General features: G+C 66.4%; 97 protein-coding genes and 1 other RNA gene. 44 read left to right on the forward strand and 54 right to left on the reverse strand.

The features are described 5' to 3' along the window. Positions 1-13: 13 nt before the first annotated feature. The 3 genes from QRN34_RS05980 to QRN34_RS05990 form a co-directional block, all read right to left on the reverse strand. Positions 14-295: a DUF2188 domain-containing protein gene (locus QRN34_RS05980; protein WP_285402897.1), complete on the reverse strand. Its 282-nt coding sequence runs from the start codon at positions 293-295 to the stop codon at positions 14-16. 89 nt (positions 296-384) lie between these two features. Continuing rightward, a complete protein-coding gene (locus tag QRN34_RS05985; RefSeq protein WP_285402899.1) occupies positions 385-936 on the reverse strand; it encodes a DNA-3-methyladenine glycosylase I in 552 nt (183 codons plus the stop codon). Beyond that, positions 933-1,430, reverse strand: coding sequence for a DUF1993 domain-containing protein (locus QRN34_RS05990; RefSeq protein WP_285402901.1), 498 nt, complete (start codon positions 1,428-1,430; stop codon positions 933-935). The genes QRN34_RS05985 and QRN34_RS05990 overlap by 4 nt, the downstream gene beginning before the upstream one ends. Before the next feature lie 122 nt (positions 1,431-1,552). Here QRN34_RS05990 and QRN34_RS05995 point away from each other — a divergent pair, with 122 nt between their 5' ends. Genes QRN34_RS05995 through QRN34_RS06010 form a run of 4 tightly spaced genes read left to right on the forward strand, consistent with a single transcriptional unit; the run spans position 1,553 to position 4,597 of the window. Beyond that, entirely contained in the window at positions 1,553-2,500 is a 948-nt protein-coding gene (locus QRN34_RS05995) for an ABC transporter ATP-binding protein (protein ID WP_285402903.1), read from the forward strand. Next, positions 2,497-3,258 carry an ABC transporter permease gene (locus QRN34_RS06000; protein ID WP_036139409.1) on the forward strand — a complete coding sequence of 254 codons (762 nt, stop codon included), beginning with the start codon at positions 2,497-2,499 and terminating at the stop codon, positions 3,256-3,258. Before QRN34_RS05995 ends, QRN34_RS06000 begins: the two co-directional genes overlap by 4 nt. Before the next feature lie 48 nt (positions 3,259-3,306). Beyond that, positions 3,307-3,921: an FUSC family protein gene (locus tag QRN34_RS06005; protein ID WP_285402905.1), complete on the forward strand. Its 615-nt coding sequence runs from the start codon at positions 3,307-3,309 to the stop codon at positions 3,919-3,921. After that, positions 3,899-4,597 carry a VIT family protein gene (locus QRN34_RS06010; RefSeq protein WP_285402907.1) on the forward strand — a complete coding sequence of 233 codons (699 nt, stop codon included), beginning with the start codon at positions 3,899-3,901 and terminating at the stop codon, positions 4,595-4,597. The genes QRN34_RS06005 and QRN34_RS06010 overlap by 23 nt, the downstream gene beginning before the upstream one ends. Here QRN34_RS06010 and QRN34_RS06015 read toward each other — a convergent pair. The 3 genes from QRN34_RS06015 to QRN34_RS06025 all read right to left on the reverse strand — a co-directional run bounded on the left by QRN34_RS06015 (position 4,587) and on the right by QRN34_RS06025 (position 7,645). After that, a complete protein-coding gene (locus QRN34_RS06015) occupies positions 4,587-5,945 on the reverse strand; it encodes a diguanylate cyclase (protein WP_285402909.1) in 1,359 nt (452 codons plus the stop codon). The two genes, QRN34_RS06010 and QRN34_RS06015, sit on opposite strands and share 11 nt — an antisense overlap. A 65-nt stretch (positions 5,946-6,010) precedes the next feature. Next, positions 6,011-7,240 (reverse strand): cation:proton antiporter, encoded by a 1,230-nt coding sequence (locus QRN34_RS06020; RefSeq protein WP_285402911.1) that lies wholly within the window; start codon positions 7,238-7,240, stop codon positions 6,011-6,013. A gap of 60 nt (positions 7,241-7,300) precedes the next feature. Further along, positions 7,301-7,645: an EF-hand domain-containing protein gene (locus QRN34_RS06025; RefSeq protein ID WP_285402912.1), complete on the reverse strand. Its 345-nt coding sequence runs from the start codon at positions 7,643-7,645 to the stop codon at positions 7,301-7,303. A 92-nt stretch (positions 7,646-7,737) separates the two neighbouring features. Between QRN34_RS06025 and cysK the strand changes: the two genes are divergently transcribed. After that, a complete protein-coding gene (cysK, locus tag QRN34_RS06030; RefSeq protein ID WP_285403089.1) occupies positions 7,738-8,694 on the forward strand; it encodes a cysteine synthase A in 957 nt (318 codons plus the stop codon). A 95-nt stretch (positions 8,695-8,789) separates the two neighbouring features. Beyond that, positions 8,790-9,173, forward strand: coding sequence for a hypothetical protein (locus QRN34_RS06035; protein WP_285402914.1), 384 nt, complete (start codon positions 8,790-8,792; stop codon positions 9,171-9,173). A 172-nt stretch (positions 9,174-9,345) separates the two neighbouring features. Here the strand turns inward: QRN34_RS06035 and QRN34_RS06040 are convergent, their stop codons facing one another. The 11 genes from QRN34_RS06040 to QRN34_RS06090 form a co-directional block, all read right to left on the reverse strand. Beyond that, positions 9,346-12,138, reverse strand: coding sequence for an AAA family ATPase (locus tag QRN34_RS06040; RefSeq protein WP_285402916.1), 2,793 nt, complete (start codon positions 12,136-12,138; stop codon positions 9,346-9,348). Further along, positions 12,131-12,847, reverse strand: coding sequence for a hypothetical protein (locus QRN34_RS06045; RefSeq protein WP_285402917.1), 717 nt, complete (start codon positions 12,845-12,847; stop codon positions 12,131-12,133). The genes QRN34_RS06040 and QRN34_RS06045 overlap by 8 nt, the downstream gene beginning before the upstream one ends. Continuing rightward, positions 12,840-14,150 (reverse strand): hypothetical protein, encoded by a 1,311-nt coding sequence (locus QRN34_RS06050; RefSeq protein ID WP_285402919.1) that lies wholly within the window; start codon positions 14,148-14,150, stop codon positions 12,840-12,842. The genes QRN34_RS06045 and QRN34_RS06050 overlap by 8 nt, the downstream gene beginning before the upstream one ends. A 2-nt stretch (positions 14,151-14,152) precedes the next feature. Further along, positions 14,153-14,749, reverse strand: coding sequence for a GTP cyclohydrolase I FolE (folE, locus tag QRN34_RS06055; RefSeq protein WP_285402921.1), 597 nt, complete (start codon positions 14,747-14,749; stop codon positions 14,153-14,155). 58 nt (positions 14,750-14,807) lie between these two features. After that, positions 14,808-16,262 carry a DNA recombination protein RmuC gene (gene rmuC / locus QRN34_RS06060; protein ID WP_285402923.1) on the reverse strand — a complete coding sequence of 485 codons (1,455 nt, stop codon included), beginning with the start codon at positions 16,260-16,262 and terminating at the stop codon, positions 14,808-14,810. 56 nt (positions 16,263-16,318) lie between these two features. After that, positions 16,319-16,975 carry a ribose-5-phosphate isomerase RpiA gene (gene rpiA / locus QRN34_RS06065; protein WP_285402925.1) on the reverse strand — a complete coding sequence of 219 codons (657 nt, stop codon included), beginning with the start codon at positions 16,973-16,975 and terminating at the stop codon, positions 16,319-16,321. Continuing rightward, entirely contained in the window at positions 16,972-17,430 is a 459-nt protein-coding gene (locus tag QRN34_RS06070) for an EVE domain-containing protein (protein WP_285402927.1), read from the reverse strand. The genes rpiA and QRN34_RS06070 overlap by 4 nt, the downstream gene beginning before the upstream one ends. After that, the gene (locus tag QRN34_RS06075) at positions 17,427-18,038 is read right to left on the reverse strand and encodes a 5-formyltetrahydrofolate cyclo-ligase (protein ID WP_285402929.1); all 612 of its coding nucleotides are present in this window, start codon (positions 18,036-18,038) and stop codon (positions 17,427-17,429) included. The genes QRN34_RS06070 and QRN34_RS06075 overlap by 4 nt, the downstream gene beginning before the upstream one ends. A gap of 109 nt (positions 18,039-18,147) precedes the next feature. Continuing rightward, positions 18,148-18,331, reverse strand: a non-coding RNA gene (gene ssrS / locus QRN34_RS06080) — 6S RNA. Positions 18,332-18,338: 7 nt separating this feature from the next. Beyond that, positions 18,339-18,647, reverse strand: a complete 309-nt coding sequence (locus QRN34_RS06085) for a cell division protein ZapA (protein WP_036139439.1) — start codon at positions 18,645-18,647, stop codon at positions 18,339-18,341. A gap of 10 nt (positions 18,648-18,657) precedes the next feature. Next, positions 18,658-18,882 carry a TIGR02449 family protein gene (locus QRN34_RS06090; protein ID WP_036116258.1) on the reverse strand — a complete coding sequence of 75 codons (225 nt, stop codon included), beginning with the start codon at positions 18,880-18,882 and terminating at the stop codon, positions 18,658-18,660. A 116-nt stretch (positions 18,883-18,998) separates the two neighbouring features. Here QRN34_RS06090 and QRN34_RS06095 point away from each other — a divergent pair, with 116 nt between their 5' ends. Further along, complete coding sequence (locus QRN34_RS06095) at positions 18,999-19,565, forward strand: UPF0149 family protein (RefSeq protein ID WP_285402938.1); 567 nt, start codon at positions 18,999-19,001, stop codon at positions 19,563-19,565. Further along, entirely contained in the window at positions 19,562-20,854 is a 1,293-nt protein-coding gene (locus QRN34_RS06100) for an aminopeptidase P N-terminal domain-containing protein (RefSeq protein ID WP_285402940.1), read from the forward strand. Before QRN34_RS06095 ends, QRN34_RS06100 begins: the two co-directional genes overlap by 4 nt. A gap of 18 nt (positions 20,855-20,872) precedes the next feature. On the opposite strand, the gene cydX is transcribed toward QRN34_RS06100, so the two are convergent. From cydX to cydP, 4 genes are read right to left on the reverse strand one after another with little or no spacing between them, the layout of a single operon-like run. Beyond that, positions 20,873-21,010: a cytochrome bd-I oxidase subunit CydX gene (gene cydX, locus QRN34_RS06105; RefSeq protein ID WP_285402941.1), complete on the reverse strand. Its 138-nt coding sequence runs from the start codon at positions 21,008-21,010 to the stop codon at positions 20,873-20,875. A gap of 15 nt (positions 21,011-21,025) precedes the next feature. After that, a complete protein-coding gene (cydB, locus tag QRN34_RS06110; RefSeq protein WP_285402943.1) occupies positions 21,026-22,156 on the reverse strand; it encodes a cytochrome d ubiquinol oxidase subunit II in 1,131 nt (376 codons plus the stop codon). Between the two features lie 10 nt (positions 22,157-22,166). Then, positions 22,167-23,738 carry a cytochrome ubiquinol oxidase subunit I gene (locus tag QRN34_RS06115; RefSeq protein WP_345782892.1) on the reverse strand — a complete coding sequence of 524 codons (1,572 nt, stop codon included), beginning with the start codon at positions 23,736-23,738 and terminating at the stop codon, positions 22,167-22,169. Beyond that, the gene (cydP, locus tag QRN34_RS06120) at positions 23,735-23,953 is read right to left on the reverse strand and encodes a cytochrome oxidase putative small subunit CydP (RefSeq protein WP_036139451.1); all 219 of its coding nucleotides are present in this window, start codon (positions 23,951-23,953) and stop codon (positions 23,735-23,737) included. Before cydP ends, QRN34_RS06115 begins: the two co-directional genes overlap by 4 nt. A 133-nt stretch (positions 23,954-24,086) precedes the next feature. On the opposite strand from cydP, the gene QRN34_RS06125 reads away from it, so the two are divergent. Beyond that, positions 24,087-25,157, forward strand: coding sequence for a heparan-alpha-glucosaminide N-acetyltransferase domain-containing protein (locus QRN34_RS06125; protein WP_285402946.1), 1,071 nt, complete (start codon positions 24,087-24,089; stop codon positions 25,155-25,157). Positions 25,158-25,160: 3 nt separating this feature from the next. Here the strand turns inward: QRN34_RS06125 and pepQ are convergent, their stop codons facing one another. From pepQ to rph, 8 genes are all read right to left on the reverse strand, one after another. Further along, positions 25,161-26,480, reverse strand: coding sequence for a Xaa-Pro dipeptidase (gene pepQ, locus QRN34_RS06130; RefSeq protein WP_285402948.1), 1,320 nt, complete (start codon positions 26,478-26,480; stop codon positions 25,161-25,163). A gap of 38 nt (positions 26,481-26,518) precedes the next feature. Next, a complete protein-coding gene (locus tag QRN34_RS06135) occupies positions 26,519-27,175 on the reverse strand; it encodes a hypothetical protein (RefSeq protein ID WP_285402950.1) in 657 nt (218 codons plus the stop codon). A 16-nt stretch (positions 27,176-27,191) separates the two neighbouring features. Continuing rightward, positions 27,192-27,539 carry a PilZ domain-containing protein gene (locus tag QRN34_RS06140; protein ID WP_285402952.1) on the reverse strand — a complete coding sequence of 116 codons (348 nt, stop codon included), beginning with the start codon at positions 27,537-27,539 and terminating at the stop codon, positions 27,192-27,194. Further along, a complete protein-coding gene (locus QRN34_RS06145; RefSeq protein WP_285402954.1) occupies positions 27,536-29,761 on the reverse strand; it encodes a DUF1631 family protein in 2,226 nt (741 codons plus the stop codon). Before QRN34_RS06145 ends, QRN34_RS06140 begins: the two co-directional genes overlap by 4 nt. A 132-nt stretch (positions 29,762-29,893) precedes the next feature. Beyond that, positions 29,894-31,051 carry a radical SAM family heme chaperone HemW gene (gene hemW / locus QRN34_RS06150; protein WP_285402956.1) on the reverse strand — a complete coding sequence of 386 codons (1,158 nt, stop codon included), beginning with the start codon at positions 31,049-31,051 and terminating at the stop codon, positions 29,894-29,896. Continuing rightward, entirely contained in the window at positions 31,048-31,641 is a 594-nt protein-coding gene (gene rdgB / locus QRN34_RS06155; protein WP_285402958.1) for an RdgB/HAM1 family non-canonical purine NTP pyrophosphatase, read from the reverse strand. Before rdgB ends, hemW begins: the two co-directional genes overlap by 4 nt. A 3-nt stretch (positions 31,642-31,644) precedes the next feature. Next, positions 31,645-32,157 carry an N-acetyltransferase gene (locus QRN34_RS06160; RefSeq protein ID WP_285402960.1) on the reverse strand — a complete coding sequence of 171 codons (513 nt, stop codon included), beginning with the start codon at positions 32,155-32,157 and terminating at the stop codon, positions 31,645-31,647. Then, positions 32,154-32,885, reverse strand: a complete 732-nt coding sequence (gene rph / locus QRN34_RS06165; RefSeq protein ID WP_285402962.1) for a ribonuclease PH — start codon at positions 32,883-32,885, stop codon at positions 32,154-32,156. Before rph ends, QRN34_RS06160 begins: the two co-directional genes overlap by 4 nt. 75 nt (positions 32,886-32,960) lie before the next feature. Here rph and QRN34_RS06170 point away from each other — a divergent pair, with 75 nt between their 5' ends. Continuing rightward, positions 32,961-33,824, forward strand: coding sequence for a YicC/YloC family endoribonuclease (locus QRN34_RS06170; RefSeq protein ID WP_285402964.1), 864 nt, complete (start codon positions 32,961-32,963; stop codon positions 33,822-33,824). Positions 33,825-35,255: 1,431 nt separating this feature from the next. On the opposite strand, the gene QRN34_RS06175 is transcribed toward QRN34_RS06170, so the two are convergent. The 7 genes from QRN34_RS06175 to QRN34_RS06205 form a co-directional block, all read right to left on the reverse strand. After that, complete coding sequence (locus tag QRN34_RS06175) at positions 35,256-35,870, reverse strand: SLATT domain-containing protein (protein ID WP_285402967.1); 615 nt, start codon at positions 35,868-35,870, stop codon at positions 35,256-35,258. Between the two features lie 215 nt (positions 35,871-36,085). Then, positions 36,086-38,035, reverse strand: a complete 1,950-nt coding sequence (gene drt3b, locus QRN34_RS06180; RefSeq protein ID WP_285402969.1) for an antiviral reverse transcriptase Drt3b — start codon at positions 38,033-38,035, stop codon at positions 36,086-36,088. Further along, a complete protein-coding gene (drt3a, locus tag QRN34_RS06185) occupies positions 38,028-39,356 on the reverse strand; it encodes an antiviral reverse transcriptase Drt3a (protein ID WP_285402971.1) in 1,329 nt (442 codons plus the stop codon). Before drt3a ends, drt3b begins: the two co-directional genes overlap by 8 nt. Before the next feature lie 657 nt (positions 39,357-40,013). Continuing rightward, positions 40,014-40,430, reverse strand: a complete 417-nt coding sequence (locus QRN34_RS06190; RefSeq protein WP_285402973.1) for a DUF6691 family protein — start codon at positions 40,428-40,430, stop codon at positions 40,014-40,016. Further along, positions 40,427-40,870 carry a YeeE/YedE family protein gene (locus QRN34_RS06195; RefSeq protein WP_285402975.1) on the reverse strand — a complete coding sequence of 148 codons (444 nt, stop codon included), beginning with the start codon at positions 40,868-40,870 and terminating at the stop codon, positions 40,427-40,429. The genes QRN34_RS06190 and QRN34_RS06195 overlap by 4 nt, the downstream gene beginning before the upstream one ends. Continuing rightward, positions 40,870-41,763, reverse strand: coding sequence for an MBL fold metallo-hydrolase (locus QRN34_RS06200; RefSeq protein WP_285403093.1), 894 nt, complete (start codon positions 41,761-41,763; stop codon positions 40,870-40,872). Before QRN34_RS06200 ends, QRN34_RS06195 begins: the two co-directional genes overlap by 1 nt. A 102-nt stretch (positions 41,764-41,865) precedes the next feature. Next, positions 41,866-43,692 (reverse strand): aminodeoxychorismate synthase component I, encoded by a 1,827-nt coding sequence (locus QRN34_RS06205; RefSeq protein ID WP_285402976.1) that lies wholly within the window; start codon positions 43,690-43,692, stop codon positions 41,866-41,868. Between the two features lie 47 nt (positions 43,693-43,739). On the opposite strand from QRN34_RS06205, the gene QRN34_RS06210 reads away from it, so the two are divergent. From QRN34_RS06210 to QRN34_RS06245, 8 genes are all read left to right on the forward strand, one after another. Then, positions 43,740-44,450, forward strand: coding sequence for a 4'-phosphopantetheinyl transferase superfamily protein (locus tag QRN34_RS06210; RefSeq protein ID WP_285402978.1), 711 nt, complete (start codon positions 43,740-43,742; stop codon positions 44,448-44,450). Positions 44,451-44,525: 75 nt separating this feature from the next. Beyond that, complete coding sequence (locus QRN34_RS06215; protein ID WP_285402980.1) at positions 44,526-45,446, forward strand: M14 family metallocarboxypeptidase; 921 nt, start codon at positions 44,526-44,528, stop codon at positions 45,444-45,446. A gap of 227 nt (positions 45,447-45,673) precedes the next feature. Beyond that, the gene (gene gmk, locus QRN34_RS06220; RefSeq protein WP_285402982.1) at positions 45,674-46,291 is read left to right on the forward strand and encodes a guanylate kinase; all 618 of its coding nucleotides are present in this window, start codon (positions 45,674-45,676) and stop codon (positions 46,289-46,291) included. After that, positions 46,288-47,100: an ATP-binding cassette domain-containing protein gene (locus QRN34_RS06225; protein WP_285402983.1), complete on the forward strand. Its 813-nt coding sequence runs from the start codon at positions 46,288-46,290 to the stop codon at positions 47,098-47,100. Before gmk ends, QRN34_RS06225 begins: the two co-directional genes overlap by 4 nt. Beyond that, complete coding sequence (gene mlaE, locus QRN34_RS06230; RefSeq protein WP_036139495.1) at positions 47,097-47,864, forward strand: lipid asymmetry maintenance ABC transporter permease subunit MlaE; 768 nt, start codon at positions 47,097-47,099, stop codon at positions 47,862-47,864. The genes QRN34_RS06225 and mlaE overlap by 4 nt, the downstream gene beginning before the upstream one ends. A gap of 58 nt (positions 47,865-47,922) precedes the next feature. Next, the gene (mlaD, locus tag QRN34_RS06235) at positions 47,923-48,798 is read left to right on the forward strand and encodes an outer membrane lipid asymmetry maintenance protein MlaD (RefSeq protein ID WP_036139498.1); all 876 of its coding nucleotides are present in this window, start codon (positions 47,923-47,925) and stop codon (positions 48,796-48,798) included. A gap of 20 nt (positions 48,799-48,818) precedes the next feature. After that, complete coding sequence (locus QRN34_RS06240) at positions 48,819-49,496, forward strand: ABC transporter substrate-binding protein (RefSeq protein ID WP_285402986.1); 678 nt, start codon at positions 48,819-48,821, stop codon at positions 49,494-49,496. Continuing rightward, a complete protein-coding gene (locus QRN34_RS06245; RefSeq protein WP_285402988.1) occupies positions 49,493-49,789 on the forward strand; it encodes an STAS domain-containing protein in 297 nt (98 codons plus the stop codon). The genes QRN34_RS06240 and QRN34_RS06245 overlap by 4 nt, the downstream gene beginning before the upstream one ends. 387 nt (positions 49,790-50,176) lie before the next feature. Here QRN34_RS06245 and QRN34_RS06250 read toward each other — a convergent pair whose 3' ends face one another. Next, positions 50,177-50,998, reverse strand: a complete 822-nt coding sequence (locus QRN34_RS06250; protein ID WP_285402990.1) for a VacJ family lipoprotein — start codon at positions 50,996-50,998, stop codon at positions 50,177-50,179. A gap of 185 nt (positions 50,999-51,183) precedes the next feature. On the opposite strand from QRN34_RS06250, the gene rpoZ reads away from it, so the two are divergent. From rpoZ to QRN34_RS06275, 5 genes are all read left to right on the forward strand, one after another. After that, on the forward strand, positions 51,184-51,474 hold the full coding sequence (gene rpoZ, locus QRN34_RS06255) for a DNA-directed RNA polymerase subunit omega (protein ID WP_036139505.1): 291 nt from the start codon (positions 51,184-51,186) through the stop codon (positions 51,472-51,474). 111 nt (positions 51,475-51,585) lie between these two features. Then, positions 51,586-53,772 carry a bifunctional (p)ppGpp synthetase/guanosine-3',5'-bis(diphosphate) 3'-pyrophosphohydrolase gene (locus tag QRN34_RS06260; protein ID WP_285402992.1) on the forward strand — a complete coding sequence of 729 codons (2,187 nt, stop codon included), beginning with the start codon at positions 51,586-51,588 and terminating at the stop codon, positions 53,770-53,772. A gap of 250 nt (positions 53,773-54,022) precedes the next feature. After that, positions 54,023-54,406: a RidA family protein gene (locus tag QRN34_RS06265; protein WP_285402994.1), complete on the forward strand. Its 384-nt coding sequence runs from the start codon at positions 54,023-54,025 to the stop codon at positions 54,404-54,406. Positions 54,407-54,422: 16 nt separating this feature from the next. After that, positions 54,423-56,543 (forward strand): ATP-dependent DNA helicase RecG, encoded by a 2,121-nt coding sequence (recG, locus tag QRN34_RS06270; protein WP_285402996.1) that lies wholly within the window; start codon positions 54,423-54,425, stop codon positions 56,541-56,543. A gap of 44 nt (positions 56,544-56,587) precedes the next feature. Continuing rightward, positions 56,588-59,182, forward strand: coding sequence for a glycoside hydrolase family 31 protein (locus QRN34_RS06275; protein WP_285402999.1), 2,595 nt, complete (start codon positions 56,588-56,590; stop codon positions 59,180-59,182). Here QRN34_RS06275 and QRN34_RS06280 read toward each other — a convergent pair. Next, positions 59,179-60,168, reverse strand: coding sequence for a mitochondrial fission ELM1 family protein (locus QRN34_RS06280; protein WP_285403001.1), 990 nt, complete (start codon positions 60,166-60,168; stop codon positions 59,179-59,181). The genes QRN34_RS06275 and QRN34_RS06280 overlap by 4 nt on opposite strands. A 97-nt stretch (positions 60,169-60,265) precedes the next feature. Here QRN34_RS06280 and QRN34_RS06285 point away from each other — a divergent pair, with 97 nt between their 5' ends. The 6 genes from QRN34_RS06285 to QRN34_RS06310 all read left to right on the forward strand — a co-directional run bounded on the left by QRN34_RS06285 (position 60,266) and on the right by QRN34_RS06310 (position 65,109). Next, complete coding sequence (locus QRN34_RS06285; RefSeq protein ID WP_285403003.1) at positions 60,266-60,859, forward strand: malonic semialdehyde reductase; 594 nt, start codon at positions 60,266-60,268, stop codon at positions 60,857-60,859. A gap of 69 nt (positions 60,860-60,928) precedes the next feature. Continuing rightward, a complete protein-coding gene (locus QRN34_RS06290; protein ID WP_036139514.1) occupies positions 60,929-61,519 on the forward strand; it encodes a YceI family protein in 591 nt (196 codons plus the stop codon). 109 nt (positions 61,520-61,628) lie between these two features. Continuing rightward, entirely contained in the window at positions 61,629-61,835 is a 207-nt protein-coding gene (locus tag QRN34_RS06295; RefSeq protein ID WP_036139517.1) for a zinc-finger domain-containing protein, read from the forward strand. Positions 61,836-61,896: 61 nt separating this feature from the next. Then, positions 61,897-63,036 (forward strand): glycosyltransferase, encoded by a 1,140-nt coding sequence (locus QRN34_RS06300; RefSeq protein WP_036139518.1) that lies wholly within the window; start codon positions 61,897-61,899, stop codon positions 63,034-63,036. Beyond that, complete coding sequence (locus tag QRN34_RS06305) at positions 63,033-64,322, forward strand: O-antigen ligase family protein (RefSeq protein ID WP_285403008.1); 1,290 nt, start codon at positions 63,033-63,035, stop codon at positions 64,320-64,322. Before QRN34_RS06300 ends, QRN34_RS06305 begins: the two co-directional genes overlap by 4 nt. Further along, positions 64,312-65,109 carry a glycosyltransferase family 2 protein gene (locus tag QRN34_RS06310; protein WP_285403010.1) on the forward strand — a complete coding sequence of 266 codons (798 nt, stop codon included), beginning with the start codon at positions 64,312-64,314 and terminating at the stop codon, positions 65,107-65,109. The genes QRN34_RS06305 and QRN34_RS06310 overlap by 11 nt, the downstream gene beginning before the upstream one ends. On the opposite strand, the gene QRN34_RS06315 is transcribed toward QRN34_RS06310, so the two are convergent. Together QRN34_RS06315 and lpxL are read right to left on the reverse strand one after the other, a co-directional pair. Beyond that, complete coding sequence (locus QRN34_RS06315; RefSeq protein WP_285403012.1) at positions 65,053-65,970, reverse strand: DUF535 family protein; 918 nt, start codon at positions 65,968-65,970, stop codon at positions 65,053-65,055. The two genes, QRN34_RS06310 and QRN34_RS06315, sit on opposite strands and share 57 nt — an antisense overlap. A gap of 132 nt (positions 65,971-66,102) precedes the next feature. After that, positions 66,103-67,020, reverse strand: coding sequence for an LpxL/LpxP family Kdo(2)-lipid IV(A) lauroyl/palmitoleoyl acyltransferase (gene lpxL / locus QRN34_RS06320; RefSeq protein WP_081916379.1), 918 nt, complete (start codon positions 67,018-67,020; stop codon positions 66,103-66,105). A 79-nt stretch (positions 67,021-67,099) separates the two neighbouring features. Here lpxL and waaA point away from each other — a divergent pair, with 79 nt between their 5' ends. Next, positions 67,100-68,365: a lipid IV(A) 3-deoxy-D-manno-octulosonic acid transferase gene (gene waaA / locus QRN34_RS06325; RefSeq protein WP_036143834.1), complete on the forward strand. Its 1,266-nt coding sequence runs from the start codon at positions 67,100-67,102 to the stop codon at positions 68,363-68,365. A gap of 63 nt (positions 68,366-68,428) precedes the next feature. Here the strand turns inward: waaA and QRN34_RS06330 are convergent, their stop codons facing one another. The 5 genes from QRN34_RS06330 to QRN34_RS06350 form a co-directional block, all read right to left on the reverse strand. Next, entirely contained in the window at positions 68,429-68,704 is a 276-nt protein-coding gene (locus QRN34_RS06330; RefSeq protein WP_285403015.1) for a hypothetical protein, read from the reverse strand. 26 nt (positions 68,705-68,730) lie between these two features. Beyond that, entirely contained in the window at positions 68,731-69,333 is a 603-nt protein-coding gene (locus QRN34_RS06335; protein WP_036139528.1) for a hypothetical protein, read from the reverse strand. A 511-nt stretch (positions 69,334-69,844) separates the two neighbouring features. Further along, positions 69,845-70,138 (reverse strand): hypothetical protein, encoded by a 294-nt coding sequence (locus tag QRN34_RS06340; RefSeq protein ID WP_036139530.1) that lies wholly within the window; start codon positions 70,136-70,138, stop codon positions 69,845-69,847. A 126-nt stretch (positions 70,139-70,264) separates the two neighbouring features. After that, positions 70,265-71,623 (reverse strand): TolC family outer membrane protein, encoded by a 1,359-nt coding sequence (locus QRN34_RS06345; protein WP_285403018.1) that lies wholly within the window; start codon positions 71,621-71,623, stop codon positions 70,265-70,267. 34 nt (positions 71,624-71,657) lie between these two features. Continuing rightward, positions 71,658-72,317 (reverse strand): protein-L-isoaspartate O-methyltransferase, encoded by a 660-nt coding sequence (locus tag QRN34_RS06350; RefSeq protein WP_285403020.1) that lies wholly within the window; start codon positions 72,315-72,317, stop codon positions 71,658-71,660. A gap of 362 nt (positions 72,318-72,679) precedes the next feature. Here QRN34_RS06350 and QRN34_RS06355 point away from each other — a divergent pair, with 362 nt between their 5' ends. The 3 genes from QRN34_RS06355 (at position 72,680) to QRN34_RS06365 (ending at position 75,151) form a co-directional block, all read left to right on the forward strand. Then, entirely contained in the window at positions 72,680-73,345 is a 666-nt protein-coding gene (locus tag QRN34_RS06355; protein ID WP_285403022.1) for a TetR/AcrR family transcriptional regulator, read from the forward strand. Between the two features lie 129 nt (positions 73,346-73,474). After that, on the forward strand, positions 73,475-74,065 hold the full coding sequence (locus tag QRN34_RS06360) for a ferritin-like domain-containing protein (RefSeq protein WP_285403024.1): 591 nt from the start codon (positions 73,475-73,477) through the stop codon (positions 74,063-74,065). Between the two features lie 66 nt (positions 74,066-74,131). Continuing rightward, complete coding sequence (locus tag QRN34_RS06365) at positions 74,132-75,151, forward strand: DUF2333 family protein (RefSeq protein ID WP_285403026.1); 1,020 nt, start codon at positions 74,132-74,134, stop codon at positions 75,149-75,151. Positions 75,152-75,366: 215 nt separating this feature from the next. On the opposite strand, the gene ppa is transcribed toward QRN34_RS06365, so the two are convergent. The 3 genes from ppa to QRN34_RS06380 form a co-directional block, all read right to left on the reverse strand. Beyond that, positions 75,367-75,900 (reverse strand): inorganic diphosphatase, encoded by a 534-nt coding sequence (gene ppa / locus QRN34_RS06370; RefSeq protein ID WP_285403028.1) that lies wholly within the window; start codon positions 75,898-75,900, stop codon positions 75,367-75,369. A gap of 96 nt (positions 75,901-75,996) precedes the next feature. After that, on the reverse strand, positions 75,997-78,123 hold the full coding sequence (locus tag QRN34_RS06375) for a prolyl oligopeptidase family serine peptidase (protein WP_285403029.1): 2,127 nt from the start codon (positions 78,121-78,123) through the stop codon (positions 75,997-75,999). Between the two features lie 106 nt (positions 78,124-78,229). Next, entirely contained in the window at positions 78,230-80,278 is a 2,049-nt protein-coding gene (locus QRN34_RS06380; RefSeq protein WP_285403031.1) for a sodium-translocating pyrophosphatase, read from the reverse strand. A 417-nt stretch (positions 80,279-80,695) separates the two neighbouring features. Between QRN34_RS06380 and QRN34_RS06385 the strand changes: the two genes are divergently transcribed. The 3 genes from QRN34_RS06385 to QRN34_RS06395 are packed head-to-tail and all read left to right on the forward strand — an operon-like array spanning position 80,696 to position 87,413. Next, complete coding sequence (locus tag QRN34_RS06385) at positions 80,696-86,104, forward strand: hypothetical protein (protein WP_285403033.1); 5,409 nt, start codon at positions 80,696-80,698, stop codon at positions 86,102-86,104. 38 nt (positions 86,105-86,142) lie between these two features. Continuing rightward, on the forward strand, positions 86,143-87,114 hold the full coding sequence (locus tag QRN34_RS06390; protein ID WP_285403035.1) for an RHS repeat-associated core domain-containing protein: 972 nt from the start codon (positions 86,143-86,145) through the stop codon (positions 87,112-87,114). After that, a complete protein-coding gene (locus tag QRN34_RS06395; RefSeq protein WP_285403037.1) occupies positions 87,114-87,413 on the forward strand; it encodes a hypothetical protein in 300 nt (99 codons plus the stop codon). Before QRN34_RS06390 ends, QRN34_RS06395 begins: the two co-directional genes overlap by 1 nt. Positions 87,414-87,557: 144 nt before the next feature. On the opposite strand, the gene QRN34_RS06400 is transcribed toward QRN34_RS06395, so the two are convergent. Together QRN34_RS06400 and QRN34_RS06405 are read right to left on the reverse strand one after the other, a co-directional pair. Next, the gene (locus tag QRN34_RS06400) at positions 87,558-87,851 is read right to left on the reverse strand and encodes a hypothetical protein (RefSeq protein ID WP_285403039.1); all 294 of its coding nucleotides are present in this window, start codon (positions 87,849-87,851) and stop codon (positions 87,558-87,560) included. Positions 87,852-88,000: 149 nt separating this feature from the next. Further along, the gene (locus tag QRN34_RS06405; protein ID WP_285403041.1) at positions 88,001-89,287 is read right to left on the reverse strand and encodes an amidohydrolase family protein; all 1,287 of its coding nucleotides are present in this window, start codon (positions 89,285-89,287) and stop codon (positions 88,001-88,003) included. A gap of 87 nt (positions 89,288-89,374) precedes the next feature. Between QRN34_RS06405 and QRN34_RS06410 the strand changes: the two genes are divergently transcribed. Further along, complete coding sequence (locus QRN34_RS06410; RefSeq protein WP_285403043.1) at positions 89,375-90,589, forward strand: putative DNA modification/repair radical SAM protein; 1,215 nt, start codon at positions 89,375-89,377, stop codon at positions 90,587-90,589. 2 nt (positions 90,590-90,591) lie between these two features. Continuing rightward, positions 90,592-92,010, forward strand: a complete 1,419-nt coding sequence (locus QRN34_RS06415; protein WP_285403045.1) for a UdgX family uracil-DNA binding protein — start codon at positions 90,592-90,594, stop codon at positions 92,008-92,010. A gap of 189 nt (positions 92,011-92,199) precedes the next feature. On the opposite strand, the gene QRN34_RS06420 is transcribed toward QRN34_RS06415, so the two are convergent. After that, on the reverse strand, positions 92,200-93,456 hold the full coding sequence (locus QRN34_RS06420) for a 6-phosphofructokinase (RefSeq protein WP_285403046.1): 1,257 nt from the start codon (positions 93,454-93,456) through the stop codon (positions 92,200-92,202). Positions 93,457-93,660: 204 nt separating this feature from the next. Between QRN34_RS06420 and QRN34_RS06425 the strand changes: the two genes are divergently transcribed. From QRN34_RS06425 to QRN34_RS06445, 5 genes are all read left to right on the forward strand, one after another. Beyond that, positions 93,661-94,245 (forward strand): adenylate kinase, encoded by a 585-nt coding sequence (locus QRN34_RS06425; RefSeq protein WP_036139569.1) that lies wholly within the window; start codon positions 93,661-93,663, stop codon positions 94,243-94,245. A 46-nt stretch (positions 94,246-94,291) separates the two neighbouring features. Then, positions 94,292-95,650 (forward strand): UDP-N-acetylmuramate:L-alanyl-gamma-D-glutamyl-meso-diaminopimelate ligase, encoded by a 1,359-nt coding sequence (gene mpl / locus QRN34_RS06430; RefSeq protein ID WP_285403049.1) that lies wholly within the window; start codon positions 94,292-94,294, stop codon positions 95,648-95,650. Positions 95,651-95,660: 10 nt separating this feature from the next. Then, entirely contained in the window at positions 95,661-96,263 is a 603-nt protein-coding gene (locus QRN34_RS06435) for an LON peptidase substrate-binding domain-containing protein (protein WP_285403051.1), read from the forward strand. 11 nt (positions 96,264-96,274) lie between these two features. Beyond that, positions 96,275-97,090, forward strand: a complete 816-nt coding sequence (locus QRN34_RS06440) for an NAD(P)-dependent oxidoreductase (protein ID WP_285403054.1) — start codon at positions 96,275-96,277, stop codon at positions 97,088-97,090. 178 nt (positions 97,091-97,268) lie between these two features. Next, positions 97,269-98,516 carry an acetylornithine/succinylornithine family transaminase gene (locus QRN34_RS06445; RefSeq protein WP_285403055.1) on the forward strand — a complete coding sequence of 416 codons (1,248 nt, stop codon included), beginning with the start codon at positions 97,269-97,271 and terminating at the stop codon, positions 98,514-98,516. Between the two features lie 22 nt (positions 98,517-98,538). Here QRN34_RS06445 and hemL read toward each other — a convergent pair whose 3' ends face one another. After that, positions 98,539-99,816 carry a glutamate-1-semialdehyde 2,1-aminomutase gene (hemL, locus tag QRN34_RS06450; RefSeq protein WP_285403057.1) on the reverse strand — a complete coding sequence of 426 codons (1,278 nt, stop codon included), beginning with the start codon at positions 99,814-99,816 and terminating at the stop codon, positions 98,539-98,541. After that, positions 99,813-100,460: a thiamine phosphate synthase gene (thiE, locus tag QRN34_RS06455; RefSeq protein ID WP_285403059.1), complete on the reverse strand. Its 648-nt coding sequence runs from the start codon at positions 100,458-100,460 to the stop codon at positions 99,813-99,815. The genes hemL and thiE overlap by 4 nt, the downstream gene beginning before the upstream one ends. A gap of 95 nt (positions 100,461-100,555) precedes the next feature. Between thiE and QRN34_RS06460 the strand changes: the two genes are divergently transcribed. Continuing rightward, positions 100,556-100,744 (forward strand): rubredoxin, encoded by a 189-nt coding sequence (locus tag QRN34_RS06460; protein ID WP_285403061.1) that lies wholly within the window; start codon positions 100,556-100,558, stop codon positions 100,742-100,744. A 251-nt stretch (positions 100,745-100,995) separates the two neighbouring features. Here the strand turns inward: QRN34_RS06460 and QRN34_RS06465 are convergent, their stop codons facing one another. Further along, complete coding sequence (locus tag QRN34_RS06465) at positions 100,996-101,442, reverse strand: DUF192 domain-containing protein (protein ID WP_285403063.1); 447 nt, start codon at positions 101,440-101,442, stop codon at positions 100,996-100,998. Positions 101,443-101,661: the final 219 nt, after the last annotated feature.

Consider the following 101,661-nt stretch of genomic DNA (forward strand, 5'->3'; position numbering starts at 1 on the left):
CACCCCATGACGCTCACGCGTGACGGACGATACCGGCAGGCGGTGTGGGCAGGCCGGCCACCAGGCCGGCGACGACGAAGGTGTGTTCTTCCCAGGTGCCGTCGGCTTGCTGCACGTGGATTTCCACGGGCAGGCCCAGGCTGTCGGACATGGCGGGGGCGAGGTCTTCCGCGGCGGCGATGGCGAGGGCCTGGCTGGCGTAGCGCGCCAGCGGCGCGGAAGCGCGGCGAACCACCCAGGGACCCAGCGGGGCCGTGCAATACGGAATGAAGAGCTGTGCGGAGCTGGAAGCCATGGGACCCTCACTGACGGTTGGGTGGACCAGACGATGGGCCGGTGTGACGGCCTTGTAGCCAACCTACGCCGGGAGGGCTAAAAATGCCGTTAACCGCGGCGGAAGCAGTGCGCCGCGTGGCTGTCGATCAGGCCGGTGGCTTCCATCCAGGCGAACACGATGGTGGGGCCGACGAAGCTGAAGCCGCGCTGCTTCAGCGCCCGTGAGACCTGCGCGGAAAGCGGGCTGTTCGGCGGGACGGCGCCTTCCCAGACGAGGGGCGTGCCGCCCACGAAATCCCAGCAGAAACGGGAAAAATCCTCCCCGGCCTGCTGCATGGCCAGATAGGCTCGGGCATTGCCGATCGCCGCGGCGATCTTCGCCCGCGAACGGATGATCCCGGGATCGGCGAGCAGGCGTTCCATGTCGGCCTGGCCGTATGCAGCCACCACCTCCGGCACGAAGCCCTCGAAGGCCCGGCGGAAGCCGTCGCGGCGGGCCAGGATGGTGCGCCAGGACAACCCGGCCTGGAAACCGTCCAGGACCAGTTTTTCCCAGAGGCGGCGCCCGTCATGCTCGGGCACGCCCCATTCGCGATCGTGGTAATCGCGTAGCAACTCGTCGGCATCGCCCCAGGCGCAGCGGCGAAGGCCCTCGCTCATCCGGCGACGCCCAGGTAATCCATCTTGCCGATGGGCACGCCCTGGTGGCGGAGAATGTCGTACGCCGTGGTCACGTGGAAGAAGAAGTTGGGCAGGGCGAAGGTCAGCACGTAGCTCTGGCCGGTGAAGGTGTACTCGGTGTCGCGAAACGTGCGGGCGATGGTGCGCGATGCCCCCGCCTCGATGGCGTCGCGGTCGACCGACTCGATCCAGGCGACGGTGGCGTCCAGACGTTTGCGCAGGTCGGCGAAGCTGGCCTCGTTGTCCTCGAAGGAGGGCGGCTGGGCCTCGCTCAGCCGGGCCACCGCGAACTTGGCGGTGTCGCTGGCGCGCTGGATCTGCCCGGTCAGGGTGAGCATATCCGGCGCAAGTCGGCCTTCCAGCAACGCGGACGCATCGGTGGCGTGCGCCTCCGCCTTGGTCAGCAGGTCGGAAAGCACGCGAAAGCCACGCGCGAAGACGGGCACCGTGGCGTCGTACAGGGAGATGGACATGGGCATTCCGGGGCGAAGTTATTGCGTCGATCTGGGGCCGCCGGACGTTTCCACAAGGTCTCGCGGCCCACGGCGCCAGGGGCTACCATCGGCCGTCTTACCCCTCCACATCGCGGGTTCCCATGGATGCTTCCACCACCGCGCCCGACGCCATCGTCGCGATCCGCGGACTGACCAAAGAATACAAGAGCGGCCATCGCGCGCTCAACGGCGTCGACCTCGATATCCGGCGTGGCGAGATCTTCGCGTTGCTGGGCCCGAACGGTGCCGGCAAGACCACGCTGATCAGCATCGTCTGCGGCATCGTCAACGGCACCGGCGGCAGCGTGCTCGTCGACGGCCACGATATCCGCAAGGATTTCCGCGCCGCGCGCAGCCTGATCGGGCTGGTCCCGCAGGAGCTGTCCACGGATTCCTTCGAGACGGTATGGGCCACGGTCAAGTTCAGCCGTGGCCTGTTCGGCAAGGCGCCCAATCCCGTGCACCTGGAGCGCATCCTGCGCGACCTGTCGCTGTGGGACAAGCGCGACGCGAAGATCATGGCGCTGTCCGGCGGCATGAAGCGGCGCGTGCTCATCGCCAAGGCGCTGGCACACGAGCCGCGGGTACTGTTCCTGGACGAGCCCACGGCGGGCGTGGATGTGGAGTTGCGCCACGACATGTGGCAGATGGTCCGCCGCCTGCGCGAGTCCGGCGTCACCATCATCCTCACCACGCACTACATCGAGGAAGCCCAGGAGATGGCCGACCGCATCGGCGTCATCAACCGCGGCGAGATCGTCATCGTCGAGGAGAAGCAGACGCTGATGCGCAAGATGGGCAAGAAGCAGCTGACGCTCTCGTTGCAGACCCCGCTCGACGCCGTGCCGGATGGCCTGCGTGAGTGGCCGCTGGAACTCGGGGCCGACGGCACCTCGCTGATCTACACCTTCGACACGCAGGGCGAGGACACCGGTATCGCCGTGCTGCTGCGCAAGCTGAGCGACCTGGGTATCGACTTCAAGGACCTGCACTCGAGCGAGAGTTCCCTCGAAGACATCTTCGTAAGCCTGGTAAGGGGTGGCGCATGAACTTCCACGCGATCCGCGCCATCTACCGCTTCGAGATGGCCCGTACCTTCCGCACGCTGATGCAGAGCATCGCCTCGCCGGTGCTGTCCACCTCGTTGTACTTCGTGGTGTTCGGTGCCGCCATCGGCTCGCGCATGGGCGCCATCGGCGGCGTGAGCTACGGGGCGTTCATCATCCCCGGCCTGATCATGCTGTCGCTGCTCAACGAGAGCATCTCCAACGCGTCGTTCGGCATCTACATGCCCAAATGGGCCGGCACCATCTACGAGCTGCTGTCGGCACCGGTGTCGTACGTGGAGGTGGTGATCGGTTACGTCGGCGCGGCGGCGACCAAGTCGGTGATCCTGGGCCTGCTGATCCTGCTGACGGCACGGCTGTTCGTGCCCTACGAGATCCAGCACCCGGTGTGGATGGTGGCCTTCCTGTTGCTGACCGCGGTGACCTTCAGCCTGTTCGGTTTCATCATCGGGCTGTGGGCCGACGATTTCCAGAAGCTGCAGGTGGTGCCGCTGATGGTGATCACGCCGCTCACCTTCCTCGGCGGCAGCTTCTACTCGATCTCGATGCTGCCACCCGCGTGGCAGACGATCACGATGTTCAATCCGGTGGTCTACCTGGTCAACGGCTTCCGCTGGAGCTTCTACGGCCAGGCCGACGTGAACGTGCTGGTGAGCGTGGGCGCGACGGTGGGCTTCCTGCTGGTCTGCCTCACGGCGGTGTGGTGGATATTCCGGACCGGGTGGAAACTCAAGTCGTAAGCGCCGCTGTCGCGGCGCGTCGACAGGGTTCCTCGCTACGATAAGGCGATGAACCCCGCCGACGCCCGTACCGACACCGCCACGCATGCCAGCCGCCTGCATCGTGCGCAGGCGATGCTGGACCGGATGTTCCGCGCCATGCCGCTGGGTGGCCGCGTGCGCACCGGCATCTTCATGGCGCTGAAGACCGTGGTCGCCGCCAGCGTCGCCTATCTCATCGGGCATGCGCTGCATACCGGCCAGGCGTACTGGGCGGCGATCAGCGCCGTGGCGGTCGTCCAGCCACACTTCGGCGACACGCGCGGGGCCGGGCGCGATCGCATCGTGGGCACGGCATTCGGTGGCGTGGCTGGCCTCTTCGGGCTGTGGATCGGTGGCGCCGGCAACCTGGTGTCCTTCTGCGTGGCGCTTCCCGTGGTCACCGTCGCCTGCTGGATATTCAACGCGGGTGCCGCGGCACGAGTGGGTGGCATCACCGCGGCGATCCTCCTGCTCGTGCCCAACACGGGCCCCTTGTGGGAAACCGCCCTTTATCGCCTGGGCGAAGTGTTGCTCGGTACTGCCTGCGCGCTGGCCATCGGCTGGCTGGTCTCGCGCATCGAGGAACGCGTCGAAGGCACGATCCGGAAGGAGGACGAGGATGCACCGACAGCGGCACCATGAACACCACCGGCTGGACCGGATCGGCTGGCTGCGTGCGGCCGTGCTCGGCGCCAACGACGGCATCCTCTCCACGGCCAGCCTGCTGGTCGGCGTGGCGTCGGCCGCCGCGGGCGTCGGCAATGTCCTGCTGGCGGGTATGGCCGGCCTGGTGGCCGGCGCCATGTCCATGGCGGCGGGGGAATACGTGTCGGTGCGCTCGCAGGCCGACAGCGAGCATGCGGAGCGCACGCTGGAATCGCGCGAACTGGCGGAAGACCCGGTCGGTGAGCACCGCGAGCTGACCGAGATCTATGTGTTGCGCGGGCTCGATCGCACGCTGGCGCGCACCGTGGCGGACCAGCTGATGGCGCACGACGCGCTGGGTGCCCACCTGCGCGACGAACTGGGTCTGTCGGAAGCGACCGCGGCGCGGCCCCTGCAGGCGGCGGCCGCCTCCGCGGCAAGCTTCGCCGTGGGCGCCGTGCTGCCTATCGCCGCCGCGGCGCTTGCGCCACGGTCGGCCATGACCGCCGCGGTCGTGGTCGTGTCCCTGTTTGCCCTGGCCGTGCTCGGCGCCACGTCGGCGCGACTGGCGGGTTCCGGCGTGTTCCGTGGCACCCTGCGTATCGTCTTCTGGGGCGCGGCGGCCATGGCGCTGACCGCGGCGGTGGGCAGCCTGTTCGGCGTCAGCCGATGACGCAGCGGTTGCGGCCGCCGTTCTTGGCGGTGTAGAGCGCGAGGTCGGCGCGGTCGAACACGGTCTGCGGCGTGTCGCCGGCCTGGAACTGGGCCAGGCCGATGGACGCGGTGACACGCACCGGCTGCCGGCTGGCATGGAAAGCCAGGTGCTGGATCTTGCCGCGCAGGCGCTCGCACACCTGCAGGGCTTCGTTCTCGTCGGCGCCGTCGAACAGCACGATGAATTCCTCGCCACCGTAGCGGGCGACGAAATCGCACGGGCGCACGTGCTTCACCAGGGCCTGGCCGATGATGCGCAGCACGGCGTCACCCGCGGTGTGGCCGTAGGTATCGTTGATGCTCTTGAAGTGATCGATGTCGATGGCGGCGACGCAGAGCGGCCGGCCCGCCATCTGCCAGGCGTTGAACGCCACCTCGATGCGTTTTTCATACGCCAGCCGGTTGGGCATGCCGATCATGGTGTCGGTCTGCGCCAGCTCGTGCTCGCGTTCGAGCGAGCGCTGCAGCGCGTTGCGTTCGGTTTCCAGTTGCTCGATGCGCTGGCGCATCTTTTCCGCGCGCTCGCGGTACGCGGTAAGCCGGCCGCCTTCGCGGTCGCGGAACTCGCGGAAGCACTCGGCGATCGTCTCCAGGCTGTCGCCTACCCGCTCGCGCAGCTCGTGGATGTCTTCCAGTTCCAGTGCGGCCTCGCCGAGCAGGCGCATCTCATGCGCCACGGAGGCGTCCAGCGCCTGGCCGTTGGCCTCGCCGGTGTTCTGGTCGGCCAGCTCGCGCGACATGTACTGGCTCATCTCGTCCAGGCGGCCGGTGACATGGCGAAGCACCGCTTGCAGGGCCTCTATCTCGCGCTGCAGGCCGATGCGCTGCTCGTTGACCAGGTCGGCCAGGCGGTCGCCGCAGACGGCCAGGGCCACCAGGTCGCCGGCATCGGCCACATCGTGGCGCAGGTCGCTGGCGCGATCGGCCAGCTTGGGCAGCACCACGATGCGGTCGACCAGGCGACTCAGCGCCGACTGCACGGACGAACCGTGCTCGCTGCGCGGTGCGCGGACGAGGGCGACCGAGCGTTCCTCCAGGGTGGCCTGGGGATGGTCGCCCAGCCTGTCCAGCGCCTCGCTCAGGCCGTGGACCAGCGGCTCGAGCAGCATCGCGTCGACCGGGCCGTGCAGGGCGGTGGCGACGCGTTCGATATGCGGGTCGACCTGATCGTTGGCGCCATGCGCGGCACGGCCCAGGCAACCCACCAGCTGGCGCAGCAGAGACTCGGCGGTCCGCCACTGGCTCTCTTCACGGGTCAGTCGGTCGACGGCCTCGTGGTATTTGCTTTCCCATAGCTGGTTGTCCAACGCACGCCCCAACCATCGTGTTATGCCGAATTCGTTCCATCATACGACGGGGGCTACGAATTAGCTCACGTTTCAGCGGTGGCGCGGCGGCGGGCCTGCTCGGGCTTGCCGCGGTGCATCGGGCGGTGCAGCCGGGGCGCGACGATCGGGGTGGTCAGCATGGTGCTGGCCACGGCCATCAGCAGCAAGGCGGTGAAGGTTTCGCTGGTGATGATGTGCCGGTCGAGCAGCACGTTGACGAAGATGATCATGATCAGTGCCTTGGTCTGCAGCAGCCAGCCGATCGTCCATGCATCGCCCCGGGCCCAGCCCAGCAGCTTGCCTGCGATGCCCACGCCGGCCAGCTTGCCGGCGATCGAGGCCACGAGCAGCACCCCGGCCGCGACGAACACGGCGGTGCCGCCCATCTGCCAGTTCGTGCGCAGCCCGGTGGAAAGGAAGTAGATCGGCATGATGACCAGCAGCACGTTATGGCGCAGGCCATCGAGTTTTTCGAGGGTGAACCACTCGCGCTCCATGACCGCGCCGGCGAGGAAGGCACCCACCATGAAATGCAGGCCGCAGGCGTCCGCGCCGTAGCCGCACGCGGCCAGCCAGACCAGGCCGATGATGTAGCGATCGGCCTCCGGCACACGGGCCATCAGGCGACGGATGGCCAGGGCGGCGATCGCGAAGAGGCCCAGGAACGCGGCCTGGTGCCCGACCCGCTGCCAGTCCAGCAGGATGATGGCCAGCACCGCCCAGATGGCCAGGTCATCGAGGCTGGCATAGCGCAGCACCCGTTGTCCCAGCGGTTCGCGCAGGATGCCCATCTTCTCCATCAGCAGGATGAGGATGGGCAGCGCCGTCACGGCGCAGGCCATGCCGATGCCCAGGACGAACTGCCACGGGGTGGCCGCCTCGCCCATCCAGCCGTCGCGCCAGGCCAGCATGCCCAGCGCCGCCAGGCAGCCGGTGGCCAGGGGGATGCCGAGCGCGAACGCCGCCGTGGTGCCGCATTCGCGGCGCTGCTTCCAGACCTCGCGCAGGTCGAGCTCGATGCCGGCGATCCACACGAACACCATGACCGCCCACCAGGCGATGCCGTTGAGCGCGGCGATCACCGGCGGCGCGAACACCGTGGCGTAGTAGGCCGGAAACATCCGTCCCAGCAGCCCCGGGCCCAGCAGGATGCCGGTCAGGATCTGCACCACCACCAGCGGCGCCCAGTAATCCGTGCGGAAGATGCGCCAGATCAGGTAGGGCACGCCCAGAATGATCGTCATGGCGATCAGGAACAATTCCGTGGTGGTCATCCGCTCTCCCCGAAGTGGGCCAGAGGGTAACCCACGGCGGGCGCGCCGTGTCGACCTGTTTCAGCGCGGCGGTTGCGAGAGTTCGCGCGCGTCGAGGTAACCGTCGCCGTTGCGGTCGAGCCTGTGGAACTGCCGGATCAGGTCGCGCTGGAAGGCGTCCAGCCGGACGGGACGCGCACCCGGACGCATGGGCCCGTCGTTGGCGTCGAGTACGCCATCGCCGTTGATGTCCATGCGCAGGAAGCCCTGGCTCATGTAGCGAACGTATTCCGCCTCGTCGATGCGGCCATCGCCGTTGGCGTCCATGCGGCGCAGGTAGTCCGCGGGTGTCCGCGGCAGGTCCTGGGCCGAGGCCGCCAGGGCCAGGAACAGGCCGGCGGCGAAAACGTATGGACGTCGATTCATGCCCGGCAGTCTGCGCGATCCGGCCGGGTTTGTCGCCCCGGGGCGGGGGGAGTAACGTCGTGGATCCCCGTATCGCCGCCAAGGACTTCCCCATGATCCATGAGAGCATCCTCGATACCATCGGCCGCACGCCCATCGTCCGCCTGCACCGCGTTGCGCCCTCCCATGTGTCGCTTTACGCGAAGGTCGAGTCGTTCAACCCCGGCGGATCGGTCAAGGACCGCCTCGCCATCGCGGTGATCCGCGACGCCGAACAGAAGGGCCTGCTCAAGCCCGGCGACACCGTGGTCGAGGCCACGTCGGGCAACACCGGCGTCGCCCTGGCCATGGTCTGCGCGGCCAGGGGTTACCGTTTCGTCGCCACCATGGCCGACAGCTTCTCGGTCGAGCGACGCAAGCTGATGCGCGCCTACGGCGCCCGCGTCATCCTGACCCCCGCTGCCGAGCGCGGCAGCGGCATGGTCAGGCGCGCCGAGGAACTGGCCGCGAAGCACGGCTGGTTCCTGCCGCGGCAGTTCCGCAACCCGGCCAACCCTGCCTATCACCGCAGCACCACGGCGGCGGAAATCCTCCAGGACTTCGCCGGCCGCCGTCTCGATGCGTTCGTCACCGGGTGGGGCACCGGCGGCACGCTGACCGGCGTGGGCGAAATGCTCAAGCTGGCACGCCCGGAGGTCCGTATCGTCACCACGGAGCCCGCCGCGGCGCCGCTGCTGGCCGACAAGCCCTGGTCGCCGCACAAGATCCAGGGCTGGACCCCGGACTTCATCCCCGAGGTGCTGAACCGTTCGGTCTTCGACGCCAATATCCCGGTGGACGACATCCAGGCACGCGACACGGCCCGTCGCCTGGCGCAGGAAGAAGGTCTCTTCGTCGGAATCTCGGCCGGTGCCACCGTGGCAGCGGCACTCACCCACGCCGGATCCGCCGAGGACGGCAGCGTCATCCTGGCCATGTTGCCGGATACGGGAGAGCGCTACCTGTCGACGTTCCTGTTCGAAGGCGTGGAGGAAGGGTCCGACGACGCCTGGCTGGAAAGCCTGGCCTGATGTCACGGCCGGCGGTTCGCCGCCTCCACGGCGGCACCGCGAAATCATCACGTCGCTGGCGTCATGGTGTGCGCCTCGATAGAAGGAGACACCCCATGACGTTCCTGCGCAGCAAGAGTTTCGGTGAGGAGATGTTCGGCAAGGCCGAGCGTGCGATCGGCTCGGTCACCGGCAGCCGCAAGCACCAGGCGCTGGGCACCGCCCGCCAGTACGCCGGCCGCGCCGGTTCGCTCACCTCCGAGGCGCTGGCCGAAGCCGGTCGCCACGTGCGTCGTCGCCCGCTGGGCATCGTGATCGGCGCCGGCCTCGGCCTGGGTGCCATCGCGGCCGCCTGGCTGATCGCCCGTCACCACGCGCGGGTGCGGCCGGAGGAAGACGAACACGATCCGATGCGGCAGGTACCTGTAGACGCCGGCAACGCCGCGCTGGATGAGTCGGACGAAGACCGTCCGAAAGCTGGGAAGGTGCGGTACTACTGACCCGCTAGCTGCTGCGGCTGCGGGGAGGAGGCGCCGGGCGGTCACCCTCTGCGCTCGGGCAGCGGCCGCTTGCGGCCGAACTCGCTCAGAGGATGACCACCCGACGCCTCATCGCCGCGCCATACAAGCAACGGCGGCTCTGGCTCTGGCTCCGGCTTTGGATGTAGCCCCACTACGCCACTTCGCTCCTGCGTCTCAGCACGGCCAGCGGTTGCGCCCAGGTCGCACCCGGACGGCGCTTGCTGGTCACCAACGTCAGTTCGGACGGCTGGAACACGTTGATGTTGTGCGTGGCCGGCGTGGTCAGGATGTACTGGGCGCGGGTGGACTTGAGGAACGCGCCCACCTTGTCGATGTTGAAGATGTCCAGGTGCGCGAACGGCTCGTCGATGAAGACGAAGCCGCCCGGGCGATCCTCGTCGCGCATCAGTGCCACCAGCAACAACAGCGACTTCATGACCTGCTGGCCACCCGATGCCTCGCCGTCGTCCATGCCGATCCAGCCTTTCTTGTCGAACTCGAAGCGCACCTGCAGCGCGGCCGAGGCCAGGGCCAAATCGTCGTTGCTCAGCTCGGGCAGGTCCACGTCCACGCCGATGCCGGCCAGATCGGCCAGCACCTTGAGGTTGCGGGCATAACGGCGGACGGTGTTGCGTAGCACCTGGATGTACGCGCCGCGGGCCTCGTGCGTGATGCGTGACGCGCGCTCCAGATGGGCACGGCGTTTGTCCAGATCGAGCTTCAGGCCCTCGTGGTCTGCCCAGAGTTTTTCGCGCAGCGCGACCACGCTGGGGTCTTCTTCCCAGTGGCCCTCCGCCAGGCGTTGCTCGAGACGTATCACTTCGCGCTCGACAGCCCTGGCCGATTCGTAGCGTTCGCGCAGTTCCGCCATGGCGGCCCGGCTTCGCTGCGCCAGCGGGATATGCATGCGCTTGGCGCGGAATGCGCGCAGGCGTTCGATCTGTTCGTTACGCAACTGGTGGTGCTGCCGGCCCGCGTCGGTGAGCTGGCGCTGCACGTCGCGTTGTTCGCGCGCGGCGTTGTCGCGGGCGTTGGATGTCTTCAGGCGCTTGTCGCGGATGGCCTCGTAGTGAGCCTCTGCGGCGGCGTGGCTGTCCGCCGTGCGTTGCACGTCTTCCTGCAGGCGCGGCTGCTGGGCATGCGCGTCGGCAAACTCGTCCGCGCGGTCGGCCAGCTGGCTACTGGCGCTGGCGCCGCGCAGGATCGCTTCGGCATCGGCGGCGCGCGCCATGGCGTCCTTGCGCTCGGCAGCGATGTCGCGCAGTCGCGTCTCGATCTCGCGCAGCGCCGCTTCGCCATCGCGCAGCTGGCGCTCGCGCGCCCCGCTGCCGAAGTACATGTCGTCCACGCCCAGGTGGCGGCCGCCGCGACGCTCGCGAAAGTAACCCTGGGGTGTGATCCAGTCCTGGTCCTTGCCACACGTCGCCCCTTCGGCGATGTCTTCCACCCGGCGGATACGGTCCAGGTTGCGCAGCAACCAGTCCGGTGCCGCCGCGGAGAAGTCCACCACCTCGAGCAGGGAGCGCGGATGGGCGCGTTCGGCGGGTGCGCGGTCGGCCACGACGAAGTGCTTGTAACGATGCTGTTCGCCCAGCTTCCACGCGGCTTCGCGATCGCGCGGATCGTCCAGCAGTACCACGTGGCGGTAGCCCGCCAGCACGGCTTCCACCGCCGGCTGCCAACGTGGCTCGCGTATCTCCACGATCTCGCTGAGCATGCTGTGCCGTATGCCGGCTTCGTCCAGCGCACGGCGGAACGAGGCTTCGAACTCGGGCGTGTAACGACGCCCGCTGCGCCACGCGGCCAGCTGACCGGTCAGGGTCGTCAGCCGCTGGCGCAACACACCTTCTTCCGCTTGCAGCGCATGGACGGTGCTGCGCGCGTCGCGTGCGACATCGGCCAGGCGCTCGTGATCGGCACCGCCCTGGTTGGCAACCATCTCGCGCAGGCGCGCTTCCTGCTTGATGAGCAGGTCGTTCTGCGCCAGTTCGCCGCGAGCGGCGTCCAGCAGCTTGCGCGTCTGCTGGCGCGCGGTGTCCGCCTCGTTCTGTGCTGCCCGCAAGGCCTCGCCGGTGACGTCGAAATCGCCGAGCTGGCGGGTCAGGTCCGCATCGCGGCGCTCCAGGTCGGTGACGCGACGTTTGCCGCCGATCAGCTGCGGGCGCGCGCCCCGGATACCGCCGGCCAGTTCCGCCAGCTCCACCCGGGGCAGCACGCTGGCGACCAGATCGACCCGCTCGTTCTTCAGCGCGGTCCATTCCTGGTAGGAGCGGGCACGCGCTTCCGTTTCCTGCAGGCTGGCACCGATGAGGGACAGCTGGTGCTCCAGCCCGTGCTGCTCACGGTCGGCCTCGACCTGTTCGTTGCGCGCGCGCTGGTAGTCGTCGAGCACGGCCTTGTCGCCGAACACGTCGAACACCAGTTCGAGCAGCGCCTTGGGCGGCAGCTGGCAGAGCTTGTCGGTGGCGCCTTGTTCGAGCGTCAGTACCCGGCGGATTGCCTGGGACAGGCCCGCGCCCTCCAGGCGGACGCGGTAGTCGCGCAGCCCGAGGAAATCGTTTCGCGCGTCGATCTCCTCGATGCCGACATCGCCACCCAGCACGGCGTACTGCCGTGTCCATTCGCCGCCTTTCTTCTGGATGCGGCAGGCGAGGGTCACCTCGCGGTCCATCAGCGGAAAGAACGGGCGCTCGCCACTCGGTCCCGGGACGTTGCCTACGCGGGCACGCAGCCAGGCGTACGGCATGCCGTTGTGGCGCAGGTAGCTCTTGTAGTCGCGGTTGCCCGCGCAGTCGATGGTCAGCAGCGTGCGCAACGCGTCCAGCAGCGTGGTCTTGCCCGAGCCGTTCGGCCCCACCACCGTGACGATGTTGGTATCCAGCGGCAGGCTGAAACGCTGCCAGTAATCCCAGTGGACGACCTCGAGGCTGCGGAAATCAAACATCGGACGGCTCCTCCGGATGGATCGTCGCTGTGCCGGCCTCGTCGTCGTCCCCGTCGTCGTCCGGCACGGGCGCACGGTTCGCGGCATCGGTCAGCAGGTCGGCCAGCGCGCCGTCGAGGATGCGCCGCGCGGTACGTTCGTAGTCGAAGGCCAGGTCCAGCAGCGGACCTTCCGCCACATCGCCCTTGCGACGGATGATGAAGCCCAGCCGGTTCAGCGTGCCGAGGTTGAAGCCGACGCGTGTCTTGCCGCCCAGCTTGTCGCCGAAGTCCGCCAGAAGCGTGCGTTCGGCGATCACGGGGGAGACGGCCGGATCGCGCGGTATCGGCTTGCCTTCCGCGAACATCTGGCCCTGTGACGCCGCGGCATCGACCGCCTGGCGTTCGATCTGGCGCTGCCGCTTGGGCAGCACGATAAGTGCCCAGAGGACGACCAGCAGGGCCACGCCGTCGCGGTCGAGCTGCAGGGTGTTGGAGATCCAGCTGTCGCTGCCACCGAACACGGCGCGCTCGCTCTTGCGGGCCACGGCCAGGCCGATGTATGCCGCGTAGGGGTGCTCGCGCAGTTCCAGGCCGACGGCTTCCAGGCGACGGTCGAGTTCCTCGCGGAAGCCGTCGTCCAGCAGCGCCTTGCGCGCCTGTACGTCGTCGCGTGGCAGCCAGCGCTGGGAAAGCAGCCGGGTCACGAGGGTGGCGGTATCGTCATGCATCGGGGGTGTCCTTCGCGGTGTCGCGCGGACGCAGGCGTCCGGCGCTGACCCGCGCGATCTGGGGCAGGTCGGTGTCGATCAGTCGAGGCTCGATCTCCAGCGCCAGCGGCAGCCGGGCCAGGTCGGCGGTGCCGCCTTCCAGTGCGGCCGATTCGGGGTCGCCGAGCAGGCCGAGCAGCGACAACCGGTAGGCGGAGAGGGCGTAGTCGTCGCCGATCAGCGTGTCGGACAGCTCGCGTGGTGCGACGAGTGCGGCCAGCTCGGCGTGCCATTCGCCGAGGAAGCGCAGGTCTTCCTCGTCCATCGCCAGGTCGGCGGTGTCCGGCGGTTGTTCCGCGCCGGGCAGGGCGGTCGTCTCGGCGGCCAGGCGCTCGCGTTCCAGCAGCTCGAACTCGGCGACGTCCAACGCGATCTGGTCGTGGAGGAAGGGCGCAGGCAACGGCAGCAGCAGCTGTCCATCCTCGAATGACGCCAGCGCGTCGACATCCTGTGCGCGCAGCCAGCCGACCAGGTCGGACGACGACAGACCCGTGCGGCCCAGGTGCACCCGGTGCTGGTCGATCTTGTTGAGCTCGCGCTGGAAGGTGCCGGCCTGGCTGAGCAGGGCACTCTGCGCGCGGCCCACGGCCTGGGCCAACCGGTGCGCAGCCGGTTCCAGGTCCTCCTTGACGGTGATGCCCGCAACCACCTCGGTGCCTTTCTCCACCCAGGTCCACACCGAATCCAGCCGTTCGGCGGCGCGCCGGATGCGGTGCTCCGAGCCGGACAGCACGGCGCGGTCGAAGTCGTCCTTCAGTTCGGTCAGGCGCGAGAGCAGGTGCCCCAGTTCATCGACCGAGACACGGCCCACGGCCTGGCCAGCGGCCAGCTGCGCGGTGAGGTAGCCCAGCCCGTCGTCGTCGTCGTTCTCGAACTCGAGCATCACGGCCAGGGCGGCCAGCGCCTTGCGCCCCGGCAGGCCCACACGATAACGCTGGGTCTCGCCGTCGTAGACCAGCAGCTCGTGGTCCTTCAGGCGCTGGACCACCGTGTCGAGCTTGACCGCATCGACGAACGCCAGGTGATCGCGGATCTCCTGCGGCGTCCATTCGGTGGCATGCGTGCGGCCTCCCAGCGTGCGCAGGACCAGCAGGCGCAACAGCACCTGCGCCTCGCCGCCATGGAACAGCGCGGAGAACGCACGCAGCAGGCCCCGCCCGCGCAGCAGCGGAAACAGGGTGGGGATGTCCTCGACGACTACGCCGTCGCGGAAAAGATCCTGCAGGCGCTCATCGTGGAGAGGTGTGTCGGCTGGCCCGCCCAAGGTCAGCGACGGGGAATGCCGACGAAGCTGAGGAACTCCCCGCGGGTGCGCGGGTCCTCGCGGAAGCTGCCGAGCATCTGGCTGGTGACCATGGAGACGCCACGCTTGTGGACGCCACGCGTGGTCATGCACTCATGGGCGGCATCGATCACCACACCGACGCCACGGGGACGCAGCGTGTCGTCGATGCAGTGCGCGATCTGCGCGGTGAGTTTTTCCTGCACCTGGAAGCGGCGCGCAAAGCCTTCCACCACGCGGGCCAGCTTGCTGATGCCCACGACGCGATCGGTCGGCACGTAGCCGACATGGGCGCGGCCGATGATCGGCGCCATGTGGTGTTCGCAATGGCTTTCGAACTCGATGTCACGCAGGATGATCATCTCGTCGTAGCCGGCCACTTCCTCGAAGGTGCGGCGCAGGTACTCGGCCGGGTCTTCGTCGTAGCCCCTGAACCAGTCGCCGTAAGCCTTGACCACGCGCTTGGGGGTATCGAGCAGGCCTTCGCGCTGCGGGTCTTCACCTGCCCACAGGAGCAGGGTACGCACGGCTTCTTCGGCCTGCTCACGGCTGACCGGGCGGGACTTGTTGTCGTCGCTCATCGTGACGGTTCCTCGACGGGGCAAACACATAGTGTAGCGATGTTCAGGCCGGGCCGGCTCAGTCGCCGGCATCTTCCGTCGGGGTGTCGGTCTCGTCGATGGCACCGAGATCCAGAAGTTTTTGCGATTCCTCGCCGCCCAGGGATTCCACGCCACGCAGCTTGCGCTCGATGGCCCGCGTGCGTACCCCGGCGTTCTTGATGCTGTTGGTGGCCGAGTCCAGCTGTTTCTGGGTGCGTTCCAGCACGGTGGCGAACTTGCCGAACTCGTTCTTCACCGCTGCCAGCACCTGCCAGACCTCTGAAGAGCGCTTCTGGATGGCCAGGGTGCGGAAGCCCATCTGCAGGCTGTTGAGCAGGGCGGTCAGCGTGGTGGGGCCGGCAATGGTGACGCGATGGTCGCGCTGCAACTGGTCGGACAGGCCCGGCCGACGGATCACCTCGGCGTAGAGGCCCTCGGTCGGCAGGAAGAGGATGGCGAAGTCGGTAGTGTGCGGCGGCGACACGTACTTGGTATGGATACGCCGGGCCTCTTCGCGCACGCGCACTTCCAGGGCCTTGCCGGCGAGCAGGGCGCCTTCCAGGTCCGCGGCATCCTGGGCGTCGAGCAGGCGCTGATAGTCCTCGACGGGGTATTTCGCGTCGATGGGCAGCCACACGGGGCCGCTGTCGTCGTCGCCACCGGGCAGGCGGATGGCGTATTCCACGCGCTCGGCGGAGCCCGGCACGGTGGCGACGTTGGAGGCATATTGCTCGGCCACGAGGATCTGCTCGAGCAGGGCGCCCAGCTGTACCTCACCGAAGGTGCCGCGGGTCTTCACGTTGGTCAGGACGCGCTTGAGGTCGCCCACGCCGGTGGCCAGCGCCTGCATCTCGCCCAGGCCGCGCTGCACGGCCTCCAGGCGCTCGGATACCAGCTGGAACGACTGGCCCAGCCGGGTCTCCAGCGTGGACTGCAGTTTTTCGTCTACGGTGGCGCGCATCTGCTCCAGCTTGGCTGCGTTGTCCTGCTGGATGGCGCCCAGCCGGGTTTCCAGCGTGGTGCGGACATCGGTCAGGCGTTTCTCGTTGTCGGCGGTGAGCGTGCCGAAACGCTGGTCGAGCAGCTCGCCGAAATGCTTCAGCGTGACGGCGGATTCCTCGCGCGTTTTCCGGGCATCGTCGCCCAGGCCCTGACGCAACGATTGCAGGCCGAGATCGGTGCGCTCGGTCAGTTGGTCCAGCCGCTTGCCGAAGGCCTCGATGCGCTCGTGCTGGCGCTCGGCGGCGTGCTGCAGTTGCTCCTGCACGTGGGTGCGGAACTGGCCGAAGCTCTCGCCCAGCTCGCCGCGACCCGCGCGTTGCTCGTCGCGCAGCACGGTTTCGAGGCGGCGCGTGTCGTCACGCAGGCCGTCCAGGCGGGCGGCACTGCCGTCGTCCTGCCTGCCACTGCGCGAGACGACGACGAAGAGCAAGGCGAGGCACGCCAGTACGGCGACCAGCAGGACGACAAGGAGAACGGTTTCGAGGGTCATGGCGCGAGGTTACCTGTGTTGCGGACATCCCGCGCGCAGGCTAGGGCGGGGCTTTCTCAGATCTCGCGATTGCCGACGATCACCACGTCGGCCGGGCGCTTCGCGAACAGGCCGACGGCCACGATGCCGACGATCTGGTTGAGATCGGCTTCCAGCGCCACCGGGTCGGTAATGCGCCAGTGGTGCACGTCGAGGATCCAGTTGCCGTTGTCGGTGACGACGCCATCGCGCCACACCGGCTGGCCGCCGCGGGCGGCGATCTCGCGCGCCACATGGCTGCGGGCCATGGGGATCACTTCGATGGGCAGCGGGAAGGTGCCCAGCACGTCCACCTGCTTGCTCGCGTCGATGATGCAGACGAACTTGTCGGAGGCGGCTGCGACGATCTTCTCGCGCGTGAGCGCGGCGCCACCGCCCTTGATGAGGCGTTTGTGCGGATCGCATTCGTCGGCGCCGTCGACATAGAGGTCGAGTCGCCCGGCGGCGTTGAGGTCGAGCACGTCGATGCCGAGCTTGCGCAGGCGCGCGCTGGAAGCGTCCGAACTGGACACCGCCGCCTTGATGCGGTCACGGTACTGGGCCAGTTCGTCGATGAAGAAGTTGACGGTGGAACCGGTGCCGACGCCGATGATGCCGCCGCGGAAACCACCCTCGCCCACGTAGCGGAAGGCGGCGGTTTCGGCGGCGAGACGCTTTTCGTTGTCCTGGCTCATGCGTTTTCCAGCGTGAGGATGAAATCCCAGTCGCCCTTGGCCACCGGCATCACTGAAAGGCGGTTGCCCTTGCGCACCAGTGGCATGTCCGCGAGTTCGTCGATCTTCTTCAGTTCGTCCAGCGTGATGGTGCGGGCGAGCTTACGCTCGAACTTGACGTCGACCAGCATCCAGCGCGGTTCTTCCCGCGTGCTTTTCTCGTCGTAGTACTTGGACTTGGCGTTGAACTGGCTTTCGTCCGGATACGCGGGCGACGCCACCGAGGCGATGCCGACGATGCCGGGAACCTCGGTGTTGGAATGGTAGAAGAAGATCTTGTCGCCGACCTTCATGCCGTCGCGCATGAAGTTGCGCGCCTGGTAGTTGCGTACGCCGTCCCAGGGTTCGACGCCCTTGCGCTTGAGATCGTCGATGGAGAACGTATCCGGCTCGGACTTCATGAGCCAGTACTTCATGCGGCGCCGCTCGTGCAGTCGATCAGGGCCTTGTCCGTCGCGACGTAATCGAGCGGGATATCCCACTCGGCGGTCTCGATGGTGTCCAGTTCCTGGAAATCGTAGGCGACGCCGACCAGCAACGGCTTGGCCGGGCGTGGCTGCCCGCGCAGGAACTCGAAGCTGCGGTCGTAGTAACCGCCACCGAAGCCCAGGCGGTTGCCCTTGCGGTCGAAACCCAGCAGCGGCACCAGCACCAGGTCGAGCTTGTTCGCCTCGACGATGTTGCCGGACGCCTTCGGCTCGGGGATGCCCATTTCGTTGGATTCGACGTCTTCACCCGTGGCCCACGGGGCGAAGGTGAGCCGGCGCTTGCCGCCCGACTTGGTGACGATGGGCAGGTAGAACGTCTGCCCGCGCTCGGCAAGCGGCGCGATGGCGAGGTTCAAGGGCAGCTCGCCACCGGTGGCCCAGTAGCCGGCCACATGCGTGTCGGTGACGAATTCGGGGAGTTGTTCCAGCGACTGGCGCAGGCCCTGCGCCGCGGCCACGCGCTCGGCCGGCTTCAGCTGGCGTCGGCGCTGGACGAGGTCGGCTCGAAGTTCGCGTCTCTCGGGGAGCTTTGACATGGACGTTCAGCCGGACGGCACGGTCGGAAGGTTGCCGTCGAGCCGCCCCGCCCGGTGCCGCGGGAAGGGCGCTGACCGGCCCTGCGGGCCGACCGGCGAGAATGGAGAGGCGTTCTCCGCGATGCCGCTGCGCACCAAACGACCTTGATCCAAAGGATCAGGTGGGAGAGCTAGGCGGCATCAAGGCTTTCCGCACGAAGGCGGACATGCACAACAGCCACCAAAAGCCGACCCGGGGTCGTATGTAGGAACAAGGCAAATGTAAAGTGCGCTGGCGAACACCGCAGGGAACGCCCGACGCTATTTTACCGGCGCGTCGAGCAGACCATCAAGCTTTCTGCGCAGTGCGGCAAGACCGTCGGTCAGCACCTGTTCCTGCGAGCCGTGCTCCTTTCTGAGCGAAAGCAGCTCGTGGGCGATGCTGACGGCCGCCAGCACGGCGATCCGGTCGAAGCCGGGCGCCTTGGCATGGGCCTTCAGCTCGCGCATCTTGCCGTCGAGGAACTGTGCGGCGGCGATCAGGCCGGGGCGTTCTTCCGGGGCGCACGCGATGTGAAACTCGCGATCGAGCAGGCGGAGGGAGACCGGTTCGCTGGCGGTGGCGTTCATAAAGGTGGCCTCAGCCGGTGTTTTCGAGCGCCTTGAGGCGCTGGATCATCGCTTCCACGCGGCTGCGCGCCTGTTCGTTGCGCGCCATCAGCCCCGCACGTTCGTTCGCCAGCTGCTCCTGGCTGTGCCGCAGGCTGCGGTTTTCCTCGGTGAGACGGCGAACGGTATCGACGAGCCGGTCGAGCGTGGCGCTCAGGGCTTCCAGTTCGGTCTTGAAGGCATCCGGGTTCGTCATGCGCGGACTATAACAGGACGTTTTCGCCGTGTCGGCAATCCGTGAAGGCCTTCGACGGAAGCAGGCCGAAGATGGCTGCATTAGACTGCCCGCTCTCGCCTCCAGGAGTAGCCGCCATGTCGGCCAACCAGACCGTCGATCCGGAAGAGATCGCCGAGCTCATCGCCCGCTGCAAGCTGACCCTGTCGGTCAGCGAATTCCATGGCTCCCTCGTGGGTTACATCTGTGCCGGTGGCCGCTTTCCCCGCCATGACGTGCTGGCGGCGATCGAGCTCGAGCCCGATCCGGCCCCGTCCGCCGACGAACAGGCGATGCTCTCCCGGCTGCGTCACCAGACCGAGGAATGGCTGGCCGATCCGGACCTGACCTTCTCGCCCTGGCTGCCTGACGACGACGCGCCCACCGCGGAGCGGGCGGAGGGCCTGACCGACTGGGTGCAGGGCTTCCTGGGCGGGTTCGGCCTGGGTGGCTCGGTCGAGGCCAACAAGGGCATGAGTGACGATGCGAAGGAGGTCCTGCAGGACATGGCCGGCATCGCCACGACGGACTTCGAGTTCGACGCCGACGAGGATGTCAACGACGAAAGCCTGACCGAACTGGAAGAGTTCGTCCGTGCCGGCGCCATGTTGCTGCACGCTGAACTCAGCCGAGCCCCCCGGACGGCGAACGACACCCTGCATTGATCGCCGCGGCCGAGTACGCCCGGCGGCGCCGGGAGCTGATGCGCATGACCGGTGAGGACGCCGTGCTGATCCTCGCCGCAGCGCCCGAGCGCATGCGCAATGCCGACGCGCCCTGGCCCTACCGGCAGGATTCCGACTTCCATTACCTGACCGGTTTCGACGAACCGGATGCCGTGCTGGCCCTGCTGCCGGGCCGCGCGCACGGTGAAACCGTGCTGTTCTGCCGCGAGCGCGATGCCGAGCGCGAGCGCTGGGACGGCGAGCGCATGGGCACGGATCGCGCCGCTCGCGAGCTGCGCCTGGACGATGCGTTCCCGATCGACGATATCGACGACATCCTGCCCGGCATGATCGAGGGCCGGGCACGCGTGTACTGCCACTTCGGCCAGGAGCCGGATTTCGACGCCCGTCTGCTGGCGTGGATGCGTCGCCTGCGCACCGCACGGGGCGGCGGCGTGGTACCGAAGGACCTCGTGGCACTGAGCCACCTGCTGCACGACATGCGCCTGTTCAAGTCCCGCGACGAACTGGCCCTGATGCGCCGCTCCGCCGAGGTGGCCGGCGCGGCGCACGTCGCCGCCATGGCCATGGCGCGCCCCGGCGTGGCCGAGTACGAGATCGAAGGCGAGATCCTTCGCACCATCCGCGGACGGGGCGCCTTTCCCGCGTTCCCGCCGACCGTGGCCGGCGGCGCCAACGCCTGCGTGATGCACTACCACGCTAACCGCGCCACGTTGCGCGACGGCGACCTGCTGTTGATCGACGCCGGTGCCGAGGTGGATTGCTACGCCTCCGACATCACCCGCACATACCCTGTCGGCGGGCGTTTCTCGCCGACGCAGCGGGCGCTCTACGACATCGTGCACGAGGCGCAGCTGGCCGCTATCGACGCCGTGCGGCCCGGCCGTTCGTTCGCCGAATCGCATGACGCCGCGGTACGCGTGATCGCCCACGGCCTGTGCGCCCTCGATATCCTTCCCGGCGACCCGGCGCGTGCTATCGCCGAAGGCAGCTACAAGACTTACTTCCCCAGCAAGACGGGTCACTGGCTCGGCCTCGACGTGCACGACGTTGGCGACTACCGCATCGACGGCGAGCCCCGCATCCTCGAGGAAGGCATGGTCGTCACCGTCGAGCCCGGCATCTACATCCCGTCGGACGACAAACGGGTCGACGAACGCTGGCGCGGCATCGGCATCCGCATCGAGGACGATGTGGCGGTGACCCGCGGTGCGCCGGAAGTGATGACCGCGATGGTGCCGAAGGCGCCGGCCGATCTGGAGCGTTGAGACCCGCGCACACGCGGATCAATGCCCCTCGTGCTTCGGCATCGGGTCGCGCTTCCGGCTCGCGTCGTCGTCCGAGTGCACCTCGTACCACATCGCATTGAGCACGGCGAAGCTGCAGGCCAGTCCCAGGCCGAGTATCCAGGCGAAATACCACATGGTGTCGTTGCTCCTTCAGTACATGTTGTGCGACTTGCGCACGTGTTCGAGGGTGACGCGGCCGCGCATCACGCGATACACCCAGCCCGTGTAGAGCAGGATCAGCGGGATGAACACCACCGTGACGCCGAGCATCAGCCACAGCGTGCCGCGGCTGGACGAGGCGTCCCATACGGTGAGGCTGGACACGGGGAAGGTGGCCGAGGGCATGAGGAACGGGAACAGCGCGAAACCCGCCGACAGGATGGTGCCGGCGACCGCGAGCGAGCTGGAAAAGAACCCGGCGAAGCCGCGCCGGCCGACGAAGGCCTGTACGCCCAGCGCGCCGATGAGTGCCAGTGCGGGTGCCGCCCAGAACGCGGGGTGCGTCGCGTAACCGGCAAACCACGTGCCCCCGATGGCGACATGCTTGCCCAGCGGGTTTGACACCCCGTTGGCGGGGATGGGCCCCGAGATGGCGAAACCTGGAATGCCATAGGCCAGCCAGACACCCGCCAGGGCGAACAGCAGCAGATAGGCCAGCGACGTGATGCGGGCGATTTTCGCCGCGCGCTCGGCGATCACATGGTCGGCCTTCATCGCCGCCCAGCACGCGCCATGGGCCAGCAGCATGCTCAGGCTGACCAGGCCGGACAACAGGGCGAACGGGCGGAACAACTGGAAGAAGCTGCCGTCCCAGGTCATCCGCAGATCGCCGTCGTAGTGGAAGGGCAGGCCGAGGAACAGGTTGCCGAAGGCGACGCCGCAGACCAGCATCACGATGACGCCGGAGGCGATCAGGCAGCTGTCCCAGACCAGTTGCCAGCGCGGGTCGTCCACCTTCTCGCGGAAGTTGAAGCCGACGGGCCGGATGATGAAGGCCACCAGCAGCACGAACATCGCAACGTACAGCCCGGAGAACGAGGCTGCGTACAGCAGCGGCCACGCGGCGAACACCGCGCCGCCGCCGAGGATGAACCACACCTGGTTGCCTTCCCACGTGGGCTCGATGGTTTCCAGCAGCACGCTGCGTTCGTGCGGATCGCGGCCCAGCACGCGAAGCAGCGCGGCCACGCCGAAGTCGAAGCCGTCCATGATGGCGAAGCCGATCAGCAGCACGCCGATCAGGGCCCACCAGATGATGCGAAGGGTGTCGTAGTCGAACATGGTGTTGACCTCAGGCCGTTTGCGCGGTGGCGGGGAGGGCGTCGGCACGATGCGGCCACATGCCCAGGCCGTCCGGGCCCTTGCGTGCGAACTTCAGCATCAGGTAACCGTCGACGATGGCCAGTGCGGTGTAGAACAGAGCGAAGCCGCCGATCGAGATCCACACCTGGCCGGCGGTGAGCGACGAGGCGCCCAGCGCGGTAGGCAGCACGCCCTCGATCGCCCAGGGCTGCCGGCCGTATTCAGCGACCACCCAGCCCAGCTCCGCGGCCACCCAGGGCAGCGGCAAACTCCATAGCGCGGCGGTGAGGAAGCGACGTCCATCCAGGCGGCGCTTGCTGGCGCGCCAGAACGCATAGGCAAACAGCCCGATGAAGTAGAGGCCGCAGGCCACCATGATGCGGAACGACCAGAACAGCACCGGCACGTTGGGAATGGTGCTGTCGGCGGCGCGCTGGATGTCGGCCGGGGTGGCCTTGCGCGGATCGTCCATGAAGCGTTTCAACAGCAGCGCGTAGCCCATGTCCTTGTCGTGTGCCGCCAGGATCGCCCGCGCCTGCGCATCGTCCTTGTTCTCGCGCAGCACCAGCATGGCGTCGTACGCCTTGATGCCCTCACCGATGCGGACCTTGGCATCCTCCACGAGGTTGCGGATGCCGGGGATGGGCTCGTCGATGGAGCGGGTGCCGATCAGGCCCATCACCCAGGGCACCGTGACGGCGGCATGGGTGGTGTGGTTCTTCACGTCGGGCAGGCCGAACAGCGTGAACGACGCGGGCGCCGGTTCGGTTTCCCACATGGCCTCGATGGCGGCCATCTTCATCTTCTGGTTTTCGGAAATGGTGTAACCGGACTCGTCGCCCAGCACGACCACCGACAGTGACGCGGCGAGGCCGAAGCTGGCCGCCACCGTGATCGAGCGTTTGGCGAACTCGATGTTGCGTCCGCGCAGCAGGTACCACGCGCTGATCGACAGGACGAACATCGCACCCATGGTGTAGCCCGCGCTCACCGTGTGCACGAACTTGGCCTGGGCCACCGGGTTGAAGATCACCTCGGAGAACGAGGTCACCTCCATGCGCATGGTCTGCGCGTTGAAGGCGGCGCCCACGGGGTTCTGCATCCATGCGTTCGCGATCAGGATCCACAGCGCGGAGAGGCTGGTCGCCAGGGCGAGGAACCAGGTCACCAGCATGTGCTTGACCGGCGAGATGCGATCCCAGCCGAAGAAGAACAGCCCGGCCAGCGTGCCTTCCAGGAAGAACGCCATCATGCCTTCGATCGCCAGCGGCGCGCCGAAGATGTCGCCGACGTAATGCGAGTAGTAGGCCCAGTTGGTGCCGAACTGGAATTCCATGGTGACGCCGGTAGCCACGCCCATGGCGAAATTGATGCCGAACAGCACGCCCCAGAACTGGGTCATGCGTTTCCATACCTCGCGGCGCGTCATCACGTACACGCTCTCCATGATCGCGAGCATGAAGGCGAGCCCGAGCGTGAGGGGCACGAAGAGGAAGTGATAAAGCGCTGTCAGCGCGAACTGGAAGCGCGACAGGCCGACGACATCGGGGTCGACGATCATGGGTGGGGTTCCTGGGTGGAGGCGGAGACGGGTGAGAAGGCACGGCCGACGCCTGCGGGCGACACGTCCGCACGGGGCAGCGGCCGGATGGCCACGTACCAGATGAGCATCAGCAGGGCCAGCTTGGCGACGATGATGACCGCGAGCTCGAGCACGAGGCGCTTCAGCGGCCGGTCGCGCCAGCGACGACGGAGGGGTGGGCGGTCGACAACCACGGTTGCGACTCCTGGATTCTTGGAGAACTGACGGCATCGTATGCCCGCATCGGCCGCCGCGATGGGTGGCCGATTGTCGCAACGGACTGATCGCGTATGCTTCCTTCACGCCCCGTGGGAACCCCGATCCGGTATGTCACAGACCCCCATGCGCTATGGCTCGGTGGACGTCGTCCGCGGGCTCACGGTGGCCGCCATGCTGCTGGTCAACGATCCCGGCGACTGGGGCCATGTCTGGTGGCCGCTGGAGCACGCCGCGTGGAACGGATTCACGCCGACCGACCTCGTCTTCCCGCTGTTCCTCTTCATCGTTGGCGTGTCGATCGCGCTGGCGATCGTGCCGCGGATCGAGGCTGGCGCGGCCAGGCCGCCGATCCGGCGTGCGGCGATACGCCGCGCGCTGCGCATCGTCGGCCTGGGCCTGTTGCTCAACGTCGTCGCCTGGCTCGCCATCCCCGAAGCACACCTGCGCCTGCCGGGCGTGCTGCAGCGTATCGGCCTGTGTTTCGCCCTGGCCGCGCTGCTGGCCATTCACGTGCGCGGCGCCGCGCGCGACCTTGTCGGCGTGGCGTTGCTGGTGCTTTATGGGGCCGTGTTGCTTGCCGGCGGCATGGCGCCGTGGACGAACTGGGTGAGCCGTCTCGACAGCGCCGTGTTCGGGCCGTTCGTCTACGTCGTGGATGCCGTTACCGGCCGCGGGCACGATCCGGAAGGCCTGTTGGCCACCTTGCCGGCGCTGGTCACCACCCTGATCGGCGTACGCGCGGGTACCTGGCTGCGCCGGGGCGCGTGGCGTCACCTGCTTGGCGCGGCCGTGGTGTGCGCGCTGGCCGGCTGGGCCCTGCAGGGGGTGTGGCCGTGGAACAAGAACCTCTGGACGCCTGGCTACGTGCTGTGGGCCGCGGGCTGGTCGTTCGCGATCCTCGCGCTCATGCACGTCCTCGTCGACGTGCGCGGTTGGCGGGTGCCCGGCAGGACGTTCGGCCTGAACGCCATCGCCGCCTATGCCGGATCCGGGCTCATGGTGTACCTGCTGATCGCACTGGGCGTTACCGCACCGCTGTACCGCGTGGCCTTTGCGGGGTGGATGACGCCGCTGTTCGGCCCTTACGTGCCGTCGGCGGCGTGGGGTGTCGTGTTCGTCGCGCTGTGGTGGCTGATCGTCCGCGGCATGGACCGCCGCGGCATCTACCTGAAGGTGTGACGCCTAAAGCAGGGCGAAGGCATCCCGGGTCAGGTTTTCCGGCTCGCCTTCGCGGCAGACCACGTCGTCCTCGATGCGGATGCCACCGTACGGGCGGAACGCGTCCACCCGGGCCCAGTCGATGTCGCCGGCGAACGGCTTGTCCTTCAGCTCGGCCAGCAGCATGTCGATGAAGTAGATGCCCGGCTCGATGGTCACCACCATGCCCGCTTCCAGTGGGCGCGTCAGGCGCAGGTAGGGGTGGCCTTCCGGCTTGGCGATGGTGCCGCCGGTTTCCGCCGCCTGGAAGCCGCCCACGTCGTGCACCTGCAGGCCGATGCCATGGCCCAGCCCGTGCGGAAAGAACGCGGACGACACGCCGGACTCGACGGCGCTCTCGGGGCTCATGCGGATGAAACCATGATCGCGCAGTACACCGGCCAGCGCATGGTGCGCGTGCACGTGCAGTTCGGGGTAGCTCTGGCCGGGACGCACGCGGGCGACGAACGATTGCTGCGCGGCGTCCACGGCATCGATCAGCGCCTGGAATTCACCGGCATCGCGGCCGGCGTAGGTGCGCGTGATGTCGCTGGCGTAACCGGAGGCGCCGGCACCGGCGTCGATCAGGAACGAGCGGCTCTCGGCCGGCGAGTGGCGATCGAAGTTCGTGTAGTGCAGCACCGCGCCGTGCTCGTTGAGGCCGACGATGCTGGCATAAGGCAGCTCGGCGTCGAGCTGGCCCACCGCCGCCAGGTAGGCCTGGTGGATGCCCAGCTCGCTGGCGCCCTCACGGAAGGCATGCTCCGCCGCACGATGCCCGCGGGTGCCGCGGCGGCTCGCCTCGCGCATCAGTTCCAGCTCGTAGGGCGTCTTGTATGCGCGGTGGTAATGCAGGTGGTCGATGACCGCCTGCGGATTGTTGGCGCACACCTGATCGAACCCGCAGTCGCGGTCACCGATGATGGCGCTGCGGGCCGGCGAGGGAAGTTCCGCGATCGCATCGGCGGGCTTGCGCACCACCACGATGTCGAACTGGTCTACCCAGTAGCCCTGCGGCGCTTGCGGCACCACATGCCAGTAGTCGCGCGGCTGCAGGAACACCAGCCTGGGTTTCTCCCCCGGGGTGTACACCAGCCAGCTGCCCGGCGCGTCCAGCAACGGCAACCAGTGCTTGAAGTGCGGATTGACCACGAACGGGTAGTCCAGGTCGTCGAGGAACTTCGTGATCGGGCGACCGGCCGGCACGACCAGATGCTCGAAGCCGCCGCGCGCCAGCGCGGTGTCGGTGCGCTCGCGCAGCGTGGCGAGGTGCTGGGGATACAGGGCGGCCAGCGCGTCGTTCATGGGAATCTCCGGGGATGGGAAGGGGTGGAGCGCTACCGTCATGCGCGCGCGAACACCACGGCATAGTCGCTGGCCAGGTCGCCCAGGCGGTGGCGAAGCAGCGTGGCGGCATGGTCGTCGCCACCGCCGGTCAGCGCGTGCAGGTGCGAACCATACAGCGTGATGGCGAAGTGCCCCACTGCAAAGTCGTGGGTGGGCGACCGCCACTGGGTCAGCGGGGTCCAGTTCGCGCAGGCGGGGCAGGCCACGTAAGCCGAATCGGGCGATTCGCACCAGATGGCCAGGGCTTCCTCGAGGGCTTCGCTGCCCTCGTCGCCGGGGGCCAGCGGCTGGTCGCATTCCGGGCAGCGGATGCGGAAGCTGCCGTCGTACGGGCAGAAGATGCCGTTCTCGCGTCCGCCCTCGATCAGCATGGCGCCGCCGGTGTCGTCCTCGCGCCAGCGGTGCGCGCTGGCATGCAGGCCGATGGCGCGCACCCCGCTGCCGGCGAGGAAACTGCCCTCGATCACGGGGAAATACGGGTCGGCCCCGTGGGTGGGCAGCGCGCCGATGCTGCCGTCGCCGACCAGGCGGCGATACAGCGCCATGGCGGCCGCCGCGGCGTCGTCGCGTTCGAGTTCGGTATCGACCAGGATGGTGGTGGCATCGCTCATGAGCAGCGATGGTGACCCCCCACGCGGTGCGTCGTAAAGCATGGACAAAGGCTTCCGTTCAGTCCGCCGGAGGGCCGATCCATTCATCGATGGCGCGCACGTCGTCGTCGCTAGCGGCCACGATGCGGTAACCGGACCAGAATTGGCCCGCCGCGGCGGCCGGTTCGTGCCATTGCTCCTGGATGCCGATCTCCGCGCGGTATTCCGCCTGCTGGATGCCCGGCAGCATGAAGGTCACCTGGTGCACCGCCCCGCTGCGCGGCGCATGGGACCCCAACAGCATCAGCCCCGTAGCCGACAGGTTGACCAGCTGGCCGAGCACGCGGTCGGTCATCCCATCCACGATCGGCATGGGCGAGTTGGCGTGCTTGCGCGGCGCTCGGCGTTGTTCGAAGTCGCGGTTCATGCGTTGCCCGCCATGCGCCGGGTGTCGCCGCTGTCGCGGCGCAGGTTGCGGGCGATGGCGTGCCAGGCGCGATCGATGAGGGACACCCGTTGCTCTTTCCATTCCCGCGCCTGGTTCGTGGCGATCAGGCGGGCCAGCCGGGTGAGGTCGATGTCTTCGGTGCGGCCGCCGCGCGGCGTGACGAACAGGCAGCGCCCGGTGGCGGGCGAGAACCAGGCCAGCTTGCGCCGGGACTCGCTGCCGTCGGGTTGGGTGAACGTGAACCAGGTGCCGAAGCGCAAGGTGGCGAAGCCGTCGTAGACGTGCTGCGCGGCCTCGTCCAGTGCGGTCGGTGCCACCGGCGCGAGAACATCGCCGTGCGCGGTGCCTTCGCCCAGGCGCGGGCGCTGCTTGAGTCGCAGTGCGACTTCGGTGGGGGCGAGGTCGGTATCGGCCGTGTCGTGCCCCGCGGGTTCGAACAGCCCGCCGGCCACCTGCGAGGCTTCGGCCGAATGCATGCCCAGGTGTTCCAGGCCGCGCTCCACGTCGGCACGCAGCTTCTGCACGTCCGCGATGGGGCGGCGGCCCAGCAACTGGTCCGTGACCCCCAGGCAGTGCAGGAACGCCTCGCCGTTTTCACCGCCCCGCAGGATATGCAGGGCGATCACGTCGGCCCAGGTGCGCTCCAGCAGGATGCGCAGCACCCCGCGTGGCGTGGCGTCCTTCACCATGCGCTCGTCCATGATGTCGGTGGCGCGCTGGCGCGCCCGTTCCAACCGGTCCCGCCCTTCCATCGCCTCGATCTGGCGGCGCTCGGCGACATGCGCCTTGCGCGCCAGCAGGGCGATCTGCTGCTCGATATCGGCCCGCCATGCGGGGTCGATCACCTGGGCGTGGCTGGCCTGCATGACCAGCCGTTCCAGCCGGTCTATCAGCGCGGCATCCGGTTCGCCGTCGGCGGGGTCGAGCCACTGGTGAGCGGCCTCGCCCACGGTATCCAGCAGGCGGCGCGCGGGGTGCTCGGGCTGGTCGAAGAAGCCGCGGTCGTTCACTGCCGCGCGCAGCATGGGCCACTGCAGGCCACCCAGCACGGCGCGGGCCGGGCTGGCCGCAGCCACCTGCTGGCCCAGGTTCTCGAACAGCAGGGCGGTCAGTTCCACCGTGTCGCCCTGCTCGGACGACAGTTCGGCTGGCGGCGAACCCGACGGCCGGGTGCGATCCATCTGGGCCAGGAGTTCGTCGCGCAGGGCCTGTGCGCTGCGGATCTCGCGCTGCGCGGCACCGGTGACATCGCTGACGTGGCCCTGCAGGGCCATCAGCGCCGTCTGCAGTTCGTCGTCCGAGGCGATACGGCCGGCGGCGAAGCCGGCCACGTGGCCGGTTTGCAGGCGGGTGGTCAGCAGGTTGCGCAGGCCTTCCAGTACACCGATGTGTCCTTCCGCGGATGTCCCGGGCATGGCCTCGCCGCCGACCCCTGCACCGGGCAGCGACGCCGGGGCCTCACGCGGTCGGGAACGGCGCTCGACGGCCGGCGGCGCGGACACGCGCACGTTGGGATACACGCGAAACCCCGGCAGGATGCCGCGCGTGCGGTAATGCTCGTTGAGGGCGCCGTAGAAGGATTCGCTCTGCGCCAGCACGCGCGCATCCACCGACTGGAACAGGATCAGGCGATGCGCGGTGGTCAACGGCAGGGGCCGGACCGCCGTTTTCAGTGCCGCCGCCAGCGCGCGCGGGCCGGCGGGCAGGGCCTCACCCTCCAGCGGCGGCGTGCCGGCCAGGACGGCCAACCGGTAGCCCAGTTCGAACAGGCTGCTGGCGCTGCGCGCTTCACCGCGAGAGGCCATGCTGGCCAGCGCACCGTCGATCTCCTGGTCTTCCGGGTCGACCAGACTCAGTCCCGTGGCCAGCGATTCGCCCCGCGTCGGTGCGGCGTCGGTCACCTCGCCCAGGCGGCGGAACCCCTCGGTCAAGTGCGCGGCGAACCGGTTGCGAAAGGCGGCGCCCTCGCGCTCCACGATGCCGCGGCTTTCGAAGCAGGTCTGCTGCTCCAGGTGATTGCGGCTGCTCTCGGCCACGGCGAACAGGCGCCGGTCGAATTCGCGCAGCGACTCCCGCAGCGGCACGTCCAGCCACGTCAGGCACAGCGAAAGCCCCTGCTGCGCTTCGCATTCTGCGCGTGGCGAAAGGGCGACGGGATGCGGTCCCGTCCTGCCGTGTGGCGGGGGAGTGCCTGCGTTCATAGGTAAGGTCCTCCTCGACCTTCAGCGCAAGTTTAGGTTGGCGAAGGAGGTGGCGCCAGCGGAACCGTTGCGTGCTTTCGGCGTAGGGCGTAAGAACTAGGCAGATTTGGCGTGACCGGGCACGACGGCCGTTCAGCCCATGAAGGCTTCGATCACGTCGTTGAGAAAGCGCTGGCCGAGTGCGGTCGTCCGCAGGACGGCCGGATCGTCCACCAGCCAGCCGCGCCCGCGGGCATGCATCAATCCGCCCGCGATGGCGTCGGGGGCAAGCCCCGTGCGCTCGGTAAAGTCCGCCATCGGCACGCCGTCGATCAGGCGCAAGGCGTTGAGCATGTACTCGAAGGGAAGGTCGTCCGCATCGACGTAGCTGTCGCCACCGATGCGTGCCGGCTGGCCGGCGGCCGCGAGGTACGCCGCCGGCAGGCGGGTCTTCCAGCGCCGGCGCACGCCGCCCGCGTCGCTGATCTTGCCGTGCGCACCGGCACCGATGCCCAGGTAGTCGCCGAACCGCCAGTAGTTGAGGTTGTGCGCGCAGCGACGTTCCGGCCGGGCATACGCCGACACCTCGTATTGCCCGAAGCCCGCGTCGGCCAGGCGCACCTCGCAGGCCTCCTGGATCGTCCACGCCGCGTCGTCGTCGGGCAGTGGGGGCGGGTTGGCGGCAAAGGCCGTGTTCGGTTCGAGGGTGAGCTGGTAGTGCGAGATATGCGTCGGTGCCAGCGCCACCGCCTGGTCGACATCGTCCAGTGCGCCGGCCAGGTCCTGGTCTGGCAGGGCGTACATCAGGTCGATGTTGATGTTGTCCAGCCCGGCGTCCTGGGCGCTGCGCACGGCCTTCACCGCTTCGCCCGCGGAGTGGATGCGGCCCAGCCGGTGCAGCTTGGCGTTATCGAAGCTCTGCACGCCGAAGGAGATGCGGTTGATGCCGGCGGCGAGGTAACCGTCGAAGCGGCCATGCTCCACCGTGCCGGGATTGGTCTCCAGCGTCACCTCCGCCTCGGCGGCGAAGGGCAGGCGCGCCTTCGCCCCGTCGAGGAAGCGACCGACCAGTTCGGGCGAGAACAGGCTTGGCGTGCCGCCGCCGAAGAACACGGTGCCGACGGTGCGCCCGTGCAGGGCCTCGCCCATGTCGCGCAGGTCGGCGTCGAGGTCGGCCAGCAGGGCGTCCACGTACTCCCCATAGGCCGGCGTTCCGCGCACGCCATGCGAGTTGAAATCGCAGTACGGGCACTTGCGCACGCACCACGGCATGTGGACGTACAGCGACAGCGGCGGGGGAGTCAGTGTCATGCCAGTTCGGCGAAACGCGCCTTGAGCACGTCCAGTGCCTGGCCACGGTGGCTGAGGCGGTTCTTCAGGGCGAAGTCCAGTTCCGCCGCGCTCACGTCATGGCCGTCGGGAAGGAACAGCGGGTCGTAGCCGAAGCCGCCCTCGCCGCGTGGTGCCTCGAGGATGCGCCCGTGCCAGCGGCCCTCCGCGATCAGCGGGGCCGGATCGTCCGCGTGCCGGAGCACCACCAGCACGGCGATGAAATACGCCGTGCGCCGGGCGGCCGGCATGCCGGCCAGCTCGCGCAGCAGCTTCGCGTTGTTGGCCGCGCTGTCGCCGTGGGTGCCTGCATAGCGCGCGGCATAGAGGCCGGGCGCGCCGTTCAGGGCATCCACGCAGAGGCCGGAATCGTCGGCCAGCGCGGGCAGGCCGGTCAGGCGTGCGGCATGCCGTGCCTTGAGCAGGGCGTTCTCGACGAAGGTCAGGCCGGTTTCGTCGGCGTCGGTGACGCCCAGGCGGATCTGCGGCACCAGCTCCACGCCGCTGCCGGCGAGCAGTTGTTCCAGTTCGACCACCTTGCCGGCGTTGCTGGAGGCAAGCACGAGGCGCATGGCTCAGAGCCCCCCTTCGGCGAATTCCGGCGCGTAGTCGACGCGTCCGCGATAGCCCGCCAGACCGTCGACGGTCAGCGGCAGCACCTGGAAGGCGTTACCGCCCTCGTAGGTATCGTGCAGGCCGTGCGCCGACGCCTTGCCGAAACCGAATTTCGTGTAATACGCCGGCGAACCCAGCACGAACACGGCACGCGCATCCTGGACGAAGCAGGCGCCGATGCCTTCCTCGATCAACGCGTGGCCGATGCCCTGGCGCTGGTGATCGGGATGCACGGCCACGGGCGACAGGGCCAGCGACTTGCCGTCGTCGCCTTCCTCGACGGTGACAGGGGAAAACAGCACGTGGCCGAGCACGGTGTCGTCCTCGTCGACGGCCACCAGCGACACCGTGGCACGACCCGCCTCGACGAGCCGGCGCACCCGGGTCGCCTCGGTGTCGCGCCCGAACGCCGCGGCGTGGATGCCCACGATGGCATCCAGGTCCGCGTCGGTGGCCACGCGCACTTCGGTCATGGCGTGGACTCCAGCGCCGCGCGCTGCGCGACCACCAGGTCCTGGATGCCCTTGGCGGCCAGGTCGAGCATGAGGTTCATCTCGTCGCGGCGGAAGGCATGGCCCTCGGCCGTGCCCTGCACCTCGATGAAGCCGCCGCCGTCGTTCATCACCACGTTCATGTCGGTGTCGCAGTTGGAGTCTTCGGCGTAATCGAGGTCGAGCACGGGCACGCCGTTGTAGACACCCACCGAGACCGCGGCGATGGCGCCGAGGATCGGGTTGCGCTTGATCGCGTTGCGCCGGGTGAGCGTGGACACGGCATCGACCAGGGCCACGTAGGCACCGGTGATGGCCGCGGTGCGGGTGCCGCCGTCGGCCTGGATCACGTCGCAGTCCAGCGTGATGACCCGCTCGCCGAGGGCGGCGCGATCGACGCAGGCACGCAGCGAACGGCCGATCAGCCGCTGGATCTCCATGGTGCGGCCACCCTGGCCGCCGCGCGCGGCTTCGCGCTGGTTACGGTCGGTGGTGGCGCGGGGCAACATGCCGTACTCGGCGGTGACCCAGCCCTCGCCCTTGCCGCGCAGCCACGGTGGTACGCGTTCCTCGACCGAGGCGGTGCAGAGCACCTTGGTGTCACCGAAGGACACCAGGACGGAGCCCTCGGCGTGGCGGGTGTAGTGGCGCTCGATGGTGACGGCGCGCAGCTGGTCGGCGGCGCGGCCGCTGGGACGGGAAAGGGTCATGGAAAGCCTGATTTGGGCGCGGGCGGTGGGTCAGTTTACCATTGCGCCTTTCCTCCACGCGCAAGCGAGCCCCCCATGATCCGCAGCATGACCGCCTACGCCTCCGCCGAGCGCGCGGGCCCGTCCGGCACGCTCACCTGCGAGCTGCGCACCGTGAACCACCGCTACCTGGAGATCAGCCCTCGGCTGCCCGAGGACATGCGCGGCTTCGAAAGCGCCCTGCGCGAGCGGATCGGTGCCCGGCTGTCCCGCGGCAAGGTGGATATCACCGTGCGCCTTCGCGCCGAGCCCGGCGCGGCCGAAGGCCCCCGGGTCAACGGCGCCATGCTGGCGCGCCTGTCCGAGCTGGCCCTGGACTTCGAGCAGCGCTTCCCGCGCATGACCATCGAGTTCACCGAGCTGCTGCGCTTCCCCGGCGTGCTGCAACAGCCCGACACCGACGCTGATGCCCTGCAGGGTGCCCTGCTGGATGTCCTGGAGCAGGCCCTGGTGGCGCTGAACGACACGCGCGCCCGCGAGGGCGAGAAGCTGGGCGAGATGCTGAAGGAGCGCCTGGACGGCATCGAGCGGATCGTGGCCGACGTGCGCGTGTGGCTGCCCGAGATCCAGGCCGCGCTGCGCGCCCGCCTGGAAGGCCGCCTGGCCGACATCCGTCAGCCGGTGGAGCCGGGTCGGCTGGAGCAGGAACTGGTGTTGCAGATCACCCGCGTGGACGTGGACGAGGAACTGGACCGACTGACCACGCACATCGGCGAAGCGCGTCGCGTGCTGGCGCTGAAGGAACCGGTGGGTCGCCGCCTCGATTTCCTGATGCAGGAGTTCAACCGCGAGGCGAACACGCTGGGCTCGAAGTCGGTGGATTCGCGTACGACCAATGCGGCGGTGGAGCTGAAGGTGTTGATCGAGCAGATGCGTGAGCAGGTGCAGAATATCGAGTGATGTCTCAGGCGATCTGTACCTGTTTTTTGGAAGTTACAAGCTACTTTCGGCTCATTCTCACGTCCACGGCTGTCTTTGGATGTCTCCCGAAAAGTCATGAATCTCGTGTGCCCTAGCGTGGACCCAAGGACTAATTCCTTGAATGGATAAATCCCGAGGAATGTACGTGGAAGGTTTCAAAAGCGCTCATCAGTGACTGGATCAAGAAGTCCGAGCGATTCGAAGCTTGGGGGGCGATAATCTCTGGCGTCGCTACCGGAGATGAGATATCTATTCTCGGTGGCTTCTTCGCTACAGCATTGAGGGCAGCCTATAACTCTTCACTCGGGAAGCTACCGTGATATCTCGCTCAACTAAGCGAGAGTGCGGCGAAAAAGCTCAGGGATGAGATGTACTTAGTCAAGATGTCGGGCATCTGAAAAAGATTGGGTGAGGGCTGCGAGTGAAAAAAACCCTCGCGGAGCGTGATAGCGGAGCCAGCCGACAACTTTACGAGCGGTGTATCTAGCGCGGTCTGAAACATTCCGCTATCGCTAGATCATGGATCAACAACAGAATTAAGCCCGTGATCGGCTCTCTACCTCTCGCAGATCCTAGGCTCTCGCAAGTCGATCGCTTCATCTGTGACATCGCTGAGAACGCGCCGTCCACATCGACAAAGATTCTTGGGTGCCTCACGCAGATCTTCAATTTCGGCATGCAGTTTGGGCATATGCAAAGCAACCCCGCATCGATGTTCGATGTTTGGATGCCGGAGGCAAAGTGCGATCGAGGGCTCGATTGTTGTCTGTCTCCGAGCTTCGGTCGCTGCCGAATGCGATAAATAAGGCAAATGGGTAGACCGTTCAGAACGGTCTTTCTGTTCGTTTATTTCTGATGCTCGCGGTTCGCAAGTATGAATTGATTCAGGCAATAATCGACGAACTCGACCATACCAAGTCGCTCTGATGAATTCCGGCGGTTCACACGATGTCGGAAAGAGGAATCAGTATTTCACTGCCGAACCAAGCGTCAGCGACCGTGAAAAAATTAGTAGAGTTGGCCGGGGAGAAATGAGTGGTTCCTGCCGGATAGAAAGATGAAAAGTCGGACGATCCCATGCATCAGTATGGATGCCATCACCGCAGCGCTTGCAAAGTGCATCAGGTCCTTCATAGCAACGGCGGATCACTTCATATTGCACGATTTGAAGCGGACCGCCCGGACGCACTCGGATGCGCTGGGCGTCGCCCCTCATGTAGCAGAGCGATGCGTAAATCACGCAAAGGTCTTGTCGGTGTTTACAAACGCTACGACTACATTGAAGTGCGACGTGAAGCATTACAGCGCTGTGCTAACTTTCCCGACGAAATCCATGCTTAGACAACCGGTGCCTAGCCAATCACCAACTTGCCATGCTACACAAAGAAGTCAGTTGCATAAGTTGGCGACTCAGCCGGCATGCTTTGCGATGCCACGAAAGAGGAAAAAGAAAACGTAGGCAACCAGAGAGAAGGCAATAAAATAGTGTGAGAAACCGATCGCTGTATAGATGCAGGTTTTCAGCACACGAAAGCCGTACGCAAGCTTCTGTCTACCACTCTCGGGCCAATCGGATAACAATGTCAGCTGGTAGTCGACGGGCTTATGGTTCTCGTATTTCTCAAGAATTGCATAGTATTCTTCCGTAAGCTGAATATATTCTTGATCGCTGACAACGCCTCTAATCCCCGCCACTTTTCTCGAAAAACGGCCGAGCTCCACCCCGTTTCGATGCATTGCCTGCGACCTGGAAATAAAATTCTCTTGTCCCAATAAAAGAGAATAAACGAGAACGAGGACAGCGAGTGTTGCCTGTGTGGCATTGAGATACACCGCGTCAATGCCGGCAGAAATGCTAAAGGCTTGCAATAGCGGGATAAACACCAATGCGACGGAAGTTAGCGCGACAACCCACTGAGAAGCCCGCTGGTGCCTATCGAGCCTTTCACTCGCGCGATATCGACACTTTGTCGTGATCTTTACGCGGCGGAGGAGTTCTTCGTTTCGATCGTTCGATTCGCCCATATCAAATCCCTTGAGAACGTAGCGAGAGCGGGCGCGAGGAGTTTGTGTGTGTGGCGGTCAGTCTCCTGACACCGCAGGCCACCGTTCGACGAACGCCTAATCGCCTAAGCAGACTGCTTACCCTGATCGTGGCACATCCGCTTGGGAGAGGCCACCACGATCATATAGCCGACACAGAGCCGACTTCGCTCCTCGCGCCCACCGGTATCCTTGCACTACTCGTACGCCGGGCGCAATTCTTTCTTTGCTAAGAGAGCTCGCAGCCGATCAAGCGACTCACGATCTGGGATCCAGGATACGAAACCCAGTTCCTTTGCGATTCTTCGAACAGAGCCGGTAGCTTGTTCGAGCGGAGGTTCCTTGCCGCCCAGAAGCCTCGGAGAAATTTCGCGGTACAGAGCCACTCTTTCGCTCTCATCTACATAAGGGCAGCCAAGGAAGTCGAAGAGCATAATGCAGTCAGCCGCTCTAGATAGCGTTCGCGTATTCAGGTTGCTGAGTTTCGAAATCATGCCTTGCTTCGCGCAATTAGATAGGGCTCGCATATCGTGGCGGTCGCGAGCGAAGTAAAGTGCCGCCGACAACGTTAGGTAGTCGTCGATATGTACAAGTTCTTCCGGGTTTTTCCTGTCTAGCAATCTCAAGATGTCAGATATCGATAGTTTTTGGCGGCCCTGGCAAACAATGTCAGCAGCAATGACTACGTTGAGGATGTCGGCAAGAAATACCTTCTTCCTTAAGTTTAGTGAACGCCTCGTCACGTCGAGAATCTGCATCTGAAGTAAGTCTTCGCCAAGTTTTGCGTGCTTCGCGATATTCGACACCTCCAAGAAGATTCTCGCCATCTTGTTAGAGGTTGCAGATCGAATATCCATCAGGAAAAAGAATTCAGCGAGCCGTATCACTTCTACCAATAGCGTTTGGAATAGTTGCGCGTCCATCTCATATTCTGGGCTAGCATCAGACGATGATCGCTCGCCAATCAAGTTGAGGTGTCGGGCGACCACTGCGAGCGAGCTAGCTGATAGCTCACCATAGCTAACCGAATATCGTCGCGCCGAGTGCCTAACTCTTGTGATTACAGAGCTCGAAAGCGTACTTTTGGACGAGTCGGCCTCTCTTGAACTATTCGCTGAACGCACTCTCACGCAGTTGCGTACGGCTAGCATGAATTCTTCGACCTCGGAAAGAACCTCTGCACGGGCGACCGTCAATGGGGTCACTAACGGGCGTTGCGACATGTTCCTTTTTGAATCATTCAAGTAGAGATTGAACTTCTGGAGTTCTTCGCGAAGAACTTCCTCGGCGGCGGTTAGATCCGTTTCGGAATTTGCAAAGAAGATGTAGTCATCAACGTATCGTCGGACTGCGACATCCTCGCCGATGAACTTCGCAAGGCGGACGTCCACTGACTGGAGGATGATTTCTGCGAAAATTCTACTCACCTCTGGACCAATGACAATTCCGTTTGTCTCGCCCCAATTGGATGAGCGCATAAGACGATCAAACTCGTCCTCAAAGTAAGTCGCTCGTCTGTTATCCTTTGCAAACTGCTTTCCTCGTACGGCCCACGTGATTGAGTGGGTATAGATCGACTGGAAGCACTTTGATATGTCGAGCTGGAGCATCAGCCCGTAGCTCATCTCGAGCCGTTCAAATTCCGTCGAATTGAAAAATTTGTAAAAGTGCGCGTACCGCTTATAAGCGAAGTACGACGATGCAACGGTCGATTGCTTTCGAAATCCTGCCGTATCGACATCGGGCCCCTCGCCGAGATCCGCCCCGTGATCAGCAAACCGGCTGTCGAAGTAGCGCGATGCAGGCCGTGATGGCGCCCTCAGCGAAAAGGGGCTTCGTACGCATAGTTGTGAGATATAGCTGTCGTATCGCGCATAGAAACCAACCCATCGGCACTGAGCCGCTGGATGAAGCAGTGCGACCCTTCGAAACTTGCTCTTTGCCTTACCCACGTCAATAAGAAAGGGTACAGTGTCAGACTTTGAACTGAGTGCGGCCCGCACCAAGGGATGCGACTTGCCGCCCGCGAGCAAGGAGGACGCGAGACGCTCGTTCGAGAAATACAATGGGAGCTCAAAGGGCAAGGTATCTGTGAGAAGCATGCGTGATGCATCGGTATTGCCGATCTTTTTTATCCGCTTAGACATGCGACCAGCACCGTGCAATGACAGCCATCCGTGTCGTGTCAAACTTTGTCCGACGATAGTGGGTAAATCCAGACGAGAACGTCAACTTGGCTAACTCGTCACGAAAGGCCTTGGCTGTAGGTCGCCTCTTAAGGGCAAATCGGACTAAGTTCTGCATGAATCTGTCCAACTCGCGAAGAGTTTGCGCGTCTCCGTCGAACGGGCCAGGTTCGTAGTGAGGATGGGAGTATGCAAGCCCAGCGGATAGACTTCGTTTCTTGGCCGAATTGATAAGAACTTGATTTCCTGTCAGGAAGGTCAAACGGTCGACGAAGAGCTGAGGTGCCCCGTCCTTTAAGTAAGATTTCGCTGCTAGTGTCATGCGTGTCTTCAATTTTCGAACCTTGGCAGCTGATAGCAGCACCCATACCTGGTTTTCGCTGGACGGCATGTTGTAAGGCGAGAATCGAAACTCGTAGCCCAGATATTCCATTCTATGTCGAGCCTTGGCATCTTCAACGACGCATTCGCACTGGCGAGCGCATGGACATTTGTTCGCGTGGTCGCAAGCTTGGGCGCATCGGCATGCGACGGGGAAGGGCGCCGTTTTCCTCGCGTTAGGCTGTAAGCCGAGCTCATTAAGCGCTAGGTCTACACCTGAAACGAGTGCATCCATCGAGCCTGAGGACATCACGATGAAATCGTCCACATAGCGTAGTAGTAGATATACGCCATCGATGTCTCTAATCGCTTTATCCAATGCGGCGAGGTAGATCTCTGCAAGCGTCCCACTTAGGATCAAGCCGCGGGGGAGTCCTCGCTTGCGAATTTTAGGCTTCAATCGTCCGGTGCGCTCAAATATTCTGTCGATGAGGGAGATTGTCTGGTAGGACACGAGTCCATCGGCACGAAGCCTCGCAAGTACACTCGCTCGGTCGATACTCTCAAAGCATGATTTTATGTCTACGCGATACACTGATTTTGGAGTGTTTTCCCCAAGTGCTTGCAATAGAGTTGCAACCGCTTCTTTGCGATTGAGTCCCCTAATTCCATAACTTCGACGAAGATTGTCGTTGATCTTGCGAAGTACTAGGGACTCATCAAGGCTATCGGTCGCGGTCGCGATCCGTGTTTTCCCTGCACGCAGGAGCGCTAGCGAATGCAGTCGGTGGAACTTCATGCGGCCCAGCGCTACGTCGCGTTGAAGGCGCTCCAAAAAAGTTCGCCATTCCTCATGGTTTGCGGGTTTCTCACCCTCATCGGGCGTCAGATAGAACTGCTTGCGATATCGCCGCATCCATCCCAAGTTTTTCGCGTCAAAGTTTTGAACCGGCTTGGCCATGATTCCCTTTTCGCCTGCGGGGCGTATAACTCTTCGAACGATGTGAAACTTGCTGCATGCTGTCAATGTAAATATTCGCGTAGCCCATCCATGGGCTCTGCTCGGTGCGGCCTCCATTCTGCGCATCGAATCGTATATGTGTCGCGGCGGCGATAGGTAGGGTCTAACAAATATCATAGCAAAATGCAATTATTAGAAATTGTAGGATATTTGATGATTGGCGAAATCAGACGGTATGCGCATTTGAGCAGCTTGGGATAGTCGCTGGACGCCCGGAGCGACAAGCTAAGTGCCTTTGTTTGTACCGAGACCCAGGCCGATCGTTGGCTCCAGCACCAAAGAAGGAACTCATGCAAGATCAAGCGGCTATGGATGTGGCGATAGCTATGAACGCGGAACTCGATTATTCACTGAGCGTAACCGGCGTGGTTGATCGCCAACTCTATTTTAGGCTCGTCGAGGCGTGCAGATACGATTCGGCCTCAACCGTCGGATGGGCTCAAGCGAGGCTAGGAACCCTTCTCGACCGAGTAGTTAGAGGCGAGTCATTGAGTCTGTTTGACCTAGCCACTGAAGGTCAGATCGATGTTGGTAGTGAAGGTCAGCTTAGAGCATGGCTTGCTTCAAATTCGCTTTGGCTAAGCCACTAAGTAGATATCAGCTTGGCCTTCTATGGACCGCCCGGTGCAGACCCATGCCAGCGACCAGCGCGACCACGAATGTTGCGGTAGGCCACGGCTGTATCGCAAGATCAGCCAACGCAGGCCCCGGACACAAACCGATCAGGCCCCAGCCCACGCCGAAAAGCGCCGCGCCGGCCAGCAGAGCGCGATCGACCTTGCGCGACACCGGCACATGAAATCGATCGGCCAGCCATGGGCGTTCGCGTCGACGCCGAACCTGCCAGGCGAGCGCCGCGGGCAGCAGGGCGGATGCCATCACGATGGCGAGCGACGGGTCCCATGCACCGGCCACGTCGAGGAAGGCCAGCACGCGTTGCGGGTTGACCATGTCCGACAAGGTCAGGCCGACGCCGAACAGCAGGCCTGCGAGGATGCTGACGAGCCGGCTCATCGCAGTCGCTCCAGTCCGTGGCGCATCACGTAGACCGTGGAGGCCGCCGTCAGCATGAAAACGCATGTTGCCCAGAGCGAGCGAGGCGAAAGGCGAGACAGTCCACACACGCCATGCCCACTCGTGCAGCCGGCGCCGAGACGTGTGCCATACCCCACCAGAAGCCCGCCGACGATCAGCGTCGGCCATCCGCTTGCCAGATCCGGTGCGGGCCGGTGCAGGAGGGGATGCGTCAGGCCGGCGGCGATCATGCTGGCGGCAAGGAAGAGCGCAGCCGCCACCCGGTCGTTGCCTGGCGCCCAGCCCGGTATCGCGGCGAGCATGCCGGAGATACCCATGACCCGCCCTTGGGCGAGCAGCACGATGCCGGCGGCTATGCCGATGGCCGCGCCACCCAGCGCCGGCCAGTACCACGCCAGTGACGCAAGCGTTGCGGCCATCACAGCAGATCCAGCGGCGTGCGAAGGTAACGCACGCCGTTGGCATCCGGCTCGGGAAAATGGCCCGCCCGCATGTTGACCTGGATCGACGGCAGCAGGAGTCGCGGCATCGCCAGTGTGGCATCCCTGGCTTCTCGCGTGCGCACGAACGCATCCTCGTCCACGCCCTCGTGGGCATGCACGTTGCCGGTGCGCTCGGCGCCGATGCTGCTTTCCCACGCGTAATGATCGCGGCCTGGTGCCTTGTAGTCGTGGCACATGAATACGCGCGTGGCATCGGGGAGCGACATCAGCCGCCGGATCGATCGGTAGAGCGTTCGGGCGTTTCCGCCCGGAAAATCGCAGCGTGCCGTGCCGTAGTCCGGCATGAACAACGTGTCGCCCGCGAAGACGGCGTCGCCGATGACGTATGCCATGCATGCCGGCGTATGTCCGGGCACATGCAGCGCCATGGCGCGCAGCGCGCCGATCGTGAAGGTTTCGCCGTCGTCGAAGAGGTGATCGAACTGGCGGCCGTCCCGCACGAACCGATCATCCTCATTGAACACCTCCCCGAAGGTGTGCTGGACGGCCGTGATCTGCGCACCGATCGCCAGGTGCCCACCGGTCTGTCGCTGGAGCCACGGCGCGGCGGTCAGGTGATCGGCGTGCGCGTGGGTTTCGAGAATCCACGCCACCTGCAGGTCATGCTCGACCACGTATCGCACCAGGGCTTCCGCATGCGTCGTCGCCGTTCGGCCGCTCGGCGCGTCGAAATCCAGCACGCTGTCGATGATCGCGCAGGCGCGACTCGTCGGGTCCTGCACCACATGGCTGATGGTGAAGGTGGTCTCGTCGAAGAACGACGTGACTCGCGGGCGCTGCGCTGGATCGTCGAGTGCGGCGGCAGCCATCGCCACCGCGCTTTGCAGGTTCGGATCGACGGGCGTATCGGCGGTCATGAGGCGCTACCTCGCAGGATGCGGATAAGTCATTGGTATGCGCGGCCGTCGCGGCTAGCCGACGCGCCGGGTGCCGGCGACCGTACGCGCTTTGCTCGCATGCTGCGCTGATAGGGGAGCCGCCTTTACCAGGCCGCGAAGCGAATTGCCCAGGTAGATCGTGTCGGCCCTTTCCAGGTCGTCGAGGGTGAGCACGGCCTCCCGGCATCGCCCGGCCGCGATCAGCGACGCACGCAGCCGGCCGGGCAGGGCGCCGGTGTGCAGCGGTGGCGTCAGCAGGCCGTGCCCGTCATTGATGAAGAGGTTGGTGTACGAGCCCTCGCAGACCTCGTCACGCTCGTTGAGCAGGATGGCCTCATCCGCGCCGCAGGCGTTCGCCTCGGCAAGCGCGTCGTCGTAGGTTTCGCGCCAACCCGTTTTGTAACCACGCAGAGGGTCGTCGCTGCGCAGGCGTCCGCTGGCAATGACGAAGCGCATGACATCGGGTGTCGGCGGCATGGCGGTGCTTTCGGCGGTCATGCTGCCGTCGTCGTGCAGGACCAGCCGCACCTTGCGGGTCGTCGCCCCGGCGTCGGCGGTCGCCTTGCGCAGTGCAGTCGTCGCGGCTGACAGGTCGAAGGTAAGCCCCAGTGCCCGCGCCCCGTCGCGCATCCGCCGCAGGTGTCCGTGCAGTCGCGGCCATCTTCCGGCCTGGTAGGGCAGTGTTTCCAGCAGCGTGATCGGACGTCGCCCGGCCTCGTAGTAACGCGCCTTCAACAGGCACTCGTCGTATTCCTGGTCGGCGTCCGAATCGCTGACCACCGCGCCGCCGACGCCCAGTTCGCCCACGCCGTGGGTGACGGTCAGCGTGCGAATCGCCACGCTGAAGCGGGCTGCGCCATCGGGCGCGAAATGGCCGATGGCACCGCAATACGCGCCGCGCGCCGACGCTTCCAGGTCGCGGATGATCTGCATCGCGCGGATCTTCGGTGCACCGGTAATCGAGCCACACGGAAACAGCGCGGCCAGCATGCTCGCGATAGGACTGCCGGACGGCAGTGTCGCCTGCACGGTGGAGGTCATCTGGTGGACGGTGGGGTAGGTTTCCACGGTGAACAGTTCGGGCACCGCCACCGTGCCGGGCAGGGCCAGTCGACCCAGGTCGTTACGGATAAGGTCGACGATCATGAGGTTTTCGGTGCGGTTCTTCAGGCTGTTCCGCAATGCCTCGCGCTGGGCGCGATCGGTGACGTCGTCCGCGCCTCGCGGCACGGTGCCCTTCATGGGGCGTGTCGTCATGGTGCCTTCGGCGTCGAGGGCGAAGAACAGTTCCGGGGAGAAACCCAGCAACTGACGCTCGCCGTCGTCGATGAACGCGCCGTGCGCGCCGCCGGACGTATGACGAAGCTGTCCGTAGAGCGCGCGTGGATCGCCGGTCACGCGAAAATGCGCGCGCATGCTCAGGTTCACCTGATAGGCGTCGCCCCGGCGGATCGCCTCCATGACCGCGTCAAAACGGTTCCGATAAGCATCCCTGTCCCATTCGAACGTCAACGGCGAGGCGTAGACGCGATCCCGCGGCCAGAGCGCTTCGATGGCATCGCCCTGGAGGATCGTCGGCGGCTCGTCGTATTGGCCGAACCAGATCAGCGGCACCTGCCGCTCGGCGGGTAGCCGGTCGCCGAGATGCGGTTCCAGGACATAGCCCAGTTCGTAGCTGAAATAACCGGCCAGGTAGTGGCCCTCGGCCAGCGCGCGCTGCATGGCCGCGAGGGTATCGGGCACGTCGGCCGGCTGTCGTGCCACGAACGTGCGCGACGGGCGTGAGAAGACCTCCGCCCATCCGTCGCGCGCGTTGTCGAGTATCACCTGGCCACGGCTATCTTTCACATCGGGCAGCATACTGTTTCCCGCTGCCCCATCACATGGAAGACTGATCGATGCACGACATGGCCAGGTTATCCCTGTCGCGACACCCCGGCGGGCTGCCGGACGCGTTCGTCGTGCCGTTCGATCCGGCCGAGTCCGATGCGGCGCTGTTTGCGGCCTACGGCATCGCCTGTCCGCCCACCATCGAACGCAGTGTGCCCAAGCGGCGCGCTGAGTACCTGGCCGGCCGGCGCGTCGCCCTGGCGGCGCTGGCCGCGGCGGGAGTCCACGTGGGCGACCTGGGCACGTCCGCGTCGCGGGCGCCGTGCTGGCCAGAGGGTTTCATCGGCAGCATCACGCATGCGTCCCGCATGGCGGCCGCGGTGGCCCTCCCGGTGGGGCCACTTCGCGGCGTGGGGCTGGACCTGGAAGACGTGGTGTCCGACAGCGCCATCGAAGCGATCCTCGTCTCGGTGGTGACCGAGGCCGAGGTGGCCGCGCTGGTCGACCTGGTCGTGCATACCGATCGCGCGACGGCGCTGACGGCCGCGTTTTCGGCCAAGGAGAGCTTCTTCAAGGCCACCGCGGCGACGGTGGGACGGATCTTCGACTTTTCGGCACTGACACTGCGGCGCGCCTCGCATGACGAGGGCATCATCGAGGCGGATGTGGCCGAAGACCTTGCACCGTCGCTGCCGCGCGGCACGTCGGTCCGGCTCGGCTTCAGCGTCCTCGACCATCGTTCGGTGGTGACCACCTGCGCGTGGCCGCCTGAGCGCCAACGCGACTGAGCGCGGGCAGGGGTTGAGCTGCCGGCCGGGGACAGGGACACTCGGCGGCTACCCGAACCCGCAAGGTCGCGCACGATGAACGTTACCCCCTTCTATCCCGTCGGTACGCCCGGCCAGCCCTGGACCGCGGCGGACGCCGCCACCTGGCGCGCCCGCCAGGTGAGGAAGCGCAGCTATGCCGACGATGTCCTGGGGGCGATCGAGCCGCTGCGCCAGCGTTTCGAGGTCGGCGAGTACGGTGCGCTCGACTATGCAGAAGGCCATTACCCGCTGCTGGCGATCCGCAGCCGTGACTGGAACGACGCCTTGCCCGTGCTGCTGGTGACCGGCGGCGTGCACGGCTATGAGACCAGCGGTGTCGAAGGCGCCCTGCAATTCGTTCGCGACCACGGCGCCGACTACACCGGCCGGGCCAACCTGCTGGTCGTTCCCTGCGTCAGCCCCTGGGCCTACGAGCGCATCCTGCGCTGGAATCCCGACGCGATCGACCCCAACCGCAACTTCCGCCTGGACAGCCCGGCGGCGGAGTCGGCGGCGCTGGTCCGGTTGCTGGCGCCCTTGGCAGACAAGGTACTGGTCCATATCGACCTGCATGAGACCACCGATTCGGACGAATCGGAGTTTCGTCCCGCGCTGGCCGCGCGCGACGGCACCGCTTACGAGCCCGGCGAGATTCCCGACGGGTTCTACCTGGTCGATAGCGTGGCCAACCCGCAGCCGGCCTTCCAGAAGGTGATGATCGACGCGGTGGCGAAGGTCACCCATATCGCCCCGGCGGATGAGCGGGGCGAGATCATCGGCTCGCCCGTCGTCGCGCCGGGCGTCATCGAATACGACGTGAAGGCGCTCGGACTCTGTGCCGGCATCACCGATGCCCGCTATGTCACCACCACCGAGGTCTACCCGGACAGCCCGCGGGCTACGCCGCAGCAGTGCAACGACGCGCAGGTGGCGGCGGTGCGGGCCGGCTTCGATTACGCGCTGGCCCAAGGGTGACGGCGCCCGCTGGCCGGGTCCGCGACCGGCCTGTCAGCGGCTGTACGAGAGTTCGGACGCGCGCCGGGCCGTCGGCCTCGTCCGGCCGAAGCCCTCGCGAAAGCCGGGACACGCCATAATTTCGCTACAATCGCGTTTTGCCCCACGGCACGCGCCCCGGTCCATGCCGGCCAGCGCCTGTTGCCGGCTCACGGAGAGGCCATGAACCCCCCACGAGACACCCGCGGATGATCGAAGGCACCCTGTTCGTGGTGGCCGCTCCCTCGGGCGCAGGCAAGTCGACGCTGGTCAACGCCCTGCTGGAGCGCGAGCCGGACATCTCCCTGTCGATCTCGCACACCACGCGCCCCCCGCGCGTGGGTGAGCAATACGGCCGTCACTACTTCTTCGTCGAGCGTGCGGACTTCGAGCGCGAGATCGCCGACGGCATCTTCCTCGAACACGCGGAAGTCCACGGCAACCTGTACGGCACCTCCCGCATCGTCGTAGAGGAAAAACTCGCCGACGGCGCCGATGTCCTGCTCGAGATCGACTGGCAGGGCGCGCGGCAGGTTCGCCAGGGCAAGCCGGATTGCGTCAGCGTGTTCATCCTGCCGCCCTCGCGGGTGGAACTGGAACGCCGCCTGCGCGGCCGCGGTTCGGACGCGCCGGAAGTGATCGAGCGCCGCCTGTTCAACTCGCGCGAGGAAATCGCCCACGCGCACGAGTTCGACTACATCATCGTCAACGACCGTTTCGAGGACGCCCTGGCGGACCTCCAGTCGATCGTCCGCGCCGTACGCCAGCGCGCGCCCGTGGCGGCGCGCCGCCACGAAACGCTGATCCAGGAGTTGCTGGCCCCATGACCGACGACGCCATCGTCCGCATCCGCGGACTGACCACCGTGCTCAACGGCAAGACCATTTTCGACGCGCTCGACCTGGACATCCCGCGCGGCAAGGTCACCGCGATCATGGGTCCCAGCGGCACCGGCAAGACCACCCTGCTCAAGCACATCACCGGGCAGATGCGCGGCGACGCCGGCACGGTGGAGGTCGACGGCCAGAACGTCCCCGCGCTGTCGCGCGAGAAGTTGTTCGGCCTGCGCGAGCGGATCGGCTACCTCTTCCAGAATTCCGCCCTGCTGACCGACTACGACGTGTTCGAGAACGTCGCCTTTCCCCTGCGCCAGCACACCGACCTGCCCGAGGAACTGATCCGCAACATCGTGCTGAACAAGCTCGAGGCGGTCGGCCTGCGCGGCGCGGCGAAGCTGGAGCCGACCGAGCTCTCCGGCGGCATGGCGCGGCGCGTGGCGCTGGCCCGCGCCATCGTCTTCGACCCGGCCCTGATCCTGTACGACGAACCCTTCGTCGGCCTGGATCCCATCGCGCTCAACCAGGTGCTGCTGCTGATCCGCACGCTCAACGAAACCCTCGGCATCACCAGCGTGCTGGTGGCGCACGAACTGGCCGCGGTGCAGAAGGTGGCCGACCACGTCTACCTCATCGCCAACGGCAAGGTCGTGGCGCAGGGCGCCCCGGCCACCCTGGCCACCGACGGCTCGCCGTGGACGGCGCAGTTCTTCGGCGGGCAGATCGATGGCCCGGTTCCCTTCCAGTATCCCGCGGGCGACTACGCCACCGCGCTCGGTTTCCCCGGAGACAAGGCATGACCACCCGGGACGACAACGTCGTCATCCGCAGCCTCGCCCAGATCGGCGCGAGTGGCCTGTTCCTGCTCACCGTGCTGGCGGCCATCCCGCGCAGCTTCCGCTACTTCCGCGAGACGCTCCGGCAGATCTGGTTCGTCGGCGCCATGAGCCTCACCATCGTCATGACCTGCGGCCTGTTCGTGGGCATGGTGCTCGGCCTGCAGCTGTACGACGTGCTGTCGATCTTCGGCGGCACCTCGGCCACCGGTACCGTGGTGGCCATCGCCATCTACCGCGAGCTCGGCCCGGTGGTCACCGCGCTGCTGTTCGCCGGCCGCGCGGGCACCTCGGTGACGGCGGAAATCGGCCTGATGCGCGCCACCGACCAGCTCGATGCCATGGAAATGATGGCGGTCGATCCCATCGCCTACGTGGTGGCGCCGCGCTTCCTCGCCGGCGTGATCGCGCTGCCGCTGCTCGGTGTCGTGTTCTGCGCCATGGGCGTGTTCGGCGGCCACCTGGTCGGCGTCACCTGGCTGGGCATCGACAACGGCACGTTCTGGTCGAACATGACCGCCTCCGTCGACGTCCACAAGGACATCATCAACGGTGTCCTGCTCAAGTCCTTCGCCTTCGGCATCGTGGTCTCGCTGATCGCCGTGTTCCAGGGCTACACCACGCCGCCCACCAGCGAGGGCGTCGCCTATGCGACGACCCGCACGGTGGTCGCTTCGTCCATCGCCATCCTGGCGCTGGACTTCGTCCTCACCTCGTTCCTGATCTGAGGCACCGGAGACCCGCCATGACTTTCCCTTCCCTTCTTTCCCCTTCGAGGATCGTGCCGTGACCCAGAGACGTTCCTATGCCGTCGGCACCGGCCTGTTCATCGTGCTCGGTTTTGCCGCGCTGGCCTACCTGGCCACGCAGACCACCTCGGTGGCCAATTCGCACCGCGGTTCCAGCTACGAGGTCTCCACCCGCTTTTCCAACATCGGCCAGCTGAAGGCGCGCGCGCCGGTCAAGGTCGCCGGTGTCCGGGTCGGCTCGGTCGAGTCGATCGACCTGGTCCCGGGTAAGGAAGAAGCCAAGGTCACCCTGGCCATCGACGACAACCGGAAGGACATCCCGGACGATTCCGTCGCGACGATCTATACCAGCGGCCTCCTGGGCGACCAGTACGTGGGCCTGCAGTACGGCCAGTCGAAGACCCCGCTGAAGGCTGGCGGCGAGCTCGCCTTCACCCGTCCGGCCCAGCAGCTGGAAGAAATGCTCGGCAAGTTCTTCGGTGGCGGCAGCGCCCCGGATCGCCTGGGCGGCACCTTCCACGTCACCGGTAACTTCACCAACATCGGTGGCCTGCAGCCGGGCGCGGCGGTCAAGCTGGCCGGTGTGCCGATCGGCAGCGTGTCGTCGGTGCTGGTCAAGCCGGGTGCCACGGAAGCCACCGTGACCCTTGCGATCGACAAGCGTTACTCCCAGATACCGGATGACTCGGCCGCGGCGGTGTTCACAAGCGGTTTGATCGGTAGCCAGTATGTTGCGATCCAGCCGGGCGGCTCGCCGGAATACCTCGCGGATGGTGACGAGCTGGTGCTCACGCAATCCGCGCTGCAGCTGGAAGACCTGATCGGCAAGTTCCTCGTGAACGGCTCGCCGAGCGACAACAAGAACGGTGCCCCCCAGGGTGGCGCCAACCCCGATAACGCCGGCAAGAAGTAAGCCGGTCCAGGAGACATCGCATGCTGCGTCAGATTTCCCTCGCCATCGCCCTTGCCCTCGGCAGCGTCGTGGCAGCACCCGTGCTCGCCCAGGATGCCGCGCCGGCCTCCGCCGGCCAGCAGCAGGGCCCGGAGCAGATCGTCCAGACCATCTCCGACGACCTGGGCAAGGCCATCGAAGGCCATCAGGCCGAGCTCAAGAACGATCACGAGAAACTGATCGCGGTCATCGACGATACGTTCCTGCCGCACTTCGATATCGACTACGCGTCGATCCTGGTGCTGGGCCAGAACGCCTCGAAGGCCACCCCCGAGCAGCGCGAACGCTTCGCCAAGGCGTTCTACAACTCGATCACCCATCGTTACGCCGAAGGCCTGCTGAACTACACGCGCGGCAAGGTCAAGGTGCTGCCTTCCTCCGGCGACCTCAACAACAAGCGCACCGTGGTCCGCACCCAGGTCATGCTCGACGACGGCAAGTCGGTCTCGGTCGACTACGCGTTCCGCAAGTCGAAGTCGGGTGACTGGAAGGCCTACGACGTGATCATCGAAGGCATCTCGTACATCACCAACTACCGCAACCAGGTGGATGCCGAGATCAAGAAGGAAGGCCTCGACAAGCTGACCACCGACCTCGAGACCAAGGGTGCGGGCGCCATCGACGACATGAAGAAAGACACGGGCGGCGCCGGCAAGTGAGCCAGGCGTCGTTCTCGCTGGCGACGCCCTCGCCGGACACCCTCGCGGTGTCCGGCGATCTCACGTTCGCCACGGCGACCGCGGCCCTTGACGGCGCCCGCGCCGAGCTGGATCGCGGCAACCAGACCGTGCTGGACCTGGGTGGCGTGTCGCACGCCGATAGCGCCGGTCTCGCTACGGTGCTGGCCTTGCTGGCCCATGGCAGGACGAAGGGCAGGGCGATCTCGGTCGCCCGTGCGCCGCAGGGCCTGCATGCGCTGGCGCGGGTGTCGGGCGTCGACGCGTTGCTCTAGCTTTGTTTGTGTCGATGATCGTTTGATCCAGGCCCTGCGGGGCCTTTTTCATGGGTGCGATTTTTTGGCGGGCCGGTCACACTTCCAAGCGCTGAGGTCCCCGATAGGTGTGTAGGAGCGCACGCTCGTGCGCGAAAGGCGTCGCGTCCACGCATGGGCTAACGCGCGAGGGTCAAGGCACGGCCTCAACACATATCGCGCACGTGCGTGCGCTCCTACCCCCGAGTTCCCGAGTTCCCGAGTTCCCGAGTTCCCGAGTTCCCGAGCCGCCGAGCCGCCGAGTCCCCGAGTCCCCGAGCCCCCGAGCCCCCGAGCCGCCGACGCACCCACGTCCGAAAACCGCCCAAGCCAGGACCAAAAAAAGGGCCCTGAAGGGCCCTTTCTTGATCAGTTGGGCTTCTGCCCGTTCGACCGTTCCCACTTGTGTTGTTCGTCCAGGAGCTGCTCCGGGTCGAAATCCTTGTTGCTGTCGCTCAGCCCCTGCATCTGCTCGATCGCTTCGGCCGGCGGATTGCCGTCGTAGATCTGGTAGAGACGCTGCTGGCGATAGGCGTCGCGCAGGAACACGTACGGATCGTAGGCCGAAGCGAGGAAGCTCTCGGCATCGATCGCGCGGGCGCGGACCGTGATGAGGTACAGGACCGACGGGGCGTAGTACTGGCCGCTGTGGAAGTCGTGGTTGCGGCTCAGGTAGCTCAGCGGGTCGAAGAAGTAGCTGTCTACCGGCAGGCGCCAGACGTCGCGCACCGTGGTCGGGCCGATCAGCGGCATGACCAGGTAGTTGCCCTCGGGGACGCCCCAGCGGGCCAGGGTGACGCCGAAGTCGCTGTCGTACAGCGGCATGCCGAGCATGCTGGCCGGGTCCTTGAAGCCGAGGACGCCGATGGTCAGGTTCACCACGAAGCGACCCGTGGTCACGGCCGCCTGGCCGGGACGGAACTGGAGTAGCTGGTTGCCGATGGTGATCGGCAGGCGGATATTGGTGTAGAAGTCACTGACCGCCGTACGGACGGGCGGGTTGGTGATCTTCCGGTAACCTACCGCGACAGGGCGGATGATCGCCTTGTCCAGCTTGTCGTTGAAGGCGTACACCTTCCGGTTGAAGTTTTCGTTCGGGTCGTCGGTGCGGGGCGGCGCGATGTGACACGCGGCAAGCAGCGCCAGCGACGCGAGGCCGACGGCACGACGGATGATCCGGAAAAGGGGCATGGGGCGCATCGGAGTGGCTTCGGGGGTGGGGCGATGGGTTAGTGTACTGCCTGGTTTTATTATTTGCACTACTACCCGCCCTTCCTGGTCAGAACCCCACATGATACCCGTCCCCTCATTGCCAGCCAATGGGCCGGACCGCTAAACTGCCCGGTCAGAAGTATCTTTATTGTCAAGGATTAGAAATGGCCCGAATTACCGTCGAAGACTGCCTTGAGGTAGTCGACAACCGCTTTGAGCTGGTGCTCATGGCGACCAAGCGCGCGCGCCAGCTGTCCAAGGGTGCCGAGCCCACCATCGATCCTGACAACGACAAGCCGACCGTGCTCGCCCTGCGCGAAATCGCCGACCGCCGCGTCAACGACGAGATGATCGACGAAATCGACCGCGCCGCCCGCGAGCGTGCCGAGCGCGAAGCCCTCGAGTGGGCCGCCACGGAAGTGGACGACGACCTCTCCAAGGGCGGGGATGACTGATGATGCCGGGTCGCTGTCGGCCCTGCATTTATCCGAACGTTGCGCGCCCTGACGCGCGGCCGCTGACGCCGCGCGCGGGAGGCTGTGCCGGCTGACGGCACAGGGCCTTCCATGGAAGTCATTCCCGTCAAGAAACTGACCGATGTGCTGGACGACGGCCCGGTGCCGCCTTACGTCCAGGCTCTCGAAGAACGGGTAGGTACCTACCTGCCGCACGACCAGGTGCTGCGTATCCGGCGCGCCTTCCTCATCGGTGCCGCCGCGCACGAGGGGCAGACGCGTAAATCCGGCGAGCCTTACATCACGCACCCGGTGGCGGTGGCCCATGTGCTGGCCGAACTGGGCCTGGATGCCGAGACGATCATCGCGGCCATCCTGCACGACACCCTGGAAGACACCCGGCTGGCGCGGGACGAATTGGCCGGCGAGTTCGGCGAGACCGTGGCCGAGCTGGTCGACGGCGTCACCAAGCTCGACAAGATGCGGTTTTCCAGCCGCCAGGAAGCCGATGCGGAAAGCTTCCGCAAGATGCTCCTGGCCATGGCGCGCGACCTGCGCGTCATCCTGATCAAGCTCTCCGACCGCCTGCACAACATGCGCACCCTGGGGGCGAAGGACGCCCCCTCGCGTCGCCGCATCGCCCGCGAAACGTTGGAGATCTACGCGCCCATCGCGCAGCGCCTGGGCATGAACAAGTTCAAGGCCGAGCTGCAGGACCTGGGTTTCAAGGCGTTGTATCCGGATCGCCACCGCATCATCGGCGAGCGTATCCGGGCGGCCATCGGCAATCGCCGCGAGGCCATGGCGAAGATCGAGATGGCCCTCGAGGGGCGCCTGGCCGCCGAGAAGATCCCCGGCCGCGCCGTCAGCCGGATCAAGTCGGCGTGGAGTATCTATTCGAAGATGCGCGGCGACCATAAATCGTTCGCGCAGCTGATGGATGTCTACGGCTTCCGCGTCATTACCGACAGCGCCATGCACTGCTACATGGCGCTCGGCGCCGTGCACGGCTTGTACAAGCCGGTGGACGGCCGCTTCAAGGATTTCATCGCCATACCCAAGGGTAACGGCTACCAGTCGCTGCACACCGTGTTGCTGGGTCCGTTCGGCGCCCCCATCGAGATCCAGATCCGCACCTCGGAGATGGAGTCGGTGGCCGAACGCGGCGTGGCCGCGCACTGGGCCTACAAGACCGACTCCGGTCCGTCCAACAGCGCGCAGGCCCGCGCCCGGGAGTGGTTGTCCGCGTTGGCCGATAGCCAGGCCAATACACCGTCGGCCTCGGAATTCCTCGAAAACGTCAAGATCGACCTGTTCCCGGACGAGGTCTACCTGTTCACGCCGCGCGGCGAGATCTTCTCGCTGCCGCGCAACGCTACGGCGCTGGATTTCGCCTACGCCGTGCACACCGACGTGGGCGATCACGCGGTAGCGGCCCGCGTGGACAAGAAGCTGGTGCCGCTGCGCACGCGCCTGGTCTCGGGCCAGCAGGTGGAGATCATCACCGCACCCTCCGCCGTGCCGAACCCTGCCTGGCTCGAGGCGGTGGTGACGGGCAAGGCGCGTACCGCCATTCGCCAGTACCTCAAGCACCTGCAGCACGAGGACGCCGTGGATTTCGGCCATCGCATGCTCGACCGCGCGCTCGATGCGCGTGGCATGAGCCTCGACGCCGTGCCGGCCGCCACGCTGGACCGCTTCCTCGAAGACGCGAAGCTGAAGCGTCTGGAAGAACTGCTTTCCGAGATCGCGCTGGGCAACCGTTTCGCCGACCAGGTCGCCGTGCAGCTGCTCGGCCTGCTGGGCCCGGGCGCCGGTGGCCCGCAGGCGTCGCCCGAGCAGCAGCACAGCGCGGAAAAGATCCGCATCAGCGGTGCCGAGCGCGGGGTGCTCAGCTTCGGCAACTGTTGTCACCCGTTGCCGGGCGACGAGATCATCGGCTTCCTGTCCTCGGGCAAGGGCATCGTGGTGCACCGGGTGGAATGCCCGAACGTACCGGAGTTCCGCAAGACGCCCGAGCGCATCGTGGCCATCGAGTGGGACCGCGACGTGGCCGGCGACTACCGCGCCGAACTGCGCATCGAGGTGCTCAACCGCCCCGGCGTGCTCGCCACCGTGGCCGCCGCCATCGCCGATGCCGGTTCCAACATCGAGAACGTCGAATACATCGAGCGCGACAGCACCGCCGCCACGCTGCTGTTCGCCATCGAGGTCAAGGGCCGCAAGCACCTCGCCGACGTCATGCGCCGCGTCCGCCGCACCGGCGTCGTCAGCGGCGTGTACCGCCACCCGCTCTGACGACCCCACCCGCGCCACCCCCAACCACCCGCGCCGTCCCCAACCACTCGCACGGTCCCCCATTGCCGTGGGTAGGAGCGCACGATGTGCGCGAATGGGGCTTGCGTAGCCCTTGAGGTCTTGCCTCTTCACCGCTTTGTTGGCTTTTCGCGCACATCGTGCGCTCCTACCGCGAGGTGCGGGCACACCTCGCTAGCGGCGATTCCACGGCATGGATAGACTGGCGGTCGATCCCACAAGGACCCTCCCCATGACCCGCAGCACCATCGCTACCGACAAGGCGCCGTCCGCCATTGGCCCGTATTCGCAGGCCGTTCGTGCCGGCAACACCGTGTATTTCTCGGGCCAGATCCCGCTCGATCCCGCCACGGGCAACCTGGTCGACGGGGACATCACCGCGCAGACGCGGCGCGTGTTCGACAACCTCGTCGCGGTCGCCGAGGCGGCGGGCGGCACGCTGGCGGATATCGTCCGCGTGGGCATCTACGTGACCGACCTGGGCAACTTCGCCGCCGTGAACGCGGTGATGGCCGAATACTTCCAGCAGCCGTACCCGGCGCGTTCCACCATCGAGGTCTCGGGCCTGCCCAAGGCCGCCCAGGTCGAGGTCGACGCGATCCTCGTCCTGCCGTAAGGCCCGCCCCGTTCCCGTGGCCCGACGCGCGACACCCCCGTCCGCCGCCAGTCCGGCGGCGGACCCCGGGCGTGCGCCGCTGACCTCGCTCGGTGGCGTGGGCCCGGCCCTGGCCGAGACCTTGCGCAAGCTGGGCCTTCGCGAGGTCCAGGACCTCTGGTTCCACCTGCCGCTTCGCTACGAAGACCGCACCACCGTCGTGCCCATCGGCGACCTTCGCCCGGGCGATCGTGCGCAGGTCGAGGGCGTGGTCGAGCACGTCGAGCGAGGCTTCCGCTTCCGGCCGCAGCTGAAGGTGATCATCGGCGACGATTCCGGACGCCCGCTGCTGCTGCGCTTCTTCCACTTCCGCAAGTCGCAGGTGGACCAGTTGCCCAAGGGCGCGCGGTTGCTCTGCTTCGGCGAAGTGCGCCAGGGCCCGCAAGGCCTGGAGATCGTCCACCCGCAATACCAGCGCATCGAGGCCGACGAGGCCGTGCTGATGGACGAGCGGCTCACGCCGGTCTATCCCACCACGGAGGGCCTGGGCCCGCGGCGCCTCGCCAGTGTCATCGGCCGCGCGCTGGCCCACCTGCCTGCCGACGATCGCCTCGAACTCATCCCCGAGGACATCGGTCGCCCCGCGGGGCTCACCTCGTTGCGCGACGCGCTGGCGTACGTGCACCGGCCACCGACGGATGTCGACCTGCGCCAGCTCGAGGCGGGCCGGCATCCCGCGCAGCAGCGCCTGGCCTTCGAGGAATTGCTGACCCAGCACCTCACCCTGCGTCGTATGCGCGCGGCGGTGAAGGAGCGCAAGGCACCGGCACTGAAAAGCGCCGGCACGCTGAAGGATCGCCTGCTGGCCGCGCTGCCGTTCGCGCTCACCGGTGCGCAGGCGCGCGTGTCGAAGGAAGTGGCACGCGACCTGTCGCGCGCGCATCCGATGCTGCGCCTGGTGCAGGGTGACGTAGGCAGCGGCAAGACCGTGGTCGCTGCGCTGGCCGCCGTCGCCGCGGTGGAAAGCGGTTACCAGGTGGCCCTGATGGCGCCGACCGAACTGCTGGCCGAGCAGCACCTGCGCAACTTCCGCGCCTGGCTGGAGCCGCTCGGCCTGGAAGTGGAATGGCTGGCCGGCAAGGTACAAGGCAAGGCACGCAAGAGCGCCCTGGCTCGTGCGGCGGACGGGCAGGCGCACGTCGTCGTCGGCACGCACGCGCTGATGCAGGAGGGCGTGGCGTTCCACAAGCTGGGGCTGGTCATCGTCGACGAGCAGCACCGCTTCGGTGTGCACCAGCGCCTCGCCCTGCGCGACAAGGGCGCCGACGGCGCCCTCATTCCGCACCAGCTGGTGCTCACCGCCACGCCCATCCCGCGCACGCTGGCCATGAGTGCCTACGCCGATCTCGATGTGTCCTCGATCGACGAACTGCCCCCCGGCCGTACGCCGGTGCAGACCGTGGCGATCTCCAACGAACGTCGCTACGAGGTCATGGAGCGCATCCACGCCGCCTGCATGCAGGGGCGGCAGGTGTACTGGGTGTGCACGCTGATCGAGGAATCCGAACAGCTCAACGCGCAGGCCGCCGAGGTCGCGCACGCCGAACTGACCACGGGCCTGCCGGACCTGGCCGTGGGCCTGATCCACGGGCGCATGAAGCCGAAGGAAAAACAGGCGGTGATGGATGCGTTCAAGGCCGGCGAACTTGCCGTGCTGGTCGCCACCACCGTCATTGAAGTCGGTGTGGACGTGCCCAACGCCAGCCTCATGGTGATCGAGAACAGCGAGCGCCTGGGCCTGGCGCAGCTGCACCAGTTGCGCGGGCGCGTCGGGCGCGGCGCGATCGCCTCGAACTGCGTGCTGCTCTACCAAACGCCGCTGTCCCGGCTGGCGCGCGAGCGCCTGCAGGTGATGCGCGAGACCAACGACGGCTTCCGCATCGCCGAGAAGGACCTGGAACTGCGCGGCCCGGGCGAAGTGCTGGGCACGCGGCAGACCGGGCAGCTGCAGTTCCGCATCGCCGACCTCACGCGCGACGGCCACCTCATGCCCGAGGTGCAGCGAGTGGCCGAGGCGATGATGGCCGAGCACCCCGCGCGCTGCGAGCGTCTCATCGCGCGCTGGGTGGGCGATGCGGCACGCTATGTGGACGCCTGAAACAGCGTGCTAGAGTCGTAGCTTCCTTCGATGGGGGCATGCGAATGACTGTGATCCGGGCCGCCGTGGTGTCCACGGCCCTTCTCCTGCTCGCCATGCTGGCGCTCCCCGCGCACGCTGCCCCGGTCGTCAGTGGCGAGGCCCGCTTCACGGTCCTTACCCCGCGTGTCATCCGTATGGAATACGCGCCGTCGACACAGTTCGAAGATCGTCCTTCGCTGGTCTTCGCCACGCGCGGCAACGGTGCCGACGTGCCCGCCAGCGTATCCCACGACAACGGCTGGCTGGTCATCCGCACGGCCCTGCTCACGCTGCGCTACAAGGAAGGCTCGGGCCCCTTCAGCGCAGACAACCTCAGCATCGCGTCGAAGCAACTCACGCCCGCACTGGCGTGGCATCCCGGGCTGAAGGAAGCGCACAACCTCGGCGGCACGGCACGCACGCTGGACCAGGTGGATGGCGACCGTCATGCGTCCGACAACACGCCGCTCGACCTGGGCGACGGCCTGCTGTCACGCGACGGCTGGCACCTGGTCGACGACACCGGCAGCTTCGTCTTCGGCAGCGAGGCGTTGGCCTGGGTGCATCGTCGCGAGTGCGCCACCTGCACCGACTGGACCTTCTTCGGCTACGGCCACGACTACGTGGCGGCGCTGGGCGATTTCGCGCAGGTTGCCGGGCGTGAGCCGCTGCCGCCGCGCTACGCGTTCGGTTACTGGTGGTCGCGCTACTGGAACTACAGCGACAGCGAGGTGCGCCAGGTGGCCGCCGACTTCGCGCGCTATGGCATCCCGCTGGACGTGCTGGTCATCGATATGGACTGGCATACCACGCCCGGCCTGTCGTCCGGCGGCAACGAGCGCGACGTCGCCGGGCAGACCCCAGGCTGGACGGGATTCTCGTGGAACCGCAGCCTGTTCCCCGACCCGCAGCGGCTGCTGCACTGGCTGGGCGAGCAGGGCCTGAAGGTCACCCTGAACCTGCATCCCGCGTCCGGTGTATTGCCGCACGAGGACGCCTACGCCGCGTTCATGGCCCGGATGAAGGCCGACCCCGCCCATCCGCTGCCGTTCGAGGCGGCCGATGCCGCTTATATGTCGGCCCTGTTCGACACCGTGCTCGATCCGCTGCACCGCATGGGCGTGAGCTTCTGGTGGCTGGACTGGCAGCAATGGCGTGAATCCAAGGCCATGCCGGGCCTGAGCAACACGTGGTGGCTCAACCATGTGTTCTTCACCCGCATGCAGCAGACCGACAGCAAGCGCGCCTTGATCTACCACCGCTGGGGCGGCCTCGGTAATCATCGTTACCAGGTGGGTTTCTCGGGCGATTCGATCATCTCGTGGGCCTCGCTCGCGTTCCAGCCCCGGTTCACCGCGACGGCATCGAACGTGCTTTACGGCTACTGGAGCCACGACCTCGGCGGCCACACCTTCCGCGACGAAAGCGATCCGGCGACGCGTCGGATCGACCCGGAGCTTTATTTGCGCTGGATGCAGTTCGGTGCCTACAGCCCGATCATGCGCACGCACACCACCAAGAACCCGAACCTGCGCAAGGAGCCCTGGCGGTTCGCGCCGGCCGAGTTCGACGCCCTGCGCGAGTCGGTGCTGACGCGCTACCGCTTGTTGCCCTACACCTACACCATGGCCCGCAAGGCGTACGACACCGGTGTCTCGGTGGTCCGGCCGCTGTACTACGCGTGGCCCGACGACGATCGCTCCTATCGCAGCGACGGCGAGTACCTGTTCGGCGACGACCTGCTGGTCGATCCGGTCACGGCGGCGGCGGGTGCGGACGGCTTCGCCGTTCGCGAGACCTGGCTGCCGCGGGGTGCCTGGTTCGATACCGTGCGGGGCCGTTCGTTGCAGGGCGAGCGCACCGTGCAGGGACGCTATCGCCTGGACGAAACACCGGTGTTCGCGCGCGCCGGCGCCATCGTTCCCACCAGCGCCGATCCCACGGTGAGCGTGTCCCACGACACCGGCGCACGCACGTTGCGCGTGTACCCCGGTGGTCAGGCCACGGCCGAGCTGTATGAAGATGCCGGCGACGACGAGGCCTATCGTGGCAGCGCCTTCGCGCGCACGGCGCTGGCGACGCAGACGCTGCCCCACGGCATGCGCCTGCGCATCGCCGCACGCGACGGCAGTTATCCGGGCATGCCCGCGTCGCGTCGCTGGTCGGTCGATTTCGTCGCGGTGGCCATGCCCTCGCGCGTTACCGTCGACGGCGTGACGCTCACCCGCGCCGACGATGGCGCGCCGGGCACGTGGCGGCTTCGTGGTCGCGACCTCACGTTGCACGTGGTGCTGCCCGAGCATGCGGCGGCACAGCCGCAGGTGGTCGAGGTGACCTGGCCCGCGGACGCGCCGGATGTGGATGGGCTGGTCGGCCAGATGCGCGACGTGCGCGAGGCCGTCGCCTGGCTGAAAGGCCACTGGGTCGACTTCGGCGGCCTTCCCGACGAACTCTCGGCCGCGGCGCAGGCCGACCTGCTCATCGACTACCACCCCGACCGGTTCGCGGCGGAAGTGGCGGCCTTCCGCGGACGGCTGGCGACGCTGGACGCCACCCTGGAGGCCGCCCATGTAGCGGCCGACCTGCGCGCCGGCTTCCGTAGCCGTCTCGGTCGCTAGGCGGCCGACGCGGCCAGGCCCAGGTGCCGGCGCACGTCCGCCGCGATCCGGACGGTTTCCCGCAGCGGTGCCTGCCGGGCAGGTGTGTCGGCGTCCAGGTCGTGCAACAGGCCGGCCTGCCGCAACCCCGCATGGAACCGGGCCAGCTTCGCGTCCAGTGGCGCCGAGGTGAACGTGTGCACGGGGGCGCCCGTGGCGCAGGCTTCCGAGAGCATGTTCACCGAATCCGGCGTGACCACCAGGCGGTCTGCCCACGCCAGGATGCCGGGGTAGGGGTTGGCGCCGTCGTGGTCGCCGGTCCAGACCAGCCCAGGCAGCCCGGCGAAGGCCTCGCGGAGGGTCGGCAGCAGCGCGGCGGGCGTGCGCCGCGACGCCGCCACCAGCACGCTGCCGCCATCCTTCGCATGGCGTGCGCGCACGGCGGCCAGGAACGCATCCACGGCGGTACGTTCGAAAGGTGCGCCACGCCGGTGTCCGCCGAGCAGCACGCCCAGGCGCGGGCCGGGCAGGTCGGCCAGCCAGGGAAAGGCGTCACGGCCATCGGCCAGCCAGGCATCGTCGATCGGATGCAGCGACCCCAGCGGCGTGAGCACGTTGTCGCCCGCCAGGCCATCGTGTGCCGGGGCGATCACCAGGTCCCAGTGGTGCGGGTCCAGCCGCGGGTCGAGCACCTGCACGGCCAGCGTGGCCCCCTGCGACCACTGGCGGACCTGCCGTGTCGCCCAGGCGGCGGCGCGGCCGCAGCCGATGACGAGCGGGGGCCACGGCGGCCGCAGGTGGTGCTCGTGGCGACCGAGCGCCAGCCGGCCGAGTGGCAGCAGGCGTGGCGCGGCCCACGACCAGGGCGCGCGCAGTTCGACCACGATCTCGCGGATGGAGGGAGTGAGTGCTTCGGCCAGCGCCAGCGCCTGTCGCCGGTTGCCCGCCGCCCCGTCGGTGATCACCCAGCAGGGGCCGCGCTCGGCGATTGGTATCGTTTTTTGCACACTTCGTTCCTTGTCCGACCGGTCCACACGGGGCGCCGGGGCGCTTACACTGTCGGAATGCCAGAGTTTGGCGTCTCGTCACTGTACAAGGATATCCATGAGCGCTCCGCTGTCCGATGCATCGCTGGACCAGTTGTTCCTCACCGCCCGCACCTATAACGCGTGGCTGCCCAGGGAAGTGACCGACGACCAGCTCCACCGGTTGTACGAGCTGGCGAAGTTCGGTCCCACCGCGGCCAACTCGTCGCCCATGCGCATCATGTTCATCAAGTCCGCCGACGCCAAGGCGCGTCTCAAGCCCTACCTCGCCGAGTCGAACGCCGAGAAATCGATGCAGGCCCCGGTCACCGCCATCGTGGCCACCGATTTTGCGTTCTACGACCAGCTGCCCAAGCTGTTCCCACATGCGGATGCGCGCAGCTGGTTTGTCGGCAAGGAAGACATGATCCAGTCCTCGGGCATGCGCAACGGGTCGCTGCAGGGTGCGTACCTCATCATGGCCGCCCGTGCCCTGGGCCTGGACTGCGGCCCGATGTCCGGGTTCGACCAGGCCGGCGTGGATGCCGAGTTCTTCGCCGGCACCACCGTCAAGTCCAATTTCCTGGTGAACATCGGCTATGGCGATGCCAGCCAGCATCTGTATGACCGCCTGCCGCGGCTCAGCTTCGAGGAAGCCGCGCAGATCGCGTGACACCCCTTTCCCGCGGTGACCTTTCGTTCCCGCCGTCCTAGTCGTACCCACACTGCTGGAGAACCACCCATGCGCATGCTCCGTTACGTCGCCCTCGCCGGCCTGCTCGCCACCGCCGGCACCGCCGTCGCCGCCCCGGTCACCTACAAGCTCGACCCGACCCACACCATGGTCCTGTTCAGCTGGAACCACTTCGGCTTCTCCAACCCGACCGCCAACCTTGGCCAGGTCGACGGCACGCTGGTGTACGACGAGGCCGCTCCCACCAAGTCCACCGTGGAAGTGACCCTGCCGCTCTCCGGCCTGGATACCTTCGTGCCCAAGCTCGACGAGCACCTGAAGTCGGCCGACTTCCTCGACGCCGCCAAGTACCCGAACATCACCTTCAAGAGCACGAAGGTCGTGTCGGCCGGCAAGGACAAGCTGAAGGTCACCGGCGACCTCACCGCGCACGGCGTAACCAAGCCGGTCACGCTCGACGTCACGCTGAACAAGGTCGGCCCGCATCCGATGATGAAGGTGCAGTCGGTCGGCTTCGACGCCACCGCCACCATCAAGCGCTCCGACTTCGGCGTCGGCGCGTATGTGCCCAACGTGTCGGACGAGATCAAGATCCGCATCACGACCGAAGGCCACGACGCGTCCGCTGAGAAGAAGTAAGCCCCGCGGGCCTCGCGGTCCGTGAAAGACCCGCGCCGGCGACGGCGCGGGTTTTCTTTTTTGTTACCATCGCAGATCCCGGTTCCACCGTTTCGCCCGGAGTTTCCCCATGCGACCCAATCCTGCGGCCGCGCCGCTGATCCCGGCGAATGCCGAAAACCGCTATGAAGTGACGCGCGCCGACCTGCCGCTGTCCTGTCCCATGCCCGGCATGTACCTGTGGAACTCGCATCCGCGCGTCTACCTGGCGATCGAGGACGAGGGCGGCACCTCCAAGTGCATGTATTGCGGTGCCAACTACGTCCTGAAGGATTGAACGCGCCCTTGCGGGCACGTTTCGTGCTTCGCCTGCGTCACCACCCTCAACGGACCCACCCATGGCCACCGTCGCCCCGCTCCGGACGATGACCGTCGTGCAGCTGATCCCCTCGCTCCATTCGGGCGGGGCGGAGCGCTCGACGCTCGAAATCGCCCGGGCCCTGGTGGCGGCGGGACATCGCTCGGTGGTGGTGTCGGCCGGCGGTCGCCTGGTCGCCCAGCTGGAGGCCGAGGGTAGCGAGCACGTCACGCTCCCGATCGGCCGCAAGTCACTGGCCACCCTGCTCACCGTCGGCGCCCTGCGCCGCGTGCTGCGCCGGGTCCAGCCCGACATCGTCCATGCACGGTCGCGACTGCCGGCCTGGATCGGCTGGTGGGCGATGCGCGGCGTGAAACCCCGCCCGCACTTCGTCACCACGGTGCACGGACTCAACAGCCCCAGCCGTTACAGCGCCGTGCTGCTGCGCGGCGAGCGCGTCATCGTGGTCTCGCAGACCCTGCGCGACTACGTGCTGCGCCATTACCCGAACGATATCGACACCGCCCGCATCTCGGTCATCCCTCGCGGCATCGACACCGAGGCGTTCCCTTACGGCTACCGCCCCGACGACAGCTGGCAGCGCGCGTTCCACGAGCAATACCCCCAACTGGCCGGTGCGCCGCTGCTGACCCTGCCGGGTCGCGGCACGCGCCTGAAAGGCCATGCGGATGCGATCGAGCTGGTGGCCGACCTCCAGCAGCGCGCCATCGACGTGCGCCTGCTTCTGCTGGGCGCCGACGAACCGGGGCGCGAAGCCTACGTGGCCGAACTGCGCCAGCTGATCCATGCGCGTGGGCTCGACGACCGCGTGGTCATCTCGCCCGCGCGTGCCGACGTGCGCGACGTCTACGCGCTGTCCGATCTGGTGCTGCAACTGTCGGTGCGCCCCGAGTCGTTCGGCCGCACCGTTGTCGAGGCACTGGCCCTGTGCCGCCCGGTCCTGGGCTATGCCCACGGTGGCGTGGGCGAGTTGCTGGCCGAGCTCTATCCGGCCGGTCGCGTGCCGCCCGGCGACCGCGAGCGCCTGGTCGAGCGCGCCGCGGAACTCCTGCGCTTCGCCCCGCCCATCCCGCCGCCGCGAAGCTATCGCCTGGTCGACATGCAGTCGGCCACGCTGGCGCTGTACGCGGAAGTGGTCGAAGGCGCGCCGGTCGCGTGAGCGCGTCACGGCCCGGCGCCCTGCTGAAAGCGGGACTGGCGTCGCCGCTGTTGCCCGTGTGGCTGATTCCCGCGCTGCTGCCCTTCGGCCGCAGCGCGGAGCTGGGTGTGTTCCTCGCCCTGGTCGGCACGATCCTGCTGCTGGTGCGCGACCCGCAGGCCCTGCGGCACCATCCCGGCGCACGGCTTTTCCTCTGGCTGTTCGCCGCCTACGCGGGCGCGGCGCTGGTCTCAGCGATCGACGCCGTCGCGCCCGGCAAGACCTGGGGCACCGTGGCCGGCATCCTGCGCTTCGTGCCGCTGGGCATCTATACCTGTTTCGCCATGCGCCGGCCGGGCAAGGTGCGGGCCCTGTGGTTCGCTACGGCGGTCGTCGTGGCGGTTTGGGTCGTCGATGCCTGGGTGCAGGCGATCACTGGCTACGGCCTGGCCGGGGCGTCGCATCCGGAACGGCTGTCCGGCATCTTCGGCGCCTACAACCTGAAACTCGGCCCCGCCGTGTCCGCCCTGGTGCCCTTCCTGTTGTGGGCCGCGCGTGAGCGCTGGGGCCGACGTGGCCTGCTGGCGGCCTTCCTGCTGGCGATGGGGCCGGTGCTCCTGTCCGGATCGCGGGCCTCCTGGGTCTGTTACGCGCTGGTCGCGCTGGCCTTCCTCTGGCGCGAGGCAGGCAGCTTCCGCCGGTTTGCCGTGGCCTGCCTCGGCATGGGCGTGGTCGTGGCCCTGGTGGGCATGCTGGCCTGGCAGGTGTCGCCGCGGTTCCGTGACCGCATGGCGCACACGTTGCCGGCCCTGACCGGTACGGAGGCGGGGGTGGACACCGCGCTGACCGGTCGCCTGGATATCTGGACCACCTCGTTGCGCCTCTATGTGGCGCACCCGATCAACGGCGTCGGCGTGCGCGGCTTCCGCGTGGCCTATCCGTCCGTCGCCACGCCCGGCGACCATTTCCTGACCACCGAGAAATGCGGGGAAGGCGAGGGCGCCTGCCATCCGCACCAGGTGCTGCTGGAAGCCGCGACGGAAACCGGCACCCTCGGCCTGCTGGCCTGGCTGGCCGCCACCGTGCTGGCGGTACGCACCTGGTGGCGCGCGGGCCCGGTGGCGCGTGCACGAGCCTTCCCCGCTACCGTCGCGCTGTTCGCGATCTTCTTTCCGCTCAACACGCACATGGCCTTCTATTCGGCATGGTGGGGGCTGCTTGCCGCCTGGCTGTTCGCGGTGTGGTGTGCGGCGCTGTTCGCCGACCTGCCCGACGTGACCGACGAGGTGCCTCGCCGTGGCGCGTGAGCCGCTGTCCGTGGTGGTCACCGCGTTCGACAACGCGGAGACGATCGGCGCCTGCCTGGCGTCCGTGCGTTTCGCCGACGACATCCTGCTGCTGGATTCCGGCTCCACCGACGCCACGGTCGCCATCGCCCTGTCGCATGGCGCGCGCGTGCACGTGCAGCCGTTCGCGGGTTACAGCGCGCAGAAGCAGGCGGCCATCGACCTGGCCGCGCATCGCTGGGTGCTGCTGCTCGACTCCGACGAAGCCCTGCCGGCGCTGGCCGTGGAGCGTATCCAGGCCGCGCTGGTCGCGCCGGACGTGGCTGGCTTCGAGTTGCTTCGCCGCGAATGGGTGTTCTGGCGCTGGCAGCCCGACCGCGCGCGCCTGAACCACTACGTGCGCCTGTTCGATCGCACGCGCGCGGCGATGAGCGGCCACGAAGTACACGAGAGCGTGCGTGTCGACGGGCCGGTGCGGCGCCTGGACGCCATCATCGATCACTACGGCGAGCGCGACATCGGCGGCCGCGTGGACAAGGCCAACCGGTATTCGTCGTTGCAGGTACGCGACCGGCTGACGCGCCAGCCACGGCTCCTGCGCCTGCGCATGGTGGTGTACCCGAGCATCGCGTTCGCGCGGTACTATCTCTGGCGGGGGCACTGGCGGGGCGGCTGGGCCGGCTTCGTCGCGGCCCGCGTGCACGCGTTCTACGCGTTCCTGAAATACGCCAAGCTGTACGAACGACGCATGTCAGGCGGCCAGCGGCATGGCCACGGCGCGTTCGAAACCGAACGCCGCGACGACTAGTTCGCAGGCCTCGCGCCGCAGGGCCTCGCGACGGCGGAACTCGCTGCGCCGCTTGCTTTCCACTTCGGTCTCGCAACGCACCGGCTCGTGCGGCGCCATGGCGTAGAAGCCGTCGGCGGTTTCGGTACCGCCGGACTCACGCCAGAAGCCGTTGTAGTCGGCCTTGACCTTGTCCGCGATGCCGGCGAACACATGCGACTCGTTGGAGATGCCGAGCACGCGCTCCACCTCGAATGCCTCGGCCAGCGCGCGGATCAGCGAGAGCAGCAGGTTCTTCGGACGCAGGCCGTGGCATTGACGGGTCAGCTCGCGCACGGCTTCCAGCCCGGCGTGGTTGGGCGCGCCCTGCAGGCAGCCGATCGCGATGGCCTTGCCGTCGTCCATGAACGAGAAGGCGGCATAGGACAGCTGCATGCCCTGGTGGTCCACCAGCGACAGGGTCATCTCGCCTTCCCGCGCGCGGCGGTAGGGTGCCTTCAGCACCAGCGACAGCGGTTCGCCGTTGCGCAGCGTCACCTTGCCCAGCAGCACCGTCCGTTCGCGGTAGAGCATGTGGAAGAGCGGGCGCGGGAAATGCGTCAGCGCGAACTCGTAGTGCCCGCGCAGCACGTCCATGCGTTTCTGCCACGGCCATGCCTTGTGGATGTAGCGGTGCTGGTAGCGCTCGGTGAGGATGGTGTCGATCGACGAGACGCCTGCCATGGGCGGCGTCTCCAGGAAGGCCAGCCACGCGTCGTGACGGCGCCAGCGCGTGAGGCTGCGTCCCAGGTAGTTGATCACGGCATTCACGACGTGCGAGCGCTTGCGGTGCCAGGCACCACGGCCGCGTAAGGAACGCGCGAAGCGAAAGATCGACTGCATGGGAAAAAAGGTCCGTCTCCGAAGGGTACGACGGACGTTCTACGCGCGTGTTTTTTCGCGAAGCTTTCGTTCCTTGCGAAGAAAGCCGATGCGTGTGTAGGCGTTATCCCTTACGAAAGCCCGGCGAAAGTCTCAGTAGATTTTTGCGGCGCCCGGCGGTCGCGTCTTGAAGCGCTTGTGCACCCAGAGATACTGCTCGGGCGCTTCGCGCGCCATCTGTTCGATCTGCGCGTTGACGCGCGCCGTGTCGCTTGCTGCGTCCTGGCTGGGGAAGTCGTCCAGCGGCGCGCCCAGGCGCATGACGTAACCGGCATCGTCCGGCAGGCGGCGGTGATAGAACGGAATGACCAGCGCGTTGGATAGCCGGGCCAGGTGATGCGTCGCGGTGATCGTGGCGGCGGGGACGCCGAAGAACGGCACGAACACGTTGTCCTTGCTGCGCATGTCCTGGTCGGGCGCGTACCACAGCGTGCCGCCCGCCTTGAGGTAGCGCACGCTGCCGCGGATATCGTCCTTGTCGAACATGGCTTCCGCGTAATGCAGGCGCGCGCGCAGCACCGCGAACTCGAACACCTCGGAGTCCATGCGCCGGTACATGCCGGCGATGCGGATACGCGAGGAAACCAGGCGGGCGCTCAGCTCCAGGTGCGAGAAGTGCCCCCCCACCAGCAGGACCCCTCGGCCGGCGGCGCGGGCGGCCTCGAGGTGCTCCAGGCCCTCGACGGTCACCGGTACGCGCGCGATGGCCCGGTCCGAGCCCATCCAGCCCAGGGCGAATTCGGCCAGCATCATGCCCACGTCGCACAGGTTGGCGCGGACCAGGGCCTTTTGCGCGTCGGCGTCCAGCTCGGGGAAGCACAGCGCGATGTTGGTCGCGGCGATGCGCCGGCGCTCCGGATTCAGGTGCAGCGCGAGCCGGCCGGCCAGGCGCCCCAGACGCATCAGCCAGCGGAAGGGCAGGTGGGCGATCAGCCAGATGAAGCCCACCCCGGCCCACGCCGGCCATTGACGGGGCGAGAGCAGGTGACGCGTGAGGGTGGGGCGGGGCATACCAGGCATGTCCGCCCATTGTAACGAATGGGCGCGGCTATACTGACGGGCCACGTACCAAACAGGGATTCGCGTGCTGCTGCGTGTGCTCTACAACTTCGCGATGTACCTGTTCACCCCGCTGGTGATGCTGCGCCTGATGGCGCGGGGCATGCGCTATGGCGACTACCACGTGCGCTGGCGCGAGCGCTTCGGTCGCTTCCCCGAACCCCGGCTGGCGGGCTGCCTCTGGGTGCACGCGGTATCGGTAGGCGAGGTGAACGCGGCCGAGCCCCTGGTCAAGGCGTTGATGGCGTCCTATCCGCACGCCCCCATGCTGGTCACCACGGTCACCCCCACGGGCTCCGAGCGCGTACGGCAGTTGTTCGGCGACACCGTGCACAGCGTCTACCTGCCGTACGACCTGCCCTTCGCGGTGAGGCGCTTCCTGCGCAGCACGCGGCCGAGGCTGGCCGTCATCGTCGAGACGGAGATCTGGCCCAACCTGTATTTCGCCTGCCGCAAGCACGGCATCCCGCTGCTGATCGCCAATGCCCGGCTGTCCGAGCGCTCGCTGCGCGGTTACGCGCGCATGAGTTCGCTGGTGCGCCGGGCGCTGCGTTGCGTCAGCCACATTGCCGCGCAGTCGCGCACGGATGCCGCGCGTTACCGGCTGCTGGGCGCGGAGCCCAGCCAGCTCACCGTGTGCGGCAATCTCAAGTTCGACATGCCGGTGCCGGATTCAGCCCTGCAGGCCGGACTGGCCATGCGTGAAGCATGGGGCACGGGGCGCCCGGTGTGGATCGCCGCCAGCACGCACGAGGGTGAGGAAATGTGCGTGCTCGAGGCCCACCTGGCCGTGATGCGCCGCTTGCCGGACGCCTTGTTGCTGATCGCGCCGCGCCATCCCGAGCGGTTCAAGGCCGTGGAGTCCTCGGTGCGTAGCCTGGGCTTCCAGGTCGGCACGCGCAGCGGCGACGGCGTTCCCGGGCATGCCACGCAGTGCTTCGTCATCGACTCGATGGGTGAGTTGCTGCGCTTCTTCGCCGCGTCCGACGTGGCCTTCGTCGGCGGCAGCCTGGTATCCATCGGCGGGCACAACGTGCTGGAACCGGCGGCGTTGAACAAGCCCGTGCTGGTCGGGCCGTACACCTTCAATTTCGAGGAGATCACCCAGGCGCTGCTCGACGAAGGCGGCGGCCAGCGGGTGAAGGACGGCGACGCGCTGGGCGGGCAGGTGCTGGCGCTGTTGCGTGACCGCGAGCGGCGCGAGCACATGGGGGACCGCGCCCGCTATGTCTTCGACAGCGAGCGCGGCTCGGTGGGCAAGGTGATGGATCTGGTCGATACGCTGCTTCAGGAGTAAGCGCGGCTCCGCGTCGGCTCCGTATAACGGAGCCAGACCGTACTCTCCAGGGGCGGTGACGTGTCAGCGGATACGGCAGGTCACCTCGGCATCGAACTTGAAGCCCAGGCTCGATGGCGTAGCGGTCACGTGGTAGTCCGTCACCGTGCCGCCGATCGACGCGCACTCGCGCTCGATCGCGTCGAGCAGCTGTCTCTGGGTCGCCACACGATCGAAGCCGTCGAGCTGGCCGCGGAGAATCTCGACCGACTCGCGGGTGACGTTCGACGGCTGCGGCGCGGCGGTGGCTGCGGTGGCGTTGCCGGCCATCAGCAGGCCGGTAATGATGAGTGCTTTCATGGGGAAATCCTTTTCAGACGGGGGATTCAATCGCGCTGCGGCGACGCGTTCATGGCGGAGTTGCAGGCGAAGCGGGCTTCCACGGTCGTATCGCCGTTTGGTTTCGGCGTGGTCGCCACGCTCATGAAGCGCACGCGGCGATCGTTGTCGAGACAGGTCTGGAAGACCTTTTCGCGAACGGCGAGATAGGCCAGGCGCTTGTTGCCCGAGGCTTCGACGAGTCCCTTCGTCCCGTCGAGGCCCGTGCCCAGGGCGATGGTGGCCAAGGGCGTGGGTTCGCTGCCGGTGAGCGCCGGCTCTTCCGGCACGTCGATGCGGCAGGTGGCGTAGGCATTGCTGCGCACGCCGCCTTCCCGTGTATCCACATACTTACGCTTGAAGCCGTCGTGGTACTCGGCGAGATAACCACCCCGCGCGTCGCAGTTCTTCATCGTGGCCGCCCACAGGGCTTCATAGGTCGGCCTGAACGAACCGAGCACGCCCTTGTTGCGGACGTCGTATTCGAACGCGACGGCACTTTCCTGCTCGACGATTTTCGGCTCGCGGCCTGGCGAGGGCGATGTCGCCTCTGCAAAAACGGAGGATGCCGCGAGTATCGCGGCGGCGGAGAACAGGCTGGTTCGGATCATGATCGTCCTTGGTCGTGGCTTGGCCCGGTTGGGCCTGCCCATGATCTATGGCTCGCCCGCGGCCGGCTGTAAGCCCATTGCGCGTGTGAGTGTAGGCGGCGCTCTGGTACACAGAAAAAACGGGCCCGCCAGGGCCCGTTCTTCCGTGCGCGCGACCTGGGTTGAGACCGACCCGTAGGAGCGCACGCACGTGCGCGAATCGTTTCTCGATGACCCCTGAGCTGGCGCGGCAGCTCCAAGGTTCGGCCTCAACACATGTCGCGCACGTGCGTGCGCTGCTACTGCAGTAGCGCGTTGATCGCTTCGAGGTCCTTGACGTCCACCGTGCCGGCGGTCTGCTTCAGCAGCAACTTGTCGAGGATGAACTGGTGGCGGACGACTCGACCGCGGCCTTGGTGGCCTCGACCTTGCTAAAGAGGAGACGGTCCACGTTCGTCCTTGGATGGATGTGGGGGCCGATCATCGTCGCGCGTATAAAGATGGGCGGGCAATCCGCCCGCCCATGATCGAATCACTCTGCGCCGCTTACCCGGCATACCGCCGTGGCCTGCACGCGCGTGACTGGGTGGGAACCGCCCCAGATCGGCGTGCTCTTGTAAGTTACCTGAACGATGGAGCCGCCCTTGCTGGCGCAGGCCTGCTCCAGTTCGGCGTGCGCCATGTCGCGGGCCACGCGCTCGACGGCGTTGCCTTTTTCCACCGAGATGACATGGTCGGTGTGCGACGTGGTGGCCGTGCCGGTGGCCAGCGCGATGGTGGGAACGAAGGCCATCAAGGCGGCCAGACCTGCTGCATGCATTTTCATGGGTAGTCCTTTACTGAGTCATGCCCGGATGGGCATGCAAAGTATGGCTTTCCCACGCGCCGCATCGATGTAGGGCCCGGGCGACGTTGTATGTCGTTCCGTCGCTTCGGGCCCCTCTGCGATGCGTTACTGCAGCAGCGCGTTGATCGCTTCGAGGTCCTTGACGTCCACCGTGCCGGCGGTCTGCTTCAGCAGCAGCTTGTCGAGGATGAACTGGTGGCGGGCCTGAGAGTAGTCGCTGAGCGCGGAGGTCAGGTTCTGCTGCGCGATCAGCACGTCGACGATGGTGCGGGTACCGACTTCGAAGCCGGCCTGCGTGGCGTCACGCGCGCTTTCCGACGACTCGACCGCCGCCTTGGTGGCCTCGACCTTGCTGATGCCGGCGACCACGGATCGGTAGTAGTTGAGCGTGTCGCGAACCACTTGGCGGCGGGAGCTTTCCAGGGAATCCTGCGCGGAATCGCGCTGGTAGATCGACTGGCGCACGCGCGACTGGGTGGCACCGCCGGAGAAGATAGGCACGCTCAAGGTCAGGCCGACGGTGGTGCCACCACGGCCGTTGCTGCTGGTGTTGCTGGACGAAAGCGTCCCCGCATTCTGGGTCCAGGCGGTGCTCTTGCTGTAGCCGGCGGTGGCATCCAGTGTGGGTAGATGCGCGGCGCGGGCCGAGGAAATGCTGTGTTCCGCGGACTCGACGTTGTACTGCGAGGCCAGGATGGTCGGATTGCTCTTGACCGCCTCGGCCACCCAGGCCTTCGGATCGTTGGGCGTGGGCGGGTCCATCGGCAGCTGCTCGCGCAGCTTCTTCAGGTTATCGGACGGCTTGCCCGTGATCTGGGTCAGGGCTTCGCGCGAGTCCGCCAGCGTGTTCTCGGCGGTGATCACCGAGGCCACGGCGGTATCGTGCTGCGCCTTGGCATCCTGCACGTCGGTGATGGCGGACAGGCCGACATCGAAACGCTGCTGCGCTTGCTCCAGCTGGCGGGCGAGCGCCTGCTCGTTGGCCTTGGCGAAAGTCAGTGCGTCGTCGTTGGTCAGCACCTGGAAGTAGGCGGTGGCCACGCGTGTCGACAGCTGCTGGAGGGCCGCCTCATAGGTGGCGTCCTGCGCTTCGGAAGACGACTTCGAGGCCTTCAGGTCCGCGTAGCGGCTGAAATCGACCACGCTCTGGGAGACCGAAAGGCTGGAGCTGCGCGTGCGGGTATGACCGATGTCGTTACTGACCACGGTGCCGTCGTTCAGGACGAGGGGATCTCTCCCGTTCGGCTCCGACTGGCTCAGCTGCAGCTGTGCACTGACCTGCGGCAGCAGCAGCGCACGGCTCTGCACGACGGTCTCGCCCGTGGCGAGCCGGTTGGAATCGGCCTGCGACAGCACCGGATCGTTGGCCCGGGCCTGGCGGTAGGCGTCGAGCAGGTCTTCGGCGTGGCTCGCGAAAGGCATCGCGGCCAGTGCCAGCGCGACGGTGAGCAGCTTCAAGCGCATGGTTTCGCCTCGTGGGTAATGGAAAATCTGGGGGTCAGAGCACGAAGCGCTTCACCGGCGCGGCATGCGCCAGGTAGGGAAGGTCCGTTTCGAACAGCGACTCTTCACGGAAGCGGCCCTCGCCCTCATGGGTGAGGAGCACCGCCGTCTGCGCGGGGGAGTCGCCGCGTACGACGAACATGCGCCCACCCGGCTTCAGCCAGCGCACGAACTTCTCGGGCACCGAATGCACCGCGGCGGTGATCACGACGGCATCGAAAACGCCCGTCGGGGTGTAGCCGTTGACCGCTTCGGCCGTTTCGACCGTGGCATTGGTGACCATCGCGGCGGCCAGGCGCTCGCGCGCAGCGTCCACGAAGTCGGCATGCATGTCGATGCTAATGACCTTGCCGGCAAGACGGGCCAGGCAGGCGGTGAGGAAGCCGGAGCCGGTGCCGATTTCCAGCACCTCGTCGGTCTTCTTCAGTTCCAGGGCCTGCAGCACGCGGCCTTCCACGACGGGCTTCATCATGACCTCGCCATGGCCCAGGGGCAGGGTGAGGTCGGCAAAGGCCACGTTACGGTGGGCCGGCGCGACGAAATCCTCGCGGCGAACGCCCTTGAGCGTCTCCAGGACGTCGGCGTCGAGCACTTCCCAGGGGCGGACCTGGTTCTCGACCATGTTCTGCCGTGCCTGTTCGAAATTCATCGCCATGGTGTCGGGTCCCGTACAAAAAGCTGAAAAAGGTTCGAAAGGATAAGCGCTTAGCGCCCGTTTTCCCAATGGATCGAAGGCTGCGGCTACGGTGGTGTCCCGACTAAGTGCCGGAAGTCACCGGATGGGGCTGACGGAAGTCACCCCCATGGGCGCCTTCGCTCGCTCCTGCCTGAACAGCCGCGACCGCAAGCCCCTGAACGCCTTGGGTTTCGCCCGAGGGCGACCCCATTTCATTCCGAGCCACGAAGGACAGCCTTTCCGTCGTCTCCACCCTTGTCGGCAGGCGCCGCAGCAAAAGTGGAAATAACTGAACCGCTGCGTATAATAAAGTCATATTTTCAGTTTGTGAAGGTGCAGCCATGAACGCCAGCCCGAAAATGAAGCCGCAGGGCCCTGGTCGTCCCAAGGACATGGAAAAGCGCGCGGCCATTCTCGAGGCGGCCAAGGCACTGTTCACACAGGGTGGCTTCGCCGGAACGAGCATGGATGCCGTGGCTGCAGCGGCGGGTGTGTCCAAGCTGACCGTGTACAGCCACTTCGGCGACAAGGACAACCTGTTCCGTGAAGTGATCCGTGCGCACGTGCAGGAACGCCTCCCGGACGACCTGTTCGATTTCAGCCAGGGCGCCGATATACGCGTCACGTTGACCAACATCGCCAGCCGGCACGCGGCGACGGAAACCAACACCGAAACCGTCGGCACGTTCCGGGCGATCCTCTCGGACTGCCAGTCGGGCGGCAATCCGCGATTCGGTCGCCTGGTCTGGGAAGAAGGCCCGGCCCGCATGCACAAGCTGATGCAGCGGTTGTTCGAGGGCGCCGTGGCGCGCGGCCAGCTGGAGATTCCCGATGTGTCGCGGGCCAGCACGCAGTTCCTCGCGCTCCTTAAGGGCGACCTGCTGATCCGTCGCCTGTTCGGTTGCGAGGACTGCGCGGTGCAGTTTGCCGAGGAGGTCAATGCCAATGCATTGGCGGCTGTGGAAATGTTCCTCAACGCCTATCAGCCGCGTACGGCGAAGGCATAGCGCAGTAAGGCGCGCACGACGCTAAGTGCGCGTAATGCGGACGATTCTCACCCCGCACATTCTTCACCCGGCTTTCCCAGCAACGTCCTTACCGTCGTGGCCCTACCCACTCTCCCAGGAGACCAGGCCATGGCCACGACGAAGCCGTTCATCAGCGATATCGAGAACATCCGCAAGCGCGCCCGCGAGCACATCGACGATGGCGCCGTGACCGCGGGTTACCGCGCCGATCGCGAAACGGTGATCAAGCTGCTCAACGAAGCGCTCGCGACGGAAATCGTCTGCGTGCTGCGCTACAAGTACCACTACTACATGGCGCCGGGCATCCATTCCCAGAGCGTGAAGTCGGAGTTCCTGGAGCACGCGCGCGAGGAGCAGGAGCACGCCGATCGCATCGCCGAGCGCATCACCCAGCTGGACGGCACGCCCAATTTCAATTTGGAAGGCTTGCTCTCGCGCAGCCACGCGGATTACGTGGAAGGCACCACGCTGGTGGAGATGATCAAGGAAGACCTGGTGGCCGAGCGCATCGCCATCGACAGCTACCGCGAGATCGTCCAGTACATCGGTGACGACGATCCGACCACGCGTCGCATCATGGAAGACATCCTGGCCCAGGAAGAAGAGCACGCCGAGGATATGGCGACCCTGCTGGAGAACCTGGGTGCGAAGGGCGAGCCGGTGCAGGCCTGGGAGCCGTCCCAGTCATCCTCGCACTGATCCGGTCCTCCCGGCATCGATTAGGTAAGCTAGGCGCTCACGTTCGCGACGATAAGGAAAGACATCATGAATGCGACCGCCACTCCCGCGCCGTCCCGGCGAAGGCAAAACCCGATCGGCCTGCTGGTCGCCACCCTGGTGGCGATCCTGCTGCTGGTCATGCTGTTCTTCATGTGGTGGTGGGACAAGGAGCCGGAACAGTTCGATCCGGTCGCGGTCACCACGGCCCATATGAAGGACATCGGCCGACCCATGGCCACCGGCGCGGTCACCACGTACACGCTGATCCGGTCGGTCGACACGCTGATGACCAAGCGTGGCGGCTACCTCAGCAACGACAAGATGCCGCCCGGCGTGTTCATGGACAACATGCCCAACTGGGAATTCGGCTCGCTGACGGCGTCGCGCGATCTCTCGCGTGCGCTGCGCAACGACCTGAGCCGCTCGCAGACTCAATCCACGGAAGACAAGTCCCTGGGCGAGGCCGATCCGCTGCTCAACAGCCCGAACGATCGCTGGCTGCTGCCCAGCTCGGAATCGCAGTACGGTAAGGCCGTCGACGACCTTGAAAACTACCTGGGCCGCCTGAGCGACGCCGAGGATGCGAACGCGCATTTCTACGCCCGCGCCGACAACCTGGCCGATTACCTGCAGACGGTCTCGGGTCGTCTCGGCTCACTGTCGCAACGGTTGTCCGCCGCCGCAGGCCAGCTGAAGGTGGACGCGGCGCCCAACGCCGACGTCGGCGGCAAGGCCGGTCCGGCCAGGGCGGTGTACGTCAAGACGCCCTGGAACAAGATCGACGACAACTTCTACGAGGCGCGCGGCTATACCTGGGCACTGCTGGAGCAGCTCAAGGCGATCCGCCACGATTTCGCCCCCATCCTGCGCAGCAAGAACGCCGACGCCAGTCTCGAGCAGGTGATCCGCGAGCTGGAAGAATCGCAGAAAGACCTGGGCAGCCCCGTGGTGCTCAACGGCGCGCCGTTCGGCTTCTTCGCCAACCACTCGCTGGTGATGGCCAATTACATCTCCCGCGCCAACGCCGCCATCATCGACCTGCGCACGCTGCTAGGCCGCGGCTAACCGCATACACCGTTAACCCGAATAAACCCGTGTAGGAGCGCACGATGTGCGCGAAAAACGATGTGCGTCGACGTAGATCAAGCGACAACGTCGGGCCACGAAACGTTTATCGCCCACATCGTGGGCTCCTACACGAGCGCTGTAGGAGCCCACGATGTGGGCGATAAACGTACGTGCAAAAGCGCACGATGTGCGCGATAGCCGCCTAGGCGAGCTTAATGGTCGGCCTTATACCGAGCCATGCCAGCCACGATTTCCGCCTTGGCCTCATCCGCGCCAACCCAGCCCTCGACCTTGACCCACTTGCCCTTCTCCAGGTCCTTGTAGTGCTCGAAGAAGTGGCCGATGCGCTCCAGCCAGTGGCCGGAGACCTGGGCGATGTCCTTGATGTGCGAGTAGCCGGCGAACACCTTTTCCACCGGAACCACCACCAGCTTCTCGTCGGCGCCTGCCTCGTCGCTCATCTTGAGCATGCCGACCGGATGGCAGCGGATCACCGAACCGGGCACCAGCGACAGCGGCAGGATCACCAGGGCGTCCAGCGGATCGCCGTCGCCACCGAGCGTGCCCGGCACGTAGCCGTAGTTGCAGGGGTAGCGCATGGGCGTGGAGAGGATGCGGTCGACGAAGATCGCGCCGCTTTCCTTGTCCACTTCGTACTTGACCGGCTCGGCATCCTTGGGGATTTCGATGATGACGTTGATTTCGTCCGGTACGTTCTTGCCGGCGGGAACGAGATGCAGACCCATGGGATTCCTTGACGAGTAATAGGGGAGGGAAGCGGCCGAATAGGATACGGGCTAGCCGCCCGCGCCGCAAAAGCGGCGTCGGGCGGCCCCGGCCGGCTACTTCAGGTGGTCCCAGAGATAGGTATAGGCCAGTGCGTTCATGAAGGCCGACTGCTTGTTGTCCGCCGCCGCGCCATGGCCGCCCTCGAGGTTTTCATACAGCGAGGCATCCAGGCCCATGGCCTGCATGCGGGCGGCCATCTTGCGCGCGTGTACCGGGCCCACGCGGTCGTCGCGGGTGGAGGTGGTGAACAGCACGGCCGGATAGTGGGTGCCCTTGTGCAGGTTGTGGTACGGCGAGAAGGTCTGGATGTACTTCCACTCTTCCGGCTTGTCCGGGTCGCCGAATTCGGCCATCCACGAGGCGCCTGCCGACATATGGGTATAGCGCTTCATGTCGAGCAGGGCGACCTGGCTGACAACCGCACCGTAGAGCTGCGGGTAGCGGGTCAGCATGTTGCCGGCCAGCAGGCCGCCGTTGCTGCCGCCCATCATGCCCATGTGCTTCGGGCTGGTGATCTTGCGGTCGATCAGGTCCTGCGACACCGCCGCGAAGTCCTCGTACGCGCGCGGGCGGTTGGCCTTGAGGGCCGCCTGGTGCCAGCGCGGGCCGTACTCGCCGCCGCCACGGATGTTGGCGATGACATACACGCCGCCCTTTTCCAGCCAGGCGCGCCCGACGCCGCCGGAATACGCCGGTTGCAGCGGAATCTCGAAACCGCCGTAGCCGTAGACCAGGGTCGGGTTGTTGCCGTCGGCTTTCAGATTTTTTGGGGCGATCTCGAAGTAGGGCACCTTGGTGCCGTCCTTGGAGGTGGCGAAGTGCTGGCTGACCGCGAACTTCGACGCGTCGAAGAACGCCGGGCTGTGCTTGATGGCCGAGCGTTCGCCCTGGCCGAGCACGCCGTAATAGAGCGTCGTCGGCTGGAGAAAGCCGGACACGGTGACGAAGTACTCGTCCGAATCGTCGGCATCGATCCCACCGGCGTCCATCGTGCTCAGCGGCGGCGCGCCGCCCAGCGATTCGCTCGTCCAGGGGCCCTTCGCATTCGGGGTCAGGATCTGGATCTGGCTGACCACGTCGCGCATCACGTTGAGGATCAGGTGATGGCGCGTCCACGAGTGACCCGACAGCGAGCTGTGCTCGTCCGGCGTGAACAGCACGGTGAACTCGCGCTTGCCGGCCATGAAGTCGTCGAACTTCGTGGCCACCAGCGAACCGGACGGGTAGGTGGTGCCACCCACGGTCCATGCCGTGCGCGGTTCGACCAGCAGCCACTCGCGCTCCACGTCCGTCTCGGCGTCGTTGGGCACGTCGATCTTGACCAGCTTGCCGTCCTTGCCGCGCAGGAAGGTCTCGGTGTTGTAGAACTCCAGCGCCCGCTGCACGAAATCGCGCTGGAAACCGGGCGTGAGATCACGATAGGCCGAGATCGACATGTCCTTGGCGGTGCCTTCGTACACCGTGGTGGCGGACGACAGCGGCGTGCCGCGCTTCCATTCCTTCACGATGCGCGGGTAGCTGGACTCGGTCAACGAGCCCGGGCCGAAGTCGGTGGCGACGAACAGGTGGTCGTCGTCGATCCAGGCGACCTGGGTCTTGGCCTCGGGCAGGGTGAAGCCATCCTTGATGAAGCTGCGCGTGGTGAGGTCGAACTCGCGGATTACGTCGGCATCGGCGCCGGCGCGCGAGAGCGAGACCAGGCAGCGGCGATTGGCCGGCCGCAGGCACTGCGCGCCGTGCCACACCCAGTTTTCCTTTTCGGACGCGGACAGCGCGTCCAGGTCGATCACGGTTTCCCAGGCCGGGTTGTCCTTGCGGTATTCCGCCAGCGTGGTGCGCCGCCACAGCCCCTTGGGGTGGGCCTTGTCGCGCCAGAAGTTGTAGAAGTGGTCGCCGATCTTCGAGACCATCGGAATGCGGGCTTCGGAGTCGAGCACTTCGAGCAGGCGCGCATCCAGCGAGGTAAAGGCGTCGCTCTTGGCGTATTTCGCCACGGTCTCGGCGTTGCGCTCCTTGACCCATGCGAGCGGCTTGGCGCCGTCGATGTCGTCGAGCCAGAGGTTTTCGTCGTCGCCGGCGGCCGGGGCGGCCTGGCCGGAAGGGGTCTTCGGGGCATCATGGGCTTGGGTCATGCCCATGAAGGTAAGGGCGATGGCCAGCGCAATCCAGCGTCGTTGCATGGGATCGTATCCGTGAGGCAGAGCGGGCCCCGACCTTAGCGCACGCCGAGGGGCCCGCCACCCATGACTTTCGGGCTAGAGGGCCTGGGTGGCCCTCGCCCCTCGATCACAACAACGGAATCAGAAGCAAGGCCACGATATTGATGATCTTGATCAGCGGGTTGACCGCCGGGCCCGCCGTGTCCTTGTAAGGGTCGCCCACCGTGTCCCCGGTGACTGCCGCCTTGTGGGCCTCGGAGCCCTTGCCGCCGAAGTGGCCGTCCTCGATGTACTTCTTGGCGTTGTCCCAGGCGCCGCCCCCGGTCGTCATGGAGATGGCCACGAACAGGCCGGTGACGATGGTGCCGATCAGCACGCCGCCCAGCGCCTGGGCCCCAGCCTCCGGTCCGCCCAGCCACTTGAAGCCGAAGATCACCACCACGGGTACCAGCACCGGCAGCAGCGAGGGCACCAGCATCTCGCGGATCGCCGAGCGCGTCAGCATGTCCACGGCCCGCGAGTAGTCCGGGCGCGTTGTGCCCTCCATGATCCCCGCGATCTCGCGGAACTGCCGGCGTACTTCCTCCACCACGGCACCCGCCGCGCGGCCTACCGCTTCCATCGCCATGGCCGCAAAAAGATACGGGATCAGGCCACCGATCAGCAGGCCGATGATCACGTAGTGGTTGGACAGGTCGAAGCGCACCTCCGTGCCGCCGAAGTGCAGGTTGAGGTTGTGCGTGTAGTCGGCGAACAGCACCAGGGCGGCCAAGCCGGCGGAACCGATCGCATAGCCCTTGGTCACGGCCTTGGTCGTGTTGCCCACGGCGTCCAGCGGGTCGGTGACGCCGCGCACGTCGGCCGGCAGTTCGGCCATCTCGGCGATGCCGCCGGCGTTGTCGGTGATGGGGCCGTACGCATCCAGCGCCACCACCATGCCGGTCATGCTGAGCATGGCGGTGGCCGCGATGGCGATGCCGTAGAGGCCGGCCAGTGTGTGCGCACCCCAGATCGCCGCGCATACGGCCAGTACGGGTAGCGCGGTGGACTTCATCGACACGCCCAGCCCCGCGATGATGTTGGTCGCGTGACCGGTGGTGGACGATTGCGCCACGTGCCGCACGGGCCCGTACTCGGTGGCGGTGTAGTACTCGGTGATGACCACGATGGCGCCCGTGAGCACCAGCCCGATGATCGTGCAGCCGAACAGCCGGGTCGGCCCGAACGACGAATCCGCCATCATCGACTGCGTGATCGGCCAGAACGCGATCGCTGCGAGCAGCGCCGAAACGAACACGCCGGCGTACAGCGCATTCATGATCTTGCCGCCGCGGTTCTTGACGAAGAACGTGCCGATCACCGACGCCACGATCGACGCACCGCCCAGCACCAGCGGATAGAGCACGCCGGACGGCCCGACCTCGGTGGCCATCACACCGCCCAGCAGCATCGTGGCGATCAGCGTCACCGCATAGGTCTCGAAGAGATCCGCCGCCATGCCCGCGCAGTCGCCGACGTTGTCGCCCACGTTATCCGCGATCACCGCCGGGTTGCGCGGGTCGTCCTCGGGAATGCCGGCTTCCACCTTGCCGACCAGATCCGCACCCACGTCGGCACCCTTGGTGAAGATGCCGCCGCCCAGCCGCGCGAAGATGGAAATCAGCGAGGAGCCGAAGGCAAATCCGACCAGTGCATGCAGCGCATGCGTACGCTCGTAGCCCATGTGCAGCAGCACGCCGTAATAGCCGGCCACGCCGAGCAGGCCCAGGCCGACCACCAACATGCCGGTGACCGCGCCACCACGGAAGGCCACCGCCAGGGCAGAAGAAAGGCCGCTACGGGCGGCCTCGGCGGTGCGGACGTTGGCGCGAACCGACACGTTCATGCCGATGTAGCCGGTCGCCCCGGAAAGCACGGCGCCGAGTGCGAAACCTACCGCGGTGCCCCAGTCGAGGAAGAGGCCGATAAGAAGGAAGAGGACGATGCCGACGGCACCGATGGTGGCGTACTGGCGATTGAGATAGGCGCGGGCGCCTTCCTGGATCGCCGCGGCGATCTCCTGCATGCGAGCGTTGCCGGGCGACTGGGCCAATACCCATCTGACCGAGAATGCGCCATACACGATCGCAACGAGCGCGCATGCCAGCGCGATCCACAAAGCGTACTGCTGCAGCATCGTAGCCTCCCCATGGTGGGAGCCCGGCAGGGCCCGGCCCGAGTATAGGCACCGGAGGCGGTGGAAGGTGTTGTGCGCTGCGCAAGGGGTGGTTTGCGCGTTTTTGGCGTGTGCATTGGAAGCACGCTGATCTGACAGCACCACACTTGTGTAGTCCTACGCCGTCAGTTTGTGTAGGGGAAGGACTACAACGTACGACATAGGCGCCGCGCCAGCCATTGGTGCGCCTAGGTTCGCATCGGGTCCACGGTTTCCCCGTGGTCAAGCTAACGGCTTTAAGCTGTGTTGACCGCCGCAAAATCGGCCATTTACATTCCCCGCCCTGAGCAATCGCTCACGGCCAGGGGAAGCACGATGACAGGGTCCAACCAGGGGAGGGCGCCGGTTGTGCGCTCGTGGGCGCGTATGGCGCTCGGGATGTCGATGGTCGTCGCGCTGGCGCTGCCCTTCGCGGCAAGTGCGCAGACGACGGTCAAGCCCGAAGACGAGTACAAGAAGCTCATCAAGGTCAACGAGGACATCCAGCCGCTGGGCGACACGCCTTTCGGCGAGAAGATCAGCCTCTACGACGGCTCCCTGTCCTTCGCCCAGACCGATGTGTCGCTGACTGGCACCGGCCCGGCGTTGACCCTGGGGCGCAGCTTCAGCTTCCACGGGGTGGAGGATCGCCCCGACCTGCAGGCGCGGGCCTTCGGCGACTGGGACATGGACCTGCCGCAAATCTTCACCGTGACGGCCCAGCAGAACAACGTGCCGGGCTGGCGCGTCGCGGCGACCAATCACGGCGCCATCTGCTCGAGTTTCGGGCCACCGCCCAGCGTGGCCGCGCCGACCGGCGATTCCAAGCGCGCGGACTGGGAGCCGCCAACCTGGTGGCAGGGCTACCAGCTGCGCATCCCGGGCCAGGCCAGCCAGGACTTGCTGGCGCGCTCGACGGCCAACACGGCCACGCCCGGCGTCGCGGGCCTGACCTATCCCATCGTGACCCGTGGCAACTGGGCAGTGGGTTGCCTGGCACATGCCGCGAACGACACCGCGATCGAGGGCTTCCTCGCCGTCTCCCCGGATGGCACGAAATACTGGCTCGATCACATCGCGTACCGCTACATGCCGTCGTTGACCCGGCCGCTGGGCTCCAGCCCCGAAGCCGCGCGCTCCGGATTCCATGTGTTCGCCACGGCGGAAGATCTGCTCCTGCGTCGCGAAGGCCGGATGCTGGTGACCCGCATCGAAGACCGGTTCGGCAACTCGGTGAGCTATACCTACAGCGGCGACGACGTCACGGACATTGCAGCGTCCGACGGTCGTCATGTCACGCTGACCTACGAGACGGATGCCAGCACGGGTGCCAGCAGCCACCGCGTGAGCACGATCACCGAGCAGGGCGGTGCCGCTGGCAACCGCACCTGGACCTACAGCTACGTCAAGTCCACCGCCAACCTCGTCTACACCCTGACGTCGGTGCAGCAGCCGGACGGCAGCAGCTGGGGCTACAACTTCGATCCGTTCAACGGGGCCTGGGTGGATTCGCGCGAATCCGGCGGCACCTGCGGGGCCGTGGGCGTGCCTGGCAACGCAAGCAGCCTGTTCATCGCGTCGGCTACGCACCCCTCGGGGCTGACGGCGAGCTATATCGTTACGCCGCTCAAGCGCGGTCGCTCCTATGTGCCCCAGCAATGCATGGCCGGCCCCAACATGGCGGCCACCCCGAACGGTGTAGGCACGTGGGCGGCGGTGCCCAATGCGTCCTACGGCATCGCGATTATCAAGCGCACGCTCACGGGTACGGGCTTGCCTTCTGGCGGGCTGGTCTGGATGTACGGCTACACCCCAGCCAATGAGAGCTGGTCCAAGGACTGCACAACGACGGCCTGCGCGACCCAGGTAGCGACCGACGTCGGCTATCCCGACGGGCACGTGGAGCGCAGCACCTTCTCCAACCGCTACGACTGGACCGAGAGCCAGCTGCTGAAGGAAGAAGTATTCACCGGCGACGGTACGACCCCCTTGCGGCGCTCGACTGTCTACACCTACGTCAATCCGACGCCGGCCCAGGACGCGCGGTCCGGAGCCTATGCCCATCCCTGGGGCTACGCACCGCAACTGCGCGTCAACACAGCGCAGTTGCAGGAGCAGCTGCCCAAGGCCACGCAGCAGATCACGATGGACCCCTCGGCCAGCGCCACGCCGGACGTGTACACCTGGAACGCCACCGCTTTCGATGCCTTTGCGCGGCCTCAGGATGTCACCCGTTCCAACAACTTCGGCTACAGCGTCAGTGATCGGTCTACCTACACCGACAACGCCGGCCTCTGGGTGATCGGTCTGCCGGCCCAGTCGATCAATCTGAGCACGGGCGAGACGGTCAGTCAGATGCTCTACGACAGCACCACCGCCACGCCGACCGAGCGCGACCGGTTCGGTGTGAAGGTGATGGGCTACACCTTCAGCGCGCAGGGCCAGTTGGCCAGCTTCACCGACGGCAACGGCAAGACCACGACGCTGGGTAACTACACCCGAGGTATTCCCACCAGCATCGGTTACCCGGACGGCACCAGTCAGGCGGTGACGGTCGACGGCCTGGGTCAGATCGCGGCGATCACCGATCAGGCGGGTGCGACCACGAGCTACGGCTACGACGGCATTGGCCGCATCGCGCGCGTCGACTATCCCACGGGCGACAGTACCGCGTGGGCGCCCAAGACTTACAGCTACATTTTCTCCCCCGATGCCCGCGGCATGGGTGGCAACCATTGGGTACGCACCGCGACGCAGGGCAACCTGAACCAGCGGACGGATTTTGACGTCCTGCTTCGCCCGGTGATCTCGACCCAGTCGGATGCCAACAGCGGCGCACTCGCCGTGTCCACGCGCACCGAGTACGACTGGGCGGGACGCAAGAGCTTCGTGTCCTATCCGGTGACGGGCACGCCTGACCGCAGCAGCATCACCTCAGGCACGACCACGGCGTACGACTCGCTGGGGCGGCCCACCTCCAGCACGCAATCGTCCGAGCAGGGCGACCTGGTGACCACCACCTTGTATCTCACCAGCGGCGCACGCCAGGTGACCGATGCCAAGGGCAACGCGACGTTCACTCACTTCCAGGTGTTCGATACGCCCGGGTTCGACAACGTGGTCGAAGTGGAGGCGCCCGAGGGCGTGACGCAGACCATCAGCCGCGACCTCTACGGCAACGTGCTGTCGATGACGCAGGGCGGCCTGACCCGCACGATGACCTATGACGCCCAGCATCGGTTGTGCCGCTCGTGGGAACCGGAGACGGGCAGCACCATGGCTGCGTACGACGGCGCCGACAACGTGGTCTGGAGCGCGGCCGGCCAGCCGTTCAACGGTACCGGGTGCGGCTACGACCAGGTTGCCACGGCGGCCCGCACGACCAATGCCTACGATGCGATGAACCGCGTCACTTCGGTGTCCTATCCCAACGGTACTCTCGCCACGAGCTTCACCTACGACGCGCTGGGCCGGCCTGCGACGTCGACGTCGGCCACCTCGTCCAGCAATGCCAACAGCACCGGTACCGTAGGCTGGTCCTACGGTCGTAACAAGCTCGGCCTGCTCACCGCCGAAGCGCTGTCGGTGGACGGCTGGTCCTGGACGCTGGGCTACGGGTATGACGCCAATGGCCACTTGGCCAGCGTGCAGTATCCCGATGGCAACACAGTGGCGATGGCGCCCAACGCGCTGGGTCAACCAACGACGGCGGGTTCGTTCGTCAGCGGCGCGACGTATTTCCCGGACGGTGCGGTGCAGGCCTACACGCTGGGCAATGGCGCGCTGTATTCGGCCAGCAAGAATGCGCGGCAGTTGCTGTCCAACTTCAGCTTCGGCACGTCCGCCAAGATCGCGGTCAGCGAAGACTTCGGCTACGACAAGGTGGGCAACATCCTGTCGATCACCGATCAGTCGGGTTCGGCGCAGCGCACCCGCGCGATGACCTACGACGGCCTGAGCCGCTTGGTGTCGGCCACCGCCTCCAACCTGTGGGGCAGCGAGACCTACACCTACGACACGCTGAACAACCTGCGCAGCCTGACCAACAGCAATGGCAGCAACACCTACAACTACGACGCCAACAACCTGCTGAGCACGATCAGCAACAACGGCGCCACCGTGCACAGCTTTACCTACGACGCGCAGGGCAACACCACTACCAAGGACAGTCAGGCGATGACCTTCGACCTGGCCAACCGGCTACTCTCGGTCAACGGTAAGGGCGATTACCTGTATGACGCTACCGGTCACCGGGTGAAGGCGGTCACGTCGTCCGGCACGACCTACTACGCCTACAGCAGCAGCGGTCAGCTGATGTGGGAGTACGACAACGGCAGCACCAACGGCACCAGTTATGTCTATCTGGGCAAAACCCTGGTGGCGAGCCGGAAAGCAACGACCTCGAACGTAATGGGCTACGTCGATGGTGTGACCAGTGGCACCGATGCCGTCGTCTCCGGCTGGGCATGCGCCAGCGGCTTGGCTGCCTCCATCGATGTGCATCTGTATGTGGGTGGCCCGTACGGCACGGGAACGGGCATAGCCATCGCGACCGCCAATCAGGACACCGGGTCCGCCGTGCAGACCTTGTGCCATTCGAGTGGGACCAAGCATCGCTACACGATTACGCTGACCGAAGAGCAACGCGTGAAATATGCCGGCCAGGCGATCTACGTCCACGGCATCTCTCCCGTCGGTACGCCCAACAACCTCCTGACCAACTCGGGTAACTTCGTCGTGCCGCCCTCCGTGCTGGCGCCTTCCTCGCCCGCTTCGGCGACGGCGACGGCCGCAGGTGACCTGTCGAATATTGCGGTCAACTGGTCGGCGACGAGCAACACGACGAGTTACAAAACGGAGTGTTCCACCAACGGCGGCGCCTGGGCGACGCTCTATACCGGAACGGGTACCAGCGCTTCCTACAATGCGCCGGGTGATGCGAACTATCAGTTCCGCGCTTCGGCGTGCAATGCGAACGGCTGTAGCACGCCCACCGTAACCAACACGGTCACCATCGCGCACATCCCGCCGGCGCCGGCCAGCATCAGCGTGCCAGCTAACTCGACGGGTGCCGTGGCGGTGAGTTGGCCTGCGACGGCGTATGCCACGTCGTATCAGGTGGACCACAGTACCAACGGCAACTGGGCCAATGTGTGGTCCGGGACAAGTACGTCCACCACCGTGAACGAAGGCACCTCAGGCAACTGGTCCTATCGAGTGCGTGCCTGCAATGCGAATGGCTGTGGCGGTTATGTCACGAGCGCAGCGGTGAGCGTGATGCGGCCGCCAGCCAGTGCTCCCTCCATCACCGGCGGCGGCACCAACAACTCCGGTGCTTACACCATCAGTTGGTCGACGGTCGGCGACGCGGTGGGTTACAACCTAATGGAATCGGTCAATGGCGCGGCGTTCCAGCAGGTCCAGTTCAACGGCGCGACAAGCTGGTCGACCTCGGGACGGGGCAACGGGACCTATGCCTATGAGGTGCAGGGTTGCAATCCGCTCGCGTGCGGACCTTTCAGTGGGACCACCACGGTGACGGTCTCCCTCGTGCCCTCGGCGCCACCGGCACCGACCTTCACTACGACGTACCACGGCCCGACCAAACCCACGGTGCTGGTCAAGTGGACAGCGCAGTCATCCGCCACGCGGTACGAGCTGATGGAAAACAACACCCAGGTTTACAACGGCTCGGCTCTTTCCTACAGCTCGCTGCAGCAACCGGGCGTCACGCTGACCTACAAGGTGCGGGCATGTAACGCCGTGGGCTGCTCGGCCTATAGCCCGTCCAACAGTGTTAGCCCGTGATGGCCGGGCACAGGAGCGTGATGATGGAGACTTCCACGATGTCGATCGTTCGTCGTTGCCTGCGGCCGGGGTCGGCATGGCTGACAGCCTTGCTGCTTTTGATGGCGATGGTCTGCGCGAGCATGGGCGTTGCGCATGCTGCGGAGACGATTACCTACTACTACACGAGTCCGCAAGGGACAGTGCTGGCGAAGGCGGATGCATCGGGGAACATCGTCAGTAATGCGGATTATCGGCCTTATGGTACACAAGTGCTGGGTACGCTCGAGCAGGGCCCGGGGTATACGGGGCATCTAAATGACGTTGACTCGGGCTTGGTCTACATGCAGGCTCGATATTACGACCCGGATGTCGGAAGATTCTTGAGCATCGACCCTGTCGCAATCAAGCCAGGTAGCCTAGTAGACGTAAATCGCTTCGGCTACGCCAACGATAATCCGGTAACGTTTCAAGATCCCAGCGGTCGGTGTACAGGTTCACGAAACGCTCCCGACGCTCCTTGCAATCCCTCGGGCGCGCAGGATTCGGTGCCGCGAGAGCCGGTCAGGCCACACCAAGACTGCAGCGCAGCTTGTCAGCGGATGCGCGACACATCTGACCGGAAAGGCGGTTCGGCGATCCAGCCCAAAGGTTTTACGGCGGATGGGCTTCTCGTGGGTCGACCGACATTTTCCGCGTCGGGCATGGCCGCACTAGGCGGCGGCATCAAAGCCACGAAGGGTCTTTATCGTTCTGATAGCAATGTCAGCATCGTAACGCCTGCCATCGGGTTAAGAGCATCCGCCGACACCACTCTGATCAAGTTGGGGTATGACGGCAACTCTCCGTCAGACGGTGCTGTTAAAGTAGGGTTTGGCGCCGATATCGCAGCTTACGCAATCCTCGGTGCCGGCTTAAATATCGAGTACACGCCGCCCTACAAAATTGAGGTGGGTATTGACGTCGGTGCAGGGGCCGGCGGAGGCATTAGTACTTATTCGGTGGGCAAAGAATTCAAGGAAAACAACTGATGAAAGAAGCAATAACAGTAGCGGGGACGATAGCCTTTATCTTGGCTATCTGCTATCTGACAAGCATGGCGCGTCTCGCTTCTCTATTGTCTAAAGAGACACGCTTGGAAGGCGTTGGCATTGGCGGTGCGAATGCGCAGATGAAGCTGCTTGGTGTTGTCTTCTTGTCTCGCGGTCTCGACCCCGACTTTGCAAGTCGTCATCGAGTGTTGCTAAGCCTGACGCGGTGGGCTGGGGGTATCGGCTTACTCCTCGTTCTTCTCGTTTCTGCCGGTATAATGCTCGGTTACGCAGGTTGATTGATACTCAATTCGGGTTCAACTCTCTCCAGAGGAGGGAGTTGAACAACCCAACGTTTAGAGCAAGTCTGCGAGCGATCGGTAGGGCGCTTTGCCGCAGTAATGCTCGAATCACAATCACATCTTGACCAGTCCTCCAATCTCTCAACGATGCCAATACCCACGATGCGGTGGCGGCGGCGGAGGCGGCCGGTGGTAGTACGCCGGATGCGCATAGTAATGATGGCGATAGGGAGGCGGCGGCGGACGATGCCCACGCCAGCCATGGTCGCGATACCCATAGCGATGATCGTCATAACGGCGATCGTGCCATCCGTGGTTGTTACGGTACTCGCCATGGCGGCCGCGACCATGGTCGTCATAGTGATCGCGAGCGAACACTGCCGACGTGGACAACAGGGCGAGGGCGACAAGGGCACTGCGGATCATCGTTTTCATAGCCGGTCTCCAGGACGATCGTCACACCGCGGGTCACCTCGGCCGATCGACGATTTGGATGCTAGGAAGACGACGCTGAACGCAAAGTCCTACGATTGGAAAGGTTCGCGAAAGCGTTCATTGACGCGACAGCTAATGAACCTGCCGGTTCAGGAAATCGACCCCGGCCGGAACTCCAACGTCAGTTCTGATGGGCGTTCCGGAAGGAACAGCGCCGTACGTCGTTCAGGTGCACGGGCGAGCACCTTGCCGCCGCGGACGACCAGCAGTCGGGCCGCCTTGAGTCGAATGGCTTCGTAAGCGTCGCCAGCCTGAAGCAGCACCATGTCGGCACGATGGCCCACGGCGATACCGTAGCCGTCCCACCCGATCACCTTCGCGGCGTTGGTCGTCACCGCGTCGAAGCACTGCGCCACGCCGCGCGTCGAGGTCATCTGCGCGACGTGCAGTCCCATGTGCGCCACCTCCAGCATGTCGCCCGAGCCCATGCCGTACCAGGGGTCCATCACGCAGTCGTGGCCGAAGGCGACATTGACGCCGGCCTCCAGCAACTCGGGCACGCGCGTCATGCCACGCCGCCGGGGGTAGGTGTCGTGGCGGCCCTGCAGCGTGATGTTGATCAGCGGGTTGGCGATAGCGTGCACGCCGGCCTCGGCGATCAGCGGCAGCAGCTTGGATACGTAGTAGTTGTCCATCGAATGCATCGACGTGAGATGCGAGCCGGTAACACGCCCCTGTAGCCCGGTGCGGATCGTTTCCGCCGCAAGGGTCTCGATGTGCCGCGACAGCGGATCGTCCGACTCGTCGCAATGCATGTCCACGCGCAGGCCGCGCTCGGCGGCCAGTTCGCACAGCCAGCGGATGGACGCCGCGCCGTCGGCCATGGTCCGTTCGAAATGGGGAATGCCGCCCACCACCTCCACGCCCTTGTCCAGCGCGCGTACCAGGTTCTGCTTCGCGGTCGGGGAGCGCAGCAGGCCGTCCTGCGGGAAGGCCACCAGTTCCAGATGCAGCCAGGGCGCCACGCGCCGCTTCACTTCCAGCAACGCATCGGTGGCGAGCAGGCGGTCGTCGCAGATATCCACATGGCTGCGGATGGCTAGCAGGCCCTGCGCTACCGCCATGTCGCAGTAGGCCATGGCACGGTCCACCAGCGCCTGCTGGGTCAGGTCGGGTTTGAGCTCGCCCCACAGCGCGATGCCTTCCAGCAGAGTGCCCGACGCGTTCAGCCGCGGCAGGCCCAGCGACAGCGTGGCATCCATGTGGAAATGCGCATCGACGAAGGGCGGGCTGGCCAGGCGCCCGGCGGCGTCGATTTCCTCGCGGCCGCTGGCGGCCAGGCCGGGCTCGATGGCCACGAAGCGGCCTTCGTCGATGCCGATATCGACATCCCGGCGGCCGTCGGGCAGCGTGGCGTGGCGGATGATCAGGTCCATGGGAAGGCTCCGTGGCAACGGCCGCCATCATAGCGGGCGGCGGCCTTCACACGGCTGCGCGGGCCTTTTGGCACGATAACCCTCCCCATGAAGATCTCCGACAAACTCGCCATCCTCGCCGACGCCGCGAAGTACGACGCTTCGTGCTCGTCCAGCGGCGGCAAGGGCCGCAACTCGCTGAAAAGCGGGGGCATCGGCTCGACGGAAGGCATGGGCATCTGCCACGCGTATGCGCCGGACGGCCGCTGTATCTCGTTGTTGAAGATACTGATGACCAACTTCTGCGTGTACGACTGCGTGTACTGCGTCAACCGGCGCAGCAGCAACGTGCAGCGCGCGCGTTTCACGGTGGAGGAGGTGGTCAACCTCACCCTGGAGTTCTACCGGCGCAACTACATCGAGGGGCTGTTCCTCTCCTCGGGCATCATCCAGTCCCCCGACTACACGATGGAGCAACTGGTGCGTGTCGCGCGCACGCTGCGCAGCGTGCACAAGTTCGGCGGCTACATCCACCTGAAGACCATTCCCGATGCCTCGCCCGAGTTGATCGATGCCGCTGGCCGCTGGGCCGACCGCCTCAGCATCAACGTGGAGATGCCGACCGAGGGTGGCCTGAAAGCGCTGGCGCCGGAGAAGCACCTGGGCGACATCCGCAGTGCGATGGGTCGCCTGCGCCTGTCCATCGACGAGGCCAAGGCCGAGAAGAAGGCGCCACGGTTCGCGCCCGCCGGGCAGAGCACGCAGATGATCGTGGGCGCCGACGATGCGAGCGACCGTGACGTGCTCTCGGCCAGCACCAACCTGTATACCAATTACCGGCTGCGCCGCGTCTACTACTCCGCGTTCAGCCCGATCCCGGATGCGTCGAAGATCCTGCCGTTGAAGCCGCCGCCGCTGGTGCGCGAGCATCGCCTCTACCAGGCCGACTGGCTGATGCGTTTTTACGGCTTCGGTGCGGACGAGATCGCGCCGCCGGGCGACGACGGCATGCTCTCGCTGGACGTGGACCCGAAGCTCGCCTGGGCTTTGCGCCATCGCGAAACCTTCCCGGTGGACGTGAACCGCGCGCCCCGCGAAACGCTGCTGCGCGTGCCGGGCCTGGGCGTGAAGACGGTCGACAAGATGATCGCGATGCGCGGGCATCGGCGCATCCGCTACGACGACCTGATCCGCCTGCGCGTGCCGGTGAAGAAGGTGGCCCCCTTCGTTGAGACGGTGGATCACCGTCCGCGCGGTGATCACGAAAGCGGCGTGCTGCGACGCGACTTGCGCGAGCCGTCGCAACCCGACCTGTTCGGCTGACCATGTGGTCCGTGACGCTGGACGATCCGTCGGATTTCGACGCGTGGCGGGCGAAGGCGCGCGCGTTGCTGCTGGCCGACGTGGATCCGTCGGCCGTGGACTGGCAGGTGGGCGCGACCGGCGGCCTGTTCGGCGGTGACGATCGCCTGCCGCCCGCCGTGCATACGCGGGTGCCCGCGGTGCCGCGCGATTTCCTCAACCTGGCCCATGCGGTGCTCGCGCATACCGATACGCGCCGGCACGCCACGCTGTACCGCATGCTCTGGCGGCTGGCGCACGGCGAGAAGGCCTTGCTGCGCATCGCCACCGACGAGGACGTGGCCTGGGCACATGTCTGCGTGAAGCAGGTCAGCCGCGACATGCACAAGATGAAGGCGTTCGTGCGGTTTCGCGAGGTGCGCCACGGCGACGACACCGTGTACGTGGCCTGGTTCGAGCCGTCGTTTGACATCGTGACGCGCGTGGCGCCGTTCTTCGTGCGCCGGTTCACGGGTATGCACTGGTCGCTGCTGACGCCGTTGCGCACCGCGCACTGGAATGGCGAGACGCTGTCCTTCGGCCCGGGCGCCAACCGCGCGGACGCGCCGTCCGACGATGCCCTCGAAGACCTCTGGCGCACGTATTACGCCAGCATCTTCAACCCCGCCCGGCTGAAGGTGGACGCGATGCGTCGCGAGATGCCGGTGAAGTACTGGAAGAACCTGCCGGAAGCGCGGCTCATCCCCGAACTGGTGCGCGACGCGTTGCCGAGGATGCAGGCCATGGTGGACAAGCAGCCGACGATCCCGAAGAAGAAGATCACGCCCCTGCAGAAGGCGACCGTGGCCGCGCCCGAGGGCAGCCTCACGGCGCTGCGCGCCCAGGCCCGCGAGTGCCGCGCGTGCGACCTGTGGAAGCCGGCCACGCAGACGGTGTTCGGCGAAGGCCCGGCGCACGCGCGCATCGTGGTGATCGGCGAGCAGCCGGGTGACCAGGAGGATCTGGCGGGCAAGCCGTTCGTCGGCCCGGCGGGGAAGCTGTTCGACCGGGCGCTAGGCGAGGCCGGCGTGGAGCGCGATCTGCTCTACGTCACCAACACGGTGAAGCATTTCAGGTTCGAGCCGCGCGGCAAGGTGCGACTGCACAAGCGCGCCAGCGTGGAGCAACAAGCGGCATGCCGGCCCTGGCTGGCGGCGGAGATCGACCGTATCCAGCCGGATGCGCTGGTGTGCCTGGGGGCGATGGCGGCGCAGTCGGTGTTTGGCGCATCGTTCCGCCTGATGGCGCAACGTGGGGAGTGGATCGACCTGCCTGACGGGCGGAAGGCCATGGCGACCGTGCATCCGTCGTACCTGCTACGCCTGCCGGATGCGGAGGCGCGGGAGGCGGGGTATGCGGATTTCGTGCGGGATCTGGGGTTGATGAGGGAGGTGTTGGGGTGAGGCGAGGCTGATCGCCGACATCGTCGGCTCCTACATGGGGCGGGTGGTCGCGGATGGATCGCCGACATCGTCGGCTCCTACACCGGGCAGGTGGTCGCGGGGCACGTGGTCGCCGGCTGTTGTAGGAGCCGACGATGTCGGCGATCCCGGACACTCATCGCCGGTGCAACCCGTCATCGATCCCGCTCCTCATTCCATCCTGAACTTCCGCAGCTTCTTCGGCACCGACGTGTTCCGCAGTGTCACGTACATCGGCAGGCCATCCTCACCATACGGCGGCGGCACCTCGCCCTGGATCAGCGGCGCCAGGTAACGGCGCGCCGCGGCGGTGATGCCGAAGCCATCCTTCGACATGAAATTCCGCGGCATCTTCTTCTCGTGGTTGGCGATCTTGTCCAGCGGCGCCGCCTCGATCTTCCACTTGTACGGCTCGTCGGACACCCGCACGATCACCGGCATCACGGCGTTGAGGCCTTCAGCGGCGTATTCCACGGCCTTCTTGCCCACCGCGTAGGCCTGCTCCACGTCGGTCTTCGACGCGATATGCCGGGCCGACCGCTGCAGGTAGTCGGGCAGCGCCCAGTGGTACTTGTAGCCCAGCTTCTCGAGGACCAGCGCCGCCAGCACCGGCGCGGCGCCGCCCAGCTGCGCGTGGCCGAACGCGTCGCGCGCGCCGGACTCGGCCAGGAAAGTGCCTTCCTTGTTCTTTACCCCCTCCGAAACCACCACCGTGCAGTAGCCCACCTTTTCCACCGTGGCCTGCACCTTGGCCAGGAAGGTCTCCGGGTCGAACACGTTTTCCGGGAACAGGATGATGTGCGGCGCGTCGTTCGGGCCGGACCCGGCCAGGCCGGCGGCCGCGGCGATCCAGCCGGCGTGCCGGCCCATCACCTCGATGATGAACACCTTGGTCGAGGTGTCGGCCATGGAGGCCACGTCCAGGCTGGCCTCGCGGACGGCGATGGCGGTGTACTTGGCCACGGAGCCGAAGCCCGGGCAGGTGTCGGTCACCACCAGGTCGTTGTCGATGGTTTTCGGCACGCCGATGCAGTTGACCTCGTAGCCCAGCGCCTGGCCGATCTTCGAGACCTTGTTCGCCGTGTCGGCCGAATCGTTGCCGCCGTTATAGAGGAAGGTACGGATGTCATGCGCCTTGAACACCTCGATCAGGCGCTCGTATTCGGCACGATTCTCTTCCAGCGACTTCAGCTTGTAGCGGCAGGAGCCGAAGGCGCCGCCCGGGGTGTGCTTCAGCCCGGCGATGTTGGCCTTGGCCTCGCGGGTGGTATCGATCAGCTCCTCGCGCAGCGCGCCCAGGATGCCGTTGCGCGCCGCGTAGACGGGGATGCCCTTGTCCCGGGCGGTCTCGATGACGCCGGCGGCGGTGGCGTTGATGACGGCGGAGACGCCGCCCGACTGGGCGTAGAGGATTTTTCCGGCGGCCATGCTGCGGTTTCCTTGGGCGTGAACGGAGCGCCGAGGGTAGCGCGATGGACGTCGTCCCCGCTTGAAGGCGTCAGGTCCGCCCGGGCTGCCCTACACCTGCGGCATGTCGTCCGTTTGACGGCGCGGCGCCCCTGCCGTTACCTTGAGATCCATTTTCTTGTGTCCGGTGGCGGGGTTACCCGCGCGCCGACGAACGGAGCATCAATGCGACTCGTGCTATTCGGCGCCCCCGGTTCCGGGAAAGGTACCCAGGCCACCCGCCTCAAGGAACGCCTCGGCGTTCCCCACATCTCCACCGGCGACCTGCTGCGTGGCGAGATCAAGGCCGGCACGGAACTCGGATTGAAAGCCAAGGGCCTGATGGATGCCGGACACCTGCTGCCCGACGACATCATGCTCGGCATCATCGAGCACCGCCTGGGCGAGCCGGATGCCCGGCCTGGCTTCATCCTCGACGGCTACCCGCGCAACCTGGCCCAGGCCGACGCGCTGGATACCGTGCTGGCCCGCATCGGCCAGCCGCTGGACGTGGTGGTCAAGCTGGAGGTGCCCGACGCCGCCATTGTCGACCGCTGCGAGGTCCGCTTCGAGAAGGAAGGCCGCCCGGACGACAACCCGGACACGGTGAAGAAGCGCCTGGGCATCTACGCCGACCAGACCGCTCCCGTGGCCGACTTCTACAAGCAGCGCGGCAAGCTGAAGGTGGTCGACGGCGTGGGCGAGCTCGACGAAGTCACCCAGCGCGTGCTGGACGTCCTGCCCGGTGGCGTCAAGGCCGCCAGCGCCTGATCCACTCCAGGCCCGCCCTCCTGGCGGGCCTTCCGACGAGCCCCCTATGCGCGTCCATATCCTCGGTATCTGCGGCACCTTCATGGGCGGCGTCGCCGCGCTCGCACGTGAGCTCGGCCTGACCGTCGAGGGATCCGACGCCAACGTCTACCCGCCGATGAGCACGCAGCTGGAAGCGCTCGGCATCGGCCTGATGCAGGGTTACCAGGCAGCGCACCTGCAGCCCGCGCCCGATCTGGTCGTGGTCGGCAATGCCATGACTCGCGGCAATCCGGCGGTGGAATACATGCTGGACGCGGGCCTGCGTTACATCTCGGGCCCCCAGTGGCTGGGCGAGACCCTGCTCGGCGGCCGCGAGGTGCTGGCGGTGGCCGGCACGCACGGCAAGACCACCACCACCAGCCTGCTGGCTCATCTGCTGGAAACCGCCGGCCAGTCGCCCGGCTTCCTGATCGGCGGCGTGCCGGGCAACTTCGATGTGTCCGCGCGCCGCGGCACCGGCAAGCCCTTTGTCATCGAAGCCGACGAATACGATTCGGCCTTCTTCGACAAGCGCTCCAAGTTCGTCCACTACCGGCCGCGCATCGCCATCCTCAATAACCTGGAATACGACCACGCGGACATCTTCCCCGACGTGGCCGCCATCCAGCGGCAGTTCCACCACCTGGTCCGCACCGTGCCGTCCAACGGCCGCCTGATCGTCAACGCCGAGGACACCTACCTGGCGGAGGTGCTGGTGATGGGCGCGTGGACCCCGGTGGAGACCTTCGGCATCGACGCGGGCCACTGGCGTGCCGAGCTGCTGTCGGCGGACGGGTCGCACTTCCGCGTGCGCCGTGGCGACGACGTGCTGGGCGAGGTGCGCTGGGGCTCGCTGGGCCGCCACAACGTCATGAATGCGCTGGCCGCCTTGGCGGCAGCCAGCGCGGCCGGAGCCGATCCCGTGGCGCTGCTGCCGGCGTTCGCCGGTTTCGCCAGCGCCCGGCGGCGCATGGAGCGGATCGGCCAGGCACGCGATGTCACCGTCTACGACGATTTTGCCCACCACCCCACGGCGATCGCCACCACGCTGGCCGGGCTGCGCGCCAGCGTCGGCGCGGCGCGCATCGTGGTGGCGCTGGAGCCGCGCTCCAACTCGATGCGGCTGGGCGCGCACGCCGAGGCGCTGGCGCCGTCGCTGGCCGATGCCGACCGCGTGGTGTTCCTGCACCGGCCCGAGCTGCCGTGGGACGCGGGCAAGGTAGTCGATGCGCTCGACGGCCGCGGCGCGACGGTGCCGGGCGTGGATGCGCTGATCGATGCCCTGGTCGCGGACGCCCGGCCCGGCGACCAGGTGATCTTCATGTCCAACGGCGGCTTCGAAGGCGCGCCCCGGCGCTTCTTCAACGCGCTGGACGCAGGGTAGACTCGACGGCATGGCCGCCACCACGCCCGCAATGGACCTTCCGCTGTTCCCCCTGTCGAACGTCCTGTTCCCGGGCGGCCAGCTGCAGTTGCGCATCTTCGAACCGCGTTACGTCGACCTGGTGCGCGAGTGCGCGCGCACCGGCCGCGCCTTCGGCGTCTGCCTGATCCTCGACGGCCGCGAGGCGGGGCAGCCCGCCGTGCCCGCCGCGGTCGGCACCCTGGCCACCATCACCGATTTCCACTCCCGCGAGGACGGCCTGCTCGGCATCGTCGCGGAAGGTGGGCAGCGTTTCCGGGTCACCCGTACGCGCGTGCGGGCGGATGGCCAGATGCGCGGCGACCTCGCGCCCTGGGGCGACGAACCGTTGCTGCCGCTGCCGGCGGAGTTCGGCCTGCTCGGCACCATCCTGGAACGCCTGGCCGAGCAGATGCAGCCACCGTGGCGACACGAGATCGGCGAGCGCGGCGATGACGCCAGCTGGGTCGGCTTCCGGCTGTCCGAGTTGCTGCCGCTGGATGCCAACGAGTGCCAGCACATGCTCGAACTGGACGATCCGCTGCAGCGTCTTGCCGAGTTGCGTGACATCCTGCCGCGCTTCCAGCGCGCCTGAGGGCCGTGGCTATGACATCGCTCAAAGGCAAGACCTTGTTCATCACCGGTGCCTCGCGCGGCATCGGCTTGGCGATCGCCCTCCGCGCGGCGCGCGACGGTGCGAACATCGTCATCGCGGCCAAGAGCGGCGTAGCCAACCCGAAGCTGCCCGGCACCATCCATACGGCGGCTGCGGCGATCGAGGCCGAGGGCGGCGTGGCCTTGCCGCTGAAGGTGGATATCCGCGAGGAAGCGGAAGTGCGCATGGCGGCGGCCACGGCGGCCGAACGCTTCGGCGGCATCGACATCGTGGTCAACAATGCCAGCGCCATCTGGCTGAAGGGCGTGCCGGACACGCCGATGAAGCGCTTCGACCTGATGCACCAGGTCAACACGCGCGGCACCTTCCTGGTGACGCAGGCCTGCCTGCCGTACCTCAAGGACGCCGCCAATCCGCACGTGCTGATGCTGTCGCCGCCGCCCACCGTCGATCCCGCCTGGTACGCGCCGCACACCGCCTACACCATCGCCAAGATGGGCATGAGCCTGTGCGTGCTGGGCATGGCGCCGGAGTTCGCGCCGCTGGGCATCGCGGTGAACGCGCTGTGGCCGCGGACGGTGATCGCCACCGCCGCCATCGCCATGATCGAGGGCGTGCGCACGGAACACTGCCGCACCCCGGCCATCGTCGCGGACGCCGCGCACGCCATGCTTACCCGCCCCGCGCGCGACTACACCGGGCATTTCGCCATCGATGAGGACATCCTGCGCGAGCAGGGGGTTACCGATTTCGAGCGTTACGCCGTGTCGCCGGGCCAGCCGCTGTTGCCGGATCTGTTCCTCTAGGCGGCCGGTGCGCGGTTTCCTGCGGAACCCGGGGGCTGCGCGGCGGCATAGACCGGCCCTGCCAGTCTCGCTAGGATGCATGTTCCACGGATCGATGTCGGACCGCAGAGCGTACCGTGCGATTCCATCCGTTCCAGTATGGGTTCCGGCGCTGCGGCCGGGTCCGGGAGTTCGTTTCATGTCGTCGCATCCTGTCGATTCCTCCGATCTCATCGGCCTCGGCAAGCGTTACTGGCTGTCCGTCTACCGTCCCCGCGACGTGGTGCTCGACCACGGCAAGGGTGCCCGCGTCTGGGATACGGAAGGCCGTGATTACCTCGACTTCGGCGCCGGCATCGCCGTCAACGCCCTCGGTCACCAGGATCCCGATCTCGTCGCCGCGCTGACCACCCAGGCCGGCAAGCTGTGGCATGCGAGCAATGTGTTCTGGACCGAGCCGCCGCTGCGCCTGGCCGAGGAACTGATCGCCCACGCACCCTTCGCCCAGCGCGTGTTCCTGTGCAATTCGGGCACCGAGGCCAACGAGGCCGCGATCAAGCTGGTACGCAAGTGGGCCACCTCCAAGGGGCGGCCGCCGGAAGAGCGTGTCATCGTCACTTTCAAGGGTTCGTTCCACGGGCGCACCCTGGCCTCGGTGACGGCCACGGCCCAGCCGAAGTACCAGGAAGGCTACGAGCCACTGCCCGGCGGCTTCCGTTATGTCGCCTTCAACGACGTGCCCGCGCTGGAAGAAGCGTTCGCTCAGGGTGGCGTGTCGGCGGTCATGCTGGAGCCGGTGCAGGGCGAGGGCGGTGTGATGCCGGCCGAACCAGGCTTCCTGAAGGCCGTGCGCGAACTCTGCGACAAGCACGACGCCTTGCTGGTGCTGGATGAAATCCAGTCGGGCATGGGACGCACGGGCACGCTATTCGCCCACGCGCACGATCACGTCACCCCGGACATCGTCACACTGGCCAAGGCCCTGGGCGCCGGCTTCCCGATCGGCGCCATGCTGGCCGGGCCGAAGGTCGCCGACATCATGCAGTTCGGTGCGCACGGCACTACGTTCGGAGGCAATCCGATGGCCGCGGCCGTGGCGCGCGTGGCCCTGCGCAAGCTGGCCTCGCCCGCCGTGCTGCTGAACGTGGAACGTCAGGGCAACGACATCCGCGCGGGGCTGAACAAGCTCAACCACGATCTTCAGCTGTTCGCGGAGATCCGCGGTCGCGGCCTGATGCTGGGTGCGGTGCTGGCCGAGGCCTACAGGGGCCGTGCCAGCGAGATCCTCGACCTGGCGGCCGCTCACGGCCTGCTGATCCTGCAGGCCGGGCCGGACGTGCTGCGCATCGTGCCGCCGCTGACCCTTACCGACGAGGAAACCGCCGAAGGCCTGCAGCGCCTCGGCGAGGCACTGCGGGCCTTCGCGACGATGTCGCAGGTGGCCTGATCCATAAAGCGCCGCGGCGGCGTTACAGCGAGGCGAACACCTCGCCCGCCGCGGCCACGGTGGCGGCGATCACATCGTCGTCGTGCGCGCTCGATACGAAGCCCGCCTCGAATGCCGAGGGCGCCAGGTACACCCCGCGCTCCAGCATGCCGTGGAAGAACCGGTTGAAGGCGTCCACATCCGCCGTAGTGGCCTGGGTATAGCTCTCCACCGTCTCGCCGGTGAAGAACAGCCCGAACATGCCGCCCACGCGATTGACGCTGAACGGCACGCCGGCACGTCCGGCGGCGGCGAGGATGCCGTCGGTGAGCTTCACCGTGCGGGCGGTCAATGCCTCGTGGAACCCCGGTGCCTGGATCAGTTCCAGCATCGCCAGGCCGGCGGCCATGGCCACGGGATTGCCGGACAACGTGCCCGCCTGGTAGATCGGGCCGGCGGGCGCGATCTGCTCCATCAGGTCGCGGCGGCCACCGTAGGCACCCACCGGCATGCCGCCACCGATGATCTTGCCGAAGCAGGTCAGGTCCGGGGTAATCCCGTAATGGGCCTGCGCGCCGCCCAGCGCCACGCGGAAGCCGGTCATCACCTCGTCGAAGATCAGCAGCACGCCGTGCTCGGTGCACAGGTCGCGCAGGGCCTGAAGGTAGCCCTCCTTCGGCGGGATGCAGTTCATGTTGCCGGCCACGGGCTCGATGATCAGGCCGGCAATCTCCTTGCCTTCCTGGGTGAATAGCAGGCGCGCGGCGTCGATGTCGTTATAAGGCAGGGTCAGCGTGAGGTCGGCGGCGGCCTTGGGCACGCCGGGCGAGGTGGGCACGCCGAAGGTCAGTGCGCCGGAGCCGGCCTTCACCAGGAAGCTGTCGCCGTGGCCGTGGTAGCAGCCTTCGAACTTCACGATCTTGGAGCGGCCCGTGGCGCCGCGGGCGAGGCGGATCGCCGACATCGTGGCTTCGGTGCCCGAGTTGACCATCCGCACCATGTCGATCGACGGCACCAGCGAGACGATGGTCTCCGCCATTGTCACCTCGGCGGGGCAGGGCGTGCCGAACGACAGCCCGTTCTTCACCGCGCGCTCGACCGCCTCGCGTACGGCGGGGTGGTTATGACCGACCACCATCGGGCCCCAGGAGCCGACGTAGTCGATATAGCGCTTGTCTTCCACGTCCCACAGGAAGGGGCCGTCGGCGCGGGCGGTGAAGAACGGCTCGCCGCCGACCGACTTGAAGGCACGTACCGGCGAGTTGACGCCGCCGGGCATCAGGGTACGGGCGCGGGCGAAGAGTTCCTGGTTGCTGGTCATCGAAGGATTCCGGGGTGGGGGTCGAACAGCGCGGCGAACTGGCGCGCGGCTGTCTGGATGTCGTCGGCTGCGAAGATGGCGGAGACCACGGCGATGTAATCGGCACCGGCCTCGAGCAGCACCCTGCCATTGTCGGGGGTGATGCCGCCGACCGCCACGACCGGAAGGCCCAGGCGGGCCACCTGCGTCAACACGTCGTGGGAGGCCACGGGGGCGTGTGGTTTGGTCGTCGAGGGATACATCGCGCCGAAGGCGAGGTAGTCCGCGCCCTCTGCCGCCAGCTGCTGCGCCCGTTCGAGCGAGCCGTAGCAGGACACGCCGATGATCGCGTCGGGACCCAGCACGGCGCGTGCCCCGGCGATCGACACGTCCTCGCGGCCCAGGTGCACGCCACCGCCCGTGGCCAGGGCCAGCGGCACGTCGTCGTTGACGATGAAAGGCACGTCGTGGTGCGCGCAGAGGCGTGAGATCTCGTCCGCCTCGATCCGGCGCCGGTCGGCGTCCGTGGTCTTGTCGCGGTACTGGAGCATGCGGACCCCGCCGGCCAGGGCCGCTTCCACGGCGGCGAACAGGTCGTCCCGCGGGCCGTCGGTGATGGCGTACACGCCTTTGCCGTCAGGGCGGCGTCGGATCAGGGTGGTCATGGGGCATTTCCTTGGGAGGGGCGGGTCACGCTACCGTCGTCGCGCGGGGAATGACAGAATGGACGACTTCTCCGTAAGACGACACGACGCACGCCATGAGCCAGAACAGCCCCACCAACACGCGCAAATGGATGTGTGTCGTTTGCGGTTTCATCTACGACGAGGCCGTGGGCCTGCCGGACGAGGGCATCGAGCCGGGCACGTCCTGGGATGATATCCCCGATACCTGGACCTGCCCGGACTGCGGCGTCACCAAGGACGACTTCGAGATGGTCGAGGTCTGAGCCGTACGGCGGACTCTTGCCAGAGGGCGGGTAGGGGCTGACATCGTTATGCCCCAAACCCGTCGGCAATAAGGCAGGACCACCTGCTTTATTGGCTCCACGGCACGCGCAACGCGTGCTCCCCGTGGAGGACACACCATGCAGCGTTTCATACCCTTCGAAGACCAGTGGGACGAACTGGCGTCGCTGGACCCGTCCCGCCTGATGCCCTATCGCGTCGACGTGCCGTGCGAGCGCCTGCTGTCCGGCGCTCAGCGCACCGTACCCGGGTCACCGTCGATGGCCAGCGTATCGCCCAGCGTCAGCCCCAGCTTGCCCGCGGTGCCGGCCTTCAGCTCGAGCACGTACCGGGCGTACTGACCGCCGCTGGGGTAGATCGCACAGGGATCGGCCTTGCACGGCTGGGCGTGCAGTTGCATGGCGACCAGCCGGCGGGCCTTGTCGAAGTAGAGAATGTCCAGCGGAATGAGCGTGTTCTTCATCCAGAACGCGCGTGGCTGGTCGTCGGTGAAGACGAACAGCATGCTGTGATCCGCTGCCAGGTTCGTGCGGTTCATCAGCCCGAGCTCGCGCGAAGCGTCGTCGGTGGCGAATTCCGTCGAGAAGGTGGCACCGTGCAGGGTGACCTTCGGCGAGGTTGCGGCAAGGGCGCCGAGCGGCGCCAGGAGGAGGAACACGGGAAGGGCGAAACGGATCATCGAAAGACACCTTATAAGTGTGACCGGATGGAATAAGTCTACCGTGTGACTTTTTTTCAGAAAGATGTCGAAAACCCCTTCACAGAAGCACTACTCGCGCCTATACTTCTCCTCCTGGTCGCGACGAAAGTCCTCAACGCGACATGTTCTTCGCTTCACCAACCACCTCGAAAAAAAGCTTCACGAGGGTGTTGACGGAAACGAAAAACGATATAGAAT

The organism is Luteibacter sp. ME-Dv--P-043b (assembly GCF_030209605.1).
GTDB lineage: Bacteria > Pseudomonadota > Gammaproteobacteria > Xanthomonadales > Rhodanobacteraceae > Luteibacter.

Bases quoted from the DNA above. Each gene is read 5' to 3' on its own strand.
- QRN34_RS05980 (WP_285402897.1), bottom strand. From the start codon at position 295: ATGGCTTCCAGCTCCGCACAGCTCTTCATTCCGTATTGCACGGCCCCG.
- QRN34_RS05985 (WP_285402899.1), bottom strand. From the start codon at position 936: ATGAGCGAGGGCCTTCGCCGCTGCGCCTGGGGCGATGCCGACGAGTTG.
- QRN34_RS05990 (WP_285402901.1), bottom strand. From the start codon at position 1,430: ATGTCCATCTCCCTGTACGACGCCACGGTGCCCGTCTTCGCGCGTGGC.
- QRN34_RS05995 (WP_285402903.1), top strand. From the start codon at position 1,553: ATGGATGCTTCCACCACCGCGCCCGACGCCATCGTCGCGATCCGCGGA.
- QRN34_RS06000 (WP_036139409.1), top strand. From the start codon at position 2,497: ATGAACTTCCACGCGATCCGCGCCATCTACCGCTTCGAGATGGCCCGT.
- QRN34_RS06005 (WP_285402905.1), top strand. From the start codon at position 3,307: ATGAACCCCGCCGACGCCCGTACCGACACCGCCACGCATGCCAGCCGC.
- QRN34_RS06010 (WP_285402907.1), top strand. From the start codon at position 3,899: ATGCACCGACAGCGGCACCATGAACACCACCGGCTGGACCGGATCGGC.
- QRN34_RS06020 (WP_285402911.1), bottom strand. From the start codon at position 7,240: ATGACCACCACGGAATTGTTCCTGATCGCCATGACGATCATTCTGGGC.
- QRN34_RS06025 (WP_285402912.1), bottom strand. From the start codon at position 7,645: ATGAATCGACGTCCATACGTTTTCGCCGCCGGCCTGTTCCTGGCCCTG.
- cysK (WP_285403089.1), top strand. From the start codon at position 7,738: ATGATCCATGAGAGCATCCTCGATACCATCGGCCGCACGCCCATCGTC.
- QRN34_RS06035 (WP_285402914.1), top strand. From the start codon at position 8,790: ATGACGTTCCTGCGCAGCAAGAGTTTCGGTGAGGAGATGTTCGGCAAG.
- QRN34_RS06040 (WP_285402916.1), bottom strand. From the start codon at position 12,138: ATGTTTGATTTCCGCAGCCTCGAGGTCGTCCACTGGGATTACTGGCAG.
- QRN34_RS06045 (WP_285402917.1), bottom strand. From the start codon at position 12,847: ATGCATGACGATACCGCCACCCTCGTGACCCGGCTGCTTTCCCAGCGC.
- folE (WP_285402921.1), bottom strand. From the start codon at position 14,749: ATGAGCGACGACAACAAGTCCCGCCCGGTCAGCCGTGAGCAGGCCGAA.
- rmuC (WP_285402923.1), bottom strand. From the start codon at position 16,262: ATGACCCTCGAAACCGTTCTCCTTGTCGTCCTGCTGGTCGCCGTACTG.
- rpiA (WP_285402925.1), bottom strand. From the start codon at position 16,975: ATGAGCCAGGACAACGAAAAGCGTCTCGCCGCCGAAACCGCCGCCTTC.
- QRN34_RS06070 (WP_285402927.1), bottom strand. From the start codon at position 17,430: ATGAAGTACTGGCTCATGAAGTCCGAGCCGGATACGTTCTCCATCGAC.
- QRN34_RS06075 (WP_285402929.1), bottom strand. From the start codon at position 18,038: ATGTCAAAGCTCCCCGAGAGACGCGAACTTCGAGCCGACCTCGTCCAG.
- QRN34_RS06085 (WP_036139439.1), bottom strand. From the start codon at position 18,647: ATGAACGCCACCGCCAGCGAACCGGTCTCCCTCCGCCTGCTCGATCGC.
- QRN34_RS06090 (WP_036116258.1), bottom strand. From the start codon at position 18,882: ATGACGAACCCGGATGCCTTCAAGACCGAACTGGAAGCCCTGAGCGCC.
- QRN34_RS06095 (WP_285402938.1), top strand. From the start codon at position 18,999: ATGTCGGCCAACCAGACCGTCGATCCGGAAGAGATCGCCGAGCTCATC.
- cydX (WP_285402941.1), bottom strand. From the start codon at position 21,010: ATGTGGTATTTCGCCTGGATACTCGGCCTGGGACTGGCCTGCAGCTTC.
- cydB (WP_285402943.1), bottom strand. From the start codon at position 22,156: ATGTTCGACTACGACACCCTTCGCATCATCTGGTGGGCCCTGATCGGC.
- QRN34_RS06115 (WP_345782892.1), bottom strand. From the start codon at position 23,738: ATGATCGTCGACCCCGATGTCGTCGGCCTGTCGCGCTTCCAGTTCGCG.
- QRN34_RS06125 (WP_285402946.1), top strand. From the start codon at position 24,087: ATGTCACAGACCCCCATGCGCTATGGCTCGGTGGACGTCGTCCGCGGG.
- pepQ (WP_285402948.1), bottom strand. From the start codon at position 26,480: ATGAACGACGCGCTGGCCGCCCTGTATCCCCAGCACCTCGCCACGCTG.
- QRN34_RS06135 (WP_285402950.1), bottom strand. From the start codon at position 27,175: ATGCTTTACGACGCACCGCGTGGGGGGTCACCATCGCTGCTCATGAGC.
- QRN34_RS06140 (WP_285402952.1), bottom strand. From the start codon at position 27,539: ATGAACCGCGACTTCGAACAACGCCGAGCGCCGCGCAAGCACGCCAAC.
- QRN34_RS06145 (WP_285402954.1), bottom strand. From the start codon at position 29,761: ATGAACGCAGGCACTCCCCCGCCACACGGCAGGACGGGACCGCATCCC.
- hemW (WP_285402956.1), bottom strand. From the start codon at position 31,051: ATGACACTGACTCCCCCGCCGCTGTCGCTGTACGTCCACATGCCGTGG.
- rdgB (WP_285402958.1), bottom strand. From the start codon at position 31,641: ATGCGCCTCGTGCTTGCCTCCAGCAACGCCGGCAAGGTGGTCGAACTG.
- QRN34_RS06160 (WP_285402960.1), bottom strand. From the start codon at position 32,157: ATGACCGAAGTGCGCGTGGCCACCGACGCGGACCTGGATGCCATCGTG.
- rph (WP_285402962.1), bottom strand. From the start codon at position 32,885: ATGACCCTTTCCCGTCCCAGCGGCCGCGCCGCCGACCAGCTGCGCGCC.
- QRN34_RS06170 (WP_285402964.1), top strand. From the start codon at position 32,961: ATGATCCGCAGCATGACCGCCTACGCCTCCGCCGAGCGCGCGGGCCCG.
- QRN34_RS06175 (WP_285402967.1), bottom strand. From the start codon at position 35,870: ATGGGCGAATCGAACGATCGAAACGAAGAACTCCTCCGCCGCGTAAAG.
- drt3b (WP_285402969.1), bottom strand. From the start codon at position 38,035: ATGTCTAAGCGGATAAAAAAGATCGGCAATACCGATGCATCACGCATG.
- drt3a (WP_285402971.1), bottom strand. From the start codon at position 39,356: ATGGCCAAGCCGGTTCAAAACTTTGACGCGAAAAACTTGGGATGGATG.
- QRN34_RS06190 (WP_285402973.1), bottom strand. From the start codon at position 40,430: ATGAGCCGGCTCGTCAGCATCCTCGCAGGCCTGCTGTTCGGCGTCGGC.
- QRN34_RS06195 (WP_285402975.1), bottom strand. From the start codon at position 40,870: ATGGCCGCAACGCTTGCGTCACTGGCGTGGTACTGGCCGGCGCTGGGT.
- QRN34_RS06200 (WP_285403093.1), bottom strand. From the start codon at position 41,763: ATGGCTGCCGCCGCACTCGACGATCCAGCGCAGCGCCCGCGAGTCACG.
- QRN34_RS06205 (WP_285402976.1), bottom strand. From the start codon at position 43,692: ATGCTGCCCGATGTGAAAGATAGCCGTGGCCAGGTGATACTCGACAAC.
- QRN34_RS06210 (WP_285402978.1), top strand. From the start codon at position 43,740: ATGGCCAGGTTATCCCTGTCGCGACACCCCGGCGGGCTGCCGGACGCG.
- QRN34_RS06215 (WP_285402980.1), top strand. From the start codon at position 44,526: ATGAACGTTACCCCCTTCTATCCCGTCGGTACGCCCGGCCAGCCCTGG.
- gmk (WP_285402982.1), top strand. From the start codon at position 45,674: ATGATCGAAGGCACCCTGTTCGTGGTGGCCGCTCCCTCGGGCGCAGGC.
- QRN34_RS06225 (WP_285402983.1), top strand. From the start codon at position 46,288: ATGACCGACGACGCCATCGTCCGCATCCGCGGACTGACCACCGTGCTC.
- mlaE (WP_036139495.1), top strand. From the start codon at position 47,097: ATGACCACCCGGGACGACAACGTCGTCATCCGCAGCCTCGCCCAGATC.
- QRN34_RS06240 (WP_285402986.1), top strand. From the start codon at position 48,819: ATGCTGCGTCAGATTTCCCTCGCCATCGCCCTTGCCCTCGGCAGCGTC.
- QRN34_RS06250 (WP_285402990.1), bottom strand. From the start codon at position 50,998: ATGCCCCTTTTCCGGATCATCCGTCGTGCCGTCGGCCTCGCGTCGCTG.
- rpoZ (WP_036139505.1), top strand. From the start codon at position 51,184: ATGGCCCGAATTACCGTCGAAGACTGCCTTGAGGTAGTCGACAACCGC.
- QRN34_RS06260 (WP_285402992.1), top strand. From the start codon at position 51,586: ATGGAAGTCATTCCCGTCAAGAAACTGACCGATGTGCTGGACGACGGC.
- QRN34_RS06265 (WP_285402994.1), top strand. From the start codon at position 54,023: ATGACCCGCAGCACCATCGCTACCGACAAGGCGCCGTCCGCCATTGGC.
- QRN34_RS06275 (WP_285402999.1), top strand. From the start codon at position 56,588: ATGACTGTGATCCGGGCCGCCGTGGTGTCCACGGCCCTTCTCCTGCTC.
- QRN34_RS06285 (WP_285403003.1), top strand. From the start codon at position 60,266: ATGAGCGCTCCGCTGTCCGATGCATCGCTGGACCAGTTGTTCCTCACC.
- QRN34_RS06290 (WP_036139514.1), top strand. From the start codon at position 60,929: ATGCGCATGCTCCGTTACGTCGCCCTCGCCGGCCTGCTCGCCACCGCC.
- QRN34_RS06295 (WP_036139517.1), top strand. From the start codon at position 61,629: ATGCGACCCAATCCTGCGGCCGCGCCGCTGATCCCGGCGAATGCCGAA.
- QRN34_RS06300 (WP_036139518.1), top strand. From the start codon at position 61,897: ATGGCCACCGTCGCCCCGCTCCGGACGATGACCGTCGTGCAGCTGATC.
- QRN34_RS06315 (WP_285403012.1), bottom strand. From the start codon at position 65,970: ATGCAGTCGATCTTTCGCTTCGCGCGTTCCTTACGCGGCCGTGGTGCC.
- lpxL (WP_081916379.1), bottom strand. From the start codon at position 67,020: ATGCCCCGCCCCACCCTCACGCGTCACCTGCTCTCGCCCCGTCAATGG.
- QRN34_RS06330 (WP_285403015.1), bottom strand. From the start codon at position 68,704: ATGAAAGCACTCATCATTACCGGCCTGCTGATGGCCGGCAACGCCACC.
- QRN34_RS06335 (WP_036139528.1), bottom strand. From the start codon at position 69,333: ATGATCCGAACCAGCCTGTTCTCCGCCGCCGCGATACTCGCGGCATCC.
- QRN34_RS06340 (WP_036139530.1), bottom strand. From the start codon at position 70,138: ATGAAAATGCATGCAGCAGGTCTGGCCGCCTTGATGGCCTTCGTTCCC.
- QRN34_RS06345 (WP_285403018.1), bottom strand. From the start codon at position 71,623: ATGCGCTTGAAGCTGCTCACCGTCGCGCTGGCACTGGCCGCGATGCCT.
- QRN34_RS06350 (WP_285403020.1), bottom strand. From the start codon at position 72,317: ATGGCGATGAATTTCGAACAGGCACGGCAGAACATGGTCGAGAACCAG.
- QRN34_RS06355 (WP_285403022.1), top strand. From the start codon at position 72,680: ATGAACGCCAGCCCGAAAATGAAGCCGCAGGGCCCTGGTCGTCCCAAG.
- QRN34_RS06360 (WP_285403024.1), top strand. From the start codon at position 73,475: ATGGCCACGACGAAGCCGTTCATCAGCGATATCGAGAACATCCGCAAG.
- QRN34_RS06365 (WP_285403026.1), top strand. From the start codon at position 74,132: ATGAATGCGACCGCCACTCCCGCGCCGTCCCGGCGAAGGCAAAACCCG.
- ppa (WP_285403028.1), bottom strand. From the start codon at position 75,900: ATGGGTCTGCATCTCGTTCCCGCCGGCAAGAACGTACCGGACGAAATC.
- QRN34_RS06375 (WP_285403029.1), bottom strand. From the start codon at position 78,123: ATGCAACGACGCTGGATTGCGCTGGCCATCGCCCTTACCTTCATGGGC.
- QRN34_RS06380 (WP_285403031.1), bottom strand. From the start codon at position 80,278: ATGCTGCAGCAGTACGCTTTGTGGATCGCGCTGGCATGCGCGCTCGTT.
- QRN34_RS06385 (WP_285403033.1), top strand. From the start codon at position 80,696: ATGTCGATGGTCGTCGCGCTGGCGCTGCCCTTCGCGGCAAGTGCGCAG.
- QRN34_RS06390 (WP_285403035.1), top strand. From the start codon at position 86,143: ATGTCGATCGTTCGTCGTTGCCTGCGGCCGGGGTCGGCATGGCTGACA.
- QRN34_RS06395 (WP_285403037.1), top strand. From the start codon at position 87,114: ATGAAAGAAGCAATAACAGTAGCGGGGACGATAGCCTTTATCTTGGCT.
- QRN34_RS06400 (WP_285403039.1), bottom strand. From the start codon at position 87,851: ATGAAAACGATGATCCGCAGTGCCCTTGTCGCCCTCGCCCTGTTGTCC.
- QRN34_RS06405 (WP_285403041.1), bottom strand. From the start codon at position 89,287: ATGGACCTGATCATCCGCCACGCCACGCTGCCCGACGGCCGCCGGGAT.
- QRN34_RS06410 (WP_285403043.1), top strand. From the start codon at position 89,375: ATGAAGATCTCCGACAAACTCGCCATCCTCGCCGACGCCGCGAAGTAC.
- QRN34_RS06415 (WP_285403045.1), top strand. From the start codon at position 90,592: ATGTGGTCCGTGACGCTGGACGATCCGTCGGATTTCGACGCGTGGCGG.
- QRN34_RS06420 (WP_285403046.1), bottom strand. From the start codon at position 93,456: ATGGCCGCCGGAAAAATCCTCTACGCCCAGTCGGGCGGCGTCTCCGCC.
- QRN34_RS06425 (WP_036139569.1), top strand. From the start codon at position 93,661: ATGCGACTCGTGCTATTCGGCGCCCCCGGTTCCGGGAAAGGTACCCAG.
- mpl (WP_285403049.1), top strand. From the start codon at position 94,292: ATGCGCGTCCATATCCTCGGTATCTGCGGCACCTTCATGGGCGGCGTC.
- QRN34_RS06435 (WP_285403051.1), top strand. From the start codon at position 95,661: ATGGCCGCCACCACGCCCGCAATGGACCTTCCGCTGTTCCCCCTGTCG.
- QRN34_RS06440 (WP_285403054.1), top strand. From the start codon at position 96,275: ATGACATCGCTCAAAGGCAAGACCTTGTTCATCACCGGTGCCTCGCGC.
- QRN34_RS06445 (WP_285403055.1), top strand. From the start codon at position 97,269: ATGTCGTCGCATCCTGTCGATTCCTCCGATCTCATCGGCCTCGGCAAG.
- hemL (WP_285403057.1), bottom strand. From the start codon at position 99,816: ATGACCAGCAACCAGGAACTCTTCGCCCGCGCCCGTACCCTGATGCCC.
- thiE (WP_285403059.1), bottom strand. From the start codon at position 100,460: ATGACCACCCTGATCCGACGCCGCCCTGACGGCAAAGGCGTGTACGCC.
- QRN34_RS06460 (WP_285403061.1), top strand. From the start codon at position 100,556: ATGAGCCAGAACAGCCCCACCAACACGCGCAAATGGATGTGTGTCGTT.
- QRN34_RS06465 (WP_285403063.1), bottom strand. From the start codon at position 101,442: ATGATCCGTTTCGCCCTTCCCGTGTTCCTCCTCCTGGCGCCGCTCGGC.